This is a genomic window from Pseudoflavonifractor sp. 524-17, from assembly GCF_009935845.1.
Taxonomy (GTDB): Bacteria; Bacillota; Clostridia; order Oscillospirales; family Oscillospiraceae; genus Pseudoflavonifractor_A.
This window is the reverse complement of the sequence record NZ_QWEK01000016.1, coordinates 1-103,654: the sequence shown is the minus strand read 5'-3', so window position 1 is coordinate 103,654 and position 103,654 is coordinate 1. Positions and strand designations below refer to the sequence as shown.

The window sequence follows — 103,654 nt, the reverse complement described above, 5'->3', positions numbered from 1 at the left end:
GCCAGACCCAGCAGCATGGTACCGGCCAGCAAGAAAGACAAGAGCTTCTTCTTCATGGTGTAATTCCTCCTTGTTTCGGTTTGTTTCTTTTTCATAGTGGGCGATCCTCCTTGTTTTGGTCACTCTTCCTCGTCAGGGTCAAAGGTCTCGATGCGGAAAATGGTGGGCTTGTCCGGGTCCGGGCAGGCCACCCGGGTCACCCCGGCGGTCTCATCCCAGGGATGGCGGCCCCCCAGTTCCATCACCCGCAGCTGGGGCCACAGATTGTGGAAGGCCGCGGCGCAGAAATCGCTGGGGCAGCGCTCGAAGTCAAACGTAAAGACCTGTCCCTCCTCGTGGCAGTGGCAGGGACGGCCCTCCCGCCCCACCGGGCACTTCTCAACCACGATGCGCACTTTTCTGGGCTTCTGGTAGTTGCCATACTCCTTATCCATTTGTTCCATCCTTTCTGTCATCCGGCTTTATGCCTGTTTTTACAAAGACCGTGCAGCAATGCCGTCGCGCCGTCTTTTTTGTACGCTCAAGCTGCTCTTTCGCCGCCTCTGCCTGGACCGGCTGCTCCTGGGACCGGCCGTACAGCTCGCTCATGCCCTGGGTAGCGTTGGCGAAACCGCCGTTGCTGTAGTGGGATTCCTCAGACCGAAAGCCGGGCCACCCCGGAATCACGGGCGGCTTGTGCGACAGCAGCGGCTACGGCAGGGCCGACGCGGGGATCGAATGCCTTGGGAATAATGTATTCGGCATTGAGTTCGTCATCGGAGATCAATCCTGCCAAAGCGTTGGCGGCAGCCATTTTCATTTCCTCGTTGATATCGCTGGCCCGCACATCGAAGGCGCCGCGGAACACCCCTGGGAAGGCCAGCACATTGTTGATCTGGTTGAGGAAGTCGCTGCGGCCGGTGGAGATGACGGCAGCGCCGCCTGCTTTGGCATTATCGGGGAATATCTCAGGCGTGGGATTGGCACAGGCAAATACAACGGCATCCCTGTTCATAGTCTTTACCATCTCTGTAGTGACAGTGCCGGGCGCAGACACGCCAATAAACACATCGGCGCCTGCCAGCATTTTGGCCAAAGAACCAGCCTGCTTGTCCAGATTGGTAACCTGGGCCATTTCCTCTTTGATCCAGTTCAGCCCGCCGCGCCCCAGATAAATTGCGCCGTTGCGGTCACACATGGTCACATTCGTGAAGCCAGCGGACAGAAGCAATTTTACGATGGAGACAGCGGCGGCGCCTGCCCCTGATGTGACTATTTTCACATCCTCTTTCTTCTTGCCTACCACCTTCAGGGCGTTGGTCAGACCAGCCAAGGTAATAATGGCGGTACCATGCTGGTCGTCATGAAAGACAGGGATGTCGCACCGTTCCTTCAGCCTGCGCTCAATTTCAAAGCATCGGGGGGCGGCGATGTCCTCCAGATTGATGCCGCCGAAAGAACCTGAGATATTGTAAACGGTTTCCACAAACTCATCTACATTTTTGGTTTTCACACACAGCGGGAAAGCGTCCACGCCTCCAAAGGCTTTGAACAGAACGCATTTCCCCTCCATAACAGGCATTCCGGCCTCGGGACCAATATCGCCCAGGCCCAGAACCGCGGTGCCGTCAGTGATAACGGCGCAGAGGTTGTGCCGTCTGGTCAGGCCGTAGCTTTTGCCGATATCATTCTGAATCTCCAGACAGGGCTGTGCCACACCAGGGGTGTAGGCCAGAGACAGGTCTTCCTTTGTTTCGACAGGGACGGTAGCCACGACCTCTATTTTCCCTTTCCATTCGCCGTGGAGACGCAAAGATTCCTTCGCATAATCCATAAATAAATTCTCCCTTGTATCCTGTTATTTCTCAAAATCGAAGCGGTAATCCAGACCTAACTCATCCCGGATGCCAATGATCTCCTCCTGAACAGACTCACTGACCGGCACACCCTTGTTCCTGCGTTCCTGCCAGGCGTCCCACTCCTTTTCGCCGGCGGTATAGATGCGTTCGGCGCCGGGGGCTTTCTCGGATGCGCGCAGGCCGCGGCAAATGTCACCGGCAGTTTTCCTGAAGGTATCCAGGCCCATGAAGAACTCGGGGTTGATGACAAAGAAGAAATGACCTAAATGATAGAACTGGTTGCTGCCGTCGGGCGCTTTACCACTCAGCGCTTTCATGAAGGGACCTCCGGACAGAGCGGCGGAGAGGATCTCCACGATAGTCGTAAAGCCGTATCCCTTGAAACCTCCGGTAGCTTCGCCGATGCCGCCAATGGAAAGCAGGGCGCACTTCCCGGCCCGCATCTCCTTCAAAATCTGGCCGGGATCGGTCATAGTGCCGCCGTCTTTTGTGACGACCAGCCCAGCAGGAGTCTCATGTCCAATACGCTGGTAGTATTCGAGCTTGCCATTCTGTACAATAGAGGTAGCACAGTCGAAGTTAAAGGGAAATTCTTCATCGGTAGGAATGGTAAAGGTCAAGGGATTCGTGCCCATCATGGGTTCCACGCCCCAGGTGGGGGCTACAGACGGCCGGGCGTTGGTGCCGGAAATGCCGATCATTCCAGCTTTCTCAGCCATAGTAGTCCAGTAGCCGGCAATGCCATAGTGGGTGGAATTGTAGATGGCGCCGCCGGCCATGCCATACTTGGCGGCCTTTTCAATCAGCATCTCCATCATCTTGTGGCTGGCCACCATACCCATGCCGTTGTTAGCGTCCATGACTATGGTAGTAGGGGTGTCCTTGACGATATCCATTTTGGTGACGGGAAGCAGAGTCCCGTTCTTGATCCGGTCCAGGTAGATGGGCTTGAACCGGTTGCAGCCATGACTTTCAATGCCCCGGCGGTCAGACTCCAACAGAACATCGGCACAGATCCGGGCATCCTCCTCGGGAACGCCGTAGCCCTTGAAGGCGTCTACCATAAAATCATTCATCAGGTCCCATGCTACATACGGGCTTGATTCCATACTGATACGCTCCTTAATACATGAAATAAATATTTTTGCACTGATACGAATCAGGCAGATTTGCGCACCCCTTCGGCCACAAAGGCTGGACGATCCGACTCACGGCTCAGTCCTCCTTGGCCCAGCCGTAGGAGCATTTGACGGCTTTGCGCCAGCCCTCACAGCGGGCGGCGCGTTCTTCCTCGGTGATGGCGGGTTCAAAGGTGCGGTCAATGGCCCAATTTTTAATGAGATCCTCTTTGCTGGACCAGTAACCCACAGCCAGGCCAGCCAGATAGGCGGCTCCCATAGCGGTAGTCTCCACACACACAGGACGGTTTACCGGCGCACCACTGATGTCGGCCTGCATCTGCATGAGAAGGTTGTTTGTGGAAGCGCCGCCATCCACTTTCAGGGCGGCCAGGTTTATGCCGGAGTCGGCCTTCATCGCCTGGAGAACATCGTTGACTTGATAGGCCATGGACTCCAGAGTTGCCCGGATAATGTGGTATTTGTTCACACCGCGGGTGATGCCCACGATAGTACCTCTGGCATACTGATCCCAGTGGGGCGCGCCCAGACCGGTGAAAGCAGGGACCACATAGCAGCCGTTTGTGTCCTTCACCTTCCGGGCCATGTATTCGGAGTCGGGAGAGGAGTCAATGAGCCGCATCTCGTCCCGCAGCCACTGGATAGAGGCGCCAGCCACAAAGATGGAACCCTCCAACGCATAGCTGACTTTGCCCTCCAACCCCCAGGCGATGGTGGTAACCAAGCCGTTCTTGGAGAAGATGGCTTTCTCACCGGTGTTCATTAACAGGAAGCAGCCGGTGCCGTAGGTGTTCTTGGACTCGCCGGGGGTGAAGCAGGTCTGCCCGAACAGAGCGGCCTGCTGGTCGCCGGCAGCGCCGCTAATCTTGATTGGACTGCCAAAGAACTGGGGGTCAGCCTCGCCGTAGACGCAGCTGGAGGGTTTTACTTCAGGCAGTATGGACTTGGGGATGTTCAACTCGGCCAGAATCTCGTCGTCCCAGGCCAGCGTGTTGATGTTAAACATCATGGTGCGGGCGGCGTTGGAGTAGTCGGTGACATGGACACGGCCCCTGGTCAGTTTCCAGATGAGCCAAGTTTCCACTGTGCCAAAGAGTAAATCGCCCTTCTCAGCCTTTTCTCGAGCGCCGGGGACGTGCTCCAGCAGCCAGTGCAGTTTCGTTCCGGAGAAATAGGCGTCAATGACCAGCCCGGTCTTGGAACGGAAGGGGTCCACCAAGCCCTTATCCTTCAGAGCGTCACAGTACTCCGAGGTACGGCGGCACTGCCATACAATGGCGTGATGAATTGGCTCGCCAGTGGCTTTGTCCCACACGATAGTGGTCTCACGCTGGTTGGTGATGCCGATGGCGGCAATATCCGCAGCGGTAATACCCAAACGCTTGATTGCTTCCTGGGCTACCTCTAACTGTGTAGACCAGATCTCCTCTGCGTCGTGCTCCACCCAGCTGGGCTTGGGAAAGTACTGGGTAAACTCCTTCTGGGCCACGCTGCACATCTCGCCGCGTTCATTGAAGAGAATGCAGCAGTTGCTGGTGGTGCCTGCGTCCAATGCCATAATGTACTTTGCCATAATTTCTCCTTTTGGGATGTGATAATTGAGGGCAGGCTGTCCGGCTCCTGCCGGTTCAAACGTACAAACGCAAACTCCAAAACGCTTTTGCTGGCTTGAATTATATCAAATGCCGAGATGATCTAGGATTATTCATCCGGCTTGCGCACGAAATTGAGTAAATCTGACGGGGTGTAAAGCCGATAGCATACTGTGCAGACACTGGCGAGCGTCTTCCAGATTAACCGCGTTGCGGTCTGTGATCCGTTCTGCAAAGTAGCTGACCGCGGACTTGGTGTAAAATTCCACTACGAAGGCTTGCGGCCGTGGCAGCATCCGCGCATCCTTATCCTGAAACAGATGCAAACTGATCTTAGGACGTACCAGCTCCTCGCAGAAGTTGCGCAGCAATACTTGTTCTGGAGCAGAAAAGGCCCGGCGGTAAAAATCCCAATCTTTCTCCAATAAAGTCAATACCTGAATGCACCATTCCTCCAGCCCTGCATCGGGATGTTCCCGGAGAGGCTGGCCAATCTGCTGCTCAAAGATCCACAGCAGAACATCATATATGTCCTGGAAGTGGTAATAAAAGCTCTGCCGCTTCATTTGCGCAGACTCCATCAAATCCTGAACCGTGATTTTGCTCAGGGGACGCTGCTCCATAAGCTGCCGCAGCGCTTGGGCGATTTTCATTTTTGTTTTACAACACATCGAAAATTCCCTCCTTCAATATCTCGGCTGTACTGGTTGGAACAAAAAAGAAAAGCGTAGCCAGACAGAGCAACGGCTTCCCGCTGCTCTGACCTTCTACACTCATCTCATAGGTCTCATTATTTTATTGATTGTACTTATTTTAGCATAGGTTTGAGAAAAATCAAGATTTGATGTCTGGAATTTGTTAAATTCGACAGACCGTACAAATTTGATCGATTCTCCTTGGCATAATTGACGATCAAAATTTTCCGTATAATTACAATTCTTTTTGTCAATCTGACTGCTTTGTATTAAAAATGTGAGAAAGGTATGTTGTGATGGGAGAGAATATCCGGTATAATATCAAAAAACATCAAAAATGGGATGAGAGGGAGCGCTTTGTTGTGGATCAACGATTTTACGACGCAATATTAGCTTCGCCGGTGATTGCGGCAGTCAAGGATATGGAGGGACTGGAGGACTGCCTGTCTCTGGAGAGTATCCAGGTTGTTTTTCTCCTGTTTGGCGATATCTGCTCCATTTCCGGGCTTGTTGACAATGTGAAAGATGCAGGTAAAATCGTTATGGTTCACGCTGACTTGGTATCGGGCCTTGCCTCCAATCGAGAGATTATTGTAGATTTTCTTCATAACACTACCCGGATGGATGGAATCATCTCTACCCGTCCAAACTTTATCTCCCGAGCCCGGGAGCTGGGGTTGTTTACGATACTGCGCCTGTTTGTCATTGACTCCATGGCGCTGGCCGGAGTGAGCAAGTTGGAGAATGTCAAACCGGATTTTCTGGAAATTTTACCTGGCGTTATGCCTAAGATGATTTACAAAATTACACAAACCACCCACATTCCGTTATTGGCAGGAGGACTGATTGCCGAAAAGGAGGACGTAGTGGCTGCGCTGAATGCCGGAGCCATGGCGGTATCTACCACGGACCGGCATGTTTGGAGAATGTAACGAAAACGATGCGGCAATGCTGTTCGGATTTAAATAAAGGATTCCTGCGCTTGTTTGCCTTGCAGGACAGCAAAATCCCTTGGCAATCCAGCACCCCCGGTTATGAATACAGGTTCTAAAGAACAGGAGTACCGCAAAATCCTTGCGGTACTCCTTAGCATGTCGGAAAACGGGAGCTGCGAAGGCTTCAGGGGGATAGTGTGAAAGGGAACTGTCAGGATTTCCTCCAAGGTGAATTGCCCCAGAGAGGCAAGAGAGTGTGGACATCCGGGCGGTAGATTTTGCCTGTTTAAGGAATATTAAGCGTTATTTGGAGATCAGCGGCGCCAATAGAAAAAGCACTTTTCTTTCCAGGGAATTTGTGGTACACTAGCTTCCGAAGTCTATCGTCCGTCAATTCAACGCGGAGTCAAACGTCTGATCGGTAGTTCCAGCGGTTTTAGATCTGCCGATTGACAAAAATTATCAGGAAAAGGAGTGACAGGATCGTGACGGGGAAGCGGGCGGACTCCCGTGCCAGCCGGGAGACGAAGCGAAGTCTGAATGGAAGGATATTGAGGCATACCACGCTTAATATCCTAATGCTGGTAGTTATATGCTGTGTTATCATGGCTGTCTCCATGCAGTCGCTTGCCAACAGCATTTTGCTGGACAGTCTTCAGCCAATGGCCCGGCAGTCGGCTAAGACGGTGGAGGCCAACATTCATATGCTGGCAGACCGTATGATGACCATTGCCGGCGATTCCAGAATGGGTACTGTAGCTGTGGCTATGGAACCAGATGAAGCCGGGGCGCCCCGAGTGGATTTTGCGGCGACCAGAGAAAATCGCGCGGCCGTACTGGAGGAAGCTGCTGAAATTTATGAGCTTTACACGATTGCGCTGTATGACTTGGATGGACGGCTGACACAGGGGATCGACGGCGCACCGGAAAGCCTGGACAGCGGCTTTTTTGCGCTTTTGAAGGAAACCGACAATCTTACGACCAATCCCTCCACCATCTACCAGGGGAAGCTGGGCATTACCATGGGGATGCCGGTGAAAGAGAACGGTGAGACAGCTCTGTATGTGGTGGGCGTCTATAAATATGACACCTTGAACGATGTCATCGGCAGTATCAATCTGGGAAAAACAGGAATGGCCTATATGGTCAACCGGGAAGGTATCGTAACCGGACACCCAGACCAATCCCTAGCACTCAATAAAAGTGCATTGGTTCAGCTTAATGACGGCAACGAGGATGCGGTGGACCGTGTAACCACTGGCGAAACAGGGGCGATAGAATTTCCCATTGACGGAAAGCAGATGCTGGTGGCGTTCTCTCCCATCCGAGGAACGCAGTGGTCACTGGTGATCCAAATCCCAAAGTCGGATTACGGCAGACTGATCAACGGAGCGATGCTGGTATCCATGTTGGCAACCGTGGCAATGCTGGCCATATCCGTTCTATTGGTCCTGCGCCTCGCCCGTTCGATTTCCAGCCCGGTGAAATGTGTGACGGAGCGAATGGTGGCGCTCTCCAACGGCGACCTGCATACAGAGGTGGCGCCTGTTCACAGCGGCGATGAGCTGGAGGTCATGACACAGACGCTGGATGCCACATTGGAAAGCGTAAACAAATACATATCCGACATCCAGCAGGTGCTGACGCAGGTTGCGGACGGTGACCTGCGCACCGAGCCCCATGTGGATTACAAGGGCGATTTCACACTGATCCGCAGCAGTCTGCATACGATTACTGAGTCGATGAACGAAACGCTGCTTGGCTTCCGCGCCGCCTCCGCACGGCTCACGGATATGGCGGCTCAGCTGAATGGTCAGTCCGCTGAGCTGCACCAGGCTTCGGTGGAGCAGAACCAGTCCGCCGAAGCGCTGGTCTATGAGGTAACCCATGTGAAGGAGCGGCTGGCAGACGTTACCCAGAGCAGCAGCCAGACCCGCGCCCAGACAGAGGAGATCACCAGCCGGGTCCAAAGCGCCAATGAGCAGATGGCCGCGTTGTCCTCCGCTATGGATGACATCAGCGCCAACGCCCAGCAGATCACCCAGATCGCAAAGGATATTGAGGATATCGCCTTCCAAACCAATATCCTGTCCCTCAATGCCTCTGTAGAGGCGGCCCGCGCCGGAGCCGCCGGCAAGGGCTTCGCGGTGGTGGCCGATGAAGTGAAGCAGCTGGCCACCAAGAGTGCCCAGGCCGCCCGGAGCGCGACAGAAATGATCCGCAGCACCCAGGCAATTATCCAGACCGGCGTAGTACTGACCGCTGATACCGCCAGCTCCCTCCATGCTATTTCGGATGTCTCATCACAGATCAGCGTCATATCGAATCAGCTGACCGCGGCGGTGCAGGGACAGGAGGCCGCGCTTGGAATCATGGAGGAGCGGATTGATGCCATTTCCGCCATTGCGGACCGCAACCTGCAAAACGCTGGGGAGACAGAGCAGTCCAGCGGCTCGCTGGCGCAGGAGGCCGAAGCGCTCCAGTCTCAGGTGCAAAAATTTATTTTAAAGGAGACATGCGGCAGATGAGACGGATTTTTACCATTCTTTTGAGCCTGTTGCTGATGGCGCCGCTTTTGACGGCCTGCGGCGGTGAGGCCGGCCTTCAGGATGGCTACTACACCGCTCAGGCGGCTGAATTTAATTTCGGCTGGAAGGAATACGTTACGATTCTGGTGAAGGGCGGGAGTATTATCTCCGTGGAATACAACGCGGAGAATGCCAGCGGCTTCATCAAAAGCTGGGACAACGCCTATATGCAGACGATGCTGCATTCGAATGGTACCTACCCCAACGAGTACACCCGCTATTATGCCAACCAGTTTCTGGAGGGGCAGGGGGAGGGCGGTATTGACGTGCTCACCGGCGCCTCCTCCTCCTACGGGACGTTTCAGGTGCTGGCCCAGGCCGTACTGGAGCAGGCCCGGCGGGGGGATTCCAGCATCGTGATTGTTGACACAACGCATTAAGGGCCCGGCGGAGTATTTTTGGGAGGAAAAGGCGTCTGGGCCACAGATCAAATACAGTCTAGAATTGGAAGTGGAGAGATATGGAATCTATTGCATACAAGGGAAGCAAGCAGCAGAAAAGCAAACGCATTGGCCGCAAGGTAGGAAATCTGGTCGCGGCCATACTGGGTGTGAGCATTACTCTGGTCGTTGTGCTGTGTGTGCTGATGTTCTACCGGCTCACCATGTCTATGATGCAAAAGGAATGCGTAAACGGTACAAATGTGCTGGCTTACGAGCTGTCCGCCTATTCCGGCGACGACAAAACGGCGCTTTTGGACGCGCTCAAGCAGGAAATGGGGTGTGAGTTTACCATTTTCCATGGGGATGAGCGGGCGTATACCACTATCCAGCAAAACGGGCAGAGAGCCGTGGGCACCCGCCTGTCCAGCGAGATTGCAGAGATCGTGCTGCGGCAGGGCAGGAGCTACGTGGGGCAGGCCTCTATTTTGGGGGAGCAGCATCTTTGCTCCTATGTCCCCACTTATGACGCCAACGGCCAAGTTGACGGCCTGATTTTTGCCGGGATCTCGATGTCCTCCGCCACGCAGCAAATCGGCCTGACTGTGCTGCTGTCCTGTTTGGCCGGGATTGTGCTGATCATCATCGGAATTATGGTTGTGGGAGGCTACATAAAAAAGGCTGTCTCCAATCCCCTCTTCCGCCTGACCATATTGGCGCAGACCTTGGAGCAGGGGGATCTGGGGTTGAATCAGCACCAGACAATGATGGTGGGGATCGATTCCGACGATGAGATTGGAATTCTGTCCCAATGCTTTGACAATACGATCAGCCGCCTGAGAAACTACATCGGGGAAATATCCAATCTGCTGGAGGCCATTGCCGGCGGCGATTTGACGGCGCAGATCACCCAGGAATATGTTGGAGATTTTGCCTCCATCCGCAGTTCCTTGAATGATATCCTCCAAAAGCTCAACAGCACGATAGGACAAATCGTTTCCAGCGCCGGGCATGTTTCCGGCGGCGCGGAGCAGATGGCTGCCGCCTCTCAAGCCCTAAGCCAAGGCTCTATGGAGCAGAGCGGCGCTGTGGAGGCTCTGAAGGAGACGATCCGCGCCGTAACAGAGCGCGTGAGGCAGACTGCGGACAACGCCCAGCTGGCGCGGGAGCAGGTGGACGGGATGAGCCTTCAGATTGCCGAGGGCAATCAAAAGATGCAGGAAATGGTAAATGCCATGGCGGAAATTACCGACAGCTCCACTGAAATTGAAAAAATTATCAAGACGATCGAGGATATCGCCTTCCAGACCAATATCCTTGCCCTGAACGCCGCTGTGGAGGCCGCCCGCGCCGGTACCGCGGGTAAGGGATTTGCTGTGGTCGCCGATGAGGTCCGCAACCTGGCGGCCAAGAGCGCGGAGGCATCCCAGTCTACCTCTGCCCTGATCGGGCGCTCCATTGCCGCAGTAAATCAAGGCACACAGATTGCCGATGCGACCGCAAAGCAGTTGAAAAACGTGGTGGCGGGGGCCCGCGGAATCGAGAAAACCATCAGCGGGATCGCGGCCGATGCGCAGACGCAGGCGGGAGCGGTGGAACAGATCCAGGATCAGATTGGACAGATTTCCGGCGTCGTGCAGACCAATTCTTCCACAGCAGAGGAGAGCGCGGCGACCAGTCAGGAACTCAGCGCCCAGGCCGCTGTGCTGAAACAGCTGGTCAAAATGTTCCGTCTTCGCCAAATGTAGCAGCGAGAAATATAAAATCCCTGATAGAAACCGTACAAAAGTTTCTATCAGGGATTTTTGTTCTCTCCTGGCCGCCTCTTACTCAAAAACCGTACTGGAGAGCTCCAGCGGCTGATTGCAGCGGTTGTCAATGTCCGCTGTGTTTCCGGTGAAGCGGGAACCGGGAAATTTCAGCGAAAGATCAGTGGGGACCCGCTCCAGCAGGAGGGCGGTGCCGTTGTTCCGGAAAACATTTTCAGCATACCCGGTGTCGGAAGGAGAGCCGTTTTCTGCGTTAAAATGGAGGCCTACAGAATTATCCTCAAACACACAATCATCGGCGTTGATCCAGGCGTTGGTGTGGGCCAGCACACCGGTCTCCCATCCAGCAATCCGGCAATTCCACAGGTGGACCCGGGCGGAGAGGGACAGCCCTGTGCCGCTGCCTGGCCCCGCAAAATCAATATTCTCCCAGACAAGAACGCTGCCGCTGTGCATTGTAATGGAGACAGGCGCGGCAAAAGTGGTGCGGTTCCCCGCCGCGTCCTCACTGCCGATGAAATTGACCGGCCGCCCGTCCAGTTCCAGCGGCTGTGTATAGGTTACAGGCGGGAGATAGATATTAACCTGCTCCTCCGCGCTCGTTGTGCGCGCAATCCGCGCCAGAAGGGCCTGCAGATCCGCAGCGGTGTCCATAGGCGCATCGTCCGCAGTGTAGTGATACGTCATATAACCGTCCACCACCTGTGTCTGATGGAGCCGGATCACATCGCCGTTTTTCATGTGGATCGAGATGGTCAGCTCTGCGGAGTGACGGCCAAGGCCAGTTATGAGGCAATTGATATAGACGATGGCTGCGGTATTGGGGACATAGTCCGTGTTGCGCACAGGCTGGGCGCAGGTCATCTGCAGCTGCTCATCCAGGCTGGACACCTCGGCGGTGATACTGTCCACCTGCTCCAGAAAGGTTTCAGCGGCAAAGGTCTCACCGTCTGCCAAATTGGTATAGAGCAAAACGGGGTAGCGGTAATTCTCCTCTATTGCACCGTCGTTATAGCGTTCACGGTTGGCCGGGGTGAAGGGGTCGTCGGCCCGGGCAATACACAACTGATAGTCTACCCCTTGCGCGGTGTAGATTACCTCGGTGCCGCCGTTGTCGAAGACGTTCGGGCGGCTGTTCCGCCATCTGGACAATGCCAGGACCAGAGCGGCAGAAAAAATTATCAGGAGGGCGATATATATCGCCCTCCTCGGCATATGCCGAGGAGGAAAGACCTCTGTCCGCCGGTTGACGCTGTGTGTGCAATAAGGACAGAAGGAAGCCCCTTCATGCAGCGAGGCCCCGCAGTAGGGACAGGTATGGTTCAAAATCTGAATCCTCCCTTCCGTCACAGCGCGTCCATCAGGCGCAGGACGTTTTTATACCGCTTTTGCGGGTTTACATGGGTACACCGGCCGACAACGCGCCCCAGGCTGCCCTCCGCCAGCTGTTTGGAGGGGTGCTCGCCTGTGAGCATGATGTTGATCAGAATCCCCATGGCGTAAATATCTGTCCGGACATCCGACTGGGACAGGCCATACTGCTCCGGCGCGGCGAAGCCCACCGTACCCAGAATCTGGGTGTCGCTGTTCTGGTCTGGATTGTGGATCCGGGCGGCGTCAAAGTCGATGAGCACCACGTCTTTCCCCCGGAGGATGACGTTTTCCGGTTTGACGTCCCGATGAACCGCCGCCATAGAGTGCAACACCCACAGGGCCTGGCACAGCTGCCTGGCCGTTTTGCGGACCTCCCAGGGCTGGAACAGGGCGTCCTTCAAGAGAAAACTCAGGGTGTCGCCCTCCACAAATTCCTCCACAACCAGGTTTCTCTCTCCCTGGGACGCCGCCTCGAAAATCATGGGAAGGTTTGGGCTGGAGCAGCTCAGCAGCCGCTGGTAGACCTCCCCGCTGCCCTGAAAGCGGCGCAGAATAAAGCGTTTCCCTGTGGCCACGTGCCGGATCAGGCGGACGCTGCTCCGCGGCCCCTCCTTTAATATGCGCACTACCTCAAAGTTCGTATCCAGCGCGTCCTGAAGCCAATCAAAAATAGGAATTACCTCCATCCCCAAAAATTTGGAAACCGATGCAGCCAGCTTCTTGCGGCGCCCGGTTTCTTTTCTTATAATCATTATACACGATCGTGACAAAAAAGTAAAGGAGACTGCTATGGAGGAAAAGGATACCGGTGATCTGCGGGAAGAGCTGATGGTGCAGCCCGATATCAGCGTCTATCTCAAGGATAATGCGGACGCGCTGGTCAACACAAACATCTCGGAGGATTTGCACGGGTTTTTGATAAAAAAATCCATCTCCAAGCTGGACCTGGCCCGGCGGGCCGCCATGAGCGAGGTATATGTCCGTCAAATCTTTTCCGGCCGGCGGACGCCCTCCCGGGACCGGCTGCTGTGCCTGTGTATCGCGATGGAGATTTCCATCGAGGAGACGCAGCGGACGCTGAAGCGGGCCTCCTACGCGCCCCTTTACCCCAAAGTAAAGCGGGACGCCATCATTGAGCACGGAATTGTCCACGGCATGACGCTGGATGAAATCAACAGCAAGCTGTATGACGAGGACGAAAAGTCCCTGTTCTGACAGCGGTTCCACGATATCGTCAGCGTCAAACCTATTTGATTATAACACGGAGGTTTATTTGATATGAAGAAATCCCTGGCGCTTTTGGCGTCTGCTCTGCTGTGCCTGTCTTTGGCTGCCTGCGGGCAGGACACCTCCACCGGACCCGCGGAGCAGAAGCCTTCCAATACTTCCAATCCCTCCTTCTCTTCCGGGAGCGGCGGCAGCAGCCGCGATGGCAGCGACTACTCCTTTGAGGATTACTTAGAGGACAACGATCCGGAATCTTATGAATTCTATCAAGACCTGGAGGACGGTTGGAATTCCGGCAGCTGGGATTCCGAGGACGGCTTTGCCGGCGGCAGCAATGATTACTCGTTTGAGGATTATCTGCGGGACAACGATCCGGAGTCTTACGAATTCTATCAAGACCTGGAGGACGGTTGGAATTCCGGCAGTTGGGATTCTGAGAATGGTTTTTTAGGAGGCTATTGAGTATGAAGAAGGTCCCCGCACTGTTTCTTGGACTGGGCCTGGCGGTGACTCTGGCCGCCTGCGGCGGGGGAGGAGCTGCTCCCACCAGCGTCCCTCCTACGGCCACGCCCACCGCCACGCCTACGCCCGAACCCACCCCCACACCCACCCCTGAGCCGGAAAAGATCCCAGTCTACGATGTTGTGGAGAAGAAAGTCTACAGCTCCACCTATACTTACAGCGGCTTCGTGCTGGACGACGCCGGACGGGTGGTGGAAAAGAAGGTCTCCGGAAGTGAGAGGGGGACCTATACTTATGAGTACAGCGAAGAGGGGCAGGTGCTCGCGGAAAACTTTACCAGCAATTCCGGCAGCTATGACAACTACACCTACACCTACAACGAGTTCGGCTTGAAGGAGACAGAGCTTGAGCACTCCAGCGGCATTCGTGACGGGAACAACTACGTCTATGAGTACGAGTATGACGAACAGAACCGCCCCGTCAAGATGACCTCCGTCAACACCAACTCGGATGACGGCGTCTACTACAGTATGATCTATACCTATGAGTACGGCGAGGACGGGAATGTGGCGGTAGAGACCCAGACCTCTTACCCGGACGGCTTGGAGGGCCCGGCGGGGAACACCTACGAAATCCACCACACCTACGACGAGGAGGGGCGGCTGGTCAAGTCGGTCTCTCAAAAGAAGGGTGAGTCCTCTACGAATACCAGTACTTACGTCTACGACTGCGTCGGCTACTACACACCCGCCTCGTAAAACATCCGGCCCAAATGGCCAGGCACAAGCAAAAACGATTTTGGAGGTTATTGAATATGAAGAAGGTATCCGCACTGCTTTTGGCGCTGTCCCTTACCCTGTCCCTGGCCGCCTGCGGCGGCGGAGGCGCGGCGGAGCCCAGCAGTCCCCCGCCCTCGGAAGCCCCTGCCGCGACCCCCACGCCGGAGCCCACCCCTACGCCCACGCCGGAGGCGGATCCCCAGGTGGAATCCATCGACCTGGAGACCGAGAGCGGTCGCCTCGTCTATTCAAGCTATTCGTTCAATGACGAGAATTTTGAAGATGGCCGCCACGCCATCCTTCTTACCTTTGACTTTACCAACAAAGCGAGCAAGCCCGCAGGGGTTCAGGACAGCTTTTCCATCACGGTCTACCAGAACGGCGCGGAGGTTGATACGCCCAGCAGCTGGACAGCGTCGGGGCTGCCGGAGTCAGTGGACAACTTTTTTAACACCGCAATGAAGGACAGCACCATTCCGATTGCCCGGGCGTATCTGCCAAAAGACACCAGCCCGCTGACCATTATGGTAGAGGAGCGGGGCAACGGCGATAACTACCAAATGATGGAGCTTGATATTTCCGCCGTCCCTGCCGCGCCCGCGCCGTCCGGCGGGGAGACCGGTGGAGAGGCCGTGGACGCTGAAACCATCGACGCCGCTGTCCAGGGAAGCTGGAGCCTTCAGGGCAATATCTTTAAGTATGACAGCGGCACACTGGCCGTCGCTTTCACCAACGGCCAGGCTGTAACCGGCACATACACCATTGATACGGAGGCTTCCGTAATCAATGGCACCCTACAGGCTACCAACGGAACATCCGATATTTCCATACCCTACAAATACGAGGACGGTACGCTGACCCTGTATAACAACAACGGTCAGGCCCTGGAGAAGCAGTAACCCATCGGGCGGTCCTATTCCCGGCAGAGTGGGATGTATGGGACGCGAAAGGAAAGGTATGAGCTTGTGAAAAAGGAGAGAACCTGGAACCGAATCGGCTGTATTTTAGGAGTCATTGTAATTCTTGCAGGCATCGTCTTTATGACTACGCCCGCCGACAGCTACTCTACCACTTCCGTGCAGGACGCCAGCTTTGGCGCGGATTTCTACACCTATGTATATGAGGGGGTAGAGGCTGCGTCAAGAAATGCCGCTGTGACGGCGAACAATATCCGGGAGCTTGGAGAAAAGCTGGCTGTATACAGCGGTTTTCTGTTTATTGTGCTGGGGATTCTGATTGAGATCCACTTTGCCAAGCTGCTGGCAGCTGGAACAGCCGCCGCTGACGCTCGTCCGCAGCCTGACGGTTTCGGAATGGAACCGTCGAGTCCCACACCGTCCCCCCAGGAGGAGGGAAAAACGCTCTAAGGAATAAGATTGAACAGACTGGTCACAGCGGAAAGATCCTCTTCAGGCAGAGCAATAACAGCCGTTCCCGGCGCCCATGGGCGCCGGGAACGGCTGTTATTTCCATCGGAAAGGGTACATCGTTTCGTGGCGCTTCGGGTGTCTGGCGGAGTCTGTGCGGAATAGCTGTACCAGCGGAGGAAATCATTTCGTGACAGTTTTACGGCATTCTGCTGCAATGGCCTTGCCGTGCGGCTGCGTTTATGTTAACCTGATCAAAAAACGTGGTGGGGAACATGATAAAATTCGCAATCTGTGATGACGAGTCTTTGGCGGCCCAGGCGCTTGCCGGTCATCTTGCCGGTTATATGGAAGAACATTCAACCGCCGCCTACTCCGTCAGCAGCTTTTCGGGCGGACGTGCCCTGCTGGAGAGCGGCGGCGGCTTTGACGTAATCTTCCTGGACATCCAGATGGAGCAGCCGGACGGCATGGAAACAGCCAGGCTGCTCCGCCAGCGGGGAGATCGCAGCCTGCTGATCTTTGTGACGGTTCTGAAAGAGCTTGTGTTTGACGCGTTCCAGGTGGAGGCATACGATTATCTGCTCAAGCCCCTGGACAACGCCCGTTTCAAACGGACGTTGGATCGGGTTCTCCTCTGCCTGGAGCAGAGAACCCGGCCGGATATCGTGATCCAACGGGGAACCGGCTGTGAGGTCGTTCTGCTCACTAGTATTGTGTACTGCGAGGTGCTGGGCCGGAAAATCTATCTCCATAAACAGGACGGAACCATGATTGACTACTACGGTAGGCTGGAGGCTCTGGAGCAGCGCGTAGACGGGCGTTTTTTCAAGTGCCACCGGAGCTATCTGGTCAATCTGGACTATGTGCGCGGGTGTCAGGCCGGACAGGTTCTGCTGCCCCGGGGGGAGCGGATTCCGGTTTCCCGGCTGCGGGAGCGGGATCTGACCCAGGCCCTTCTGCGCTATATGAGAGAGGGGGGGTGACATGGACCATTTTGCTCTGCTTATGGACGGCCTCTGCCTTGCGGGGCAGGGGGTGATGCACCTGTTCTTTGCCGGCCGCCTCACCGGAAAGAAGTGGAAGCTGGGGCACTTTGCCGCCTACCTTCTCCTTCTGGGCGTCCTTCAGCTTGTTTCAACCGGACTTGCCCTCAGCGGGACGCTGTCCATTTGCGCAGGCGTGCTCGAGCTGTATGCCATCAGCCGCTTTGGAATGAAAAACCAACCTTCCGTGTCTTGGTTGGCTGCTGTTTTGGCGTTCTATATCTCACAGCTCTCGTTCGGAATGATCAATTCGGTAGAGGCGGCGCTCTTTCCCCGTTTCATCGGAAGCCCGCTGCTCTATCTACTGCTTTTCACGGCGCAGCTCCTTTTCTTTGTGCTGTGTGCCTGCTGTTACTGGGCCGTGTGGAAGCTCCTGGCCTGGACAGAGGACAGCCAGACGCCTTATATTGGGCTGCTGCTCTTTCCCGGCCTGTTCGTCTTTGCGGCGGAGCTGTATATTCTCCAGACCGCCTACAGCTTTTTCGCCCCTATGGTCTCTCTGGAGGAGGTGGGCAGGCACAGTACGCTGCTGCTCCTGCAAGGGATGGGGCTGGCGGCGCTGCTGTGTACCCTGTACGCCTACCGCCATCTGTGTCAGGGCTTTCAGGCCCAGGCCGCGCTGCAATCCTTGACCCAGGCGGCTCAGGTGCAAAAGGTCTATATTACCGAGGCTCAGGCGCGTTATGAGCAGACGAAATCCTTCCGTCACGATATCAAAAACCACCTGTCCGTCCTGGACGGCCTTCTCCGGGGCGGAAAGGTGGAGGAGAGCAGGGGGTACCTGAAAAAGCTGGAGAGCGTCTCCGAGGCGCTGTCCTTCCCCTATCAGACCGGTAATCCGGTGGTGGATATTCTGCTGGGGGAGAAACTGGGGCTGGCGAAGGAGATTGCGGCGGAGGTATCTCTGGTCCTGCCCAAGCCCTGCGGGATTGACGATTTTGATCTGTGCGTACTCTTTGCCAATGCCCTGGACAACGCCATTACCGCCTGCCGCGCCAGCAGCGGGGCCAAAATAATCCGCATCAGCGGAAAGCGGCAGGGAGATTTCTATCTGCTGACGTTTGAGAATACCTGTTCCGATGAACCCCTGCCTCCGGCGGGAACTGGGCGTTCCAACATTGAAGCGGTGGCAGAAAAGTATCATGGAGCGGTGCTGACGGGAAAAAACGGACGGCAGTTTTGTCTGAGCGTACTGCTGAACGCTTCTTCGGCACAGGATTGAGCGGATCAAATACAGGTACGCGCCCATTTTTCGCGGTCAAAAACCTGCCGTTTGCGGACATGTCCGCACAGCGCCTGTTTTTCTGCTATGATGCAGATATGTCAAAGGAAACAACGCTTCAAGGAGGAGCATGGTATGCGTCATATTTATATGCGTGGTATTCTGGCTCTGCTCTGGCTGGCGGCGGCCGTCAGCGGAATCACCGGCAGCCTGGAGATGGCCGGGCTGTACCTTCTGATGGGGATTGCCTTTGGGTACTCCGCCTGCGCCGCATGGAACAGGGAGCAGGGGGGAAAGAAGGGGAATTGACTGTGAATGGGAATATTCTGGTGCTGCAAAATCTGTGCGCCTGGTATACACAGGGACAAAACGTGCTGTCGAACCTCTCCCTCCAGCTGCGCCGGCATGAGGTGGTGGGGCTGATCGGCCTGAACGGGGCCGGGAAGACCACTTTTCTGAAAACCCTGTCCGGCCTGCATGAGGGCTTCCGCTGTGACAGCGTCCAGCTGAACGGCCGTCCGGCAAATTTCCGGGACAAGGACTTTAAACTGCGCCGGTATATCGTCTTTGCGGAAGACAGCTCCTTCCAGTATTTTACCTTCCGGGAGTACCTGTCCTATGTGGCGGCGGCATACAAAAAGGTATTGCCGGATACGGCCGGACTGGTGCGGGGCTTTCACTTCGAGGATTACACCGATACGCTGCTGAAGGACCTGTCCACCGGCAGCAGGAAAAAGGCGTTTCTCATTACCGCCTTCGCCCTGAAGCCGGAGCTGCTCCTGCTGGACGAGCCGGTAAACGGACTGGACTTCCAGAGCACGGAATTTCTGTATCAGCTGATCGCCGGATACAAGGCGCACGGGACAGTGCTTTTCTCCTCCCATATCCTGGAGAGCATCACCCTGACCGCCGGTCGGGTGCTGGTACTGGAGGAGGGGCGGATCCGGCGGAGCTTTGAAGGCAGTCAAATCAACGCCGCCAATATTCGGGAGGCCCTGCATGATGAAAATGAGCTTTGACGCGGTGGCCAAAAAGCTGTTTGGCGTGAACTATGAGCGGCTGACCAGGACGCTCTTTCTGGAGCTGGTGGTGTTTTGGGGACTGCATACCGCCGGCTTTCAGGTCCAAATCGCCCCATCCATCCTGTATCTGATGACTGGCACGTTCTCCGCCGGAATCATGTGGCAGGCCCTCTCAGCCGGGGACGGCGGGGCCAACATGGAAAATATGTTTATGCTTCCCTTTGAGAACCGGAGCCTTGTGTTTTCCTATACGGCTGCCCTGGGGGCATATACGCTGCTCACCAAGACCGCCGGACTGCTGGCCGTGGTGCTGGCGGTCTCCGCCTGGAGCGGGATGGAGGTTGCGGGAAGCGTCCTGTGCGGGGTCAGTGCCGTCCTTGTGACCGTGTGCGTCTATCCCAGAAAACGCCTGCGGGGTGTGCTGGGGGCGCTTTGGGCGGCGGTCCTGCTTGCCGCAATTTTTCTGCTGAGCAGACCGGCCCTCCTTTTTCCGGTCCTGGCAGTCAGCTGTCTGGCCGCGATCCTGCTGTTGAGCCGGACCGACGCCTATGCCTTCCGCTGTACCCCCGGAAAAAGCAGGGGAGCGGTCAAGACTCACCGCCGTTACTCGGTGTGGCGCTACCTGTTCCGCTATTTGACGGCCCACAAGAATTACCTGGTCAACACGGCGGCTATGTGGGGGGTGGCCTGCGTCCTGCCGGTGCTGTTGGGACAGATAGAGGCACGGTTTGTGCTTCCGATCGGCTTTGGCATCCTCTCTATGAACACCCCCATCTGCATCCTCCTGTCCTGTGACCCGGCCCTGGAGCAGACGGTGCGGTTTCTGCCCAAACAGGGGCGAGGGTTCTGCGCCCCCTACTGCCTGTTTATTTTCGTATGCAATCTGGCGGCGGATGCTGTGTTCCTGTGCAGCTGGCAAATCCAGATCGGCACAATCACACCGCTCCATGTTTTGACGGCGGCATTCTTCGCCCTGCTGAGCGCCGCCGGCTCCGTCCTGCTGGAGTGGCATTGCCCCATCCGGGGATGGAAAATTGAAAGCGACCTCTGGCACCATCCGCGGAAATATGTTGTACCGGCAGGGATGCTTCTGCTGGCCGGGCTGGCGAGTCTGTTTTGACAACGAAACCGCCGGGACGTCTGGGAATTGCCTGGCGTCCCGGCGGCGAGAGATTTTTTAACGCAGTGAGTGTTTGGGTATTTTTCAAGCAAGGCCTATAAATAAAGTGGGTATAGATCCGCTCCTCATACTGGGGCGGCGCAATACCCTGTTCGTTTCCGGCCTGCATATGCTTCAGCAGCCATGCCATATTCTGTGCCAGCGTCCGCATGGTCTGCAAGCCCTCCCCATCTTTCCGCACGTCATCCGGGGTAAAGCCGTGAACCTGATTCCAGTACTGAGAGCCAACCGTGTGCATATTGCTGATGCCGAAATACTTGTTCAGGCGGTCAAAGGCCGCGCTGGCCCCGCCCCGGCGGCAGGAAACAACTGCGGCAGCCAGTTTTCCGGCCATTCGTGCCTCACTGCAATAGAACAGGCGGTCCAGGAACGCGCAGAGCTGACCCGACGGGCCGGCGTAATACACAGGAGAGCCAACAACAATGCCATCGTACTCGTCCAGCTTCTCCAGGATTTCATTTACCTTGTCATCAAAGATGCAGCGGCCGGTCTGCCGGCACTTGCCGCAGTCGATGCAGCCGGCTACCGGCTTTTTGCCAAGATACAGGAGCTCCGGTTCCACACCGTTTTTGGAGAGCGTATCCGCGATTTCTGTCAGCGCAGTAAAGGTACAGCCACGCTCATTGGGGCTGCCGTTGATCAACAAAACTTTGCTCACGTCGTTATCCTCCTCACAGGCTGGCAAGAGCGGGGAGTCAAGCCGTACCGGCAGCCCGCCGCTTTTGTCCTGCCCTTTTCACGGTTTACTTTGCCGGACGGAGTTGAGAGTATCCATTCCAGGCGAAGAGAGCCTCCTCGCCCTCGCTGCCATAGACCTGCTCTACATCACAGATGTACAGATAATGGTCGCCCACTTCATGATATTCCTTCATCCGGCCTTGAATAGCGACACGGCTATGGACGGGGATCTGGATAGAGCTGCCTGGGATAGAGGTAAGTTCGATATGAAATTGCTCCGCCTTGTCCGTATTTCGTCCCGTAGTGGTGCCGCATCCCATGACCGCTTCAGCGATCTCCGCACCGGGAATGGTGAGGATGACCTTTTGATTGTTCCGGACCATATCGCCGCTGTAAGAGGTTTTTGCCATCGCAAAGCCGATCATGCCGGGGCGGAAGGAGAGATAGGTCCACCATGATACTGTGGCAAGATTTGTCCCCCCATCGGTCTTTTCTGTGCATACCACGCTTACAGGATTAGGAGAAGTCAGCTCAGCAGCCTTTGGTAAATTGATTGCCTGCATCGAAAGTTCCTCCGTTATCGAAACCTGATTTATTCAATGGATTTTCCCAGCTCATAGGCTTCCTGAAGCTCCGGCTTTCCCTCGACATCGCCGGCATCGCCATTGCCGCCAGCCAGCACATGGCCGAGGTTTCTCCAGTTCAAATGCTCCATCAAATGGTCATAATACTGGAGCACATCCTCAAAGCCGTGTCCCTCCGCGGCCATCAGCAGGGCGGATGCCCGCCCGTGTCCCCTGAGCAGGTTTCCATCGCCTTCCTCCAGTGCAAACAAGCGGTCAACCGCGGTGCGGATCTGTCCGCTCATATTCCAGTAGTAGAGCGGGGTAGCCAGCACAACCACATCGCTGTCTTTCACAGCCGGATAGATCTTGTCCATGTCATCCCGCTGGACACAGGGACAGGCTCTGCTGCTGTGCCCGCCGAAGCAGCCCCGGCAGCCGTGGATGTCCATGGCATTCAGAAAAAATTCCGTAACAGTGTGGCCGCTGCTTTCCGCTCCCTTCACAAATGCTTGGACCAGCGCGGAAGTGTTGCCCTTTTTTCTGGGGCTGCCGTTCAAAATGACGATGTTCTTCGACATGATTCCCGTCCTCCCTTAGAATTTGCCGGCCAGCGCCGCCGCCTGTCCGCAGCCGTCTGTCTTGTTGACATCGCCCTCGTTCAGAACACCGGGAATCAGCACTTCCCCCACTATCTTCCACTTCAACAGCGCGGCAGACCGTTCCAAGGGGATGCGGACGCCGTCCATGACGGACAGATCATCCTCTTCACAGCAGACGATCATGGCACACTCTTTCCCGGAAATGTCCTTGCCGCCCACTACAAAGGAAAACAGCTTGTCGATCACACCTTTAATTTGCGCGGGGATAGAATACCAATAGACCGGCATGGTAAAGACAACGGCGTCAGCCTCCAGAATAGCCGGAGCAATCGTATTGAAATCGTCGTCAAAAGAGCAGGCTTTTCCGGTCTTGAAACAGGTCTCGCAGGCATGACAGCCGCCCACGTTTTTCATCGCGGCATCAAAGCGGGTGATCTCGTGGCCGTTTGCCTGTGCCGCTTGAATGAAAGCGTCTGTCATGGCGAAACTGTTTCCATTCTTACGCGGGCTGCCAGTGATGACTACTATTTTTTTACCCATCCGAATAACCTCCTTGATGGATGCAGGCTTGAGTTTTCCTGCATTTGATAGTATCATCATAGCGAGAATTAAGGGAAAATCAAGTACGCACATTCAAGTGCGATACTTACCTTAAAGCAAGTATAAATAACTGAAATGACAAACCGCCGCTGAGCGTGTCAAAAAAGTCTCGCAGAGTTCGCGCCCGCAGGCTGCATCCCCGCTGTCGGAAAAGGCAGCGCCTTTTTCGACAGTCTGAGCGGCGGTTTTGAAGAATGAACCGCCGCTTTTCCGGAATTAAGGCAGCTGTGTGAATGTGGTGTGCTGCTTTCGGTAGGTATCGTTGTCCTTCTGCTTTAACTCCCGCTCCACCTGAGCCCGCTGGCGCTCCAGGTCCTTAATCTTAGCCTCGTCGGTTTCAGTATTAAGCCGCTGCTCCAGTTCCTCCAGCTTCTTTTTCAGCATTTCAATCTCGCGGTCCACTTTGCTGGTATTTCCCACGCAGCGCTCCTCTTTGCCGCCGTCCTTCTTCTCCGGGGCCTTCGCGCGCTGATCCGCCGGCTCAGGCTTCTGTGCATCGGGGACGAGGTCCGGCTGCTTGGGGGCTTGCGCTGCCTGCGGCGGGCTGTCAAAACAGAGCTTGGACGGGCTGTCCTCGTCTTTGCCTGTCTGGCAGGGTTGGTACAGCGCCTGCGGTTGTGACCGGACGTATTCATCCATCACAGGTTTCGGCGGGCGGCCCTGGGCCTCTTCCTCTGGCGTTTGGACCTTGGGGGCTCCCAGCACCTTCTCAGATGTTGTCAAGGGCCGGACCGCGCCGCTATTTACACCGGAAATGGGTATCATAAGTTATTCCTCCTTAAAATTGATGCAGGTTCTTAGTTTATTAGTTTATCTGGCAGGGAGCGCCGCTTCAATGCTTTTGTATTGAAATGTGCTGTGAATGCCATGAAATGCTTTGCGGGATCCACTCAAAAAAATGCAGGACAGAAATAGAAAAAGCATGGTTGACACGCGGGGAATAAAGTGATATATTTATATCATCAAGAGATAAATATATCTCGTTATTTGGAGGTGCCGTATGAAAAGGAAACAGGTAAAAATCTGGGTTGGCTGCGGGATTTTCTGCATCGCGGCTGTGCTGCTCTCGGTCTGGTACGCTGTCACGTTTAACGCTTCCCGCCTGGTTGTTCCAATGGACTTTGGAAGCGGCGCCTTTACCCCGAAGGACTTGCCCATGCTTGTATCCATCTCACTTACCTGCGTCTACATGTTCGCCCTGTTCGTCCGGCTTTTTATCAGCATCGGGAAAAACAGGAAGAACCTTGCGGCGGCAGACACAACGCGCAAACTCAATCCAAAGCTGGGGTTCCTGGGACTGCTGGGATTTTTGGGCCTTGCCGGTTTTTGGACCTACTGCGCCAGCGGCGACATTTTCCCTTTTGCATCGTTCCTGTTCTTCGGCTTTTTTGGATTTTTCTATGAGGGGAAAATGTCTGGGACCTTTATGGATGAACGGTTTCGGGAAAATGCCGCCCGCGCCCAGCTCCGCACTTACAAGCTCACATTCCGAATTACGCTGATTGCGTTGGTGATTCTCTGCCAAGGAAAGCTGTTTGGAAGTTTGGAATACACCCTGATTGCCACAGTCATTGTGCTTTCCCTCACGTTGGCCCTGGGCATTTTCCTCCCGGAGTATTTGCTGTACCGCTATGATCACGACGATCAGAGGGAAGAGGGCGGGGAATAGGGAATGGCTGAATTTGAGTGCAGATTAAAAAGGTACCGGCAGCTGAAGGATTTGACGCAGGAGCAGCTGGCCGCGCAGGTAGGAGTGCGCCGGGAAACCATCATGCGGCTGGAAAAGGCGCAGTACAATCCATCTCTGAAATTAGCCATTGACATTTCAAGAGCGGTTGAGGCTCCCATCGAAGAACTGTTTATTTTCGATTGACGGACGATTCCGGCGCCTGCAGCGGCTCAGTTAAGGGCGGTTCTTTTCCCGAACTCTTGAGATTTTCTTGAGATTTGTGTGGTAAGATAGGTAAAATCCCGTAGAGAGGAGAATTCCTTTGAAACCGACGCTGCTGATTGTGGACGATGAACGGGGCATAGTGGATACAATGAAAGCCTACTTTTCTCCGCAATACGAAGTCTTGACGGCTTACAATGGACAAAGGGCTGTTCAAAAGGCGGAAAAACAGCCGGACTTAATTCTGCTGGACATCAATATGCCGGGGATGGACGGCCTGACTGTCTGTCAGACCATCCGAGAACACGTCTCCTGTCCGATTTTATTTTTAACGGCCCGTATAGAGTCCGCAGATCAGATTACCGGCTTTCAGGCGGGGGCAGACGATTACATTGTAAAACCCTTCGGCCTGGACGAGCTGGCGGCGCGGATTGCCGCCCACCTGTGCCGGGAGCGGCGGAGGAACCGCCCGTCCAACCTGCGCTTTTTTGGGGAATGCGCGGTGGATTACTCCGCCCGGACCGTGACCGTCCGCGGCGAGGCCGTCCCCCTTTCCCGCCGGGAGTTTGACATTCTGGAGCTGCTGTCTCTGAATGCGGGGCAGGTTTTTGACCGGGAGCGGATTTATGAGAACGTGTGGGGCATCGACGGCGGCGGCAGCAGTGACACAGTGATGGAGCATATCCGAAAAATCCGGGCCAAGCTGGCGGCTCATACACTCCGCAGCTATATTGAGACGGTCTGGGGGTGCGGGTACAAATGGAGCGGCTGAAACATATGAGCCTGCGGCGGGCCTTTTTTCTGCTGACCCTCTGCGGACTGCTGGCGGCGGTGGCGCTGGCGGCCCTGCTGTGGACGGGGTGTAAGTGGTTTTCCTCCCTGTACCCCTTGGGCGGGGTGGTGATCGGGCGCGGCGGCGCGATCACGCAGCTGCCCTCGCCCACTCCAGAGCAGCTGCGGCTGTTGAAAGCAGCGGATATCATCGGTTTGCTGGGCTGGGCCCTGTTTCCGGTTGTGGGTCTGGGGGCAGCGGGGGCGCTCTTTTACCGCTGGAAGCTGAAAGAGCCCATCCGCGTCCTGCTGGAGGGGACGTGGCGCATCCAGGCCCATGACCTGAACTTCACCATCTCCAGCCCGTCCGCTGACGAGCTGGGCCAAATCTGCACGGCCTTTGAGCGTATGCGTCTGGAGCTGCTGAAGACCAACCAGGAGCTGTGGCGGCAGGCGGAGGAGCGAAAACGGCTCAACGCAGCCTTCGCCCACGACCTGCGCAACCCTGTCACTGTTCTGAAAGGCAGCATTAGTCTGCTGCGGCAGGATGCCTCTGACCGGCAGACCCTGGACCGTCTGGAGACCTATACAGTGAGAATCGAGCAGTATGTGGAGGCCATGAGCACCATTCAGCGTCTGGAGCAGCTGCCGGTGCGGGCTGCCAACGTAACCTTAGCCGTCCTGCGCTCGGAGCTGGAGGAGACGGCGCGGCTCCTTGCCCCGGCGCTGGATACGGGGGTCCAGGGGCCGGATGTGGGCGCGGTGCGGATTGACCACGGAATTTTTCTCACCGTGGCGGAAAATCTGATAGGGAACGCGGTCCGTTTTGCGCAAGAGAAGCTGGAGATCACCCTTGTCCTGGAGAATCATGTTCTGCGTCTCTCCATTGCGGACGACGGCCCTGGTTTTCCCGCCGCGCTGCTCAGAAGCGGGGCGAAGCCCTTTGAAAAGACAGAGGAGGGCGGGGGGCATTTTGGCATGGGCCTGTATAGCAGCAGTCTCCTGTGCCAGAAGCACGGCGGTGAGCTTCGCTTGAAGAATGGTTCGACCGGGGGCGCGGCTGCCACAGCCTGCTTTCAAATAAACTGTAAACCTTGAGGATTTCTTGAGGTTTTCCCGTTACACTCTCCTTACACCACATAAGGAGGGTGTTTTTTATGAACATCGAAGCAAGGGAACTTTCCAAAATTTATGGCGAGGGCGAAAACAGGGTGGTGGCCCTGGAGCGGGCCGCGCTGACCATCGCCCCCGGCGATTTCATCTCCATTATGGGGCCGTCGGGCAGCGGGAAGAGTACGCTGCTGCACCTGCTGTCCGGGCTGGACCGGCCCACCTCCGGCCGTCTGACCTATGACGGCAAGGACCTTTACAGTCTGTCTGACAGGGAGCTGTCCGCCTTCCGCCGCCAGCGTATCGGGTTCATCTTCCAGCAGTTCCACCTGCTGCCTGTTCTGACCGCCCGAGAGAATATCATTATGCCGCGGCTCTTAGATAAAAAGCAGCCGGACGAGAGATATCTCCAGGAGCTGGCCCAGATGCTGGGCATCCAGGACCGCCTGGCCCATCTGCCCCATGAGCTCTCCGGCGGACAGCAGCAGCGTGTGGCCATCGCCCGGGCCCTCATTGCCAAGCCAGACGTGATCTTTGCCGACGAGCCCACCGGCAACCTGGACAGCCGGAGCGGCGGTGAGGTGATGGAGCTGCTGAAAATGGTAGGGAAGGACATGGGAAAGGCGCTGGTGGTCATCACCCACGACAGCCGCATCGCGGCCATGGGGTCGCGGCAGTTCACCATTGTGGACGGGGTGTTGTCGGAGGTGACGGCAGGATGAAGCGCTATCATACCCTGGCCCTGAAGGAATTGCTGGCCCAGCGGGTCACCTCTGTTTTGATTCTTCTGGCGATTGTCCTGTCCACCATGATGACGGCGGTGATCGGACAGTCTGTGGGAGTGCTGTCCGCCATGCGGCAGCAGCAGGCCATCGCCATCGGCGGGAACCGCCACGCCGGGTTTGTCCAGATGAACCAGGCGCAGCTGGAGGCGCTGAAAGGCGACCCCAGGCTGTCCTTTGCAGGCAGCTTTGTGGTGCTGGGAAGCACGCGGCTGGATAACACGCTGATCCTGGGCCTCAGCGAGTTTCAGGAGGATGTGGGCGCCATCTACCCCTCTATCTCTGCGGTCAAAGAAGGCCGTCTGCCGGAGAGTCCCATGGAGATTGCGCTGCCTGAGGATGTGCTGGGGTATCTGGGGTTCTCGGGAAGGCTGGGAGACACCCTGACCCTCTCCCTGTCCAAAGCACTGCGTCACGGGGTCGTGACCCAATCCTATGACTTCACCGCCAGGTTTACTTTGGTGGGGATTACTGAGAGCAACTACCTCAACTACGCCGCCGGAACCATCAATGGTATCGTAGGGCCTGGTACAGCAGAGGCGCTGCTGCCGGAGGCGTATTTCTATTACAACATAGATGTTCGCGTCGCGGATAGGGGGACATTCCAGGCCACGATGGACGATTTGGCGGCAGCCCTGAACGTCCACCAGCTGGATACGGTATATAATATTCCATATTTGGAGGCTCTGGGTATACGGTACAGCGCGGAGGCCGCCGGTGTGGCGGACGTCTCTGACGAGGGTTTCCCCCTGATGCTGGCGGCGGGCATTCTGGTGGGGGCGTTGCTCCTGCTGGCAGCGGGGCTGGTGATCTACAACATCATGAAAATTGCCGTTTCCCGGCGTACGGCCCAGTATGGCGTCCTTCGGGCCATAGGCGCGGACAGGGGGCAGCTGTATGTCCTGGTTGCCGCACAGGTCCTGCTGCTGTGCGCCGCGGGCATTCCGGCGGGCCTGCTGCTGGGAACCCTGTCGGCCAGGGGCATCCTCACCGCGGCTACGGGATTGCTGTCCCCGAAACTATTTTTGGCCCGGGACGCCGGAGAGCTGAACCGCTTGATTGCGGAGAACAGCGGCGGCAAGGGCCTGTTCCTGCTGGCCAGCGCCGCCGTCACCCTGATTTTTGCCCTGGCCGCCGCCCTTCCCGCCGCCCGGTATGCGGCGCGGGTGGCGCCCACCGTGGCGATGGCAGGCAGCCGGGTAAAAATCAGGCGCCGGAGCCGGAAGGAGAAGAAAATACACAATTTTGAGGCGTTTTATGCCCGCCTCAATTTGAAGCGCAGCCGTGGCCGCACCGCCATTACCGTCCTGTCCCTGGTGATGAGTATTACGGTGTTTATCGCGCTCCAGGGGGCGGTGGGCCTGCTGGACGCCGCCAGGCGCGGCACGGTGGAGCACCATGGGGATTACTCCATCACCAACGAAGGGGCGGGCTTTTCTCCCGAGGAGTACCAGGCCATGGGGGACGATCCCCGAGTGGAAGAGTTGGGTGCCATGCAGTTTTCCTGCTATGAGCAGGGAGCGGATGGCTGCCCTGCGGGCATTGAATTTGGATGCCCCCTCCAGCCGGCGGAGACTTTCCAGGTGGTGGGGCTGAACGGCGCTTACTGGGACAAGGCTTTTTCCGCTCTGCCGGCCGGGCTTTTGGCAAAGCTGAAGGCCGGGGAGGGCTGCATGGTCCGCAATCCTCTGCCCTTGGTCTTTGAGGGCCAGGAGATTCCCCGCACCAGCATACAGACAGGGGATGTCATCACCGTGGCGGGGCGGGAGCTGGCCGTGCTGGCCACCCTGGATGACTATGACACCTTTTTGAGCGTGGGAAACAACGGCTTCATCAACGGCGTGCAGGTTGTCGTAAACGAGGAGCTGTATACCGCCCTCACAGGAAAGACAGCGTATAACTGGCTGCTGCCCTCTTTGGCGCAGGGGGTTGACAGGGAGGAATTTGACGCTGTGGTGGAGGCTCTGGCGGGGCGGATTCCCGGCACCCTGTGGCTGTCCTATGAGGATACCGACCGCCAGCTGGCGGAGAGCTTCACCCAGATCCGGCTCCTGGCCTGGGGGCTGATTCTGTTTGTGGCGCTGATTGGTCTGCTGAACATTATCAACACCGTCTATACCAACATCTGCACCCGGACCGGCGAGATCGGAATGCAGCGGGCTATCGGCATGAGTACAAAGTGCCTGTTCAAGGTATTCTTATGGGAGGGGGCCTATTACGGCATGATCGCGGCGGTGATTGGAAGCATCACCGGCTATATCTGCACGATTTTTGTGGAGGCCGCAGCCACAGACCGGCTCCATCTGGCCGCTGTGCCTGTCATTCCCATTGTAGAGGCGGCGGCGCTTGCCATAGCAGCCTGTCTGCTGGCAACCTGCATCCCATTGAGAAGAATCGGCAAAATGAGCATTGTGGGCTCCATTGAGATAGTAGAGTAAGAACGCGGGCCGCCTGTCCGGATTGCGACGGGCGGCCCGCGTTTCCCAATGGCGTACCAGATGTTACGCCGCAAAGAAGTTCACTTGCGTATTTTCCTGCAAGATGCTGCATAATACGATTTCGCCGTGGGTTCATCAGGACCCACCCTTCCCCCAATTTTAATAGTCCAATAGGCAGAAATATAGCACAGACAACCAGCCGCAGCAAGAAACCGTATCTGGCGCTGCCGAAATGAATAAAAATTCCCTCTATGGTCCTGTTTCGTGCAATTTGGCGTAAAAATTGCCATTTGCGATCTGCCTGGCCGTTTCTCCAAAGCGGGATTGGTTACTCATTCACATACTTTATTCCCTTGCGCCCATGATATTGACACATTGGAATCTTTCCAATATAATTAAAAAACTGAAATATCGCGGGAGGGAGACAGCAGCGTGAAGCAGTTTTTTGGTATGAGCCAGAGCGGGAATCTGGAAGAGGCAGTCCACGGCCTGTACAATCCTCAATTTATAATGCTGTTATCAAACAATACCCAGTTTGAAGGCCACGTAAAGGCGCTGGAGAAGCGTTTTCCCGGTGTGCCCAGCATTGGCTGTATTGGCATGGGCTATCAGACCAGGGTGGTGGAGAACGGCGTGGTGGTGATTGCCTTTTCGGACGGCGTCACCGCCGCGGCCAACGTGCTGGAGCGGGTATCCACCATGCCGGTAAAGTACATCCGCCGTCTGGAGCAGGATATTCAGGCCGTGGGCGGCTCCGGTGAGGACACGGTGTGCATTGACTTCTGCGCAGGCAACGACGCCTGTGTGCTGACCACCATCTGCACCGCCCTGGAGCGGCGGGAGATTTCCCTGGTGGGCGGGACCGGCGACCAGGGCAGGGTGTCCGCCAACGGGCGGGTCTATGAGGACGCGGTGGCCTACGGGCTGGTGCGCAACCGGAACGGCCGGGTGAAGACCTATAAGGAGAACATCTATCACCAGCTGGGGGATTACCGGTTTATCGCCTCCAACACGGACCGGGCCAACTACATACTGGGTTCCCTGAACGGAAAGCCGGCAAAGCAGGTCTACCAGAGCATTCTCCACGTAACGGATGAGGAAATCCTTACCAGAACCTTCCAGAATCCATTCGGCAAGATCAACGGGGACGACACCTGCATCATCTCCATCAAGGAGGTCAACGGCAACGCCCTGGCCTGCTTCCGGCAGGTCAATGACTCCGACGTGCTGATTTTGCTGGAGCTGGGGGACTACCAGGCCATTACAAGGAACACCATCCGCCAGATCTGCCAGGAGTTCCCCCGCCGCTCGGCGATTTTCTCCGTCAACTGTCTGTTCCGCTATAAGCTGTTTTCCCAGCACAATTATATGCAGACCTATTTGCAGGAGATGGCGAAGCTGGGCTGTCACGCCGGCTTTGTGGGGTACGGAGAGCACTACAACAACCGCTTTGTCAACCAGTCCATGACCTGTGTGGTATTTGAGTAAGGGGGGAGATATATGTTATTTGCGGGGAAAGGCCGGCAGAAGCCAGTTCAGTCTCAGGAGGAAAAGAGTCTCTATCCGATTGTACATGTGGCAGGCAGCCTGAAGGAGTATCAGCAGGAGCTGGTGAGAAAAGAGGTGGCCTCCCTCTTTGAGCTGGGCATGGTGGGATCGAGCTTCTCCGGCGTACTGAAGGAGGCGGACCATTTTCAGGCGAAGCTTCAGGAGCTGGGGCAGTCGTTTTCCAATATCAGCCAGACCTCGGAGCAGTTCACCCAGGTGAGAAGCGAAGTCGCCCAGGCGGTGTCTGAGGCCCAGGGGCAGATGGAGAAGCTGGAGCAGAACTCCGCCCAGGTGCAAAGCGCCTATGAGCAGATGGCGGAGATCTTTACCCAGCTGCAATCCGCCATTCGGGGTATTCAGCAGTGCATGGGAAAGATTGTGTCCATCGCGGACCAGACAAATATCCTCGCCATCAACGCCTCCATTGAGGCGGCCCGGGCCGGTGTGGACGGCCGGGGCTTTGCGGTGGTAGCCGTACAGGTGAAAGAGCTGGCCAAGGAGATCAAGGTGCTGGCGGGCGAGGTGGACACCGGCGTAAGTGATGTGGAGACCCGGGCCGGCGAGCTCAGCGACAGCATCGCGGCGTCCCAGCAGACCTTGGGCCAGGGCGTGGACATCGTCAGTCAGACCGACGAGAGCTTTCGCAGAATCACTGCGGCTGCGGAGGGCGCGGTGGCGGTCCAGAGCGAGATTTCCGGCGTAATCGGCGTATCTCAGCAGGATTTGCAGACGATCTGTCAGTTTTTTGATGAGATTAAGAACCAGTATCAGGAAGTTGTGAAGCACATTGACCGGGCCAGCCGCCTGGGCACCACAAAGAGCGCCATGTTTGAGGACATGGACAATATGATCGGTCAGATTCCCCACCTCGTCAAGGATCTGGAGTCCGGCCGCTGAAAACAGGGAGCAGGCGGAAGGGCGGCTCGCCGTGAAGAAGCAGAGGGCAAGACAGACCGTTTCGGTTTGCCTTGCCCTTTTTATGGTTATGGGGGATAAGCCGCCAGCCTTGCTTGCGGACGGTTTCTTAATGATAGCTCCAGACCTGTATGGTCAGGTCCAGGGCGGGGACTTCCATGGGATACACCTGGGCGTCGTCGTCGTCGAGCCAGCCCTGATCCATCATCTCCAGGGGGACAGAGTAGACAATGGCGTCCGTGCCGGCGGGGAGGCCGTCCAGGGTGACAAAGTAGTGGCGCTGTATCTGCTCCCCCTGCCGGGCGGAGAGCCAGCGGCAGAAATTTCCCTCAATTTCCGCCGTGCCCTCTGGCTGGAGGTCCCAGGTCCCCTCACCCAGCTCCGCTTGGAGCAGACCGCTCTCCGCCACCAGGCGGCGGGCGAAAGCGTGGAGTAGATTGACCTCGTAGTTATTGCAGGCGTAATCCCCGTCAAAGGGGCCCTGGGTGGAGCGGTAGTGGTAAAAGTTCAGATCCCCGCAGTTAAGAAAGAGCTCAAACGTAGGGGGCAGGGTCTGGTACCAGGGCTCTTTTGACAGAGCGTCCAGCAGCGTCCCCAGGGCGGTGATGCCCTCTCCCGCCCCGGTGAGGGGCAGGTCAAAGTAGTAAATCTCCGGAGCGGTGCCGGAGCCGCCAATAAAATCCTCCGGTCCGAAGGCGAGGGGGTAGTCCCACGTCTCGGAAAAGCCGCGCAGCTCCTGCACCAGCAGCCGCTGGGTGTAGTTGGTGGTATAGCCCCGCTGGCCCCGGTCCGGATCCCGCTGGCCCTCCTGCTTGGCGATGAAGAGAAAGCCGGGGTTGTCGCTGGGGGCGAAGAGGGAGTAGAACTGGATGGACTGCCGGCCGCCTTGGAGATAGAAGGAGTAGAAGGAGCCGCCAAAATCCTCCTCCAGCCAGGTGCAGACCTGCTGGTGCCAGCCGGTCTGCGTCTGGCTGGTGTTGGCGCTGTGTGCGGTGGGCCCGGTTCTGGAGGGAGTGGAATGGACGGTGAGAATGGCCAATACCATGATAAAGCACATGATCGCCAGGATAAAGCAGGCCAGCCGGGACAGCTTCAGCCGCCTGGGCCCGGGCTGGGGCGGCGGGGCGGCGTCCTTGAGAAGCCGGAGCAGGGGCCGATATTCGGGCCGGATCCGCTTCCCAGGGGCCTGATAGGCCGAATAGAAGGCCCGGCGCACCGTCAGGGGCAGGTCTGGATGGAGCTGCAAAAAGTCCTCCAGCCCGAAGAGAAAGTCCAGGTTGCCCTTGGCGGAGAGAAACACCGGGCTGTCCAGAAAGTCCTGCCACTGGGACAGCGGGGCGCCGTTGGTGTAGAGCAGATCCAGGGCGTGGAGCGCCCCGGCGGCGTCTGCCCACGCCCGTGCCTCACTCTGGGCCTTTTTCCGCTGCTGCTGGGCCTGGGCCTGATACTTGGCCCGGTTTTTCCGCCGGTACTCCTCCAGCTTCCGCCGGCGGACCGCCTCCTCTTCCTCCTTGCCCTCGGCGAAGAGCCGGTCATAGTCCCAGTCCTTCTGCGCGGGCTGGGGCCCGGTCCGTGCAGGGGCTGCGTCCTGATCCTGCTGGAGGAGCTGGCGATAGTCCCAATCCTGCTGCTCTGGTTCAGGCTCAGGGCGCTGGGACGGCGGGGGAGAGGGCGCCGGACGCTGCCGGGCCAGCTTACTGGCGGCCTGGTAGGCGGTGTGAAGGCGCTGAAAGCCCTCCGGATCCTCCTCCGGGTGGGCGGTCTTCAGCCGCTGGGCATAGGCCCGGCGGATTTCCCGGGGGTCCGCCGGACCGCTCAGGCCCAGCTCGCTCCAAGGCCAGCTCATGGCTGGTCCTCCTCCTCGTCCCCGTCCAGGGAGGCGTCAGGGAAGGGGAGCTCCACATCGCCTACGTAAGCCTCCACCTGGTCGAAAAACCGGCTGGCCCGCTTGGCGGCCCTGCCTGCCCGCAGGGGTTCCTGGGTGGACAGCTGGCCCTGAAACCAGTCCAGCATGGCGGCCACCTGGTCCCGGAGAGGGCCTACGGTGACGGTGTACAGCCGCTCCGCCCGGGCGACCAGGGCCCGGTTTTCCTCCTGCTCCCGGGGGTGGAGCTTGAGGGAGGCCAGCTCCGCCAGACGGCGCTCCGCCTCCTCCTGGGTCATATCCGCGTTCTGGAGGACCAGGCGGGCGGTCTGGCCGTCCCTGCCGGCCACGCTGACCTCCAGCAAGCCGTTGATGTCGTAGGTGAAGCGGATGCGCACCGACTGCTCCCCCCGGGGGGCGGAGGGCACCCGCAGCTCCAGCTTGCCCAGGAGGGTGTTGTCCGAGCAGTAGCGGTGCTCCCCCTGGTAGACATCCACCTGAATGATCTGCTGGTTGTCCCGTACGGTGTAGTAGATCCCCTCCTTGCTGGAGGGCAGGACGCTGTTGCGCTCAATGATGGGGGACATGATGTGCCGCCCGGGCTGGTGCTCGTTGTACATGGCCACCCCCAAAGTGAAGGGGCATACGTCGGTGAGGACCAGCTCCTTCAGATCGGGAGAGCGGGCTTTCATGCCGGCGCAGATGCCGGCCCCCAGGGCGATGGCGGTGTCCGGCCGGGCGCCCCGGGCGGGCTCCCGCTCCAGTGTGCGGGCGATGTACCGCCGCACGGCGGGCATATGGCTGGAGCCGCCTACCATAACCAGATCGTCCAGCTCGCCGGGGGAAATTCCGGCGTCCAGAAAGACCTTGCGCACAGGGGCAATCATCCGCTGGAAGAGGGCGCGGCTCTTGCGGATAAGCCATTCGTTGCTCAAAGAGAGCGAGGCGGAGAGGACGCCGTCGTCCACCGCCATAATCACCGGCTCCTGAGTGGACAGGGCCATCTTGCAGGTCTCCGACTGCCGGACCAGCATCTCCTGCTGCTGGCGGGTGAGGGCGTCGAAGTCCACGCCGCAGTCCTCGCAGAAGCCCTTGGCCAGGACCAGGTCAAAATCCTGGCCTCCCAGGTGGTTGTCCCCGCTGACGGCGGTGACGCTGACCACATTGTCAAACCGTTCTACCACAGAGACGTCCAGCGTGCCGCCCCCCAGGTCGAAGACCAGACAGACCTTATCCTCGTCCCCCTGGCTGATATGGCCGGCCACCGCCGCGGCAGAGGGCTCGTTGACCAGACGCTCCACCCGCAGTCCGGCCAGGGCGGCGGCGCGCTTGGTGGCGGCGCGCTGGGCCTCGGTAAAATAGGCCGGGACGCTGACTACCGCTTCAGTCACCGGCTCCCCCAGATAGACCTGGGCATCCTCCCGCAGGCTGCGCAGGACAAAGGAGGAGAGCTCCTCCGGGGTAAAGGTCCGGTCCCCCAGCGTGTAGGTCTTCCGGGTGCCCATGTCCCGCTTGAAGCCGGCGGCGGTGCGGTCCGGGTGGGAGATCAGCCGATCCCGGGCCGCCCGGCCCACTAAAATGGTGCCGTCCCCGTCCACGCTCACTGCGCTGGGGGTGAGATAGTCCCCCGCCGCGTTGGGGATGAGCTCGCTCTTCCCGCTGCGCCAGACAGAGGCCAGGCTGTTGGTGGTGCCCAAATCAATTCCGATGATGGCCATGGAGTATCCCCCAGTCCTTCCGCAAAGCTGCCGCTGTGCGGCTGCGTCAAAGATATCACTCATTATAGCGCCGCCGGAGGGAAAATGCAATCAAGAAGCTGTATGCGGCAGCAAGAAGAGTGGATTGGGCCGCGGGAGAGGAGAGGCGGAGAAATAAGTGAGGTGGGATCTTGGCAGCGCCGAAAAAAACTGCTATAATATAGTATGTATAATAGGGGAGTACTCAGCTGTGCGCCTGTGGGATACAGGCTGCGGGATGAAGCTGGAAACAGGGGGAAATGTATGATAGCCCAGAAAAAGCAGCGGGGAGCTGCCGCGATAGTTGCTGTGCTTGCAGTGGTGATTTTGATCAGTATTGGCTACTCTGGATTCGCTTCCCGGCAGATCTACCAGGAGAGTGTGAGCCACCTGGAGGAGATATACACCCAGATGAACAATACGCTTCGCACCACCCTCACAAAGAACTGGCGGATTCTGCGCAGCTGGAGCCGCTATGTTTCCAGCACGGCGGAGGCCAATCCGGAGGAATTCTTTGCTTTTCTCCAGACGGCGAAGGAGGACTGGCATTTTGCGTCCTTTTATTTCCTGGATGAGGAGGGCGCTTACGTCACCGACCTGGGAGAGACCGGCCGTCTGGAGCTGGGGGATAATCTGGAAAGACTGACGCGAAGCGGGGAAAACATCGTGGTGGACGGCGAGGGATCCGGCGGGGAATGGGTCACCATTTTTGCCGTGCCTGTACAGCCGGGGCGCTATCGGGACTTTGATTACGGGGCCATCGGGATGAGCTTTCGCACGGATGATATGACAAAAGCGCTGAGCATCCAGGCGTTCTCCGGCAAGAGCGACTGTTTCATTACGTATCCGGACGGCCGTGTTCTGTTTTCCTCCCAGAGCCGTGAGAAGCAGCCGGAGCATTTTCTGGACTATCTGGACCGCAGCGGTACCTTTTCCCAAGAGGATATGGAGAAGATTGCCCGGGATTGGGCGAACGGCGAGCAGCGTGTGACCATCTGCCATCTGGACGGGACGGCCTATTATCTGTGCTATCAGCCGGTGGGCTTCTCCGGCTGGATGCTGGCAGGGATTGCGCCGGTGGATCTGGTGAACGCCAATATGAACAGCTTTGTTATTGCGACGCTGGTGGTCATGGCCCTGCTCTTCGGCGTAATCGCTGTGGGCATCATTCTGTCTGTGATTATGAGCAACCGCCGCCGTATGGTGGAAAAGAACCGGGAAATCTATTCCCGGGAGCAGCTGTTTGATCTGCTGACAGAGAATACCGACGACATTTTCATTCTCTTCTCACCGAAGGATTTTACAGCAGAGTATGTCAGCCCCAACCTGGAGCGGGTGGTGGGCCTGGAGCCGGAGGAGATCCGTAAGGATGTGCGCTGCCTGTTGTTCGGGGAGGCGGAGTATATGCTCCCCGACGGACAGCAGCCCCTGTCTCCCGAAACGCTGGCGGCCATTCCCATCAACAGCGTGTGGACGGGGGAGCAGGACATCCTCCACGCCAAGACCCACGAGCTGCGCTGGTTCAAAAAGCTCATCCACCACTGTTCCCTGGAGCGGCGGGACCAGTTTATTCTGATGCTCTCTGACCGCACGAAGGAGCGCCAGATGTACGAGACCCTGGGGGAGGCGCTGCACACGGCCAAGGCCGCCAACGAGGCCAAGAGCAACTTCCTGGCCAATATGTCCCACGACATCCGTACGCCCATGAACGCCATTGTGGGCTTCTCCGTCCTGCTGGGGCGGGACGCCAACGACCCGGAGAAAGTACGGGAGTACACACGGAAAATCGCCTCCTCCAGCCAGCACCTGCTGGGCCTTATCAATGATATTCTGGACATGAGCAAGATTGAAAGCGGCAAGACCTCGCTGAACATCTCGGAATTCAGCCTGCCGGTGCTCATCGACGAGCTGTACACCATGATGCTCCCCCAGGTGCGGGCCAAGGAGCAGAGCTTTGAGCTCTATACAAAGGGCAGCCTGCCGGAGCTGCTGCTGGGCGACAAGCTGCGGCTGAACCAGGTGCTGATCAACCTGCTGTCCAACGCGGTGAAGTATACCCAGACGGGGGGGCATGTCTCTCTTACCGTGGAGGGGCTGGAGCAGAATACCATGCGGCGGGCTCATCTTCAGTTCTCTGTGGCGGATGACGGCTACGGCATGAGCGAGGCCTTTGTCCAAACCATCTTCGACCCCTTCTCCCGGGAGATCACTGAGGCCACCCGGGAGATTCAGGGGACCGGCTTGGGCATGGCCATTACAAAAAACATCATCGACCTGATGGGCGGCACCATCTTCGTCCAGAGCGAGCTGGAGCGGGGGAGCACCTTCACGGTGGAGGTGGAGCTGGCGGTGGCCAACCCAGAGCGGGATGACGCCTTCTGGCAGCACCACAGCATTACCCGCCTGCTGGTGGTGGACGACGAGGAAGGCATCTGCCTGGGGGTGCAGGGCGCTATGGACGGCACCGGGGTGGAGGTTTCCTACGCCACGGACGGCGCCACAGCGGTGGAGCTGGCCGCCGGCGCCCACGCCCGGGGAGAGGCGTTCCACATCATCCTGCTGGACTGGAAAATGCCTGGAATAGACGGACTGGAGACCGCCCGGCGTATTCGCCGGAGGATAGGGACGGAAGTGCCGATTTTTGTACTGACCTCCTACGATCTGGAGGCGGCCAAGGAGGCGGCCCAGGGCGCTGAAATTGATATGTTCCTGCCGAAGCCGTTCTTCCTGTCCAGCTTCCAGCGGGCGGTGGCGCAGCTGCTGGAGGGAGCGGAAGACGCGGTCGATTCCCCTGCCCAGACGGAGACCTCCCTGGAAGGGCTGAAGGTGCTGGCGGCGGAGGACAACGAGATCAACGCGGAGATCCTGGTGGAGCTGCTGGAGATTGAGGGCGTCCAATGCGAGGTGGTGTCCAACGGTGAGGAGGCGGTAAAGCGCTTCACCCGGACCCAGCCCGGTGAGTTTGACATGATCTTTATGGATGTGCAGATGCCGGTTATGGACGGCTATGAGGCCACCCGGGCCATCCGGGCCAGCAGCCACCCTTCGGCAAAGAGCATCCCCATCATTGCTATGACGGCAAACGCCTTTGAGGAGGATATCCAGGCGGCCTTGGCCGCCGGCATGAGCGCCCACACGGCAAAGCCCATTGATATGGATAAGCTGAAGGCCACCATATCCCGGCTGTGGGATTTTCACCAGAAAAAGCCCAAGGGTGGCAAATAACATAAAGCAGGACGGAAAGGGAGTTTACAACCCCTCTCCGTCCTGCTTATTTATGTATAAGTGCATTCACAGCCATAGAACGCGGAATACAGGCTCTAAAAATCGTCCACCACGTCGTATCCGGAGCCGTTCCAAATGGCGGGCCGGACGGGCCGGGCGTGGAGCTGGGCCACGAAATCCGACAGGGTAGCTACGGTCTCCGGCAGCCAGGTGACATACTTGCCCACCTGTCCGGGGACGTGGGCGTCGCTGGCCCCGATGGGCTGGAGGCCCAGCTGCCTGCAATAGGACAGGGCGGTGCGGTTGGCCTCCAGCGTGGTGCTGCCGTTGAGGACCTCCACGCCGTGGAGGCCCTTTACCCGGCGCAGGTTGTCCTCCAGCCCCCGGTTGTTGTTGCGGAAAGGGTGGCAGGAGACGCAGAAGCCTCCGGCGGCGTTGACATGGTCGATAAAGGTCTGGGCATCCACCCGGGTGGGGGGGTAGTCGTCGATCCCCCAGGCGGTGATATCGCCCTGGAGGGAGAAAAACTCAATGCCCACAAAGATGGGGAAGTTTACCCTGCGGGAGTAGCGCTCCGCTTCCTCCCGCAGGCCCATGCTGTCGTGGTCGGTGATGCACACGCCGTCCAGCCCCCGGGCCTTGGCCAGGGTGACAATCTCCTCCAAGGACAGAGCGCTGTCCAGGGAGCAGGTCCGCTCGTGCAGGTGCATGTCAATCAGCATGGAGATTCCCCCTTCACCTCTTTTTTGACCACTTTCCAGACGGAGCCGTCCGGCTGCCAGAGGAGGTCGTCCAGCCCCAGGAAGCCGGAGACAAAGGAGTCGGCAGGCTGGTGGTAGATGTCCAGAGGAGTGCCGTACTGGACCAGACGGCCCTTCTCCATGATGGCCATATAGTCGGCCAGAATGAGGGCCTCCTCCTGGTCGTGGGTGACAAAGACCATCGTCATGCCCAGGTCCCGCTGGAGCTTTTTCAGCTCCTGGCGCATTTTCACCCGCAGCGCGGCGTCTAAATTGGAGAAGGGCTCGTCCAGCAGGCAGAGCTTGGGCTCCACAATCAGGGCCCGGGCCAGGGCCACCCGCTGCTGCTGTCCGCCGCTGATCTCGTAGATGCGGGCGTTTTCATAGCCCTCCAGCCCCACCAGGCGGAGGTACTCCGCCCCCTTCTCTCTGGCCTGGGCTTTGGAATAGGCGCGGAATTTCAGTCCGTAGATCACATTTTGGAGCACCGTCATGTGGGGAAACAGGCCGTAGGACTGAAAGACGGTGGTCACAGGCCGCTGTTCCGGCGGCATGTGGGTGATGTCCTGACCGTCCAGCAGGATGCGCCCGCCGTCCGGGGTGAGAAAGCCGCCGATCATGTTCAGCGTGGTGGTCTTCCCGCAGCCGGAGGACCCCAGGATACACAGGAGCTGCCCCCGCTCCAAGGAGAGGGAGAGATCCTGCACCACCTCTTTCTCACTAAAGCGTTTCTTCAAATGGGACAAGTCAAGATACACAGACAGTCCTCCTTGTTAAGATCGTTTCGGGGCGGGCCGCCGGGCGCCCAGGGTGGTGAGGGCGTAGACGCTCCCCTCCACCGCCAGCACCAGGACAATGATGGTGGTGGCAATGAGGGAGGCCGTGGCGTACTCCCCCACCTGGACCGCGTCGAAGAGCTTGAAGACCGCCAGCTTCCGCCCGGGACTGATGAGGAAGAGAATGGCTCCAGCAGTAGTCATGCTGCTGGAGAAGTTGTAGACAAAGCAGCTGAGGAAGGCGGGGCGCAGGCCGGGGAAGATGACATCCCGCAGCACGGACCACTGGCCGCCGCCCAGATCCCGGACTGCCCGCTCCAGAGAAGTGGGGACCTGGGCTAAGGCGGCGGAACAGATCTTGGTGGTGGTGGGCAGCTGCTTGAAGAGCATGTTAGCCAGCACAATGACCGCCGTGCCAGTGAGCTTCAGGGGCGGATGGTTGAAGGCCAGAATATAGCCGATGCCGAAGCAGGTGCCGGGGATCATATAGGGCAGAGTGACCAGGCAGTCGAAGAAGTGTCGCCCAGGCACCCGCCGCCGCTCCATATAGTAGGAGAAGAGCATGGCAAGCAGAGTGCCGGCCAGAGAGACAATGAGGGCGTAGCCTACGCTGCGCAGCATGGTGCTGCGATCATAGGTGAACAGCTGCTTGAGATACTGGGTGGTGAAGACATACCCCTCCCGGCTGCTGCGCAGGAAGCCGGACAGGAAAATGCAGCCGTATTGCAGCACCATGGCCAGAAAGAACAGCAGGCTGACGGCGAGGATCAGCACCCCCGCCGCTCCGCAGCGGCGCAGGGGGAGCTGCAGCGCCTCCTGCCGGGAGCGGCCGGCCTGGGCCAGGCGGTCGGTCTGCCGCATCAGGGCGCGGTACACAAAAAAGGCGGCGATGGAGGGGAGCAGCAGAAAGAGATTCATAGCGGCGGCCTTCTCCAGATTGGAGTAGCCCACCAGCTGGAGATAGATCTCCGAGGCGATGGTGGAGAACCGCCCGCCGATGATCACCGGCGTACCGAAGTCGGCCAGAGAGCGGACAAAGGACAGCAGCAGCGATACCAGAATGCCTGGCCCCAGCAGGGGGAGAACCACGTCCCGCAGAATGGCGGCGGGCTTGGCGCCCAGGTCCCGGGCGGCCTGTAGGCTTCCTGTGTCCAGCTTTTCCAGCATCCCGTTGAGGAAGAGGGCGTTCAGGGGGACAAAGGAAATGCTCTGCATTAAAATGACGCCCCAGCAGTTGTAGGGATTCCAAGACAGCCCCAGCAGCCGGTGGGTGATCCAGCCGCGCCGGCCGTAGAGCTGGATATAGGCCAGAGAGGAGACAAAGGGGGGCGAGACCATGGTGATAAGCAGAATAGCCATGCACAACAGCTTGCCCCAGCGCTGGCGTGTGGCCAGAAAGAGCGCGGCGGCCACCGAGAAGAGGGTACACAATACCGCCGTACACACCCCCACAAAGACGCTGTTCCACAGGTTGTCCCGGTACTGCTGCCAGACCGTCTGGTAGAACTCCAAGGTGAGGCCGTCCGCACCCCGGAAGCTGCGCAGGACGATGAACACAATGGGGACGAGGACGAACAGGCACACCAGTCCCAGCAGGGTCAGCAGAACCAGCTTGTCTGCCCCGCGGCCGAAAAGGCGAAAAAGGGCATCCAAAGATGCCCCTTTTCCGGCGGAACCGCAGCGATCCCCCCCGCCCTGGGGGCGGGGGGGCGGCGCGGAAGTGCCATGCTTATTCATCGGCGGCCTTGTCGCCCATCAAGGTCTCAAAGCGCTCCAGAATCTCGGTGCGCTGGCTGCCGAACAGGGAGAGATCCTCTTTCATGAGAATGCCGGTGTCGTAGCCCAGCTCAACCCCCTCCAGAGAGGGCTTGACCAGCTTGGCGCCGTCCTTCTTGTCGATGTCGGCCAGCATACGCAGGTTTTCGTCGCTGCTGAACAGCCACTCCACAAAGTACTTGGCGGCCTCCACATTCTCTGCGTTCTTGAACACGGCCACGCCCTCCGGCACCCAGGGAATGCCGTCAGAGGGATAGACGATGGTCAGCCCCTTCTCCTGGGCCTGGGCCTCCACGCCCCGGTCAATATAGGAGATGCCGATGGCGTACTCGCCGGCGCCGGTCTTATTCAGGGGGTCGGAGCCCCGCTTGCCGTAGTATGCGATATTCTCGTTCAGGGCCTCAAAATAGGTCCAGCCCTCCTCGTCGCCCAAAGTCTGGAGCAGGGCGTTGACGACAGCGTAGTTGGTGCCGGAAACGGCGGGGTTGGACATGATGATTTCACCGGCGTACTCCGGCTTGGTCAGGTCGGCCCAGCTGGCGGGGGCGGTGAGGCTCAGCTCCTGGGCCAGGGCGTCGTTGACCAAAAAGCCCACAATGGTGATGCCCTTGGAGAACCAGTAGCCGTCGGCATCCTTGTAGGTGTCAGCCAAGTCGGCAGAGGCGTCAAAGGTCACCTGCTCCAGCAGGCCGTCCTCCTTGGCGCTCATGAAGGCGTCAATGCCGCCGCCGAACCACAGGTCAGCGGAGGGGGTGCCGCCCTCAGCCCGCAGCTTGGAGAGTACCTCGCCGGAGGACATGGACAGCAGCTCTACCTTGACGCCGGTCTCCTGGGTAAAGACGTCAAACAGGGCCACATAGTCCTCGCTGGTGGCCACAACCTTCATGGTGCCGGACAGCGCGGGGGCCGGCTCGGGCGTGGGATCGGCCTCCGGCGTAGGCGCGGCGGAGGGGGCGGCGCTGGGCGTGGCCTCAGGAGTGGGGGTAGCGGCGCTCTGTCCGCCGCCGCAGGCGGCCAGGGCGAGAACCATGGACAGTGCCAGGAGCAGCGGCAACAATTTCCGTTTCATTTTTGACAGCATTCCTTTCTGTGTACATGCTATGCCCTCCGGCGAACCGGCGGCATTGCGATTACTATATTAGTCTGCATCGCGGTTGTCAAATTATATTCGAATTTTTAATTTATGCTGTTGTAGATATAGAGAAAAACAATAATTTGGCCCGGGACATAAAAAAACGCCCCCGGAACGCTGAAAGGCGTTCCGGGGGCGGCGGTGGGTTTTACAGTGCGCGGGGGCCGTGGGAATCCCGTTCCCCGCTGTCCGCTTCGCCGGAGAGAATCTCGTTGAGACGGTCGGCGGCGGACAGCTTCATGGACTCGCAGAAGAGCACCAGGTCCTCCCCGGTGAGCCACGGCGTACCATTGAGCTCTTGGACGATCTCCGACAGGGCGGCGGAGGCGGACTCCACATGCCGGTCCATCACCCCGGTGGGGGAGGAGGCAGAGACAGAGGCGGGAACAGAGCAGTCGCCCCCCAGGTAGCCCATCACCTTGCGTACATAGTTCTGGGTCTCGGCGTAGGGAGGAACGCCGCCGTACCGGTCCACACTGCCGGGGCCGGCATTATAGGCCGCCAGGGCCAGGGTGGTATTTCCGTCGTAGCGGTCCAGCATCTGCCGGAGGTATTTTGCGCCGCCCAGGATGTTCTGGCCGGCATTGTAGGGGTCGCTGACGCCCAGAGCCCGGGCGGTGGCCGGCATCAGCTGCATTACGCCCACCGCGCCGCAGTGGGAGACCGCGTCGGGGGTGAAGTTGGACTCCGCCTTGGCCACCGCCTTGAGCAGGGCGGCAGGGACGCCGGTGGCCTGGGAGGCCTGGACGAACAGCCCGTCTAAATTGGTCTTGTCAGAGACGGCCTGCATAACCTGCCGGAAATCCATCTCTGAAGCAACGCCCGAACCGCTGAGACGGATACGGGACTGGGGGAGATCCATGGACAGTGCGCCAACCATCATACGCGGACACGCCTTTCCTCTCAAATGCAATCTTTGTTTTATTAGGATAGCACAGTTGAAAGAAGAAAACAAGGGGTATTTGCGCGCAATCCGCGCCATGAAACCGCCGGTTGGGAATACAGGCGCTTACGTCATATCACAAGGTATGAAGCAGAAAATTTTTGTTGACAACGCTGTCAGACGCTGGTATACTAGGAACGCACAATAAAGCAGAACGGTTCCCGTCCTCACCTCCAGCGTGTCAGCGAAGAGGTCAACATGGTTTTGCGCGCCGGCAGTGCCGGCGGGCTTTGTTCATGTAGCGCGGGTACCGGAAGAGGTAGCCGCTTTTTTGTTGAAAAATTGAGAATGGGAGGTGCTGTCGTATCAGCAACAAGGGTCATCAAATCAACGAGGAGATCCGCGACAAAGAGGTCCGTCTGGTCTCTGCCGCCGGTGAGCAGCTGGGCATTATGTCCGCGCGGGAGGCACTGGAGAAGGCAGTGGAGGCAGATATGGACCTGGTGAAAATTTCCCCCACCGCCGTTCCCCCTGTCTGCAAGCTGATGGACTACGGCAAGTTCAAGTTTGAGCAGACCAAGCGGGAAAAAGAGGCGAAGAAGAACCAGCGCGTCGTGGAGATCAAAGAAGTCCGCATGTCTCCCAGCATTGATGTGAACGATTTCAACGTCAAGCTCCGAAACGCGCAGAAATTCCTCAGTGAGGGCAACCGGGTCAAGGTCACCGTCCGCTTCCGCGGTCGCGAGATGGCCCACACCGACATCGGCCGGAATCTTCTGGTCAAGTTCGCTCAGGAGTGTGCTGAGGTCGCCGCGTTGGATAAGGAACCCAAGCTGGACGGACGGCACATGTCCATTTTCCTCTCCCCGAAGGCTGCCAAAGAGGGCAAGAAGTAGGAAGTTCAGCCGGGCGAAAAGACTGTTTCGACGGGCTGAGGCGCCGGCACGCCGCCGGCATCCGGGACTACAAGGACCCGGGGTACCCACATTGTAACGTAAAGGAGATACTACCATGCCTAAGCTGAAAACCCACAGCGGCGCGAAGAAGAGATTCAACCTCACCAAGACCGGCAAGGTCAAGCGCGCCCACGCTAACAAGCGCCACCTGCTCAACGGCCACGGAAAGACCACCAAGATCAAGCGGGGCCTCCGCGCCGGCGCCTATGCGGACAAGACCAACGAGCCCGCCATCAAGCGCATGATTCCCTACAAATAACCGAATTTTACTCATTGATATAGGAGGCTAACCGACAATGGCTAGAGTGAAAGGCGCGATGATGACGCGCAAGAGAAGAAATAAAACCCTGAAGCTGGCCAAGGGCTACTTTGGCGCTAAGTCCAAGCACTTCAAGATGGCGAAAGAGCAGGTCATGAAGTCCCTGACCTACGCCTACACCGGCCGCCGGCTGAAGAAGCGCGACTTCCGTCAGCTGTGGATCGCCCGCATCTCCGCCGGCTGCAAGCAGAACGGAATGAACTACTCCACCTTTATGAACGGCCTGAAGAAGGCGGGCGTGGAGATTAACCGCAAGATGCTCTCCGAGCTGGCCATCCACGACAAGGCCGCGTTCACCCAGCTCACCGACCTGGCCAAGAGTAAGCTGGCGTAACCGGAACAAACCCATATTACAGACAGGCGGCGCTGAGGAATTCAGCGGCGCCTGTTTTGCCGTGTGCATCTTGCGCGGCGGGGATTTTTTGGCTATAATAAGAGAGACAAAATCAGGAGAGGAGGGAATATGTATGCTGCCATTGATCAGCGGCTATGGGGGATATCCGTCCTATTGGTCCTCCCTTTCCCGCGCAGGCGGGGCTGGACGGGCCGAGGCTGCTCAGGGAGAGCGGCCTGGGGATGTGCCGGCGCTGTCCGCGGACTCGGCTGTGCCGCCGGTGACCGGCGCGGCAGAGGCAGAAGGTCAGGACGGCCTGCGCAATGACCTGCAGGGCCGGGACACCGGGGAGTGCGAGACCTGCAAGAACCGGAAGTATCAGGACGGATCCAGCGACCCGGGGGTGTCCTTCAAGACGCCCACCCGGCTGTCGCCGGAGGAGGCGGCCAGCATGGTCCGGGCCCACGAGATGGAGCATGTGGTGCGCAACCAGCAAAAGGCCCTGCGGGAGGAGCGGAAGGTGGTCTCCCAAAGCGTCACCTACCACACCGCCATCTGTCCCGAGTGCGGACGGGTCTATGTCTCCGGCGGCACCACCCGCACAGTGACCCAGAACGACGACCGGGCGTCTCTGTTCCAGATCGGCATCCCCCAGGAGGAGACAAAGGGCAAAAATCTGTCGCTCACCGCGTAACCGCGGGTGTGCATAGCAGGGGCGTGTGGATGGTGAATCCATGCGCCCCTGCTGCGTGCGCCCGCCTCTCCTGGCTGAAGGACGCCGGCCGTCTGGAGGCGGTGTTTGAGGACAATATGCTGCTGTGGCGGCGGGGGATAGCGGTGGGTCACATGTGAAACCTGCGCCGGGCCTCCTCCCGGAGGGAGGGCACCCGCCGCACCACCAGCAGGGGGATGATGAGGGCGGCACAGATGGTCATTACCACCAGCGACCAGCCCGGGTCCCAGGTACCGGTGCAGAACCGATCCACGAAGAACTCCACCCCCAGGAGAAAGACGCCGGTGGTCCCCAGAATCAGCGTCACGGAGGTGAGGATGGATCGCTTGGATATGCCCAGAGTCAGTCCAAGGAAGAGGGCGCAGGCTCCGCCAGTGAGAATAATGGGCAGCGCCAGGGCACGGTACCAGCCGGCGCCGTCCAGGTCGATGGCGATGAGCAGGACGTAGACCGCGATGGCGGTGGTGTCGATCCCCAGACGCAGCAGCAGGGGCATTCCCCGGGCCAGCAGGGGAGGCACCAGCCACAGCCACAGCATCAGCACCGCCCCGATGATGTACAGCGACCAAATCCGCTTGGCGGGGAGGAAGAGGTTGAGCACCGCGCAGCATACCGCCACACAGGCCAGCATGGCGGTGAGCAGCAGGGCCAGCTCCCGCTTGGACACCGGCGCCACCTCCCCCCGCTCCGCAGGGAAGGGGGGCGGGGAGGTGCGGTCTACCGGCTGGTTGGGATTGCGGACCGGGGTATGGCACAGCGGACAGGCGGACGCGGTTTTATCCAGCTCCACTCCGCAGTTAACGCAGTAGGACATGAAATTCCTCCTCTTTTGTGGTGAAATAGCCGGTTTTGAGGCTCAGATCCGGTTGCTCTCCACCCTGACGGGAATGCCCTCCCGGACCAGAAAGCGGAAGAAGTCCCGCTCGGTGTCCGTCTCCTTCAGCGTGCCGGCGAAGGTGATCTCCATTTGATTGCCGTAGCTGATGGAGGCGCAGTGGACCCGGGGGTTGGTGGCCTGTCCCAAAATGACCTCCATGCGCCGGATGTGAGGGGCCATGGCCGGGGGCACGGAAAAGGCGCCGGGGTTGGTGTAGGTGCCGGAGTAGGGCCATGTGCCGGCCACAAGGTAGCTCAGGGCCATGATGGGATTTTTCACCCAGATGGGGATGGCTTGGAGGACAGGGTTGGTCTGGAACCGGACGTTTCCGGTGAGCAGCGCCTGCATCTCCTGCCGGTTGATGTGCAGGCGCATAAAGTGATGGACCTGGGCCAGCAGCTCGGGAAAGGTGTAGCGCCCCAAGGTGGGGTCGATGCAGGGCCGCACGGTGAGGATAAAGTTGCGCAGGGTTTTTGACGGGAACCAGGGCCGCAGATTGATCGGGATGGCCAGAGCCACCGGCTTGGGCCGGAGAGGCCGCTGCCGCTCCTGGTTGTCTATTATAACTTTTAGTAGAACTCCTGTTAAATATTCCGTTATAGACACGCCATAGGATTTGGCTTTTGCCTTTAGCTGATCCACCGGAAGAAACCCCATGGTGACGTTGAGAGTATAAAAGGGCTCCGGCGTCCCGGTGTTTTGGAAAGCTCTGGGGGGAATGGGGCTGCGCAGTACCTTTTTCCCGGCGTACCGGGCGTAGGCGTCCTCCAGCTCCTCTGGTTGGGGGGGCTCGTCCACATCCAGCACGCCCCCCTCGCTGGGCACGTCGTGACCCAGCTCCCGGAGGTAGACCGCAAGCAGTGTGCGGAAAAAGACCAGCGCCCCCGCCCCGTCGGACAGGGCGTGAAAGACCTCCAGGGAGATCCGGGCCTCGTAGTAGTAAAACCGCACCAGCCACCCGTTGTCCTCCTTGAAGCGCACAGGCTGGCAGGGGTTGGAGATATCCCGCTTCACAAAGGGCCCGGGGGCGTGGTTGGGTTCAAAGTAGTACCAAAAGGCCCCCCGCTTGATGCGCACCCCAAAGCCGGGAAACCGGGGCATGGTTTGCGCTACCGCCCGCTGGAGAGCCGCCGGATCCACCGGGGCGTCCATTACCGCGGAAAAACGGTAGATGGCGGAGTAGTCCTCCTTCTGAAGCGCGGAGTACAGGACGCCGGCGTTGTCCAGGGGGAACCATTCCTTTTGCGGGGGAGCTGCATTCTTTTTTGACATAGCACCGCCTCCTGTAGCCATAGTTTAGCACCCTTTTCTGTAAACTACAAGGGAAACGGCGGAGGGCGGCGCACCTGCCGTGTCTGTTTGCGGCTGCCGCGGGAGGAGAAACGAGGGAGCTTATTGACATTCCAGCTTGCGGGGGGTAAGATGAGCGTGGCATTGAAGGAGCAGCCCATGCGCTGCGGAAGAAAGGCAAAGGAGAAGGGGTCTATGGAACACAGTCCCAAGCAGAAACGGTCCGGGGAGGACGGCCGCCGCCGGGCGGAGTCCCGCCGTCTCGCGCCCATAATGAAAGCCCTGAAGGCCGTCCATACCGCCGCCTCGCCGGAATCTATGGCGCCGGAGGATCTGGAGCGCCAGCGCAGGGGGCAGGAGGTGCTGGGCCGTCTCATTGCCCCCATCGCCGGCGTCCGCTGGGAGCCCTTTAACCTGGAGGGAATGGACGCCGCCTGGGCCCGGCCCAACCGGGGACACGACCGCAAGCATGCCATTTTGTACTGCCACGGCGGCGGCTACACCAGCGGCAATCTGGGCTATTCCAGGCCCATTGCCTCCAAGCTGTCCAATGTGACGGGGTACGAGGTGCTCTCCTTCGAGTACCGCCTGGCCCCGGAGCATCCCTACCCCGCCGCGGTAGAGGATGCGCTGAAGGCATGGGATTACCTGATGTACCTGGGTTACGGAGCCCGGGACATTGTGGTGGCCGGGGACTCGGCGGGGGGCAATCTGGCCCTGGTGCTGACCCACCGGCTGAAGGCGGCGGGGCGGCGGCTTCCCGCCGCGCTGATCCTCATGTCCCCCTGGACGGATATGACGGCCAGCGGGCGCTCCTACCGGGAGCGGGCGGGGCTGGATCCCTCCTTGACCCTGGAGTATATCTATGCGGTGCGGGAGGCCTACGCCGGGGGCGCGGACTGGAGCGATCCCGGCCTGTCCCCCCTGTTCGGCGATTTCTCCGGCTTCCCGCCGGTGCTGATCCAGGCCGGCACCCATGAGATTCTCCTGTCTGACTCGGTGCGCCTGCGGGACCGGCTGGTGTCCGCGGGGATTCCCTGCCGCCTGGAGGTGTGGCGGGACATGTGGCATGTGTTTCAGATGTTCCCCATCAGGCGGGCGGGGGAGGCCATGGAGAGCATCGGCCGCTTTCTGCTGGAGCAGTTCTGAGGGCAGTGCGTAATCCCTGCGCCGCGTCAGGAAATACACCCGGTTCCGGAATGGCCACAGGGGCAATCCTGGGGCCATTTTTTGCTTTTGCCCGGCGGAAGTCCATCGAAAGGCGTCGAATGATAAAAAATATCTCCCCTGTCCCGGAAGTATGAATCCAGGCGCCTGGGAAATACTGAAAGCAAATCCTTATTCGCGGGAGGCGCTTTTATGCAGGGAAAAGTGGAGATCTGCGGCGTCAACACGGCAAAGCTGAAGGTGCTGAAAAACGAGGAGACCATCGGCCTTCTCAAGAGGGCCAAAACCGGGGACACCGCCGCCAGGGAAAAGCTGATCGCCGGGAATCTGAGGCTGGTTTTGTCCGTGATTCAAAAATTCAGCGGCCGGGGAGAGCTGGCCGACGACCTGTTTCAGGTGGGCTGCATCGGCCTGATTAAGGCGATTGACAATTTCAACACCGACCTGGACGTGCGCTTTTCCACCTACGGTGTGCCGATGATCGTGGGGGAGATCCGCCGTTATCTCCGGGACAACAGCGCGGTTCGGGTGTCCCGCTCCATGCGGGACACGGCCTACAAGGTTCTCCAGGCCAAGGAGAAATATCTGGCGGAGCACCAGCGGGAGCCAACGGTGGAGGAGGTGGCCAAAATTCTGGGCATCAAGCGGGAGGAGGTGGTCTTCGCCCTGGACGCCATCGTGGACCCGGTCTCCCTCTTCGAGCCGGTGTACTCCGACGGCGGGGACACCATCTGTGTCATGGACCAGGTGCGGGACGCTAAGAACACCGACGAGAACTGGCTGGAGCACATCGCTCTCAAGGAGGCTATCGCCCAACTCAGCGAGCGGGAGCGCCACATCCTGAATCTCCGCTTTTTTGAGGGCCGCACCCAGATGGAGGTCTCCGCCGAGGTGGGGATCTCCCAGGCTCAGGTCTCCCGGCTGGAGAAAAACGCCCTGAAGCAGATCCGGAAAAATATGTGACCAGTGAGAAAATAGAAAATGGGGGCTGGGAGCGGGTTTAAAAACCCGCTCCCAGCCCCTTAGTAAGGTACTGCAGCCCGGGCGTCTGGGCGGAGATAAGGAGCATCATGGGCCGGCGCAGTTCGTCGGCCATGCCGGGCAGGTCCATAAGGGCGGGATCCGGTCTGGGCTCCACCAGCCGCTTCAAGAGAAAGCCGGCGTCCAGGAGGGCGTCCAGATAGGTGGTCAGGGTGCGGTGGTATTTCACCACGTCGCAGTCTAAAAACCGGGCGGTCCGCGCCCCCTCGGAGAAGTAGCGGTCCACCGGCCAGTGAAGGGGGACGCCGCCGCTGTCACAGTGCCACTGCTGGCTGCCCTGGGCGGTAAAGACCGGATGCTCACAGGAGAAGACAAAGGCGCCGCCGGGAACCAGGGCCTGAAAAACCGCTTCAAACACCGGTCTGATATCGGCTACGTAGTGGAAGGCCAAAGAGCTGAGCACAATGTCAAAGGAGCGGGGAGCGGGCCTGCAGTCCTCAATTGCCTCCTGCTGGTAAGTAACGCAGGGGTCCCCGGTCATGGCCCTGGCCTGGGCCAGCATCTTTTCCGACAGATCCACCCCCAGCACGGTGGCGGCTCCCTGCTGTGCGGCGTACCGGCAGTGCCAGCCGAAGCCGCAGCCCAGATCCAGCACCCGCTTTCCAGAAAAATCAGGCAGCAGCGCCCGCAGGGCGTGCCACTCTCCGGCGGCAGACAGCCCCTCCACAGATCGGGGAAACCGGCGGTATTGTTTAAAGAAGACTGGGTTGTCATAGGCGTTCTCTCTCATGGGAAACACTCCTCTTGTGGAATCAGCCCCGGTAGCGGCGGCGGGCGGGCCTCCTGCGGCTGTGGGAACCGTAGACCCGGCGCTTCCGCCTGCCGCTGCGCAGCCGCCAGACCAAAAAGACCACGAGGATCACAGCCGCCAGCACGGCGGCGTAGAGAATGAGGGCAATCCGGTTGGGATTTCTGAGCAGTTCCAGGGGGTTCCAGGAGGGGTGTACCGTCTTGCGCCCCTCGGGGGCCTGATAGCGCTGGTCCACGGTGCCCATGGACTGGAGATAGGAGGCCAGGGCGTACCACTCCTTTACCTCGGCGCCGTTGGCATTGTGGATGATGTGGGCCTCCAGATCGTCGATGGGGTTTCCCTGGGCGTCCCGGGGGGTGATGGACAGCAGGCCGAAGGACTTCCCGTTTACCGTCCCCAGCATCTGGCCGGAGTACAGCCCGGTGACCACCCGGTAGAGCTTTCCGTCCTCAATGGGCGCCCGGGCGCCGTCCGGCAGCACCTGGGCGCAGCCGGTGACCTTGTTGAAGATCAGCCGGTGGGGGTTGAAGGTCCACTCCATCCCCGCGCCGTAGAGCTGGGCGGCGGGCATCAGGGGGGTGACGGAGGCGTCCACCTCAAAGGCATCCTTCAGCTCCCGGCCGTAGATCCAGGCGGAGATGAGGGGATAGCCCGGAGTGCCGTCCGCCCCTACCCCCAGAGAAGAGACGTTGAAGGCGTCGCTGGTGGTGATATCCCCTGGGGCAAAGGAGGCACGGATGACTCCCGACGCCACCACGGCGAAGTCCACTGGTATGTAGTCCGCGCCCTCCGCCTCCTGGACAGCGTAGACATAGGAATCAGCGATGAGATTGCCCAAGGGCTCCTCCCGCTGCTGGTCTGCGAAGGCGCGGATGGGGGTAAAGGAGTAGGGATTGTGGGCCAGCACCTGGCGGAAGCCCAGGCCGTACTGGCTGAGATAGCGGTCCTCCACCGCCGCCTGGAACTGGTCCGCCATCCGGACCAGCTCCGGGTCCTCCGCCGCGGAATCGTCCACGGGGATCAGTTTGTACTCCTGGACCTCCAGGGCATCTCCCTGCTTGGAGATGGTGAGCCGCCCCAGGTTTTCCGTATAAGGGCCGCAGGAGACGATAAGGGTGTTCCCCACCCGGATGGGATCCTCCAAAGTGGTGTGGGTGTGGCCGGAGATGATGACGTCAATGCCCTGCACCTCTTTGGCCAGCGTGTAGTCCTCCCCCTTGCCGTTATCCGTACCGCTGTGGGAGAGGCAGAGGATGAAATCCGGGTTCTCCTTTGCCTGGATCTCCGCCACCACCGCCTTGGCGGTGTCCACGGCGGGGTAGAAGTCCATGCCGGACATGGGGGCGTTGGAGTCGGCCTCCTCCCCCATAAGGCCGAATACCGCCACCCGCACCGGCTCCTCTCCCGGGGCGGCGGCGCGCTCGATTATAGTATAATCGGCAACGCCGAAGCGGTCCCAGGCAGCCCGGCTCTCGGCGTCCTCCTCCGGGGGCTTGTAGTTGGCAGCCACAAGGGCGGGGAGTGGGTCCCCGCTGTCCGCCGCGGCGGTGAGCATCTGGGCCAGTCCGGCGGCGCGGTAGTCAAACTCGTGGTTGCCCAGGGTGGCCGCGTCGTAGCCCATGGCCCCCAGGGCCCGCAGCTCCGGCGCGTCGGTGGAATAAATGGTCTGAAAGAGGGAGCCCATGGAGAAATCGCCTGCGTCCAGGGTGACGGTGGGGGCGCGGTAGGAGGTTGCGTCCCCGGCCTGGACGGGGGTATCCCGCTCCCGCTTGATCAAGGTGGCCAGCCTGGTATAGCCTCCATAGGTTCCGTTCCCGTCCTCATTGGCCGCCGGCAGCCAGTGGTCGTGGGTGTCGTGGGTAAATAGAATGGTCAGCGTGTCCGGCCCGGCGGCGGCCGCCGGAGCGGCAAGACCGGCGAAAAGCAGTCCGGCCAGTATCCACATGGGAGTGCGGTGACTCCTGCCCATCTGTTGTTCCTCCTGTTCTGTGTGTTCTTTTGTACCGGCGTTGCAGAGAAACCTCAGACAAGCCTTATTCCCTATTTTGCCACACTTGACTGAAAAAAGAAAGGGAAACCAGTAAAAAGTGAAAGAGATTACTTCCAGGCCAAAGGGCTGGAAGTAATCTCCTCCATGTGTTGCGGCTGCCGCCGCTTCGGATGGTGGGCAAAGCCGCCCGGGGTGGCGTTCTTCTGGTTAGGCCTCCTCCGTCCTGGGAAGGATGGCCATGGCGTCCACAGTGAGCGCCCCGTTTTGGACATCCACCAGCAGGGTATCGCCGGCGCCGGCCTGGCCGGCGATGATTTTGCGGCTGATGAGGGTTTCCGCTGTGTGCTGGAGGTAGCGGCGCAGAGGCCGGGCGCCGTAGACGGGGTCGTAGGCCGTGTCGATGATGAGCTGCTTGGCCGGTCCGGTGAGGGTGCAGCGGAGATTCTTGTCCTGGAGCCGCCGGTTCAGCTCGTCTACCATCAGATCGATGATGTGGGCGACATTCTCTTTGGACAGGGGTTTATAGAAGACAGTCTCGTCCAGCCGGTTGAGGAATTCCGGCCGGAAGGAGCGCTTGAGCAGCGCGCTGACCTGTTCCTTGGCGGCGGGGGTGATCGCTCCGTCCGCGCCAATACCCTCCAGCAGAATCTGGCTGCCCAGGTTGGAGGTAAGGATGATGATGGTATTCTTGAAGTCCACGGTTCTGCCCTGGCTGTCCGTAATCCGGCCGTCGTCCAGGACCTGCAGCAGGATGTTGAATACGTCCGGGTGGGCTTTTTCCACCTCGTCGAATAGAATGACGCTGTACGGTTTTCGCCGCACCGCCTCGGTGAGCTGGCCGCCCTCCTCGTAGCCCACATAGCCGGGCGGGGCGCCGATGAGCCGGGAGACGGAGAATTTCTCCATATACTCGCTCATGTCAATGCGCACCAGATTTTTCTCACTGTCAAAGAGGGCCTCGGCCAAAGTCTTGGCCAGCTCGGTTTTGCCCACGCCGGTGGGGCCCAGGAACAGGAAGGAACCGATGGGCCGGTCCGGACTGGCCACCCCCGCCCGGCTGCGGAGAATGGACTCTGCCACCAGGCGCACGGCGTTCTCCTGGCCCACTACCCGCCGGTGGAGGATATCCTCCAGGTGGAGGAGCTTTTCCCGTTCCCCCTCCATCAGCCGGGCCACGGGAATGCCGGTCCACCGCTCGATAATGCGGGCGATCTCTTCCTCCGTCACCTTGTCCCGCAGGAGGGAATGGGCCTTACTCTGCTGGGCCAGAGCCTCCTCCGCCTCCAGGGCGCGGCGCAGCTCGGGAATTTTGCCGTACTGGAGCTCGGCGGCGCGGTTCAGGTCATATTCCCGCTGGGCTTTTTCCAGCTGGGCGTTGGCCTCCTCCAGCTCGGCCCGGAGCTGCTGGACCTTGCCGATGGCGTTTTTCTCGTTCTCCCACTGGGCCTTTTTGGCTTTGAACTCGTCCCGCATGTCGGACAGCTCCCGCTGTATGTCCGCCAGATGTTCCTTGGAGAGGGGATCGTCCTCTTTTTTCAGGGCGGCCTCCTCGATCTCGTGCTGGATGATCTTCCGCTGGATGACATCCAGCTCGGTGGGCATGGAGTCGATCTCCGTACGGATCATGGCGCAGGCCTCATCCACCAGGTCGATGGCCTTGTCGGGGAGGAAGCGGTCGGTAATGTACCGGTTGGACAGGGAAGCGGCGGCGAGGATGGCGCCGTCCTGAATTTTCACCCCGTGAAAAACCTCATACCGCTCCTTCAGCCCCCGGAGGATAGCCACGGTGTCCTCCACAGTGGGCTCGCTGACCAGTACAGGCTGGAAGCGGCGCTCCAGCGCGGCGTCCTTTTCGATATACTGCCGGTACTCGTTGAGGGTAGTGGCGCCGATGCAGTGGAGTTCCCCCCGGGCCAGCAGGGGCTTGAGCAGATTGCCTGCGTCCATGGCGCCCTCGGTTTTTCCCGCCCCCACGATGGTGTGCAGCTCGTCAATGAAGAGGAGGATTTTCCCCTCCGACTTCTTGACTTCGTTGAGGACGGCCTTGAGCCGCTCCTCAAATTCCCCCCGGTACTTGGCCCCGGCGATGAGGGAGCCCATGTCCAGGGCGAAAATGGTCTTGTCCCGCAGGCTGGCGGGGACGTCTCCCTTCACAATGCGCTGGGCCAGCCCCTCGGCGATGGCGGTCTTGCCCACGCCGGGCTCACCGATGAGCACCGGATTATTCTTGCTCTTGCGGCTGAGAATGCGGATGACATTGCGGATCTCGTCATCCCGGCCGATCACCGGGTCCAGCTTGTTCTGCCGGGCCCGCGCTACCAGGTCAGAGCCGTATTTTTTCAGCGCCTCATAGGTTTCCTCCGGATTGTCCGAGGTTACGCGCTGATTGCCCCGCACTGCGGCCAGAGCCTGCAAAATGCCCTCTCTGGTCACGTTGTACACCCGCAGAAGCTCCTTCAGAGCCTGATTGGGGTGGTCTGCCAGGGCCAGCAGCAGGTGCTCCACCGATACATAGTCGTCCTTCATGGAGGCGGCGGTGGACTCGGCGGCGTTGAGGACCTGTTCCACATCCTGGGCCACGTAGATCTTGTTGGCCTCCCGGCCGGAGCCGGACACCCGGGGGAGCTTCTCCACCTGGGCCTTTACCGCGGCGGTAAAGCTGGGCACGGTGAGCCCCATGTGGGCCAGCAGCTGGGGCGCCAGCCCCTCCTCCGCCAGCAGGAGGGAGAGGAGCAGATGGGGCTGCTCAATCTGCTGGTTGCCGTACTCCACCGCGATGGACTGGGCCCCCTGGATGGCCTCCAGGGATTTTTGGGTATATTTTTGAGGATTCATCCTGATTCACGTCCCTTCTTAAAGGAAGAGGGCCAGCAAAAGTGAGCTGGCCCCCCGTGTGCTGTCAACAAAAAGAGATGAAGTTTACTCAATGGTGATGCGCCGGGCCTCCGGCAGGACGGGCTTGGCTTTGGGCAGGCACAGTTCCAGAATGCCGTCCCGGTAGGCGGCGGTGATGCCGCTTTCATCAATGCCAGTAACATCAAAGCTGCGGGAGAAGGAGCCGTACCGGCGCTCCCGGCGGATATACTGGCCCTTGCCGTCCTTCTCCTCCTTTTTCTCGGTGTGCTCAGCGGAGATGGTGAGGATGCCGTCCTTCAGGTCCAGCTTGATGTCCTCCTTGCGGAAGCCGGGCAGCTCTGCCTCCAGGACGAACTGGGTGCCGCCGTCCCGAATGTCGGTGCGGAAGGCAGGCAGGCTGGCTGCGCTGTCCCCAAAGACCTTCCGCTGGAAATTGTCAAACGTGTCGAAAAAGTTGTCGTTACCCCGTTCAAAAGGGAGCATACCAAACATAAATAATCTCTCCTTCACAATAAATTCAAAGGTGGATGGGCTTGGCAATCCGAGCATTCCTTTGCTAACCGCCTGGAAATTCATCCGGTTTTTCCGGAGACTTCAGGGGGCTCAGAGGGCCTCATCTCTTTTTGTTGCTTCAAGTATAGGGGAATATTATGAACAAATATGCCTCTAAATATGTCTGAATTGTAAACTTAGCACTCTTAATACGAGAGTGCTAAAACTGCCGGACAGCGAAGGTTTTCCTTTACGGAAGGGGAGCGGTGCGCTATACTCAACCTCAGCGTTGGAGTTTTGGGCGCTAGAGGAGGAGCGGAGGCTGTGAAGAAGAGAAGGGGAAACGATCTGGGGCGGGACCCGGTGGCGCCGCTGGTGCTGCGGCTGGCCGTGCCCACCATGCTGGCCCAGCTGGTGAGTGTGCTGTACAGCATTGTGGACCGGATGTACATCGGCAATATTCCGGAGGCAGGAGGGTTGGCCTTGGCGGGGCTGGGGGTGTGCGGCCCCATTGTGACCCTGCTGGGATCTTTTGCTAGCCTGGTGGGCCTGGGGGGCTCGCCCCTGATGGCCATGCGCATGGGTGAGGAGCGGATAGACGAGGCCCAGCGCATTTTGAACAACTGTTTTCTGATGCTGCTGGTGCTGTCGGGAACACTCACCGCCCTGTTCCTCCTGTCCAAGAACTGGCTTTTGATGTGGTTCGGCGCCAGCCAGGCCACGTTTCCCTATGCGGATACCTACCTTACCATCTACACAGCAGGCACCTTTTTCGCCCTGCTCTCCGCTGGGCTGAACCAGTTTCTGATCTGCCAGGGGTTTTCCGGCCTGGGCATGGTCACAGTGATGCTGGGGGCGGTACTCAACATCGCTATGGATCCGGTGTTTATCTTTGGCTTTCACATGGGAGTGGCGGGGGCGGCGCTGGCCACGGTACTGTCCCAGGCGGCCTCCTGCGCCTTTGTGCTGGGGGCGCTGCTGAGCAAAAAGAGGCCGGTGCGGCTGGGCTGGGGTGGGTTCCAGCGGCGGATGATGGGGCGGGTGCTCACCTTCGGGCTGTCCCCCTTCCTCATCATCGCGTCGGACAGCGTCCTGCTCATTGTGCTCAATACGGTGCTCCAGCGGTACGGCGGCCCCGGCCTGGGGGACACGCTGGTCACCTGCGCCACCATTGTGCAGAGCTATCTGCTGCTTATCACGATGCCTATGGGGGGCCTCACGCTGGGAACCCAGCCGGTGATCAGCTTCAACTACGGCGCCGGCCGGCCGGAGCGGATCAAACAGGCCATGAAAACCATTGTGGCTGTGTGCCTGCTCTTCTGCGCTGGGATGATGGTCGTCACCCACACCCTGTCTCCCCTCTTTGTCCGCCTGTTTACCGCTGACGGGGAGATTGCGGCCCGCTCGGTGAGGTATATGAAGTGGTTTACCTGCATGATCCTCCCCCTGGCGGTGCAGTATCCCCTGGTAGATGAGACCACAGCGTTAGGCCGGGTGGGGCAGGCTCTGTTCTGCTCCATGTTCCGCAAGAGCGTTTTTCTGGCCTGCCTGCTCCTGCTGCCCCGGTGCTTCGGGGCGGAGGCGGTGTTCCTCTCAGAGCCTATCGCGGATCTCACCGCGGCCTGTGTGTCCACGGCGCTCTTCCTCTGCGCCCTGCCTCGTACTCTGTCCCAGTGTACACACAGCTGCGTTAAGTCGTAAAGGGCGAGTGGTCGGGCAAAACGACAAGGGAGCTTGGGAAAAGGATGGGTTGATTTGTTGAACTTTCCCCCCCAAACTGTTTGCAGTTTGGGGTAAAACGTGATATTCTACACTCAGTTGGTGTTAGTAATGTCATCAATCATTAGAGGTGTGAATGGAATGGAAGCAATTTTGGTTTGTGTGGCGCTGTCCCTTGTGGGCGGACTTCTGATGTCCGGCGTGGCGAAGAAGCTGGGCCTGCCTGCCGTTACAGCCTATCTGATTACCGGACTTCTCTTGGGCCCCTACTGTATCGGCCGTCTGGGCATCGCCGGTCTGGGCTTCAACAGCGAGGAGGCGGTCTCCGCCCTGAATATCCTCTCTCAGACGGCTTTGGGCTTCATCGCCTTTACCATTGGCAATGAGTTCCGTCTGGGCCAGCTGAAGAGCATGGGCCAGCGGGTCATTGTGGTGGGTATCCTCCAGGCCGTTATTACGACGGCATTGGTGGATGCGGCGCTGATTGGCCTCCACTTTATGAACCCCGGCCTCATCAGCATTTCCTCTGCGGTTACTCTGGGCGCTATCGCGGCGGCCACGGCCCCGGCGGCCACTTTAATGGTGGTGCGTCAGTACAAAGCGGATGGCCCTCTGACCCATCTGCTGCTCATGGTGGTGGCCATTGACGACGCGGTGGGCCTGGTGCTCTTCTCTGTGTCCTACGGTGTGGCCGGCGCCCTGGAGAGCGGCATGGTAAGCGTTGTCAACGTACTGGTAGAGCCAGTGGTGGAGATTATCCTCTCCCTGGGCCTGGGCGCTTTCGCCGGCTGGGTGCTGTACTGTGTGGAGAAGTATTTTCACTCCCGCAGCAAGCGGCTGTCCATCTCCATTGGCTTTGTCCTGCTGACGGTGGGCCTGTCCATGACGGAGTTTCAGGTGGGCAGCGTTCACTGCGGGTTCAGCCTGCTGCTGGTGTGCATGATGACCGGCACCATCTTCTGCAATGTGTGCGACTTCTCCGAGGAGCTGATGGACCGGGTAGACGGCTGGACCGCCCCGCTGATGATTCTGTTCTTTGTCCTGTCCGGCGCGGAATTGGATCTGAAGGTGATCTCTGATCCGCTGGTTCTGCTCATTGGCGTGGTGTATATTGTCTCCCGTTCTCTGGGCAAATACCTGGGGGCATTTTTCAGCTGCGCCGCCACCAAATGCAGCGAAAAGACCACCAAATACCTAGGCATCACGCTCCTGCCCCAGGCTGGCGTGGCCCTGGGCATGGCGCTGACCGCTCAAAGCCTGTCCGACGGGACCATGGTGCGCAATGTGGTGCTCTTCTCCGTGCTGATTTACGAGCTGGTAGGTCCCACGCTGACGAAGTGGGCCCTCACCGCCGCCGGAGAGATCCGGCCCGAAAGCGGCGCCTCTGTGCGCCAGGTAAGAGCCTCCAAAAAGCTGCTGCGGCAGGGGAGTAAATGAAACAAAAATAATCTGCGGTAAAAAACGGCTGCCTGCATCTGCGGGCGGCCGTTTTCGTGTACTGCGGCGGAAAAAATTGACTTATGAAGCCATACCGGGGCGCCGCCTGTGATACAATAGCCCCAAGGGGGAATGACTATGGACAGCCAGCGGACCGGCTTGGGCCAGGGGAAAGAGGGGACTGGAGGCGATCGCCCCCTTGTGCCCCGCCGCCCCCTGGAGGTTCAGGCGCTGTATTCGGTACGCCGCTTTGAGTATGGGGGCAGCGATACCTTCACCGGAGAGCGCCATGATTTTTGGGAGCTGCTCTATGTGGACAAAGGCGCCCTGCAGGTGACCGTGGGGGAGCGCATCTTTTTTTTGAACCAGGGGCAGCTGATCTTCCACGCCCCCGGGGAGTTCCACGCCCTCTCCGCCACAGGGGCGGCCCCGGATCTGGTGGTGGCGGGCTTTGGCTGTAACAGCCGGTGGATGGAGTTTTTCCGGGGGCAGGTGGTGCTGGCCGGGGCGGAGGAGCGGGCGCTCCTGGCCCGCATGGTGGCGGAGAGCGCCAACGCCTTTTCTACCCCCCTGAACGACACCGCCCCGCCGGCCCTTCAGCGGCGGGCCGGAGCCCCCTTCGGAGGGGAGCAGCTGCTGTGCGCCGCTCTGGAGGAGCTGCTGATACGGCTGCTCCGCCGCAAGGAGGAGCCGGATCAGCGTACTGCCCGGCAGACGGGAGCCCCCGGCACGGTAGAGCAGGTTATGGAGTATCTGGAGCAGCGGGTGGACCGCCCCCTCACCCTGGCGCAGATTTGCCGGGACAATCTGGTGGGCCGCAGCCAGCTGCAAAAGCGCTTCCACGCCCGCACCGGCGGCGGGGTGATGGAGTACTTTGGCCAGCTGAAAATCCGGGCCGCCCAGCGGATGATCCGAGAGGGGCAGCTGAATTTCACCCAGATTGCCGCCCGCCTGGGCTACCAGTCGGTTCACTACTTCTCCCGCCGGTTCCGCCTGTCCACCGGCATGTCCCCCAGCGAGTACGCCCGCAGCGTCAAAATGCTCTCTCAGCTTGCCGGAGCAAAGCCGGATGATAGTGCAAATAATGGGTAGGATCGTCTATTTTCATTTCGGCGCAGTCCTTCTACAATAGGAAATAAGAATTTGAAATAAAAATCCTGGAAAGGGGCAAATATCTATGTCTATTTTGGTCAGCGGCGGCGCCGGATATATCGGCAGCCACACCTGTGTGGAGCTTATCCAGGCAGGGTACGACATTGTTGTGGCGGACAATCTGTGCAACTCCAGCGAGGAGGCCGTCCGCCGGGTGGAGCGGATCACCGGCAAACAGGTTCCCTTTGTCAAGGCGGAGCTGTGCCATGAGGACGAGGTGGAGGCGCTCTTCACCCGCTATCCGAACATTGACGCGGTCATCCACTTTGCCGGCCTGAAGGCGGTGGGGGAGAGCGTGGCCAAGCCGCTGGAGTACTATACCAACAATCTGGTAAACTCCCTGGTGCTGCTCAATGCCATGCGGCGGCATGGGGTGAAGCATTTTGTCTTCTCCTCCTCGGCAACAGTGTACGGCGACCCGGCCACCGTGCCCATCCGGGAGGATTTCCCCACCGGCGGCACCACCAACCCCTATGGCACCACCAAGCTCTTTCTGGAGCGGATTCTGACCGACTGCTGCGCCGCCAACCCGGGGCTCAATGTGGCGCTGCTGCGGTACTTCAACCCCATCGGCGCCCATGACAGCGGCCTCATCGGGGAGGACCCCAACGACATCCCCAACAACCTGGTACCCTATATCGCCCAGGTAGCGGTGGGCAAGCTGGAGAAGCTCCATGTCTTTGGAAACGACTACCCCACCCCTGACGGTACCGGCGTGCGGGACTATATCCACGTGGTGGATCTGGCCCGGGGCCATGTGGCCGCCCTGAAAAAGCTGGACACCAAGTGCGGCCTGTTTGTGTGCAATCTGGGCACCGGCAAGGGGTACAGCGTGCTGGACGTGCTCCACGCCTACGAGAAGGCCTGCGGCAAGACCTTGCCCTATACCATCGCCCCCCGCCGGCCCGGCGACATCGCCGTGTGCTACGCCGACCCGGCCAAGGCCAGGGAAGAGCTGGGCTGGGAGGCCCAGTTCGGGATTGAGGACATGTGCGCCTCCTCCTGGAAGTGGCAGTCGATGAATCCGGACGGATACAGAGGGGAGGGCGCTGTGTGAGCAAGCCTGTTCTGGTGATTATGGCCGCCGGTATGGGCAGCCGGTACGGCGGCCTGAAGCAGCTGGATCCCATAGGCAGCCACGGCCAGCTGATCATCGACTATTCTGTCTATGACGCCCGCCGGGCGGGATTTGAGACGGTGGTCTTCGTCATCAAGCCGGAGATTGAGGCGGATTTCAAGGCGTGTATCGGCGGCCGGGTGGCCCGGTCTATGGAGGTAAAATATGTCTGCCAGCGGAAGGAGGATCTGCCGGAGGGGTACGCCCTCCCGCCGGAGCGGGTAAAGCCTTGGGGCACCGCCCACGCCGCGTTAGCGGCCCGGCACGTGGTGGACGGCCCCTTCGCGGTGATCAACGCCGACGACTACTACGGGCCGGAGGCCTTTGCGGAGATCTACCGCTATCTGTGCGGGCACGCCGACGGGGCGATCTATGAGTATGCCATGGTGGGCTACCTGCTGAAAAATACCCTCAGCGAAAACGGTACTGTGGCCCGGGGCGTGTGCGAGGAGACAGAGGATCACTACCTGACCCAGATTGTGGAACGGACCAAAATCCAGCGGGGCACGCCCCCGCGCTTTACTGAGGACGACGGGACAACCTGGACGGATCTGGATGAGAACACTGTCGTCTCGCTGAATATGTGGGGCTTCCACCGCAGCTTTCTGGACGAGGCGGCGGCCCGGTTCCCCGCCTTTTTGGACAAAACGCTGGCGGAAAACCCCCTCAAGGGGGAATATTTCCTGCCCGGCGTGGTGAGTCAGCTCATTGACGAGGGCAAGGCCCGGGTGAAGGTGCTCAGAAGTGGGGACAAGTGGTACGGCGTTACCTACCGGGAGGACAAGCCCGCAGTGATGGCCGCCATTGCCGAAAAGACCGCCGCAGGGCTCTACCCTGAGCAGCTGTGGGGGGGAGAATAGGACCGGCCGGCCAGGGGCGGCGGGTGCCTCTCCCTTCATCCGCGCCTGGCGCGCGGAACGTGGGGCTTGCCAGGCCGGGACTGCCGGACCTCCACCGCGGAGGTGTTCCAGCCTGTGGAAAAAGTGTGTTCGGCAGGCAGGGCGCAGTGTTCAGAACTTCAAAGGGTTCGGAACACAGTCTTGCTTGGGCATAAACGGGAAACCTGACAGCTCCTGTTCACACGATTTGTCCCTCCGGAACCTTCCGCTTTTGCGTTTTTTGACACACTGGCGCCCGTGCGTATCGGGCGCTTTTTGTGTGAATTTTGGGGAAGCGGTCAAAAAATTTTTCCGCCGTGCCGCTGGAATATGGTCTGGGTATTTCCCGTTCTTTCATCCATTTTTAATCTTTCCTTTATGGAAAATCAAAGACATTTCCGCCGGCCCGGGGTATAATAGACTCACGCTGGGGAGGCTGAAGACCGACGTCTTCCCTTGGCGGCGGACATTGACCTTTCACGACTTTTTAAGGAGGTACACTTATGTGGGATAAATTCAGCGACGCTTTGATGAACGTGGCCTTTGCCGGCGTAGGCGCTGCGGCCATCGCGGTGGAGAAGGCCGGCGAGGTGGGCAAGGTCCTGGTGGAGAAGGGGGAGGAGGCTGTAGAGCAGGGCCGCCAGCTCAACGACGAGCTCCAGGAGAAGGGCCGCGCCATCTCCAAGGAGCGGCAGGAGCAGCGGTTTAACGCCGCCATTGCTGCCCTCACCGCTGAGGAGCGCCAAGCGCTGCGAAAGAAGCTGGATGACCTGGACGAAGAGGAGCGCCAGGCCGCGGAGATCGCCCGGCAGCAGGCCGGGGAGGACTGCGGCAACGTTACTGCCTTTCACTGCGGCGCGCCCGATGAGGACAGCCAGGACAACGAGTAAACCCGTATATGCCGGCCGGCGGAGCATCCGCCCGGCCGGCTTTGTTTTTGTGTTTTACGGCTGCGCCGCATTTTTCTTGATTCTCAGGGCGCCGGCGATAATTTTCTCGGTTTTGGACATACTGATGTCAGCATCTGTGGATGGAGGCTGAATTTTATGGAAGAGAATTTTTCCCCCGCAATTGTCTTTGGCGCCTGCCTGCGCTCCAACGGTGAGGCGGCGCAGTTCTATGACGCGTGCAGCTCCCAGCAGCGGCAGGCCATTCTGTGCCAGCTCCAGAAGCTCCGCTCTACCCAGGAGGTAGAGCAGTTCGTGGACCACCTGCCCAGCGCTGCCCTGTGAGGGAAGGAGAAAGGGAACCGGACCGGTTCCCTTTTTCCATGTCACGGCAGAACTGACGAAAAGAGCGCCGCATTTTCCCTTTAAAATTGCCTCTTCCCACAATTACTTATTGAAATATCATTGAAAGTCAGACTAAAGTGTGGCATAATATGGCCTATAAGTGTGCATATTCCTAATCCCAAATATAGAAATACAGAAGGAGGCCCGCTGAATGAAGCGTAAACAGACCTACAGTCCGGAAAATCTCCACTATTTAAAAATGCTGGCCCGCCAGTATCCCACCGTCCAGGCCGCCAGCAGTGAGATTATCAATCTCCAGGCCATCTTGAATCTGCCCAAGGGGACGGAACATTTTATCTCCGACATTCACGGCGAATATGAGGCGTTTTTACATATCCTGAACTCGGCCTCCGGCGTTGTGCGGGAGAAGTTGGACTCTCTGTACGGAGCCAGTCTTGTCCGCTCTGAGCTGGACCAGCTTGCCACCTTGATCTACTATCCCCAAGAGAAGCTGGACGAGATTGCCGCCCAAGTGGAAGATATGGACGAGTGGTACCGCATCACCTTCCATCGCCTTATTGAGGTCTGCCGTCTGGTTACCTCCAAGTACACCCGCTCCAAGGTGCGAAAGGCCCTCCCCAAGGACTACGCCTACATCATCGACGAGCTGCTCCACACCCATTACGAGGACAGCGACAAGCGGGACTATTATGAGAACATTATCTCCACCATCATCAAAACCGACCGGGCTTCCAACTTCCTGATTGAGCTGTGCGAGCTCATCAAGCGCATGGCCGTGGATCATATGCACATTGTGGGTGATATCTTCGACCGGGGCCCCCGGGCGGATATTATTATGGACTCTCTGCTGGACTACCAGAACATCGACTTCCAGTGGGGCAACCACGACATTCTGTGGATGGGCGCGGCCTCGGGATCCCGCACGCTGGTGGCCACCGTGCTGGCCAACTCCCTGCGGTACAACAATCTGGAGGTTATCGAGACCGGCTACGGCATTTCTCTGCGGCCCCTGTCCGTCTTCGCCAACGAGGTCTACAGGGACTGTGATGTGAAGCAGTTCGCCGTCAAGCTCACCAACGAGGACGCCGCTCAGTATACAGAGAAGGACAAGCTCCTGGCGGCCCGGATGCACAAGGCCATTACCATCATCCTCTTCAAGCTGGAGGGACAGAAGATCCTGCGTAATCCCTGTTTCCAGATGAACGACCGGCTGCTGCTGGACAAAATCGACTATGAGCGCAAGTCCATTGAAATCGGCGGCGTTACCTACGCTCTGGAGGACACCGACTTCCCCACCGTGGACCCCAAGGATCCCTATACCCTCACCGAGGAGGAGGACGCGCTCATCGTCCAGCTTACCAACTCCTTCCAGCACAGCGAAAAGCTCCAGCGGCACATCCGTTTCCTCTACTCCAAGGGGGGACTGTACAAGATTTTCAACGGAAACCTGCTCTTCCACGGCTGTATCCCCATGACGGAAGAGGGAGAGCTGATGCGCTTCTCCATCCAGTGCAATAATCTGGGTGGCCGGGCCTTCCTGGATCACGCGGAGCTGCTGGCCCGCCGGGCCTATTATAACAAGCCCGGCTCCCCCGAGCGGCAGTTCGGTATGGACTTCCTCTGGTTCCTGTGGGCCGGGCGGAACAGTCCAATCTTCGGCCGGGACCGGATGACCACCTTCGAACGGCGGCTCATTGCCGACGAGTCCTCCTGGACGGAGCCCAAAAACGCCTACTACAAGCACTATAACGAACCAGAAATCTGTCAAAGCCTGCTTAAGGAATTTGGCCTGGAGGGGCCCCACTGCCACATCGTCAACGGCCACGTCCCCGTCAAGTCCAAAAAGGGGGAAAGCCCTCTGAAGGCTGGCGGCAAGCTGCTGGTCATCGACGGCGGCTTCTGCAAAGCCTATCAGAAGACCACCGGCATTGCCGGTTATACCCTCATCTACAACTCCAGCTGCTTCCGCCTGGTCTCCCACGAACCCTTTGTAGGCCAGGCCAACGCCATCCGGAAAAACCGGGATATCAACTCCACCTCCGTGGTCTTCGAGCGGCTGGAATCCCGTATGAAAATCGCCCAGACGGACATTGGCCGCCGGCTTCAGGACCAGGTGGACGACCTTATGGACCTTCTCTCCGCCTATCGGAACGGCGCGATTGCGGAGGGGCATCAGGACTAGGCCATGTTTGAAAAATAGCAAAATGCACAGCGGTTTTACCCGCGCCGCGTACACAGTATGACTAGACAGCCGCCCGCCTGCGGGTTGGGCGTCCAGAGGGGGGAGACGCCCCTCTCTGACGCCCAACCCGCAGGCAGACATATTATTCCCCCGCAGGGGCGCTCCGTGGGGACCGCCTACGGATTCAGCCTCTTCGTCCGCGCCAAGTCATCGGTAAATAACCCAGACCCATTGCGGGCGTCGAACCGCCCTGCGATCTCCGAACACTGGTGATAGAACCAGCCGGCCAGCTCAGCGGAGAGATACCGCCCCGACGCCTGCCAGAGGGGGAATTGTTCCGGCAGCTCCAGCAGGACCTCGTCCCGCTGCTTTGCCAGGGCCTGGAATGTGACCCATGCCCCCTTGTAGAAGTCGTACCGCTTTTTCTGATCCCACATCCCGAGCGTCCACACCAGCCGGCGCTCCGCCAGGGCCACGGCGCTGTCCAGATCAGAGCGGGCCCAGGCGCACAGTACTGCGCCCAGGTAGGACAGATCGCTCTTGTCCCGGTTTCCCTTGCGGAAGAGGGCGTTGGCCTGCCCGGCGGCGGCGTCCCATTCCCCCCGGCTGAGGTAATCCTCCAGATAAGCCAGCCACATAAGCTGGGGCGTGTCCGAGCAGAAGTGGGTGCGCCCCGCTTTCAGGGGCTTGGCGTACTCGTCCGCCGCTTTCCGATCCCCCATGATCAGGCTCATATGTACTGCGTGGCTCCGCTCACAGGCCCGGCAGTCAGACAGGCCGTCTCGGCCGGTCTTCCAAAACTTCTGGAAGTAAGAAAATGCCTTGTCTTTGTCTACATACATATAAAACTGGCACATCTGCCACCAGTAGGTCCGCAGGCCGAAGCGATAGCGCTTGACCAGGGCGTGGAATTGGTCCATGAGGGCCTCCCACTGTTCCATGGGGATCTGGGGCAGGCAGACAATGGGGTCGATGCCCATCTGCATAATCATCAGGTACATCTCATAGCCCTCCGGCCCCAAAGCGTCGGGATCTGCCTCGAAGATGGCGGCGAATTCCGCCGACACCGGCATGGCTTTTGGGGGATCGTCCCGGAAGGTAGCTTCGCAGGCGTACTCATACCGGAAGAGCAGCCGCCAGTAGGTGTCTCCCGCCTGATCCGCCTGCCGGATGGCGTCCTGAATCACCGCCATTTTGGCGGCTGTGCCCTGTGTGCTTTGAATCCGCCCCTCCCACAGTCTGCCCTGAAAGACTTTGCTCATAACGGATCCTCCCTAATCCAGCGGCCCGCCAGGGCCAGATTTTCCCCATACCAGCCGGTGCCGTTGCGCCGGTCAAAGGCCTGGGCGATGTCCAGCGCCTGGGCGTAAAACCACTCCGCCAGGGCATCACAGCCATACTGTCCATCCTTCCGCCACAGCGGGAAAGTCTGGGGGAGATCGAGGGGCAGGGGACCCATCCCCCTCAGTTGGGAACACAGTACCCACGCCCCCTTGAAAAAGTAATACTTCCGGCCCGCGTCCCACAGACCCAGGGCGTCTTTCATCCAGCGGCTCAGCAGGGCCGCGCCTGTGTCGGGCTGGCAGAAGGCAAAGCAGCGCATCAGTGAGCCCACATACTCCAAATCGCTCTTATCCCGGCAGCCGCCGCGGAGCAGTTTTCTGGCCAGAGGCTGGGCTTTTTTCCACTCCCCCCGGTTGAGATGGGCCTCAATAAAGCTATGGTAGGTGTTCCACGGTACGTCGTGGCATTCCCGGCTCCCGTCGAAGATGGACGCCGCCAGCCGCTGGGCCTGGGGCCAGTCCCCGATGTGCAGGGCAAACCACACCATGCCGTCCTGTTCGCAGGCCCTGCAGTCGGAGTAGATATCGATCTTGCTGCGCTGAAACGCGGCATAGTGCTCCTTGGCCCGATCCAGATCCACGTAGGCGTAGAACTCGCAGCAGATCCAGTGCCACAGCCGTTCCCCCTTGCGGTAGCGGCGCACCTGCTCTTCCAGACGGCCCAGCAGTCCCTCGCAGGTCTCCATAGACAGCTGAGGCAGGTTTACCCCCAGCTCCGCGCAGGGCTCTGCCGCCAGAAAGCGGCACATCTCTCCCAAATTTCCCAGGCCGTCGGGATACTCGTCCAGCAGGGCAAAGAATTCCCCGCACACCGGCAGGGCCTTGGTCTTGTCGTCCACAAAGCCCACATCGAAAATATAGTCGCAGCGAAAGCGCAGCCGCCAAAAGAGATCCCCCGCCTGGTCCGCCTGCCGGATGGCCTGCTGAAGGGCCTCCAGCTTTATGGTCCCCCTGGGCATCTGCTCAATGCTCCGATCCAGGGCCTCCCCTGAAAATGGTACTTGTCCGCTCATATGCTTCCCCCCTGGTGGTCAAGCAGCTCCAGCAGGGCCTCACTCATGGTCTTCAGCTCCCCGCTGCGCAGGGCATATCCCCCGGTGATGAGAGCCTGGACGTAGAGAATTCGGGCCACGCTCCCCAGCAGGCCGGCGTCTTCCACCTGGGCCAGCCGCTGGATTAACCTGCTGTTCAGATTCAGATAGAGGCTGGCCGCCGGCCGCTCCTCCGCCCCGGCAAGCAGAGAGGCCAGCGCGTCGGAGAAGACCCCGCGGCTCATGTCCTGGGCGGTCTGGACCTGGCGGAAGAACTGCACCTCGTCGCTCATGGTGTACAGGGCAGGCAGCTCCGCCGGCAGAAAGCGGCGCGCCTCCGCCCGGCAGTCAAAGGGGGCCAGCGCCCGGCTGGCCGCCCGCTGAAGGGCGAAGACCTGCTGCCGCTCGTCCAGGGTGGGTTCCTCCAGCACCACGTCCATGCTCTCCTCCCGCAGCGGGCCGATGGCCAGGGAGAAGGCGCGGGCCAGCTTGGGGATGAGCTCCCCGTCAAAGGCGTAGCCGGTGCAGATGAGCAGCCGGTCCTGGGCCAGAAAGATAGGCTTGAGCTGGCGGAAGCGATCCACACTGCTCACCCACTCCCCGCGGCCCAGCCGTTTCAGCTTGCCGCCGCTGAGGCGGCCCTCGGAGGTCTCAAAGGTCAGATGGTCGATGAACAGGCGGAACAGACTGTCGTCCCACACCGCCATGGCCTTGATGGCCTGGCTGTGGACGGCCACAAGCTCCTCCAGAATGTCCGGCGACTCCCGGGCCAGGCGCTCCAGATGGGCCCGCACCGCCCCCTCGAATTCCGCTGTGGCGGCCTCCAGGGCGCCGTCCTCATAAAAATCCTCCCGGGAGGCGGTGGGGCGCAGGCCGCTGGTGTTGAGAAAGCACCGCAGGAAGAAGGCCCAGGGGGGGAGCAGCCGGTCCCCCCGCTCGGTAAGGAGCATGTACTTTAAGTAAATCCGGTGTCCGCTCTTCACCGACGCGTCGGTCTGATAGGGCAGGACAAAGGCCACCCCGTTCAGATGGGGTGTGTGGATGAGAATGGCCTCCAGAAATTCCTCTCCAAAGAGCCATGCGCCGAAGGAGAGCAGCTGTCCCCGGCCAGTGTGGACAAAGTCGTCGGGGATGGCGTTGAGCCGCCGGTCCTCTCCGGCGAAGTACACCGGCACCGGAAGAGCCAGACCGTAGTACCGCACCAGCTCCTCCACCGCCTCCCGCTGGAAGTAGTGCTCCGCCCCGGGCCTGGCGGTGAGGATGACCGTGGTGCCGGGGGAGCAATCCTCCAGGGGCTCCAGGGTATAGGTGCCGTCGGGCCGCCCTGTCCAGGCGTGGGCCGGGCCGCCGTCCGCCGGCCGGGTGTGGACCACAATGGCGTCGGATACCATGAAGCAGGACAGCAGGCCAATGCCGAACCGGCCGATGTAATCCTCGGGAATGCGGCCGTCCTGGAGCTGCGTCTTGGAAGACTGTCCTATCACCGCCAGAAAGCGGTGGATCCCCGCCTCAGTGAGCCCCATGCCGTTGTCCCGGAAGGTGAGCCGCCTCCCCTCGGCAAGGGCGATGGTAATACGCCCCTCGTCCCAGCCCGGCTGCTCCTTCCGGCGCTGGGTAATGGCGTCCACACCGTTTTGCAGCAGCTCCCGGAGAAAGACGTCGGGGCTTTTATAGAGGTGGTTGGACAGTACATCCAGCATTCCGCCTAAATTCACCTGAAAGTGAAAGGATTCGCTCATCGCTTCCCCCTCCTCAGCCCATGATTTCCGCGTCCTGGGGCCCCTGATCCAGAGTGCCGGACACCACAATGGCGTGTCCCCAGAACAGATCTCCGTCGTCAAACCAGAAGGTAAACACGCCCTCCGGCCTGCCCTCAATGCTCTCCAGCCGCATCCGGCGGTGGAACGCCTCCTCTGTCAGCGGGTCCTCACCGTCGCCCAGCCAGGCGTCGTTTTTCAGCTCCAACAGCTCCTGACTGGCCTTTTCCAGCACGCGGCGGTTCCACTCCCCCTGGTGGTCCAGCAGGGTACACAGCGTGCGGGCGCTGTCCGCCATCTCTTCCTGTCCGCCCTGGTCAAAGTAGACGTCCACCGTCCGGCCCATCCACTGGGCCGCCCCCTCAAACCAGTTTACCGTCCGCTCCAGGGTAAGCCGGCCCAGGGCCGGGTGGTCGTAGTACACCGGCGTGAGCCGCCGGGCCAGAAGGGCCTCCAGCGCCGGGTCCGCCCCAGGGAGTACCTCCCCCGCCAGCAGCAGGGCGGCGCCACCCTCCTTGGAGCGGCGCACCGTTACCCGGTAGATATGGTCGGCCTCCAGCGTTTTTTGCATGGCCTTCAGCCCGCCGTCGTCCACCTGGGCCGACAGACAGCGGCGCTGCTCGCACATCTCCTCCCCCGGCGCCCGCCAGGCCGCAAGGTCAATGGAGGCCAGCCACAGCGTCTCCCCACGGCTTTTTCCGGCGCTTACGCCGCTGGCCCCGGTGAGTACCAGCCATTCCTCCGTCTCCAGGCAAAAGCGCCCCTCATAGCGCTCCCGTTCCTTCTGTTGACTCATTTTATCACGCTCCCGTTCAGCCGCCGGTCCGCCCCGGGGCTGTTCTTTTTGTGTGCATAAAAATTTTTTTATTTGTCTGACAGACATTATACTACGGCGCGGCCGCGATTTCCACCAGGGAATAAATCCGGCAGCGCAGGCTCATACTAGAGGCAGCGCACGTCCAACCTTGTCTTTAGGAGGTCCCTCTATGGTCATTGCCCTGCTGCGCACGGTCATTTTATACATCCTCATTATCGCCGGCATCCGGCTGATGGGCAAGCGGCAGGTGGGGGAGCTGGAACCCTCGGAGCTGGTGCTGGCCCTGCTCATCGCAGACCTGGCGGCGGTGCCCATGCAGGATCTAGGGATTCCCCTGGCGGCGGGGGTCATGCCCATTCTGGCGCTGCTGGCCCTGACGATGGTGATCTCCGTGCTCAATCTGCGCAGCCTGCGCTTCCGGGCGCTGCTGTGCGGCCGGCCCAGCATGGTGGTGGAGAACGGCCGGGTCATTGAGCATGAACTGCGCCGCAACCGCTTTACTTTGGACGAGCTGATGGAGGAGCTGCGCCTCAATGGAGTTACCGACCTGAATACCATAAAATACGCCATTCTGGAGACCAATGGACAGCTGTCCGTCCTCCTCCGGGCGGAGGAGCAGCCCATTACCGTCAAGCAGATGAATCACAAGGCGGAAGAGCCCGGCCTGCCCCTGCCGCTGATCAACGACGGCCGGGTGATTGAGCCTAATCTCCGGGTCCGGGGGCTCAGCCGGGCCTGGCTGGACGACTGCCTGGCCCAGCACAACGCCCGCCGGCCGGAGGAGGTCTTCCTCCTCACCGTGGATGAGCAGGGGAAGGTCTATTTCGCCGCGAAGGAGGAGCAGAAATGAAGCGTCTGTGGATCGCCCTGGGCCTGTTGGGCCTGCTGCTGACCGCCACACTGTATAACGCCCAATATCTGGATCGGCTCACCGGACAGCTTTGCGTACAGCTCCTCCAGGCGGAGCAGCTGGCCGCCAGGGAGGACTGGGGCCAGTCCGAGGCCCTGATCCGCGCCGCCCAGGGGGCATGGGATGCCCGGGAGTTCTACCTCCACGTCACCCTGCGCCACGGGGACACGGACCAGATCAAAACCGGCTTTGACGAGACCCTCCGCCTGCTGCGCAGCCGGGAAGGGGGCGAGTACGCCGCCGCCTCCGCCCGGCTGGTCCGCCAGCTCCAGCTGATCTCCGAGGCGGAACAGCTCACCCTGGAGAATTTGCTGTAAGCCGCAAAAAGCCTGCCGAAACCTCTTTCGGCAGGCTTTTTTGTATGGTTTTCTCACAAATCATTTCCGAAAGCGGGGCGGGGAAAACCTTTGTCAATCAAGAACAGGGGGGTACCTATTGATTGAGGTGTCCTGCAGGGGCAAGCGCCCTATCGCTGCCGCCGCTCCAATGATTATTTATACCAGCCCAGGTTCGGACGGACCTCCAGGTCAATGATCTCAGTGGCGTCATAGAACTGCTGGTACCACTCCCGGGCCCGGGCGCTGCGCAGGGTAGTGCCGTCTGGGTGGAGGCGGTCGCAGATGACGGCGGAGATATCGCTCTTGATTTTCGAGTAGGAGTTGATGCCCACGCTGGCGAAAATGCGGAAACCCTGGCTGTGGAGCCACTGGAACTGGGGACCGGCCTCCCCCTGGTCATGGTCGCCGTCGGGGCGGGCGCCGTGGGGGTAGAACAGGATCTGGGTGGGCCCCACCAGAGTGCCCACCTCCTCCGCCCAGCGCAGGGTGTCCCGCTGGATGCGCTCCATAGAGCTGGTAGACAGATTGATATGCCCCCAGGTGTGGGAGCCGAAAGTCCAGCCGGTCTCCTTCAGGCGCTGGATAATGGGCTTGACTGCCTCAATCTCGGCCTGGCGGTTAGCGTCAAAGGCGGGGCGGGCGGGGTCGTCCAGCGCGATGTCGATGTCGTTCTGGGTGCGGTAGCCCAGAATGCCCTGATAGCCGGTGAGGGAGTAGATGGCCTTGGCCCCGTTCAGGGAGAAGTCCGGGTGCTCCAGCACGAACTTGTCCAGCAAGGTGGTGGCGTCCAGATCCTGGGTGAGGAAGGTCTCCTGGGTATAGGGGTCGGTACACTGGGCCCAGATCTGGCCGTCGTCCCCCAGGACCAGCTTGGAGGTAAAGCCCTCCTCCAGCATATACTCATAGTAGTTCACGTCGTCGAAGGAGATGACCAGAGGCTTTTTCCCCTCGGGGAGCATGAGGGTGTTGCGCACCATCCGGGTGCTGCCGTTCTCGCCGGCCTCCTCGGTCCACACATCCTCCATACGAACCAGAATGTAGCCCCGGTCGTAGACGCTCTGGATGATTTTGTTGAACTCATCCACCGTTACCATCCAGTCGTCCAGGCCGTCTTTCTGGCTCTGGGAGGAGGCGCAGTCGTGGAAGGCCCACTGGGGGTATGCGATGACAGGGTGAAAAAACAGGTGCTCCACCACCTGATTAGGCCCCCAGGCCTGGGTGAGCTGATCCTCGGACCAGTAGGTCTTCACCGCGTCATAGGGGTCTGCGGCGGAGGGGGGATCCGGCGTAGGCGCGGGGGTCTGCTGGCCGTCCTGGGCGGCGGAGGGGGAGGGCGTGGGCGTGGGTTCGCTGCCGCCCGGAGAAGCTCCCTTTTTGCAGCCGGCTATGGATAAGGTGAGCAGCAGCGCCATGGAAAGAGCCGCACCTGATTTGAACAGATTCATCTTGGATCGCATCCTCTCGTGATATCATTTGTCTGTCGGAGTACAGTTACCATAATACAATAGTACGCAGCAAAATAAATCACAAATCAGTTACAAATCCTTACAGATTTATGAAGATTTCGGCCCAATTCTCCTGGCAGGCATTCAATTAGACGCTGCCGCCGGCGAAAAAGTTTCCTTTGCCGGAATATTTTTGGGGAACAGCGCCCGTTTCCGCGCTATTGCACAGGGACCACCCGCCGCACCAGCAGGGAAGAGACAGTGCCGGTGACGCCGCCGGTGATGATGGAGCATAAAAGCAGCGCAGGCAGGTAAACCAAAGGAGCCCGGCTGCCCAGCACCGCCATAGCGGCCAGGATCTGCCCGGTGTTGTGGGCGGCGGCGCCCAAAATGGACACCCCATAGAGGGACAGCCCCGGCAGGCAGAGGGCGGCGGCCGTCACACCAAGGGCCAGCAGTCCGCCGGTGAGGGAGAAAGCCAGGGCCGTCAGATTCCCCCCCAGAAGGCTGCCCAAAAAGCAGCGGACCAGAAGAATCGCCAAAGCCTCCCGCCGGCGCAGGCGGCATAGGGCGTACACCGTCACCAGATTGGACAGCCCCAGCCGCAGGCCGGGGAGGGGGATGAGAACGGTGAGGGGGGCCAGACGCTCCACGGCAGACAGGGCCAGCGCCAGAGCGGTGAGCACGGCGCAGCGGGTGAGGGTACGCGGATTCATGGCTTGCGCTCCTTCCGGGGGCGGGGCGTCAAGGGAAAGGTGGAGGTGAGCGCGCCGGTGGGACAGGCCCGGAGGCAGTCCCCGCACCGGATACACTCCATACTGTTGGGCTGGCGGCAGGGGGACAGGTCCAGCTTGCAGGCGGCGCGGCACTGTCCACAGCCAATGCATTTTTCCTCATCCAGCTTTAAGCGGCAGAAGGCGATGGGGTTAAACAGGCCGTAGACAGCCCCCAAAGGGCACAGATAGCGGCAGAAGGGCCGGTATACTGCCGCAGAGAGGAGGATCAGAACAATCAGAATAGCGCTCTTCCAGGCGAAAAGAGCGCCTAAAACCGCGCGGAGGGCGCCGTTGGCCGCAGCCAGGGGCCAGCCGGCCAGCAGTGTGCCGGAGGGGCAGACCCATTTGCAGAACCAGGGGGAGCCCTGCCCAAAAGCGTCCAGGGCAAACATGGGCAAAAGGACGACAAAGCCGGCCAGAAGGAGATACTTCACCCAGCGGAGAAGTCGATCTCCAGGGAGGGTCTTTCGCTTGCGGGGGAAGGGAATACGGTGGAGCAGATCCTGGACCAGCCCGAAGGGGCACAGCCACCCGCACACAAAGCGGCCCAGCACCGCCCCGAAGAACAGGAGAAATCCCGTCACATAGAGGGCAAATTTATAATTTCCGCTGGCTAGAGCGGCCTGGAGGGCGCCCAGGGGGCAGGCGCCCAGCGCGCCGGGACAGGAGTAGCAGTTAAGGCCGGGGACGCAGTATCCTTTTGAGGCGCCCCGCCAGATTTTTCCCTGGGCAAAGCCCTGGGCGTATCCGTTGGTAAGGGCGGCCCAGGCCAGCTGTACCAACAGCCGCGGCCCCCGCCGCGTGTTCTGATTAGCCAAGGCCGATACACTCCATACACAGATTGACCGCCTTGATAAAGACGGCGTCCCGGCCCCCCAGCCGGGTCCCGATGACCAGCAGCGCCAGCCCCGTCAGAGTAAGGACAAGGGCCGGAAGAAATTTGAGAGAGGATTTGAGGGGACTCATGATACCTCCTCCAGCATCTCTTCGATGAGGGCGGCCCACTGCTCCTTGGTCTTCATGCCCAGGTGGAGGGAGCCGATCTGGTTGCCCTCGCTGTCTACAAAGAAGGTGGAGGGGAGGGCGTAGACCTGGCTGAGAAGGAAGAAAAGGTCCTCAGAAGGGAGAAGGTGGAGATAATCCGCCCCCGTGGCCTGGGCGATCTCCCGGGCGGAGGCCACCTGGTCCTGGTTGATGGAGCCGTCTTGGTTGAGCACGTCGCTGACCAGGCCCACAATCTGAAAGCCCCGGCCGGCGTATTCCTCATGGAGCTCCGCCAGGTAGGGCATTTCCTCCTTGCAGGGGGGGCAGAAGGTGCCCCAGACGTTCACCATGGTCAGATCGCAGCCGGAGAGAATGGACTGATCTACCGGATTGCCCTCCAGATCCGTGGCGGAAAAGGAACTGAGCACCCCAAACTGAGCCTGCTCAGAGGGGGCGGGGGAAAAGGCGGGAGAGGGCGTGACCTCCGCCGGCGCGGCGGAGGAACAGGCCGTCAGCGTCAGAAGCAGCGCGGCGCACAGGGTGGGGAGTTTACTTCCCATAACAGAAAACCTCCTAAATTTCCCAATATACCATCGGTTGAGAAGGAACGTTCAAATTACCGTCATCATAGCAGTTAACCGGCGGGAAGTCAATGCCGCCAGAAAAACCACGGATTTTTTGGAAAAAACCACTTGCATTTTGTCCGGCAGTGTGCTATTATAATCAAGCTGTCAGTGAGAAACACTGCACGGTATGCGGCTGTAGCTCAGCTGGATAGAGTGACTGGCTACGAACCAGTAGGTCGGGGGTTCGAATCCCTTCAGCCGTACCAGCTCAGAAATTCCCATCACTGCTCCGTTTCCGCCTAACGGCGAAAACTGCGCTGTGATGGGAATTTCTTCGCTTTCCCCGCGAACCCGCTTGGGCTTCGCGGGGAGGCCGGGGTGCTCCGTCAAATATAGCAGGGCGCGACGGCTCGGCGTGTCCTGATTATAGTATGATTTCGGCGGGGCAAATACGGAGGGATGCCAATGCTGTTTAATTCGGTAGATTTTTTGCTCTTCTTTCCGGTTGTCACACTGCTTTATTTTTTGCTGCCCCATGAGATACGGTGGATCTGGCTGCTGGGGGCGAGCTATTACTTTTATATGTGCTGGAACCCCAAATACGCTCTGCTGATGGCGCTGTCCACCGGGATTACCTATCTGAGCGGCCTGCTCATCGCCGGGGCGGAGAGAGAGGGGGGTGAGAAGCGCCGGGTCAGGCTGCGAAAGCTGTGGGTAGCGCTGAGCTTTTTGTCCAATCTGGCCATTCTGTTCTTTTTCAAGTACTGGGGCTTTTTCTGGGACAATGTGGAGGGAACGCTGGGTCTGGCAGGCATTGGACTGCGCCGGCCCGCCTTTGACGTGATGCTGCCGGTGGGGATCTCCTTCTACACCTTCCAGGCGCTGAGCTATACCATGGACGTCTACCGGGGCGAGGTGCCGGCGGAGCGGAATTTCTTCCGGTACGCCCTGTTTGTCTCCTTCTTTCCCCAGCTGGTGGCGGGGCCCATTGAGCGGTCCAAGAATCTGCTCTGCCAGGTGCGGGAGCGCCATACCTTCGACGCCAACCGGGCGAGAAGCGGCCTGCTGCTGATGCTGTGGGGGTACATTCAAAAGATGGTGATTGCCGACCGGGCGGCCGTTGTGGTGAACACGGTGTTTGACAGCTACAACCAGATGCCCTGGTGGGCGATCCTGGCGGGGACAGTTCTCTTCGCGGTGCAGATCTACTGCGACTTCGGCGGGTACTCCAACCTGGCCATCGGCGCGGCCCGGGTGATGGGCTTCCGGCTGATGGAGAATTTCCGCCAGCCCTACCTGTCCCGCTCCTGCGGGGAGTTCTGGCGGCGGTGGCACATCTCGCTGTCCACCTGGTTCCGGGACTGCCTGTATATCCCCCTGGGGGGAAACCGGAAGGGGAAGAGACGAAAGTACCTCAATCTTCTGATCACCTTCCTGGCCTCCGGCCTGTGGCACGGCGCGAGCTGGAATTTCGTGGTCTGGGGGGGGATAAATGGTATTTATCAGATCGCGGGGGAGGTCTCCCGCCCGGCCCGGGAAAAAACGTGGGCCGCCCTGGGCCTGGGGCGCTGGAAGCGGCTGCGGGGCGCGGTCCAGGTGGCGGTGACCTTTGTGCTCATCGACTTTGCCTGGCTGTTTTTCCGGGCGCCCTCTCTGCTCACCGCCCTGGACATCCTCCGCCACGCCCTGACCGGCGGCGCGGCGGGGGCTGTCTCCTTGGGTCTGGCCGGGCCGGAGCTGCGGGTGATGCTCCTGTCCATTGTGGTTCTGATCGGGGTTGATCTGGCCGGCACCAGAGTGCAGATCCCCGCGAAGATCATGGCGCTGCCCCTGCCGGTGCGGTGGATCATCTATCTGGCGGGGATCTACGCGGTGCTGATTTTCGGGATGTACGGCCCGGGCTTTTCCGAGTCCCAGTTTATCTATTTCCAGTTCTGAGGAGGGGCTGCTGTGAGAGAGACCAGACGTTTTTTGGCGGGTGTGGCCGCCTTTTTGCTGGTGTTTGCCCTGACGGCGGGGCCGGTGACCTGGGTTCTGGCCCGAAAGTCTTTGGAGGGCCCCTGGGACATGACCCGGAAGATCGGCGGCTTTTACAACGAGCCCCGGGGGGAGTTCGCCGTGATGTTCTTCGGCTCCTCTCATATTTACGCATCCCTGTCGCCCCTGGAGCTGTGGCACAATACCGGGGTAAAAAGCTATGTCTTTGCCACCCAGCTCCAGCCCATGTGGGCCACCTATTTCTATTTAAAAGAGGCGCTGAAATACCAGACCCCCCAGCTGGTGGTGGTGGAGTGCAACATGATGGGGGGCGGGGAGGCGTACTACGACGACGGAGTCAACTTCTCCTTTATGGACGATCTCCGCTTCTCCTGGGACAAGGTGCGCCTGGCCCGGACGGCGGCGCCGGCGGGGGAGCGCCTCCCCCTGGTGTGGAATCTGATCAAGTACCACACCCGCTGGAGCGAGCTGGAGGACGAGGACTGGCACACGGACCGGGACGCCCTGCGGGATCCCCTGAAGGGCCATGTGCTCCTGCCGGACCGCCAGGCGGCGGCGCCGGAGCTTATCCCGCCGGAGGAGGGGGAGACGGGGGAGCTGCTGGACAAAAACGTACAGTGGCTCAACTGCATCATCGACCTGTGTCAGAGCAGGGGGATTGCGCTGTGGCTGATCAAGGCCCCCTCCAACACCGCCCTGGAGGAGATCCAGGCCCTGCGGATGGAGCAGGTGGGGCGGCTGGCCGCCCGGCGGGGGGTGCCCTTTGACGACTTCAACCACCTGTATGGGGAGATGGGCATCACAACGGAGGATTTCTACGACCAGCGCCACCTGACCGGCGCCGGGGCGGTCAAATTCACGGATTATATCTCCTACCTGCTGCAAAAGCGATACCCCCAGCTCCATGTGGAGTCGGAGGACCCCCGGTGGGAGGCGGACGATGAGTCTTATCAGACTCGGTTTGAGAACAGGTAAATTATAGAAAGAAGCGGCGGAATTGGGAGGAATAAACGGTGGAGTTAGAGCACTTTCAATGGATAAGACAGCCCCAAACGTATAAAATAGAGGATGGAAGAATTGAAATTGTGACCCAGCCCCATACGGATCTATGGCAGAGGACCTATTATCACTTTCGGAATGACAGCGCCCCGGTTTTTCAGATGGAGACAGAGGAGCCCTATTTCAGCTTTGTGGTAAAGACGCAGTTCGCGGGAAGCCGCCATCGCTTTGACCAGTGCGGAATTGTGATGTATCTGGACAGTGAAAACTGGCTGAAAGCATCTGTGGAGTATGAGAACGAGAGCGGTCAGCATTTGGGCAGCGTAGTGACAAACGGGGGCTACTCGGACTGGGCGACGGCTGTGATAGATGCCGGCGTGACGTCCATGTGGTATCGCCTCAGCCGCAGGGAGGGGGACTACCGCGTTGAGTGCTCCAGAGATGGGGTGCGGTTTGAGCAGATGCGGATCTGCCATATGAACCGGGGAGGGGGAAGGATTCGGTTTGGGATCTACGCCTGCTCGCCGGAGGCGTCCTCTTTTAAAGCGGTGTTTACAGAAATGCGGCTCCTGGAATGCCAGTGGCAGGCCCATGACGGCCAGCCGCCGGACAAGGAGGAGCAGGCTGAGAACCTGGAGTCACAACTGTGAATCCAGGTTCCAAATATGCTGTGCGCAGGCACAGGGATGGTTTGTCCCTGTGCCTGCGTTTTGCTCAGAAATACTTTTGTACAGGCTGTCCAGTGAGGAGGGGACAGCTGTCGTTGCAGTCCAGGTAGTGGGCGTCCGCCTGTACCATCAGGCGGCGTTCGCCGTCCTCCTCCCCGTTGGAAGAGCGGGGCAGGATAAAGCGTATGTCCTCCAGGAGCAGATCCTGGGGACCCTCGCCGTAAACGGGGGGGAGGGCGTAGGTACGCAGGCCCCGGGGGAGGGGTTCATCCTGGCTGTCCAGCTCAAAAAGCTGGACGGACAGCGCCACCCGCCGGTCGGGACGCACGCCGCTCAGGCGGACGGAGAAGGTGACGACCCTGCCGCTGTCTGGGTCCAGACTGCCCAGGTTGCAGTGGACCAGATGGCTGTCGTGAAGGGAAAAGGCGCATTTCAGCCCGGTATCACAGGAATAGAGTTCCATGTCAGCACCTCGCGGAAATTCAGATTCATATGGGCGGGGCCCATATGTACGGCAGGCAGTGAAAAAGATAGAGCGCCCGCAGGGTACGGACGCTCTATCCTATGCTTACCGGATCTGTCCGGTGCCGTAGATGACGAATTTGCTGGAGGTGAGCTCTTCCAGGCCCATGGGGCCCCGGGCGTGCATTTTCTGGGTGGAGATGCCGATCTCCGCCCCCAGGCCGAACTCGCCCCCGTCGGTAAAGCGGGTGGAGGCGTTGACGTAGACCGCCGCCGCGTCTACTTCGTCCAAGAAACGCTGGGCGGTCAGATAGTTATTGGTGACAATGGCCTCCGAGTGACCGGAGCTGTGCTGGGCGATGAAGTCAATGGCCTCCTCCGGGCCGGAGACCACCTTGACGGCCAAAATATAGTCCAGGAACTCCGTATCCCAGTCCGCCGCCGCCGCAGGGACCACCCAATCCCCCAGAATGGCCCGGGTTTCGGCGCATCCCCGCAGCTGTACGTTGTCAGCCTCGAGAAGCTGCCAGGCCATGGGGAGGAAGGCGGCGGCCACCGCCCGGTCTACCAGGAGGCACTCCGCGGCGTTGCATACAGAGGGCCGGGAGCACTTGGCGTTATGGATGATGCGGGCGGCCATGTGCAGATCGGCGTCCCCATCTACATAGACATGGCAGATGCCGGTGCCGGTCTGGATTACCGGCACCCGGGCGTTCTCCACCACTGAGCGGATCAGACCCGCCCCGCCCCGAGGGATGAGCAGATCCAGATAAGCCGTCAGGTTCATCAGCTCGGCGGCGCTCTCCCGGCTGGTGTCCCCCACCAAGGCAATGCAGTCCCGGGGAAGGCGGACGGACTCCAGGGCGTCCCGCATGATATTTACCAGGACGCGGTTGGAGTGGAAGGCGTCGCTGCCACCCCGGAGAAGAACTGCGTTGCCGGACTTGAGGCAAAGAGCGGCGGCGTCCACCGTCACGTTCGGCCGGGCCTCGTAGATAATGCCGATGACGCCCAGAGGCACCCGGCGCTTGCCGATAACCAGACCGTTGGACTGAGTAAACATTTTGGTGGTCACGCCGATGGGGTCGGGGAGGGATTTTACCTGCCGTACCCCCGCTACAATGCCGGCAATGCGCTTGCCGTCCAGGGCCAGGCGGTCCAGCATGGCGGGGCGGATGCCTGCCTGTCTGGCGGCCTGCACGTCCTGCTCATTGGCCTGTAGAATTTCGGCGGTGCGCCCCTCCAGCGCGGCGGCGATGGCCTCTAAGGCGGCATCCTTCCGGGCGCTCCCCGCCACGCTGAGAATGCGGGCGGCGTTGCGGGCGGCAAGGCCCTGGGTTTCCAATATGGTCATAGGAAAAACCTCCTGACAAAATAGATATGTGCGTTGGTTTGTATGGTTTCATGGAAAAGTGGGGAAATTGGCGGTGAGGCAGTCAGGACCGGGCGGAAAAGCGGGTGCCCACGCCGGCGCCGGCAACAATGTCGTAGAGCAGCTCCATCCGGGCGCCGTTGGCGATGACCATGTCGATATGGTGTTCCATGGCCCGGCGGGCGGCGGTGATTTTTGTGACCATGCCGCCGGTGCCCCATTTGGAGCCCTTGCCGCCGGCCAGGGCCTCGATCTCAGGCGTGATGGCCTCCACCCGGTGGATCAGTTTGGCATTGGGGTTTTGATGGGGATCGGAGTCGTACAGCCCGTCGATGTCGGACAGGAGAATGAGCAGGTCCGCCCGGCACAGGCCGGCCACAATGGCGGAGAGGGTGTCATTGTCCCCCAGTACCTTGGCCTTGCCGGTCTCGGTCTCAATCTCCGCGGAGGAGACCGAGTCGTTCTCGTTGACAATGGGAATGCACCCCAGCTCCAGCAGGGCGGAGAAGGTGCTGGAGAGGTGGTTGGATCGGATGGGATCATCCACGTCCTCGCCGGTGAGGAGGATCTGGGCCACATTCTGGCCATATTCGCCAAAGAGCTTGTCATAGATGTGCATCATCTCACACTGTCCTACGGCAGCGGCGGCCTGCTTCATCCGCAGCTCCTGAGGCCGCTGGCTCAGCTTGAGCTTGCCGGCGCCGATGCCGATGGCGCCGGAGGAAACCAGAATGATCTGATGGCCCATGCCCTTCAGGTCGGACAGGGTGCGGGCCAGGTGGTCCATGCTCTGCAAATTCAGGCTCCCGTTGGGCCGGGTCAGGGTGGATGTGCCTACCTTGACCACCACCCGCAGGGCGGCAGTTTGTCTGTCCAAAGGATTCACGCTCCTAGAATAGTTCTCGTCATCCAGTCAGAACCATAGGCATCTGTCACACCGGATGTCTTTTTGCGCAATTGTGCCGAACTAAAGTATACCACAGAATGGCTTAGGGAAAAAGCTAAACTTTACAGTCGGAGATTTTTAACGATGATCAGAAGAAAAATTGAAAATTCCGACCTTTTTTATGATTTTGGTGATTGAAATTCGGAGAAAATTGGAGTACAATAACCAGCAATAAGGGATGGTAAAAAAAGAGAAAGCGGTGATCCGTGTGCTTAACATTGTACTGGTGGAGCCGGAAATCCATATGAACACCGGCAACATTGCCCGTACATGCGCGGCCACCCGCAGCAGGCTCCACCTGATCAAGCCCCTGGGCTTTGACATCAGCGACAAGGCGGTGAAGCGGGCGGGACTGGACTACTGGCACATGGTGGATCTGCACGTCTACGAAAATCTGGATGATTTTTTTGCCTGCACCGGGGCGGAGGATCTGTGGCTGGCCACCGCCAAGGCGGGGCGGCCTTACACACAGGCCCAATTCCGTCCGGGCTGCTGGCTGGTCTTCGGCAAGGAGAGCGTGGGGCTGCCCCGGCACGTTCGGGAGGCCTATGCCCGGCGCTGCATCCGCATTCCCATCCGGGAGGAGGCGCGATGCCTCAACCTGTCCAACTGCGTGGCGGTATTGGCCTTTGAGGCACTGCGCCAGTGGGGCTTTCCCGGGCTGGAGCAGATGGGAGAGATGGCCGCCGGCGGCGGCAAAGACAGTTTGTAATCCCTTCCCGCCGTTTTGGCGGAACAAAGAAAGGAGTTTATTCAAGTATGAATTATAACAAGAAAACCGTGAAGGACATTGATGTAAAGGGCAAGAAGGTCCTGCTGCGCTGCGATTTCAACGTACCCCAGGACAAGGCCACCGGCGCGATCACTGACGGCAAGCGGATTGTGGCGGCGCTGCCCACCATCCAGTATCTGCTGGAGCAGGGCGCGGCGGTGATCGCCTGCTCTCACTTGGGCAAGCCAAAGGGGGAGTGGAAGCAGTCCTTGTCCCTGGCCCCCGTGGCCGCCCGGCTGGGTGAGCTGCTGGGGAAGGATGTGATCTTCGCCAAGGATATCGTGGGTGAGGACGCCAAGGCCAAGGCCGCCGCCCTCCAGCCCGGCCAGATTATGCTGCTGGAGAACCTGCGCTTTGACATCGGGGAGGAGAAGAACCACCCCGAGTTTGCCAAGGCCCTGGCCGATCTTGCGGAGATCTACGTGTCCGATGCCTTTGGTACGGTCCACCGCGCCCACGCCTCCACCGCGGGGGTGGCGGCCTATCTGCCTGCGGTGTCCGGCTTCCTCATCGGCAAGGAGCTGGAGATCATGGGCAGCGCCCTGGCCAATCCCAAGCGGCCCTTGGTGGCCATTCTGGGCGGCGCCAAGGTGTCCTCCAAGATCGGCGTGATCAACAACCTGCTGGACATTGCCGACACCATCATTGTGGGCGGCGGTATGACCTATACGTTTATCAAGGCCATGGGCGGCAGCGTGGGCACCTCCCTGCTGGAGAGCGACTGGCTGGACTACTGCAAGGAGATGCTGGCCAAGGCCAAGGAAAAGGGAGTGCGCTTCCTGTTGCCGGTGGATACCCTGTGCGCAGCGGAGTTCTCCGCCGACGCGAAGCCGGAGCTGGTGGACACCATGCACATCCCCGACGGCCGCATGGGTATGGACATCGGCCCCAAAACTATCGAGGCCTATACCGACGCGGTGAAAGACGCGGGAACGGTGATCTGGAACGGGCCTATGGGCGTGTTCGAGTTCCCCGCCTTTGCCGAGGGCACCCGGGCGGTGGCCAAGGCCCTGGCGGCCACCAGCGCCGTCACCATTGTGGGGGGCGGCGACTCCGCCGCGGCGGTGTCCCAGCTGGGCTTCGCGGATCAGATGACCCATATCTCCACCGGCGGCGGCGCCTCTCTGGAGTTCCTGGAGGGCAAGGAGCTGCCCGGCGTGGCCTGCCTGCTGGACCGGTAAGGGAAAAACCGGGCTTTTCCGCGGGATCGCGGAGGGCGTTGTAATAAAATCGCTTGACAAGCGGCAAAAATAACGTAAAATAAGTGAATTGGGGTCAGACAGCGCCCCAAGGACGGGCGCTGTCTGACCAGCCGTCCGAATCTGTTGTGCTAAGATGCGTGAGGAGGCCATAAGCCATGAACAGAAGATATCGTAAGACCATCATCGCCGGCAACTGGAAAATGAATAAAACCCTGTCCGAGACCCGGGCCTTTGCCGAGGAGCTCAAGCCCCTGCTGGGCAAGCCCAAGTGGTGCGAGGTGGTGCTTTGTGTCCCCTATGTGAATATTCAGGCCGCTGTGCGCCTGTTCAAAGAGTGCCGGGTGGCCATCGGCGCGGAGAACGTCCATTATGAGTCCAACGGGGCCTACACCGGCGAGGTCTCCGCCGAGATGCTCAAGGAGCTGGGCGTGAAGTACGTGATCATCGGCCACTCAGAGCGCCGCAGCTACTACAATGAGACGGACTTTACCGTGAACAAGAAGGTCCACGCCGCCCTGGAGGCCGGGCTGTTCCCCATTGTATGCGTGGGTGAGAGTCTGGAGCAGCGGGAGCTGGGGGTGACCATGGATCTGATCTCCTATCAGGTCAAGGCGGCCCTGGCCGGGGTGCCGGCGGAGAAGATGCGCCACGTGGTCATCGCCTACGAGCCCCTGTGGGCCATCGGCACCGGCAAGACCGCCACGGCAGAGCAGGCCGGCGAGGTGTGCGAGTCCATCCGCGCGGTGATCCGCAAGCTGTACGGCGCCCGGGTGGCCCGCTCCGTAACCATTCAGTACGGCGGCTCCATGAACGCGAAAAACGCCCACGAGCTGCTGGCTCAGCCCGATGTGGACGGCGGCCTGATTGGCGGCGCGGCCCTGAAGGCCCCCGACTTTGTGCAGATTGTCAACGCGGCCAACCAGGAATAAGAAGGGCTTGTGGCCCTGGCTGCTAATACAGCCGTGAATTCATCGGAACTGAGGTTAATTATGAGTAAAACGCCGACTACCCTGATTATCATGGATGGATTTGGGATGCGGGAAGAGGAGAAGGGCAACGCCATTCTCAACGCCCGCACTCCCAATCTGGACCGCATCTTCGCTAACTGTCCGGGGTGCAGACTCTCTGCGTCCGGACTGGACGTGGGCCTGCCGGACGGGCAGATGGGCAACTCCGAAGTAGGCCACACCAACATCGGCGCCGGCCGGGTGGTGTTCCAGGATTTGCCCCGGATTAGCAAGGCGGTGGAGGACGGAGACTTCTTCCAAAACGAGGCATATCTGGAGGCCATGGACGACTGCAAGGAGCGCAGCAGCGCCCTGCACCTGATGGGCCTGCTGTCCGACGGCGGGGTCCACAGCCATATCACCCACCTGTTCGCCCTGCTGGAGCTGGCCAAGCGGCGGGGGCTGAGCCGCGTATATGTCCACTGCTTCCTGGACGGGCGGGATGTGCCCCCCGCCTCCGGCAGGGGCTACGTGCAGCAGCTGGCGGACAAGTGCCGGGAACTGGGCGTGGGCCAGATTGCCACCGTAATGGGCCGGTTCTACGCCATGGACCGCGACAAGCGCTGGGAGCGGGTGCAGCGGGCCTACGACGCCATTGCCGACGGCGAGGGGACCTTCTGTGAGGACCCTGTGGCGGCGGTGCAGGCATCCTATGATAAGGCAGTCACCGACGAGTTTGTAGAGCCGGTGGTCTGTGTGAAGGGGGTCAAGGTAAGCGAGGGCGACTCCATCATTTTCTTCAACTTCCGCCCCGACCGGGCCAGGGAGATCACCCGCTGCTTCGTGGACGCCGGCTTTGACGACGTGAAGCGCAAACGGGGCTTCCAGCCTGTGACTTATGTGTGTACCACGGAGTACGACGCCACTATGCCTAATGTATCGGTGGCGTTCCCCCACAAGGAGCTGCACAACATCTTTGGCGAGTATATCAGCAAGCTGGGTCTGACTCAGCTGCGCATCGCGGAGACGGAGAAATACGCCCACGTCACCTTTTTCTTCAACGGCGGCGCCGAGCAGGTCTTCCCTGGAGAAGACCGGGTGCTGATCCCATCTCCCAAGGTGCCCACCTACGACCTGAAGCCGGACATGAGCGCGGCAGAGGTGGCGGACGAGGCAGTCAAGCGGATTGAGAGCGGTAATTACGACGTGATTATTCTGAACTTCGCCAACTGCGACATGGTGGGCCACACCGGCGTGTATGAGGCCGCCCGCCTGGCGGTGGAGGCCGTGGACGAGTGCGTGAATAAGGTGGTGGAGGCCACCACCCGGATGGGGGGCGTGTCCCTCATCACCGCCGACCACGGCAATGCCGAACGGATGGTGGACGAGGACGGAACCACCCCCTATACCGCCCATACCACCAACCTGGTGCCCTTCTATATCGTGGGCGCGGACGTGAAGCTGCGCAATGGCCGTCTGGCGGACATCGCCCCCACGATGCTGGACCTGATGGGCCTGGAGAAGCCGGCGGAGATGGACGGCAATACCCTGATTGAGAACTGAGAAGCGCTGAAAGACTGAGTTTGCCCCCCGTGCCGGCGCATGCTGGCCCCCTTCGCGCGATGGGAACGGGCAGAGATAGATTCCCCGCCGTTTACCGGACGGCGGGGACCGGCAAAGCCGGCGGGCAGGGGTGTTCCCCCGTCCGAAACAGAAAGGAGTTAGATTTCCCATGAAGCAGATCATCGAGATTGTAGATGTCCTTGGCCGTGAGATTCTGGATTCCCGCGGCAATCCTACCGTGGAGGTGGAGGTCTACCTGGAGGACGGCACCATGGGCCGCGCCGCGGTTCCCTCCGGAGCCTCTACCGGCGTGTATGAGGCGTGTGAGCTCCGGGACGGCGACAAGAGCCGTTATCTGGGCAAGGGTGTCCTCACCGCTGTGAAGAATGTAAATACAGAGATCGCCGAGTGCCTGGTGGGTATGAACGTGCTGGACCAGGTGGCCATTGACAAGGCCCTCATCGATCTGGACGGCACCCCCAACAAGAACCGCCTGGGCGCCAACGCCATTCTGGGCGCCTCCCTGGCCTGCGCCAAGGCCGCGGCGGAGAGCCTGGGCACCTCCCTGTACAACTATATCGGCGGCACAAACGCCAAGACCCTGCCGGTGCCCATGATGAACATCCTCAACGGCGGCGCCCACGCCACCAACAACGTGGATATTCAGGAGTTTATGATCATGCCTGTGGGCGCGTGCTGCTTCCGGGAGGGCCTGCGCATGTGCGCGGAGGTGTTCCATACCCTGAAGAGCGTACTGAAGGAGAACGGCACCCCCGCTGCCGGCGTGGGCGACGAGGGCGGCTATGCCCCCAACCTGAAGAAGGACGAGGACGCCCTGCGGGTCATTGTGGAGGCCATTGAGAAGGCCGGTTTCAAGCCCGGCGAGGACTTCATGATCGCCATCGACGCTGCCACCTCTGAGTGGTACAACGAGGAGACCGGCTGCTACGATCTGCCCAAGGCCAAGAAGACCATGACCAAGCAGCAGCTGGTGAACATGTGGAAGAAGTTCGTGGAGAACTACCCCATCATCTCCCTGGAGGACGGTATGGGCGAGAACGACTGGGAGGGCTGGGCCCTGCTCACCAAGGCTATTGGCGACAAGGTTCAGCTGGTGGGCGACGACCTGTTCGTCACCAACGTGGAGCGCCTGAAGATGGGCATTGACAAGAAGGTGGCCAACGCCATCCTTATCAAGGTCAACCAGATCGGCACCCTCACCGAGACCCTGGACTCCATCCAGATGGCCAACCGGGCGGGATACACCGCGGTGGTCTCCCATCGCTCCGGCGAGACTGAAGACGCCACCATTGCGGATATCGCCGTGGCGCTCAACGCCGGCCAGATTAAGACCGGCGCTCCCAGCCGCACTGACCGGGTGGCTAAGTACAACCAGTTGCTTCGCATCGAGGAAGAGCTGGGCGATGTGGCCGTGTACCTGGGCAAGGACGCTTTCTTCAATCTGAAATAAGCCCAACAAAAAAGAGCATAAAAGTCCCTGGGAATCATTGATTCCCAGGGACTTTTCCTGTTATTGAACGGCTGGGTTGAGATAAATAGTAATGTGCTTGACCTCTGAAAAGCGCTCCTCCACGCTGTCGTGGATGCGCTGGGCGATATCGTGGGCCTCCCGGAGGGGAAGGCTGCCGTCTACCTGAATCGCCAGGTCGATATAGGCCTTATTGCCGAACATCCTGGAGTGGAGGGCGTCCACCCAGACCACGTCCTTCTGGGCCGCGATATACTCGGTCAAAGCCCGCTCGTAATCCGCCCCGCAGGAGGTATCCAGCATGTTTACAATAGCGCCCTTCAGGATATCGTAAGAGACTTTTAGAATGAATAGGCAGATAATCACGCTGGCGATGGGGTCCATTACGGGGAAGCCCAGCATGGCCCCCGCGATGCCGGTGAGGGAGCCGATAGAGGAAAAGACGTCTGACCTGTGGTGCCAAGCGTCCGCCATGAAAGCCGGGGAGTTGAGAAGCTTGGCGCAGTGGCGGGTATACCAGTACATAGCCTCCTTGGAGGCAATGGAGACCACCGCCGCGGCCAGGGCGAGGGCGCTGGGGACAGGCAGGGCCTCATAGCTGCCGGCGAGGATACGCTCCAGCCCCACCTTGCCGATCCCCAGTCCGGTTGCCAAAAGGATCAAGCCGAGAAGCAGAGAGGCGACGCACTCAAAGCGCTCGTGGCCGTAGGGATGCTCCTGATCCGCCGCCTTTTTTGAGAGCCGGACCCCCAGAAAGGCAATAAAGGTGGCGAAGACATCGGAGAGGGAGTGGATGGCGTCGGACACCATGGCGCCGGAGCTGCCAACAATGCCGGCAAAGAGCTTGAAGGCGGACAGGACTACATTCCCGGCGATCCCCACCAGTGAGGTGCGCCGTATGATGGCGTTTTCATCAATTCCTGATTTGGATGTGGTGTTTACAGTCAAATTCTCTTTGTTGGCTGGCATAACATAATCCTCCTGTTCTGCCGCGGATATGGGAAAGGATTCTTTGCTGGGCCAGACGAAAACCCATGGTTCCCGGAAAGAGAGAAAAAACGCGTCTGTGGAACATACAACTGTCCCACAGACGCGCAATGTGCGATCTGCTGCCGCCGTCTGGCGGCCCGGCCCCATGATCCGGAGGATCATCGCCTGCTCAGTTTGTACTGTAGCTTTCCCATTCTTTACAGAATGTAATGCAGTGCAAAGAGTAAAATTATTATGGCATATCCTATGCGGCCTGTCAAGAGAAGGTTCCGGGTTTGCGCAATTTTTTTTTTTGGGGGGGGGGGGTCAGAACTGGAACACAATGCCGGCGACAGCGCCGGCGGCGATAAAGACCACCGGATGGAGCTTTTTCAGGGGGGTGCGGGTCATACACAGATAGACCGCCGCGGCCAGGGCGATGGTTTTGAAATTGAAGAAGTCCAGCACCTGGCCGGCCGGCAGGGCGTCGGTGCGCACCAGCGTGAGCATGGCCACGGACAGCCCGGCGGCGGCGATGAGGGCAGTGGAGGCGGGGCGCAGGCCGTAGAACACGGCGTCCACATACTTGCTGTCCCGAAAGGCTTTCAGGAAGCGGGCAACCACCAGAATGATCAGAATGGACGGGGTGATCAGGCCCAGGGCGGCTACGAAGGTGCCCAGGGGCCCGCCGCTGGTAAAGCCCACATAGCTGGCCATATTCAGCCCCATGGGGCCGGGGGTGGACTCGGAGACAGCGATCATGTTGGCCAGGTCCGCCTCGGTGAACCAGCCGGTCTGCTGGGCAATCTGGCGCAGGAAGGGAATGGTAGCCAGGCCGCCGCCAACAGAGAAGAGCCCTACCTTAAAAAATTCATAAAAGAGACGCAGATAGATCACTTGGCCCACCCCCTGGATTTGCGTACCGTCAGGCCGCACAGGCCCGCTGCCGCCACCAGAACCACCGGGGAGAGCAAAGTGTCAAGGACTGCGGCCAGTGCGGTCAGGCCTGCGCCGGACGCGGCGCCGGTGAGAACCCCGGCGGAGGCGTTGAGCAGGAAGATCACGGTAAACAGGGCCAGGGTGGCCTTGTCCACTACAGTCTTCTTCCACAGCTTGAGGACGCTGGAGAGAATCAGGGCGCACACGCAGGCGCGCACCCCGGCAAAGGCGTGCTGAACCAGGGGGAAGCTGGAGAAGGTGTTGAGAAAGGAGGCGATGGCCAGAATAATTACGGTGGAGGGAAAGGCCACCCCCAAGGTGGCAAAGACGCCGCCTAAATTTCCTTTGAGCTTGGTCCCCACAAAGGTGGCGGTGTTTACCGCAATGACCCCGGGGGTACATTGGCCGATGGCATAGTAGTCGGCCAGATCCTCCACCGTACACCAGCCCTTTTTGTCCACCACCTCCCGCTGGAGGATGGGAAGCATGGCGTACCCTCCGCCGAAGGTGCATACCCCGATGCGGGCAAAGGTGAGAAAGAGATCCAGACAGAGATTCATGACAGCTCCTCCAGCTCTGCCAGCCAGAGGGCGGCGGCGGCGTCGCTGGGCATCCGCCAGTCCCCGCGGGGGGAGAGGGAGACCGAGCCTACCTTGGGCCCGTCGGGGAGACAGGAGCGCTTGAACTGCTGGGAGAAGAAGCGGCGGTAGAACTGCCGCAGCCACTTCAAGACAGTGGCGTGGTCATAGGCCCGGCCGAAAGCGTACTCCGCCAGGCGGAGCACCTTCCGGGGCGGGAACGTCCAGCGGATGGCGTAATAGAGGAAAAAGTCGTGGAGCTCATAGGGACCCACCAGATCCTCAGTCTTTTGGCTGATGGCCCCCTCAATGGCGGGGAGGAGTTCGGGAGAAACCGGGGTGTCCAGAATGTCGGTGAGCACATCGGCCAGACGCTGGTCCTCCTCCGCCTTGTCGTCGGAGATAAAGGAGACCAGGTGGCGCACCAGCGTTTTCGGGATGGAGGCGTTGACGCTGTACATGCTCATATGGTCGCCGTTGTAGGTGCACCAGCCCAGGGCCAGCTCGGACAGATCCCCGGTGCCCACCACCAGACCGCCGTACTGGTTGGCGATGTCCATGAGCACCTGGGTGCGCTCTCTGGCCTGGCTGTTCTCATAGGTGACGTCGTGGTTGTCCATGGCCTGGCCGATGTCCTGAAAGTGCTGCCGCACCGCCGCGCCGATGTCAATGCGCTTCAGGGTGGCGCCCAGGCGCTGGGCCAGGACCACGGCGTTATCCCGGGTGCGGTCGCTGGTGCCGAAGCAGGGCATGGTGACGGCGATGATATCGCTGGCGGGGCGGCCCAGCAGGTGCATGGCCAGACTGGTGATAAGGATGGCCAGAGTGGAGTCCAGCCCGCCGGACAGGCCTACCACGGCGGTCTTGGCCCCGCTGTGCTCCAGGCGCTTTTTCAGGCCCAGAGCGGCAATGAGGAGAATCTCGTCGCACTGCTCCTTGCGCTCCAAGGGGTCCTGGGGGAGGAAGGGGAGGGGATTGACCGGCCGGGTGAGGGTGGTGGTGGCCTGTTCCAATGAGAAAGGAATGCGGATAAAGGGACGGCTCTCCCCGGAGCGGAAGGTGGTCATGCGCCGCCGCTCACTGATCAGGCGTTGGACGTCGATCTCGGAGATGGTCAGGCCGGAGGTGAACCGCCGCTCCGCCAGCAGGGCGCCGTTCTCCGCGATGAGATTGTGGCCGGCGAAGACCAGATCGGTGGTAGACTCCCCCTCGCCGGCGTTGGCGTAGACATAGCCGCACACCAGCTGGGCGGATTCCCCGGTGACGAGACGGCGGCGGTAGTCCGCCTTGCCGGCCACTTCATTGCTGGCGGACAGGTTGAGGATTATCGTGGCCCCCGCCTCGGCCAGGGCGACAGAGGGGGGCGTGCTGGCCCACAGGTCCTCGCACAGCTCCACCCCGAGGGTCAGGCCCGGCATGGTGTCACAGGGGAAGATAACGTCCCGGCCGAAATAGGTCTCCTGGCCGCAGAGGGTAAAAAGCCGGTCTCCCGGGACATCGGTGACGAACCAGCGCTTTTCGTAAAACTCGCTGTAGTTGGGCAGAAACGTCTTGGGGATGACGGCCAGGATCTCCCCCTTGTGGATGAGGGCGGCGCAGTTGCACAGCTTGCCCCCATAGGGCACCGGCAGGCCCACGGCGGTGACCAAATCCAGATTCTTGGTGGCCTCCAGAATGGTGGAAAGGGCCTCTTCCGCGCCGCGAATCAGGGTATCGTGAAAAAACAGGTCGGCGCAGGTGTAGCCGGTAATGCACAGCTCCGGCAGGGCCAGCACCCGCACCCCCTGATTAGCGGCTTCCCGCATAAGGGTGAAAATTTGTTCCGCGTTATACCGGCAGTTGGCCACCCGGATTTTAGGGGTGCCGGCGGCCACTTTAATAAAACCGTCACGCATCTTTTGCAACCTCCCTTTGAGGAATATAACTATGGTACCATGATAGTCCATTCCAGCCCGGATTGCAAGAAAAGCAGCGTCTTTTTTCATGAAACAGGCAAATAAACCGGGGACGGCGCATATGGTAATCGGGAACAGGAGGGCTGGCCATGGGGACACGGCGAAAAAAAGAGGGCATTTTGGAGAAAACGGCGCAGGTGTTCGACCTGCCGGGGGATCTGGTGGCGGGGCTGCCCCGGGTGGAGCTCATCGGGGCCGGAGAGCTCCGGATGGAAAACCACCGGGGGATTCTGGCCTATGGAAAAGAAGAGATCCACATATCCGGGGGAAAGCTGATTGTGAAGGTACGGGGAGAGGATCTGGAGCTGCGTTCCATGAACGCCGGGGAGCTGCTGATTACAGGCAGGATTTTTGGCGTGGATCTGAACTGAGCGGGGGGAGAAGATGAAGCGTATCGTAAATTATCTCCGGGGAAGTGTGGAGATAGAGGCGGCAGGGCCTTTTCCAGAGCGCTTTTTGAATCTCTGCGCCCGGCGGGGGATTGTCTTCTGGGGGGTGGAGTGGCAGCCGGATGGGGCGGTGCGTCTGACGGTGGCCCGGCGGGAGCGTCCCCGGCTGGAGGAGCTGGGGGCGCGGGCGGGCTGTACGGTGGAGGAGGTGGTGCGGGAGGGATTACCCTCCTTCCTGGCCCGGTTCCGGACCCGGTATGCCCTGCTCATTGGGCTGGCCCTCTCGCTGCTGGCGGTGCTGCTGATGACGCAGTTTGTGCTGGTGGTGGACGTGTCGGGAAACGAGCGGGTGTCTTCTGCGGCAATTTTGTCTACGCTGCGGCGGCTGGGGGTGCGGCCGGGGGCTTTTGGCCCCGCTATTGATGTCGATCTCATTGAGCAGCAGGTGCTGCTGGAGCAGTCAGAGCTGTCATGGATTGCCATCAATCTCTACGGCGCCCGGGCGGAGGTGCTGGTGCGGGAGCGGGTGGCGCCGCCGGAGGTGGTGGACGAGTCGGCCTATGGCGATGTGGTAGCGGACCGGGGCGGCGTCATCACCCGGCTGGAGGTGCTGGATGGGGAGACAGAGTGGAAGGTAGGAGCGGCGGTGGCGGAAGGGGACCTGCTCATCAGCGGCAACGTCCTGCTGGAGGGGCCGATGTACAGCGAGCAGGACGTGGGCTGGCGGCAGGTTCGGGCCAGAGGCCGGGTGTGGGCCCGGACCTGGCGGACACTGGAGGCCCAAATTCCCCTGGAGGCCCAGGTAAAAACCTACACCGGCGCCCGGCGGCAGCGATGCTTTTTAGAATTTATGGGAAGGCGGGTCAATTTTTATGGAAAGAGTGGAATTCCCTTCCCTCTTTATGATAAAATAAGTGAGATTTGGAGCGGGGAGGGCGGCGGCTGGCTGATTCCGGTCAGTGTGGGCCGGGAAACCATACGGGAGTACACCCTGACATGTGCTCCCATCGACCAGGCCGCGGCGGAAGACATGCTCCGGCAGCGTCTGGAAGAGGCGTTACGGAAGGAAATCGGCCAGGGTTCCGTGGTGTCTATGGACTTCTCCGCCGTCATTCAGGACGGCGTGCTGAAGGTCACGCTGAACGCCCAGTGCAGCGAGGAGATCGGCTGCTTTGTACCGTTTGAGAAAAACGAATCCCACCCGGCGGGGTGAAATGGAGGCTGCCAATGACAGAACAGACCATCAATATCGAACGTATGGAGGAAGCTGTGGAGCTGTTTGGCTCCTTTGATGAAAACATCCGCCTGATTGAGCAGGAGCTGGGGGTGTCGGTGGTGAACCGGGACAGCCAGCTGAAGATCGGCGGTGAGGCTGAGGCGGTGATGTATGCCGGAAAGGCCATCCAGGGCCTGCTGTCCCTGTCGGCTAAGGGGGAGGCCATCAACGAGCAGAACGTCCGCTATATCATCAATCTGGTGCGGGCGGGGAACGAGGACAAGATCGGCGCCCTTGTCCGGGACGTGCTGTGCGTCACGGCCAAGGGCAGGCCCATCAAGCCCAAGACCTTGGGCCAGAAGCGGTATGTGGAGGCAGTGAAAAAGAACACGATCACGCTGGGCATCGGCCCCGCCGGAACGGGAAAGACCTATCTGGCGGTGGCCGCCGCCGTGGCCGCGTTCCGGGACAAGCAGGTCAACCGGATCATCCTCACCCGGCCGGCGGTGGAGGCGGGGGAGCGGCTGGGCTTCCTGCCCGGGGATCTCCAGAGTAAAGTGGACCCCTACCTGCGGCCCCTGTATGACGCCCTGTTTGACATGCTGGGGCCGGAGAACTATCAAAAGTATGTGGAGCGGGGGAATATCGAGGTGGCCCCCCTGGCCTATATGCGGGGACGTACCTTGGACGACTCCTTTATCATTTTGGACGAGGCCCAGAATACCTCCCGGGAGCAGATGAAAATGTTCCTCACCCGGCTGGGCTTCGGCTCAAAAATTGTGATCACCGGCGACATCACCCAGATCGACCTGCCAGCGGATAAGGTGTCCGGTCTGAAGGAGGCCATGCGGGTGCTCAAAGGGGTGGAAGATATCGAGATCTGCCGCCTCAATGAGAGCGATGTGGTGCGCCATGTCATTGTACAGCGGATCATCAAGGCCTATGAGGAGGACGAGAACCGGCGGAGCGCCGGAAAGAAGGGGCGGCAGGCGCAATGAAGCATCAGATTTTCCTGGAATGTGAGGCAGCGGGTGCGGAGGACTTTGCCGGTGACCTGAAGGCGGTGATCCCGGCGGCTCTGGCGGCGGAGGGAGTGGCTCTGCCCTGCGAGATCAATGTGCTGCTCACCGGTGACGAGGGCATCCGGCAGATCAACCTGGAGCAGCGGGGGGTGGACCGGGCTACCGACGTGCTCTCCTTCCCCATGTTTGACTTCTCCCCTGGTACGCCCCCGGGGGACGGAGCGGAGGACCTGCTGGATCCAGGTAGCGGCCTGCTGCCTCTGGGGGATATGGTGCTGTCCGTGGATCGGATTCGGGCCCAGGCGGCAGAGTATGGCCACAGTGAGCGGCGGGAGGCGTGCTATCTGGCGGTTCACTCGGTGCTCCACCTGCTGGGCTATGACCACCTGGACGAGGGGGCCATGAAGGAGCAGATGCGTGTGCGGGAGGAGGCCATTTTGGACGGCCTGGACATTCGCCGGTGTTAGAAGCCGCACCAAAAGCCGCAACACAACACGTTGCGGCCCAAACTGCCTCCGGCCGGGTTGAGAAATCCTGAAATCCACCTAGGATTCCTGCGATTTTTTGCCCTGCCGCCGGCAATTTTGCCTCGCAAATCGGACGGTATTGGCGCGGCTTTTTAAGCCTGTGCGGCGCTGGGAGAGAGGGTACAATGAATCAAAATAAGAAAGCGGAAAAATTACCCCTGCCGGCGGGGATCGCTGTGGCAGTGGGGATTGGCGGCGGCGCGGGCACGCTGGTGCTGGGTATGTGCGCCCTGTTTCTGCCGGTGCTGATGATGCTTCTGGCGGGTGTTCCCTGGGGACAGCCCCTTCTGCTGCGGCTGCTGTGGGTGTGGCTGGGATTTTTTGGATGGAAAGCGGGGGTGGTCAGCCTGATTGCCTTCGCTGTGTGCGTGTATGGCTACTGGCAGTACCGGGCCGCCTTGGGGGCGGTGGGGGCCGCAATGGCCGGCGTCCATATGGTGGCGGTGCTGGGGTGGCATGGGTTGTGCGCGTTGATTTTCCTGACGGAGTATGGAATATAGGGGGGCGGCCTGTGGGACTGCTGCGGCGCCGGATCGATGCGGAGCGCACAACTAAAATTGAATTAAGGAAAGTTGAGGAGAATCTCACATGGAGATAAAAAAATCCGGTATGATTGCCGTAGTGGGTCGGCCCAATGTGGGCAAGTCCACCTTGACGAACGCCCTGGTGGGGGAGAAGATTGCCATTGTCACCAATAAGCCCCAGACCACACGAAACCGCATCTGCGCGGTGGTAAACCGGGGGGAGTGCCAGTACGTATTCTTGGACACGCCAGGCCTCCACCGGGCCCGGACCAAGCTGGGAGATTATATGGTGAAGGTGGTCAAGGAGAGCGTGGCGGATGTGGATGCTGTGGTACTGATGGTGGAGCCCATTCCCCACATCGGCGCCCCGGAGGCGGAGCTCATCCAGCGTGTCAAGGCCCTGAATGTGCCGGCGGTGCTGGCCATCAACAAAATCGACACCGTGGAGAAGCAGGATCTGCTGGCGGTAATGGAGACCTATGGTCAGGCCCATCCGTTCCAGGCCATTGTGCCCGTCTCCGCACGGCGGAAGGAGGGCGTGGAGGAGCTGCTGGGTCTGCTGGAGCCCTTTTTGCCGGAGGGCCCCCAGCTTTTCCCAGAGGATATGATTACCGACCAGCCGGAGCGGCAGATCTGCGGGGAAATTTTACGGGAAAAGCTGCTGCTCTGTCTGGATAAGGAGATCCCACACGGCACCGCCGTAGAACTGACCCGCTTTATTGAGCGGGAGCGGGATGAGGTGATCGAAATCGACGCCACGATCTACTGCGAAAAGGATAGCCACAAGGGGATTATCATCGGCAAGGGCGGGGCAATGCTGAAAAAGATCTCCACCCTGGCCCGGCAGGAGATGGAGGCGTTTATGGGGGCCAAAATTTACCTTCAGACGTGGGTAAAGGTAAAAGAGAACTGGCGGGATAATCTCAATCTAATCCACAATTTCGGCTATCAAAACGACAGATGAGCGGTATTCCGGATCCAGATAAGGGAAAATCCGAAGATATTACCGGTGATAAAGCGGGGCCTCCTGGTCAAGCTAAAAGCAAAAGGGGGCTTGATCATGGATGCGCAGCTGATGTGGGCGCTGTTCTGGGCCACTGGCCTGCCGGAGGCCGCCGCCCTGGCCGCTTTTCTGGAGGAATCCTCTCAGCCGGAGGAAAAAACGGCCTGACAGACCATTGGGGGATAAGGCGTCCCCCTACATAAAACCTGTATTCCAAAGCGCAGAAGGCTGTCCGGCCGGGTCTTTTGCCGCCCCGGTTGTGAATCCAGGTTCTAAGATGAGGGAACGACCATGCTGATAACGGTACAGGGGATTGTCCTGCGGGAGGTCAATTATAAGGAGTCGGACAAGATATTGACGGTGCTCACCCGGGAGGCGGGAAAGCTGACTGTAAAGGCCAGGGGGTGCCGCCGGCGGGGGAGCCGTCTGGCAGCGGCGGCCCAGCTGCTGGCCTACTCAGAGATGACTCTGTTTGAATACCGGGATCACTGCACCATGAACGAGGCAGAGCCCCTGGAGCTGTTCTGGGGGGTGCGGTCCGATGTGGAGAAGGTGGCCCTGGGGGCCTATTTTGCTGAGGTGCTGGAGACAACGTCAGGGGAGGGGCAGGCTGACCCGGCGCTGGTGTCGCTGCTGCTCAACGCCCTGTATGCCCTGGACAAGCTGAACCGGCCGGCGGCGCTGGTAAAAGGGGTGTTTGAGCTGCGGCTGATGGCGCTGATGGGGTTTGAGCCCCTCTTGGAGGGGTGCAGCGTCTGCGGCGCGCCGGAGCCGGAGGAGGCGCGGCTGCTGCTGGCGGAGGGGGTGCTGGTGTGCGGCCGGTGCCGGCCGGCGGCGGGAGAGGGACGTTCCATGCCGGCGGAAGGGGCGGTGCTCCGCGCCATGCGGCGGGTGCTCTACGGCGACCCCAGGCGGCTGTTTTCCTTCGCCTTGGGGGAGGATGCGCTGAGGCGCTTTGGCCAGGTGTGCGAAGGGTTTTTGACCGCCCAGCTGGAGCGGGGATTTCATACCCTGGAGTTCTATAAAAGCCTGTGTCTCCGGACATAAAAAATTGCCGCTGGCCAGCTGGCCAGCGGCAGATTGTTTGGCAGGTTTTACTTGCGCTTGCCCAGGAAGCGCAGCAGATACAGGAACAGGTTGACAAAGTCCAGGTAGAGCTGGAGGGCGGCATAGATGGACGCCTTTTGCAGCAGAGCCTGGTCGTAGGAGAACGCGGCGTAAAACGTGCGGATCTTCTGGGTATCGTAGGCGGTGAAGCCAAGGAAGACGGCGATGCCGATGAGGCAGTAAATGCGCTCAAAGCTACCCAGGGGGAGGAACAGGGAGAGGATGCCTGCCACCAGCAGGAAGATCAGGCCGCCTACAAGAATGGGACGCAGTCGGGAGAGATCGGCCTTGGTAAAGTAGCCATAGAGAGCCAGTCCGCCGAAATAGAGGGCGGTGACGCCGAAGACCAAAATCAGGGTGGCTACGTCAAAGGCCCAGAAGAGGGTGGAGAAGACGACGCCGTTGAGCACGGCATAGACGAAGAAGAGGGCCATAGCGCCGCCCACCGACAGCTTTTGCAGCCGGGCGGACAGGATGAGGACCACCGCAAGCTCCGCCACGGTAAGGATGACATAGCCGCCGGGCACTGTGTAGAAGAACATAAAAACATTTGCCGTATAGCTGGCCACAGCGACGCCGAAGGTTACCAGCAGCCCCAGGAACATCCACAAAAAGGTCTTGGCGGCATAGGCGCCGGCTTGCTCCTGCTGGCCATACTGGCCCTGAGATTGCTGACCGTAGAGGTCGCCAGGTTGAAACGCCATAAAATCAACTCCAATTCTTGAAATGTCGATTGGGCTGCAAGCAGCCTGCATATTGATTATACCATGAATGGAACGGATAATTCAATAGGGCTGGGCCAGTATTTGCCGGCGCATGATAAAATACTGTTCAACAGGGATAAAATGGTGTATGATAATGCCATTACAGAATTATGTACCATGTACGCCACATATGATTGAGGTAACAGCTATGAGCGATTTATTTGAAAAATCCATCCAGACGCTGGAGCTGCCCCGGGTGCTGGAGCGCCTGGCGGAGCAGGCGGTGACGGCGGAGGGAAAGGAGCGGGCGCTGGCCCTGCGCCCCCTCGCCGATGAGGACGACGTGAGGCGTCTGCTCAGCCAGACCACGGCGGCGGCGGAGATGATGACACTCAGCGGCAGTCCCTCCTTTTCCGGGGTGAAGCCGGTGGCGGCCTCGCTCCAGCGGGCGGAGATGGGGGGCGCGCTGAACACCCGGGAGCTGCTGGACATTGCGGCGGTGCTGCGCTCGGCCCGCTCGGCTAAGGAGTACGCCGACGGCCGGGGCGGCGGCGCCAAGACCTGCATTGACGCGCTCTTCGCCTCTCTGACGCCCAACCGGTATCTGGAAGAGAAGATCACCGGCTCCATTGTGGGGGAGGACGAGATCGCCGACTCCGCCAGTACGGAGCTGGCCAGCATCCGGCGGCACATCCGGGCCACGGCCAGCAAGGTGCGGGATATTCTCAACCGCCTGATCTCCTCCAACCAGGCAAAATACCTCCAGGAAGCCATTATTACCCAGCGCAACGACCGCTTTGTAGTGCCGGTGAAGTCGGAGCACAAAAACGAAATTCCCGGCCTGGTCCACGACGTGTCCTCCTCTGGCGGCACCTTCTTCATCGAGCCCATGGGAGTGGTGAAAGCCAACAACGAGCTGCGGGAGCTCCAGGCCCGGGAGGAAAAGGAGATTGAGCGGATCTTGGCGGAGCTGTCCGCCGAGTGCGCCTCCTACCGGGAGGATATCGCACAAAATTACGATCTGCTCATCGCCCTGGACGTGATCTTCGCCCGGGCGAAGCTGTCCTACCGGATGAAGGCCAGTGAGCCAAAGATTGTCCCAAAAGGGGTGTTTCTCCAGCGGGCGCGGCACCCCCTGCTGGATCCGGCTAAGGCGGTGGCCAACGACCTGATGCTGGGGGAAAGCTTTGATACCCTGGTGATCACCGGCCCCAACACCGGCGGCAAGACCGTCACCCTCAAGACCATTGGGCTGCTGGTGCTGATGGCCCAGTGCGGCCTGCATATCCCGGTGGACGGAGACAGCCGCATCCAAGTGTTTCAGCGGGTGCTGGCCGATGTGGGGGATGAGCAGTCCATCGCCCAGAGTCTGTCCACCTTCTCCTCGCATATGGTAAACATTGTCGGCATTCTGGGACAGGCCGACAGCCAGACGCTGATTCTCTTTGACGAGCTGGGCGCGGGCACCGATCCCATTGAGGGCGCGGCGCTGGCCGCCGCCATCATCGACAGCGCCCGGGAGCTGGGGGCGCTGGTGGCCGCCACCACCCACTATGCCGAGCTCAAGGTATACGCCATGACCACCCCGGGGGTGGAGAACGCCTCCTGTGAGTTCAATGTGGAGACCCTGGCCCCCACCTACCGCCTGCTCATCGGCATTCCCGGCAAGTCCAACGCCTTCGCCATCTCGGAGCGGCTGGGCCTGCCCAAGTATATCATCCAGAAGGCCGCCGCCCGCATCGACGCGGAAAACGTCCGGTTTGAGGACGTGCTCACCCAGCTGGACGAGCAGCGCCAGCAGATGGAGCGGGAGAAGGAGACCGCGGCCCAGCTGCGCCGGGAGATGGAGGATTCGGCCAAGCTGGCCAGAGAGTACCGCGCCAAGCTGGAGCAGGAGCGGGAGAAGGCGATGGAAAAGGCCAGAATGGAGGCCCGGGCTATTTTGGACACCGCTCGGGAGACCGCCGGCCAGGTCTTCAAGGAGCTCAACAACATGCGCCGGCAGCAGCGCAAGGAGGAGGACTGGCAGCGGGTCAACGAGGCCCGGGCGGATCTGCGCCACCGGCTGAACACCGCCGAGGACCAGCTGGGCGGGGGGGAGGAGGCCCCTGTCCCGCCTCCCACCCGGCCCGCCCAGGCCGGGGACACGGTGGAGCTGCTGAAGATGGGCACCCAGGCCACGGTGCTCTCGGTGGGCAAGGACGGCGCTCTCCAGCTCCAGGCCGGTATTTTGAAGATCACTGCCAAGCAGTCCGAGGTGCGGGTGGTGGAGGGAGAGACACAGAAGACGGTAAAGAAGGTGGTGCAGCGGGCGGAGCACAAGCTGCGCAGCCTGGGCGCCTCGCCGGAGGTGGACCTGCGGGGGATGATGACCGACGAGGCCATCGGCGCGCTGGAGATCTTCTTGGACAACGCCCTGCTGGGCAAGCTCCACGAGGTGACCATCATCCACGGCAAGGGCACCGGCGCCGTGCGCAAGGCGGTGCGGGACTATCTGAAGCGCAGCCGCTATGTCAAGTCCTTCCGCCCCGGCCGCTACGGTGAGGGGGAGGACGGCGTCACTGTGGCCGAGCTGAAGTAGAACGGCTGTTTCTGTCCGGGGGAGAAGAAAGGTACGGAAAAGGAAGAAAACCTGGGAGTATTGGAGAAGAAACTGTGAAACCCGACGCTTTCTGAGGCGGAATTTGTGTAAATTGTCATTGACGGTTTGGGACAAATTTGCTATGCTATAGGTAGAGTATGCAAGTGCATATGGGGAGGAAACGCTTATGTATATGAAAGAGGCAATGGTGAATAACGAGGTTGGCCTTCACGCGCGCCCCGCGACGTTTTTTATCCAGAAGGCCAATGAGTTCAAGAGCTCCATTTGGGTAGAGGTGGAGAAGGAAGACCGAAGAGTCAACGCCAAGAGTCTGCTGGGCGTACTCTCCCTGGGCATTGTGCAGGGGACTTCCATCAACCTCATCGCTGAGGGCCAGGACGAGAAAGAGGCGGTGGAGGCGCTGATCGAGCTGATCTCCACCAACTTCTCCGAGTCTGAGTAAGAGTTTATTTCAGAAAAAGCGCCGCATTAAGGGCGTTGCCATAAGAAAACATGAGAAAACCCAGTAAAATCAATGTTTTTAAGGGCAGCGGAAAACGGGGCGG

98 protein-coding genes, 1 tRNA gene, 1 pseudogene and 1 riboswitch are annotated in these 103,654 nt (G+C 59.9%); of the genes and pseudogenes, 58 read left to right on the top strand and 42 right to left on the bottom strand.

Features of this window, described 5'->3' with window-relative positions; translation table 11 throughout:
* Nucleotides 1-119: 119 nt before the first annotated feature.
* From D1159_RS07355 to D1159_RS07335, 5 genes are all read right to left on the bottom strand, one after another.
* Nucleotides 120-434: a TIGR04076 family protein gene (locus tag D1159_RS07355; RefSeq protein ID WP_161845029.1), complete on the bottom strand. Its 315-nt coding sequence runs from the start codon at nt 432-434 to the stop codon at nt 120-122.
* A gap of 200 nt (nt 435-634) precedes the next feature.
* Nucleotides 635-1,813, bottom strand: coding sequence for a malic enzyme-like NAD(P)-binding protein (locus D1159_RS07350; protein WP_161845028.1), 1,179 nt, complete (start codon nt 1,811-1,813; stop codon nt 635-637).
* 24 nt (nt 1,814-1,837) lie between these two features.
* The gene (locus D1159_RS07345) at nt 1,838-2,947 is read right to left on the bottom strand and encodes an Ldh family oxidoreductase (protein ID WP_161845027.1); all 1,110 of its coding nucleotides are present in this window, start codon (nt 2,945-2,947) and stop codon (nt 1,838-1,840) included.
* Nucleotides 2,948-3,053: 106 nt separating this feature from the next.
* Nucleotides 3,054-4,550 (bottom strand): glycerol kinase GlpK, encoded by a 1,497-nt coding sequence (gene glpK, locus D1159_RS07340; RefSeq protein WP_161845026.1) that lies wholly within the window; start codon nt 4,548-4,550, stop codon nt 3,054-3,056.
* Nucleotides 4,551-4,682: 132 nt separating this feature from the next.
* The gene (locus tag D1159_RS07335; RefSeq protein WP_161845025.1) at nt 4,683-5,240 is read right to left on the bottom strand and encodes a TetR family transcriptional regulator; all 558 of its coding nucleotides are present in this window, start codon (nt 5,238-5,240) and stop codon (nt 4,683-4,685) included.
* A gap of 386 nt (nt 5,241-5,626) precedes the next feature.
* Between D1159_RS07335 and D1159_RS07330 the strand changes: the two genes are divergently transcribed.
* The 4 genes from D1159_RS07330 (at nt 5,627) to D1159_RS07315 (ending at nt 10,915) form a co-directional block, all read left to right on the top strand.
* Nucleotides 5,627-6,196 (top strand): glycerol-3-phosphate responsive antiterminator, encoded by a 570-nt coding sequence (locus D1159_RS07330; protein ID WP_161845038.1) that lies wholly within the window; start codon nt 5,627-5,629, stop codon nt 6,194-6,196.
* Between the two features lie 488 nt (nt 6,197-6,684).
* Nucleotides 6,685-8,727 (top strand): methyl-accepting chemotaxis protein, encoded by a 2,043-nt coding sequence (locus D1159_RS07325; RefSeq protein ID WP_161845024.1) that lies wholly within the window; start codon nt 6,685-6,687, stop codon nt 8,725-8,727.
* Complete coding sequence (locus D1159_RS07320) at nt 8,724-9,167, top strand: FMN-binding protein (RefSeq protein ID WP_161845023.1); 444 nt, start codon at nt 8,724-8,726, stop codon at nt 9,165-9,167. The genes D1159_RS07325 and D1159_RS07320 overlap by 4 nt, the downstream gene beginning before the upstream one ends.
* Before the next feature lie 80 nt (nt 9,168-9,247).
* Nucleotides 9,248-10,915, top strand: coding sequence for a methyl-accepting chemotaxis protein (locus D1159_RS07315; protein ID WP_161845022.1), 1,668 nt, complete (start codon nt 9,248-9,250; stop codon nt 10,913-10,915).
* 78 nt (nt 10,916-10,993) lie between these two features.
* Here the strand turns inward: D1159_RS07315 and D1159_RS07310 are convergent, their stop codons facing one another.
* Nucleotides 10,994-12,088 carry a hypothetical protein gene (locus D1159_RS07310; protein ID WP_243152166.1) on the bottom strand — a complete coding sequence of 365 codons (1,095 nt, stop codon included), beginning with the start codon at nt 12,086-12,088 and terminating at the stop codon, nt 10,994-10,996.
* Between the two features lie 194 nt (nt 12,089-12,282).
* A complete protein-coding gene (locus tag D1159_RS07305; protein WP_243152165.1) occupies nt 12,283-13,062 on the bottom strand; it encodes a protein kinase in 780 nt (259 codons plus the stop codon).
* Nucleotides 13,063-13,099: 37 nt separating this feature from the next.
* On the opposite strand from D1159_RS07305, the gene D1159_RS07300 reads away from it, so the two are divergent.
* The 10 genes from D1159_RS07300 (at nt 13,100) to D1159_RS07260 (ending at nt 20,555) form a co-directional block, all read left to right on the top strand.
* Nucleotides 13,100-13,525, top strand: coding sequence for a helix-turn-helix transcriptional regulator (locus D1159_RS07300; protein ID WP_161845020.1), 426 nt, complete (start codon nt 13,100-13,102; stop codon nt 13,523-13,525).
* A gap of 63 nt (nt 13,526-13,588) precedes the next feature.
* Nucleotides 13,589-13,999, top strand: a complete 411-nt coding sequence (locus tag D1159_RS07295; protein WP_161845019.1) for a hypothetical protein — start codon at nt 13,589-13,591, stop codon at nt 13,997-13,999.
* A gap of 2 nt (nt 14,000-14,001) precedes the next feature.
* Nucleotides 14,002-14,757, top strand: a complete 756-nt coding sequence (locus D1159_RS07290; RefSeq protein ID WP_161845018.1) for a hypothetical protein — start codon at nt 14,002-14,004, stop codon at nt 14,755-14,757.
* A 56-nt stretch (nt 14,758-14,813) separates the two neighbouring features.
* Complete coding sequence (locus tag D1159_RS07285) at nt 14,814-15,677, top strand: DUF5067 domain-containing protein (RefSeq protein ID WP_161845017.1); 864 nt, start codon at nt 14,814-14,816, stop codon at nt 15,675-15,677.
* A 66-nt stretch (nt 15,678-15,743) separates the two neighbouring features.
* Nucleotides 15,744-16,145, top strand: coding sequence for a hypothetical protein (locus D1159_RS07280; protein WP_161845016.1), 402 nt, complete (start codon nt 15,744-15,746; stop codon nt 16,143-16,145).
* 275 nt (nt 16,146-16,420) lie between these two features.
* A complete protein-coding gene (locus tag D1159_RS07275; protein WP_161845015.1) occupies nt 16,421-17,131 on the top strand; it encodes a LytTR family DNA-binding domain-containing protein in 711 nt (236 codons plus the stop codon).
* 1 nt (nt 17,132) lies between these two features.
* Nucleotides 17,133-18,413, top strand: coding sequence for a sensor histidine kinase (locus D1159_RS07270; RefSeq protein WP_161845014.1), 1,281 nt, complete (start codon nt 17,133-17,135; stop codon nt 18,411-18,413).
* A 135-nt stretch (nt 18,414-18,548) separates the two neighbouring features.
* On the top strand, nt 18,549-18,722 hold the full coding sequence (locus D1159_RS19155; RefSeq protein WP_202620981.1) for a hypothetical protein: 174 nt from the start codon (nt 18,549-18,551) through the stop codon (nt 18,720-18,722).
* Between the two features lie 2 nt (nt 18,723-18,724).
* On the top strand, nt 18,725-19,432 hold the full coding sequence (locus tag D1159_RS07265; protein ID WP_161845013.1) for an ABC transporter ATP-binding protein: 708 nt from the start codon (nt 18,725-18,727) through the stop codon (nt 19,430-19,432).
* A complete protein-coding gene (locus D1159_RS07260; RefSeq protein WP_161845012.1) occupies nt 19,413-20,555 on the top strand; it encodes a hypothetical protein in 1,143 nt (380 codons plus the stop codon). Before D1159_RS07265 ends, D1159_RS07260 begins: the two co-directional genes overlap by 20 nt.
* Before the next feature lie 100 nt (nt 20,556-20,655).
* Here D1159_RS07260 and D1159_RS07255 read toward each other — a convergent pair.
* The 5 genes and pseudogenes from D1159_RS07255 to D1159_RS07235 form a co-directional block, all read right to left on the bottom strand.
* Nucleotides 20,656-21,273: pseudogene (locus D1159_RS07255) on the bottom strand (flavodoxin family protein); the annotation flags it as partial.
* An 85-nt stretch (nt 21,274-21,358) separates the two neighbouring features.
* Complete coding sequence (locus tag D1159_RS07250; protein WP_161845011.1) at nt 21,359-21,856, bottom strand: flavin reductase family protein; 498 nt, start codon at nt 21,854-21,856, stop codon at nt 21,359-21,361.
* A 29-nt stretch (nt 21,857-21,885) separates the two neighbouring features.
* A complete protein-coding gene (locus D1159_RS07245) occupies nt 21,886-22,437 on the bottom strand; it encodes a flavodoxin family protein (RefSeq protein WP_161845010.1) in 552 nt (183 codons plus the stop codon).
* A gap of 15 nt (nt 22,438-22,452) precedes the next feature.
* Complete coding sequence (locus D1159_RS07240; RefSeq protein WP_161845009.1) at nt 22,453-22,998, bottom strand: flavodoxin family protein; 546 nt, start codon at nt 22,996-22,998, stop codon at nt 22,453-22,455.
* A gap of 276 nt (nt 22,999-23,274) precedes the next feature.
* Nucleotides 23,275-23,823 carry a hypothetical protein gene (locus D1159_RS07235; RefSeq protein ID WP_161845008.1) on the bottom strand — a complete coding sequence of 183 codons (549 nt, stop codon included), beginning with the start codon at nt 23,821-23,823 and terminating at the stop codon, nt 23,275-23,277.
* A gap of 235 nt (nt 23,824-24,058) precedes the next feature.
* Between D1159_RS07235 and D1159_RS07230 the strand changes: the two genes are divergently transcribed.
* From D1159_RS07230 to D1159_RS07195, 8 genes are all read left to right on the top strand, one after another.
* On the top strand, nt 24,059-24,727 hold the full coding sequence (locus D1159_RS07230) for a DUF3796 domain-containing protein (RefSeq protein WP_161845007.1): 669 nt from the start codon (nt 24,059-24,061) through the stop codon (nt 24,725-24,727).
* Nucleotides 24,728-24,730: 3 nt separating this feature from the next.
* Nucleotides 24,731-24,931, top strand: a complete 201-nt coding sequence (locus D1159_RS07225) for a helix-turn-helix transcriptional regulator (protein ID WP_161845006.1) — start codon at nt 24,731-24,733, stop codon at nt 24,929-24,931.
* Between the two features lie 118 nt (nt 24,932-25,049).
* Nucleotides 25,050-25,721, top strand: coding sequence for a response regulator transcription factor (locus tag D1159_RS07220; RefSeq protein ID WP_202620979.1), 672 nt, complete (start codon nt 25,050-25,052; stop codon nt 25,719-25,721).
* Nucleotides 25,709-26,818 carry a HAMP domain-containing sensor histidine kinase gene (locus tag D1159_RS07215; RefSeq protein ID WP_243152164.1) on the top strand — a complete coding sequence of 370 codons (1,110 nt, stop codon included), beginning with the start codon at nt 25,709-25,711 and terminating at the stop codon, nt 26,816-26,818. Before D1159_RS07220 ends, D1159_RS07215 begins: the two co-directional genes overlap by 13 nt.
* A 59-nt stretch (nt 26,819-26,877) precedes the next feature.
* Nucleotides 26,878-27,552 (top strand): ABC transporter ATP-binding protein, encoded by a 675-nt coding sequence (locus D1159_RS07210; protein WP_161845005.1) that lies wholly within the window; start codon nt 26,878-26,880, stop codon nt 27,550-27,552.
* Nucleotides 27,549-30,050 carry an ABC transporter permease gene (locus tag D1159_RS07205; RefSeq protein ID WP_161845004.1) on the top strand — a complete coding sequence of 834 codons (2,502 nt, stop codon included), beginning with the start codon at nt 27,549-27,551 and terminating at the stop codon, nt 30,048-30,050. Before D1159_RS07210 ends, D1159_RS07205 begins: the two co-directional genes overlap by 4 nt.
* Nucleotides 30,051-30,482: 432 nt before the next feature.
* The gene (locus D1159_RS07200; RefSeq protein WP_161845003.1) at nt 30,483-31,538 is read left to right on the top strand and encodes an FIST N-terminal domain-containing protein; all 1,056 of its coding nucleotides are present in this window, start codon (nt 30,483-30,485) and stop codon (nt 31,536-31,538) included.
* A gap of 12 nt (nt 31,539-31,550) precedes the next feature.
* On the top strand, nt 31,551-32,495 hold the full coding sequence (locus tag D1159_RS07195) for a methyl-accepting chemotaxis protein (protein ID WP_161845002.1): 945 nt from the start codon (nt 31,551-31,553) through the stop codon (nt 32,493-32,495).
* A 127-nt stretch (nt 32,496-32,622) separates the two neighbouring features.
* Here the strand turns inward: D1159_RS07195 and D1159_RS07190 are convergent, their stop codons facing one another.
* Together D1159_RS07190 and D1159_RS07185 are read right to left on the bottom strand one after the other, a co-directional pair.
* The gene (locus tag D1159_RS07190; protein ID WP_161845001.1) at nt 32,623-34,359 is read right to left on the bottom strand and encodes a J domain-containing protein; all 1,737 of its coding nucleotides are present in this window, start codon (nt 34,357-34,359) and stop codon (nt 32,623-32,625) included.
* On the bottom strand, nt 34,356-36,158 hold the full coding sequence (locus D1159_RS07185; RefSeq protein WP_161845000.1) for an Hsp70 family protein: 1,803 nt from the start codon (nt 36,156-36,158) through the stop codon (nt 34,356-34,358). The genes D1159_RS07190 and D1159_RS07185 overlap by 4 nt, the downstream gene beginning before the upstream one ends.
* Nucleotides 36,159-36,377: 219 nt before the next feature.
* On the opposite strand from D1159_RS07185, the gene D1159_RS07180 reads away from it, so the two are divergent.
* Entirely contained in the window at nt 36,378-39,338 is a 2,961-nt protein-coding gene (locus D1159_RS07180) for a hybrid sensor histidine kinase/response regulator (RefSeq protein ID WP_161844999.1), read from the top strand.
* Between the two features lie 95 nt (nt 39,339-39,433).
* Here D1159_RS07180 and D1159_RS07175 read toward each other — a convergent pair whose 3' ends face one another.
* The 5 genes from D1159_RS07175 to D1159_RS19995 all read right to left on the bottom strand — a co-directional run bounded on the left by D1159_RS07175 (nt 39,434) and on the right by D1159_RS19995 (nt 44,645).
* Nucleotides 39,434-40,060 (bottom strand): PHP domain-containing protein, encoded by a 627-nt coding sequence (locus D1159_RS07175; protein WP_161844998.1) that lies wholly within the window; start codon nt 40,058-40,060, stop codon nt 39,434-39,436.
* Nucleotides 40,054-40,836 carry an ABC transporter ATP-binding protein gene (locus D1159_RS07170; RefSeq protein WP_161844997.1) on the bottom strand — a complete coding sequence of 261 codons (783 nt, stop codon included), beginning with the start codon at nt 40,834-40,836 and terminating at the stop codon, nt 40,054-40,056. Before D1159_RS07170 ends, D1159_RS07175 begins: the two co-directional genes overlap by 7 nt.
* A gap of 15 nt (nt 40,837-40,851) precedes the next feature.
* On the bottom strand, nt 40,852-42,507 hold the full coding sequence (locus D1159_RS07165) for an iron ABC transporter permease (protein WP_243152163.1): 1,656 nt from the start codon (nt 42,505-42,507) through the stop codon (nt 40,852-40,854).
* Nucleotides 42,508-42,583: 76 nt separating this feature from the next.
* A complete protein-coding gene (locus D1159_RS07160) occupies nt 42,584-43,699 on the bottom strand; it encodes an ABC transporter substrate-binding protein (RefSeq protein WP_161844995.1) in 1,116 nt (371 codons plus the stop codon).
* 211 nt (nt 43,700-43,910) lie between these two features.
* Complete coding sequence (locus tag D1159_RS19995; protein ID WP_161844994.1) at nt 43,911-44,645, bottom strand: lytic transglycosylase domain-containing protein; 735 nt, start codon at nt 44,643-44,645, stop codon at nt 43,911-43,913.
* A 341-nt stretch (nt 44,646-44,986) separates the two neighbouring features.
* Between D1159_RS19995 and infC the strand changes: the two genes are divergently transcribed.
* From infC to D1159_RS19990, 5 genes are all read left to right on the top strand, one after another.
* Nucleotides 44,987-45,541, top strand: coding sequence for a translation initiation factor IF-3 (gene infC, locus D1159_RS07150; RefSeq protein ID WP_161845034.1), 555 nt, complete (start codon nt 44,987-44,989; stop codon nt 45,539-45,541).
* A 115-nt stretch (nt 45,542-45,656) separates the two neighbouring features.
* Nucleotides 45,657-45,860, top strand: coding sequence for a 50S ribosomal protein L35 (gene rpmI / locus D1159_RS07145; RefSeq protein ID WP_161844993.1), 204 nt, complete (start codon nt 45,657-45,659; stop codon nt 45,858-45,860).
* A gap of 37 nt (nt 45,861-45,897) precedes the next feature.
* Nucleotides 45,898-46,254 (top strand): 50S ribosomal protein L20, encoded by a 357-nt coding sequence (gene rplT / locus D1159_RS07140; protein ID WP_161844992.1) that lies wholly within the window; start codon nt 45,898-45,900, stop codon nt 46,252-46,254.
* A gap of 133 nt (nt 46,255-46,387) precedes the next feature.
* Nucleotides 46,388-46,948: a hypothetical protein gene (locus tag D1159_RS07135; protein WP_161844991.1), complete on the top strand. Its 561-nt coding sequence runs from the start codon at nt 46,388-46,390 to the stop codon at nt 46,946-46,948.
* Nucleotides 46,949-46,977: 29 nt separating this feature from the next.
* Nucleotides 46,978-47,106, top strand: coding sequence for a hypothetical protein (locus tag D1159_RS19990; RefSeq protein WP_279280010.1), 129 nt, complete (start codon nt 46,978-46,980; stop codon nt 47,104-47,106).
* Here the strand turns inward: D1159_RS19990 and D1159_RS07130 are convergent.
* The gene (locus tag D1159_RS07130) at nt 47,097-47,801 is read right to left on the bottom strand and encodes a DUF6320 domain-containing protein (RefSeq protein WP_161844990.1); all 705 of its coding nucleotides are present in this window, start codon (nt 47,799-47,801) and stop codon (nt 47,097-47,099) included. The two genes, D1159_RS19990 and D1159_RS07130, sit on opposite strands and share 10 nt — an antisense overlap.
* A 42-nt stretch (nt 47,802-47,843) precedes the next feature.
* Complete coding sequence (locus D1159_RS07125; protein WP_161844989.1) at nt 47,844-49,136, bottom strand: hypothetical protein; 1,293 nt, start codon at nt 49,134-49,136, stop codon at nt 47,844-47,846.
* A gap of 213 nt (nt 49,137-49,349) precedes the next feature.
* On the opposite strand from D1159_RS07125, the gene D1159_RS07120 reads away from it, so the two are divergent.
* Nucleotides 49,350-50,303 (top strand): alpha/beta hydrolase, encoded by a 954-nt coding sequence (locus D1159_RS07120; RefSeq protein WP_161844988.1) that lies wholly within the window; start codon nt 49,350-49,352, stop codon nt 50,301-50,303.
* Nucleotides 50,304-50,513: 210 nt separating this feature from the next.
* Nucleotides 50,514-51,284 (top strand): RNA polymerase sporulation sigma factor SigG, encoded by a 771-nt coding sequence (gene sigG, locus D1159_RS07115; RefSeq protein ID WP_161844987.1) that lies wholly within the window; start codon nt 50,514-50,516, stop codon nt 51,282-51,284.
* A 37-nt stretch (nt 51,285-51,321) separates the two neighbouring features.
* Here sigG and D1159_RS07110 read toward each other — a convergent pair whose 3' ends face one another.
* From D1159_RS07110 to D1159_RS07095, 4 genes are all read right to left on the bottom strand, one after another.
* Nucleotides 51,322-52,092 (bottom strand): class I SAM-dependent methyltransferase, encoded by a 771-nt coding sequence (locus D1159_RS07110; RefSeq protein WP_161844986.1) that lies wholly within the window; start codon nt 52,090-52,092, stop codon nt 51,322-51,324.
* 22 nt (nt 52,093-52,114) lie between these two features.
* Nucleotides 52,115-54,082, bottom strand: a complete 1,968-nt coding sequence (locus tag D1159_RS07105) for a bifunctional UDP-sugar hydrolase/5'-nucleotidase (protein WP_161844985.1) — start codon at nt 54,080-54,082, stop codon at nt 52,115-52,117.
* Between the two features lie 228 nt (nt 54,083-54,310).
* Nucleotides 54,311-56,938: an ATP-dependent chaperone ClpB gene (gene clpB, locus D1159_RS07100; protein ID WP_161844984.1), complete on the bottom strand. Its 2,628-nt coding sequence runs from the start codon at nt 56,936-56,938 to the stop codon at nt 54,311-54,313.
* A gap of 84 nt (nt 56,939-57,022) precedes the next feature.
* On the bottom strand, nt 57,023-57,451 hold the full coding sequence (locus D1159_RS07095) for an Hsp20/alpha crystallin family protein (protein WP_161844983.1): 429 nt from the start codon (nt 57,449-57,451) through the stop codon (nt 57,023-57,025).
* 324 nt (nt 57,452-57,775) lie between these two features.
* On the opposite strand from D1159_RS07095, the gene D1159_RS07090 reads away from it, so the two are divergent.
* The 8 genes from D1159_RS07090 (at nt 57,776) to D1159_RS07055 (ending at nt 67,189) form a co-directional block, all read left to right on the top strand.
* Entirely contained in the window at nt 57,776-59,152 is a 1,377-nt protein-coding gene (locus D1159_RS07090) for an MATE family efflux transporter (protein ID WP_347563647.1), read from the top strand.
* Nucleotides 59,153-59,311: 159 nt separating this feature from the next.
* Nucleotides 59,312-60,607, top strand: a complete 1,296-nt coding sequence (locus D1159_RS07085) for a cation:proton antiporter (RefSeq protein ID WP_161844982.1) — start codon at nt 59,312-59,314, stop codon at nt 60,605-60,607.
* 138 nt (nt 60,608-60,745) lie between these two features.
* On the top strand, nt 60,746-61,699 hold the full coding sequence (locus D1159_RS07080; protein WP_161844981.1) for a helix-turn-helix domain-containing protein: 954 nt from the start codon (nt 60,746-60,748) through the stop codon (nt 61,697-61,699).
* A gap of 85 nt (nt 61,700-61,784) precedes the next feature.
* Nucleotides 61,785-62,816: a UDP-glucose 4-epimerase GalE gene (galE, locus tag D1159_RS07075; protein WP_161844980.1), complete on the top strand. Its 1,032-nt coding sequence runs from the start codon at nt 61,785-61,787 to the stop codon at nt 62,814-62,816.
* Nucleotides 62,813-63,736, top strand: a complete 924-nt coding sequence (locus D1159_RS07070) for an NTP transferase domain-containing protein (protein WP_161844979.1) — start codon at nt 62,813-62,815, stop codon at nt 63,734-63,736. Before galE ends, D1159_RS07070 begins: the two co-directional genes overlap by 4 nt.
* Before the next feature lie 521 nt (nt 63,737-64,257).
* Nucleotides 64,258-64,644, top strand: a complete 387-nt coding sequence (locus tag D1159_RS07065) for a hypothetical protein (RefSeq protein ID WP_161844978.1) — start codon at nt 64,258-64,260, stop codon at nt 64,642-64,644.
* Nucleotides 64,645-64,800: 156 nt separating this feature from the next.
* Nucleotides 64,801-64,986, top strand: coding sequence for a YdeI/OmpD-associated family protein (locus tag D1159_RS07060; RefSeq protein WP_161844977.1), 186 nt, complete (start codon nt 64,801-64,803; stop codon nt 64,984-64,986).
* Nucleotides 64,987-65,197: 211 nt separating this feature from the next.
* The gene (locus tag D1159_RS07055) at nt 65,198-67,189 is read left to right on the top strand and encodes a fructose-1,6-bisphosphatase (protein WP_161844976.1); all 1,992 of its coding nucleotides are present in this window, start codon (nt 65,198-65,200) and stop codon (nt 67,187-67,189) included.
* Nucleotides 67,190-67,365: 176 nt separating this feature from the next.
* Here D1159_RS07055 and D1159_RS07050 read toward each other — a convergent pair whose 3' ends face one another.
* From D1159_RS07050 to D1159_RS07035, 4 genes are read right to left on the bottom strand one after another with little or no spacing between them, the layout of a single operon-like run.
* Nucleotides 67,366-68,451 carry a hypothetical protein gene (locus tag D1159_RS07050; protein WP_161844975.1) on the bottom strand — a complete coding sequence of 362 codons (1,086 nt, stop codon included), beginning with the start codon at nt 68,449-68,451 and terminating at the stop codon, nt 67,366-67,368.
* The gene (locus D1159_RS07045; protein ID WP_161844974.1) at nt 68,448-69,545 is read right to left on the bottom strand and encodes a hypothetical protein; all 1,098 of its coding nucleotides are present in this window, start codon (nt 69,543-69,545) and stop codon (nt 68,448-68,450) included. The genes D1159_RS07050 and D1159_RS07045 overlap by 4 nt, the downstream gene beginning before the upstream one ends.
* Complete coding sequence (locus tag D1159_RS07040) at nt 69,542-71,302, bottom strand: HSP90 family protein (RefSeq protein ID WP_161844973.1); 1,761 nt, start codon at nt 71,300-71,302, stop codon at nt 69,542-69,544. Before D1159_RS07040 ends, D1159_RS07045 begins: the two co-directional genes overlap by 4 nt.
* A 13-nt stretch (nt 71,303-71,315) precedes the next feature.
* The gene (locus tag D1159_RS07035; RefSeq protein ID WP_161844972.1) at nt 71,316-72,116 is read right to left on the bottom strand and encodes a DUF2262 domain-containing protein; all 801 of its coding nucleotides are present in this window, start codon (nt 72,114-72,116) and stop codon (nt 71,316-71,318) included.
* Between the two features lie 190 nt (nt 72,117-72,306).
* On the opposite strand from D1159_RS07035, the gene D1159_RS07030 reads away from it, so the two are divergent.
* Nucleotides 72,307-72,987, top strand: coding sequence for a DUF421 domain-containing protein (locus tag D1159_RS07030; protein ID WP_161844971.1), 681 nt, complete (start codon nt 72,307-72,309; stop codon nt 72,985-72,987).
* Entirely contained in the window at nt 72,984-73,364 is a 381-nt protein-coding gene (locus D1159_RS07025) for a DUF4363 family protein (protein ID WP_161844970.1), read from the top strand. Before D1159_RS07030 ends, D1159_RS07025 begins: the two co-directional genes overlap by 4 nt.
* A gap of 173 nt (nt 73,365-73,537) precedes the next feature.
* Here D1159_RS07025 and D1159_RS07020 read toward each other — a convergent pair whose 3' ends face one another.
* From D1159_RS07020 to D1159_RS07000, 5 genes are all read right to left on the bottom strand, one after another.
* Nucleotides 73,538-74,830, bottom strand: a complete 1,293-nt coding sequence (locus D1159_RS07020) for a polysaccharide deacetylase family protein (RefSeq protein WP_161844969.1) — start codon at nt 74,828-74,830, stop codon at nt 73,538-73,540.
* Between the two features lie 218 nt (nt 74,831-75,048).
* Nucleotides 75,049-75,546: a Gx transporter family protein gene (locus D1159_RS07015; protein ID WP_202620978.1), complete on the bottom strand. Its 498-nt coding sequence runs from the start codon at nt 75,544-75,546 to the stop codon at nt 75,049-75,051.
* Nucleotides 75,543-76,424 (bottom strand): 4Fe-4S binding protein, encoded by an 882-nt coding sequence (locus D1159_RS07010; protein ID WP_202620977.1) that lies wholly within the window; start codon nt 76,422-76,424, stop codon nt 75,543-75,545. Before D1159_RS07010 ends, D1159_RS07015 begins: the two co-directional genes overlap by 4 nt.
* Nucleotides 76,417-76,572 carry a CD1871A family CXXC motif-containing protein gene (locus D1159_RS07005; protein ID WP_161844968.1) on the bottom strand — a complete coding sequence of 52 codons (156 nt, stop codon included), beginning with the start codon at nt 76,570-76,572 and terminating at the stop codon, nt 76,417-76,419. Before D1159_RS07005 ends, D1159_RS07010 begins: the two co-directional genes overlap by 8 nt.
* Nucleotides 76,569-77,150, bottom strand: coding sequence for a TlpA disulfide reductase family protein (locus D1159_RS07000; RefSeq protein ID WP_161844967.1), 582 nt, complete (start codon nt 77,148-77,150; stop codon nt 76,569-76,571). Before D1159_RS07000 ends, D1159_RS07005 begins: the two co-directional genes overlap by 4 nt.
* A 195-nt stretch (nt 77,151-77,345) precedes the next feature.
* Here D1159_RS07000 and D1159_RS06995 point away from each other — a divergent pair.
* From D1159_RS06995 to D1159_RS06980, 4 genes are all read left to right on the top strand, one after another.
* Nucleotides 77,346-77,422: transfer RNA gene (locus D1159_RS06995), tRNA-Arg, on the top strand.
* Between the two features lie 199 nt (nt 77,423-77,621).
* Complete coding sequence (locus D1159_RS06990; protein ID WP_161844966.1) at nt 77,622-79,094, top strand: MBOAT family O-acyltransferase; 1,473 nt, start codon at nt 77,622-77,624, stop codon at nt 79,092-79,094.
* A gap of 12 nt (nt 79,095-79,106) precedes the next feature.
* The gene (locus D1159_RS06985) at nt 79,107-80,129 is read left to right on the top strand and encodes a hypothetical protein (protein WP_161844965.1); all 1,023 of its coding nucleotides are present in this window, start codon (nt 79,107-79,109) and stop codon (nt 80,127-80,129) included.
* 38 nt (nt 80,130-80,167) lie between these two features.
* A complete protein-coding gene (locus tag D1159_RS06980) occupies nt 80,168-80,803 on the top strand; it encodes a DUF1349 domain-containing protein (protein ID WP_161844964.1) in 636 nt (211 codons plus the stop codon).
* Nucleotides 80,804-80,867: 64 nt separating this feature from the next.
* Here D1159_RS06980 and D1159_RS06975 read toward each other — a convergent pair whose 3' ends face one another.
* From D1159_RS06975 to proB, 3 genes are all read right to left on the bottom strand, one after another.
* A complete protein-coding gene (locus D1159_RS06975) occupies nt 80,868-81,284 on the bottom strand; it encodes a hypothetical protein (protein WP_161844963.1) in 417 nt (138 codons plus the stop codon).
* Between the two features lie 105 nt (nt 81,285-81,389).
* Entirely contained in the window at nt 81,390-82,637 is a 1,248-nt protein-coding gene (locus D1159_RS06970) for a glutamate-5-semialdehyde dehydrogenase (RefSeq protein WP_161844962.1), read from the bottom strand.
* Between the two features lie 82 nt (nt 82,638-82,719).
* Nucleotides 82,720-83,532 (bottom strand): glutamate 5-kinase, encoded by an 813-nt coding sequence (gene proB / locus D1159_RS06965; protein ID WP_243152162.1) that lies wholly within the window; start codon nt 83,530-83,532, stop codon nt 82,720-82,722.
* Between the two features lie 277 nt (nt 83,533-83,809).
* On the opposite strand from proB, the gene D1159_RS06960 reads away from it, so the two are divergent.
* The 5 genes from D1159_RS06960 (at nt 83,810) to eno (ending at nt 89,556) form a co-directional block, all read left to right on the top strand.
* Nucleotides 83,810-84,313 carry a tRNA (cytidine(34)-2'-O)-methyltransferase gene (locus tag D1159_RS06960; protein ID WP_161844961.1) on the top strand — a complete coding sequence of 168 codons (504 nt, stop codon included), beginning with the start codon at nt 83,810-83,812 and terminating at the stop codon, nt 84,311-84,313.
* 47 nt (nt 84,314-84,360) lie between these two features.
* On the top strand, nt 84,361-85,554 hold the full coding sequence (locus tag D1159_RS06955) for a phosphoglycerate kinase (RefSeq protein ID WP_161844960.1): 1,194 nt from the start codon (nt 84,361-84,363) through the stop codon (nt 85,552-85,554).
* 176 nt (nt 85,555-85,730) lie between these two features.
* The gene (tpiA, locus tag D1159_RS06950; protein ID WP_161844959.1) at nt 85,731-86,504 is read left to right on the top strand and encodes a triose-phosphate isomerase; all 774 of its coding nucleotides are present in this window, start codon (nt 85,731-85,733) and stop codon (nt 86,502-86,504) included.
* 60 nt (nt 86,505-86,564) lie between these two features.
* The gene (gpmI, locus tag D1159_RS06945; protein ID WP_161844958.1) at nt 86,565-88,085 is read left to right on the top strand and encodes a 2,3-bisphosphoglycerate-independent phosphoglycerate mutase; all 1,521 of its coding nucleotides are present in this window, start codon (nt 86,565-86,567) and stop codon (nt 88,083-88,085) included.
* 169 nt (nt 88,086-88,254) lie between these two features.
* Complete coding sequence (gene eno, locus D1159_RS06940; RefSeq protein ID WP_161844957.1) at nt 88,255-89,556, top strand: phosphopyruvate hydratase; 1,302 nt, start codon at nt 88,255-88,257, stop codon at nt 89,554-89,556.
* 60 nt (nt 89,557-89,616) lie between these two features.
* Here eno and D1159_RS06935 read toward each other — a convergent pair whose 3' ends face one another.
* The 4 genes from D1159_RS06935 to D1159_RS06920 form a co-directional block, all read right to left on the bottom strand.
* A complete protein-coding gene (locus tag D1159_RS06935; protein ID WP_161844956.1) occupies nt 89,617-90,543 on the bottom strand; it encodes a cation diffusion facilitator family transporter in 927 nt (308 codons plus the stop codon).
* Between the two features lie 108 nt (nt 90,544-90,651).
* Nucleotides 90,652-90,747, bottom strand: a riboswitch (NiCo riboswitch).
* A 123-nt stretch (nt 90,748-90,870) separates the two neighbouring features.
* Nucleotides 90,871-91,440, bottom strand: a complete 570-nt coding sequence (locus tag D1159_RS06930) for a chromate transporter (protein WP_161844955.1) — start codon at nt 91,438-91,440, stop codon at nt 90,871-90,873.
* Entirely contained in the window at nt 91,437-92,042 is a 606-nt protein-coding gene (locus D1159_RS06925; protein ID WP_161844954.1) for a chromate transporter, read from the bottom strand. The genes D1159_RS06930 and D1159_RS06925 overlap by 4 nt, the downstream gene beginning before the upstream one ends.
* Nucleotides 92,039-93,955: an NAD(+) synthase gene (locus D1159_RS06920; RefSeq protein WP_161844953.1), complete on the bottom strand. Its 1,917-nt coding sequence runs from the start codon at nt 93,953-93,955 to the stop codon at nt 92,039-92,041. The genes D1159_RS06925 and D1159_RS06920 overlap by 4 nt, the downstream gene beginning before the upstream one ends.
* A 149-nt stretch (nt 93,956-94,104) precedes the next feature.
* On the opposite strand from D1159_RS06920, the gene D1159_RS06915 reads away from it, so the two are divergent.
* From D1159_RS06915 to recO, 7 genes are all read left to right on the top strand, one after another.
* A complete protein-coding gene (locus D1159_RS06915; protein ID WP_161844952.1) occupies nt 94,105-94,386 on the top strand; it encodes a YabP/YqfC family sporulation protein in 282 nt (93 codons plus the stop codon).
* 13 nt (nt 94,387-94,399) lie between these two features.
* Nucleotides 94,400-95,617 carry a sporulation protein YqfD gene (locus D1159_RS06910; protein WP_161844951.1) on the top strand — a complete coding sequence of 406 codons (1,218 nt, stop codon included), beginning with the start codon at nt 94,400-94,402 and terminating at the stop codon, nt 95,615-95,617.
* 14 nt (nt 95,618-95,631) lie between these two features.
* A complete protein-coding gene (locus tag D1159_RS06905) occupies nt 95,632-96,618 on the top strand; it encodes a PhoH family protein (protein ID WP_161844950.1) in 987 nt (328 codons plus the stop codon).
* On the top strand, nt 96,615-97,109 hold the full coding sequence (ybeY, locus tag D1159_RS06900; protein WP_161844949.1) for an rRNA maturation RNase YbeY: 495 nt from the start codon (nt 96,615-96,617) through the stop codon (nt 97,107-97,109). Before D1159_RS06905 ends, ybeY begins: the two co-directional genes overlap by 4 nt.
* A gap of 185 nt (nt 97,110-97,294) precedes the next feature.
* Nucleotides 97,295-97,669, top strand: coding sequence for a hypothetical protein (locus D1159_RS06895; protein ID WP_161844948.1), 375 nt, complete (start codon nt 97,295-97,297; stop codon nt 97,667-97,669).
* Nucleotides 97,670-97,757: 88 nt separating this feature from the next.
* Nucleotides 97,758-98,657: a GTPase Era gene (era, locus tag D1159_RS06890; RefSeq protein ID WP_161844947.1), complete on the top strand. Its 900-nt coding sequence runs from the start codon at nt 97,758-97,760 to the stop codon at nt 98,655-98,657.
* 330 nt (nt 98,658-98,987) lie between these two features.
* Nucleotides 98,988-99,743, top strand: coding sequence for a DNA repair protein RecO (gene recO / locus D1159_RS06885; protein ID WP_161844946.1), 756 nt, complete (start codon nt 98,988-98,990; stop codon nt 99,741-99,743).
* A 47-nt stretch (nt 99,744-99,790) separates the two neighbouring features.
* Here the strand turns inward: recO and D1159_RS06880 are convergent, their stop codons facing one another.
* Nucleotides 99,791-100,507 (bottom strand): Bax inhibitor-1/YccA family protein, encoded by a 717-nt coding sequence (locus D1159_RS06880; protein ID WP_161844945.1) that lies wholly within the window; start codon nt 100,505-100,507, stop codon nt 99,791-99,793.
* A gap of 208 nt (nt 100,508-100,715) precedes the next feature.
* Between D1159_RS06880 and D1159_RS06875 the strand changes: the two genes are divergently transcribed.
* Entirely contained in the window at nt 100,716-103,088 is a 2,373-nt protein-coding gene (locus D1159_RS06875; RefSeq protein WP_161844944.1) for an endonuclease MutS2, read from the top strand.
* A 187-nt stretch (nt 103,089-103,275) separates the two neighbouring features.
* On the top strand, nt 103,276-103,551 hold the full coding sequence (locus D1159_RS06870) for an HPr family phosphocarrier protein (RefSeq protein WP_161844943.1): 276 nt from the start codon (nt 103,276-103,278) through the stop codon (nt 103,549-103,551).
* The last annotated feature ends 103 nt before the right edge of the window (nt 103,552-103,654 follow it).

Coding starts and splice junctions, on each gene's coding strand:
- D1159_RS07335 (WP_161845025.1), bottom strand. CDS start 5,240: ATGTGTTGTAAAACAAAAATGAAAATCGCCCAAGCGCTGCGGCAGCTT.
- D1159_RS07320 (WP_161845023.1), top strand. CDS start 8,724: ATGAGACGGATTTTTACCATTCTTTTGAGCCTGTTGCTGATGGCGCCG.
- D1159_RS19990 (WP_279280010.1), top strand. CDS start 46,978: ATGGTGAATCCATGCGCCCCTGCTGCGTGCGCCCGCCTCTCCTGGCTG.
- D1159_RS06915 (WP_161844952.1), top strand. CDS start 94,105: ATGGGGACACGGCGAAAAAAAGAGGGCATTTTGGAGAAAACGGCGCAG.
- D1159_RS06880 (WP_161844945.1), bottom strand. CDS start 100,507: ATGGCGTTTCAACCTGGCGACCTCTACGGTCAGCAATCTCAGGGCCAG.
- D1159_RS07045 (WP_161844974.1), bottom strand. CDS start 69,545: ATGAGCGGACAAGTACCATTTTCAGGGGAGGCCCTGGATCGGAGCATT.
- D1159_RS07300 (WP_161845020.1), top strand. CDS start 13,100: ATGGAGGAAAAGGATACCGGTGATCTGCGGGAAGAGCTGATGGTGCAG.
- D1159_RS07290 (WP_161845018.1), top strand. CDS start 14,002: ATGAAGAAGGTCCCCGCACTGTTTCTTGGACTGGGCCTGGCGGTGACT.
- D1159_RS07025 (WP_161844970.1), top strand. CDS start 72,984: ATGAAGCGTCTGTGGATCGCCCTGGGCCTGTTGGGCCTGCTGCTGACC.
- D1159_RS07240 (WP_161845009.1), bottom strand. CDS start 22,998: ATGGGTAAAAAAATAGTAGTCATCACTGGCAGCCCGCGTAAGAATGGA.
- D1159_RS07250 (WP_161845011.1), bottom strand. CDS start 21,856: ATGCAGGCAATCAATTTACCAAAGGCTGCTGAGCTGACTTCTCCTAAT.
- D1159_RS06895 (WP_161844948.1), top strand. CDS start 97,295: ATGAATCAAAATAAGAAAGCGGAAAAATTACCCCTGCCGGCGGGGATC.
- D1159_RS07350 (WP_161845028.1), bottom strand. CDS start 1,813: ATGGATTATGCGAAGGAATCTTTGCGTCTCCACGGCGAATGGAAAGGG.
- D1159_RS07245 (WP_161845010.1), bottom strand. CDS start 22,437: ATGTCGAAGAACATCGTCATTTTGAACGGCAGCCCCAGAAAAAAGGGC.
- D1159_RS07275 (WP_161845015.1), top strand. CDS start 16,421: ATGATAAAATTCGCAATCTGTGATGACGAGTCTTTGGCGGCCCAGGCG.
- D1159_RS07135 (WP_161844991.1), top strand. CDS start 46,388: ATGCTGCCATTGATCAGCGGCTATGGGGGATATCCGTCCTATTGGTCC.
- D1159_RS07225 (WP_161845006.1), top strand. CDS start 24,731: ATGGCTGAATTTGAGTGCAGATTAAAAAGGTACCGGCAGCTGAAGGAT.
- tpiA (WP_161844959.1), top strand. CDS start 85,731: ATGAACAGAAGATATCGTAAGACCATCATCGCCGGCAACTGGAAAATG.
- rplT (WP_161844992.1), top strand. CDS start 45,898: ATGGCTAGAGTGAAAGGCGCGATGATGACGCGCAAGAGAAGAAATAAA.
- D1159_RS06925 (WP_161844954.1), bottom strand. CDS start 92,042: ATGAATCTCTGTCTGGATCTCTTTCTCACCTTTGCCCGCATCGGGGTA.
- D1159_RS06955 (WP_161844960.1), top strand. CDS start 84,361: ATGAATTATAACAAGAAAACCGTGAAGGACATTGATGTAAAGGGCAAG.
- D1159_RS07305 (WP_243152165.1), bottom strand. CDS start 13,062: ATGATTATAAGAAAAGAAACCGGGCGCCGCAAGAAGCTGGCTGCATCG.
- D1159_RS07215 (WP_243152164.1), top strand. CDS start 25,709: ATGGAGCGGCTGAAACATATGAGCCTGCGGCGGGCCTTTTTTCTGCTG.
- D1159_RS07210 (WP_161845005.1), top strand. CDS start 26,878: ATGAACATCGAAGCAAGGGAACTTTCCAAAATTTATGGCGAGGGCGAA.
- D1159_RS07270 (WP_161845014.1), top strand. CDS start 17,133: ATGGACCATTTTGCTCTGCTTATGGACGGCCTCTGCCTTGCGGGGCAG.
- D1159_RS07125 (WP_161844989.1), bottom strand. CDS start 49,136: ATGTCAAAAAAGAATGCAGCTCCCCCGCAAAAGGAATGGTTCCCCCTG.
- D1159_RS06920 (WP_161844953.1), bottom strand. CDS start 93,955: ATGCGTGACGGTTTTATTAAAGTGGCCGCCGGCACCCCTAAAATCCGG.
- D1159_RS06910 (WP_161844951.1), top strand. CDS start 94,400: ATGAAGCGTATCGTAAATTATCTCCGGGGAAGTGTGGAGATAGAGGCG.
- D1159_RS06990 (WP_161844966.1), top strand. CDS start 77,622: ATGCTGTTTAATTCGGTAGATTTTTTGCTCTTCTTTCCGGTTGTCACA.
- eno (WP_161844957.1), top strand. CDS start 88,255: ATGAAGCAGATCATCGAGATTGTAGATGTCCTTGGCCGTGAGATTCTG.
- D1159_RS07035 (WP_161844972.1), bottom strand. CDS start 72,116: ATGAGTCAACAGAAGGAACGGGAGCGCTATGAGGGGCGCTTTTGCCTG.
- D1159_RS07065 (WP_161844978.1), top strand. CDS start 64,258: ATGTGGGATAAATTCAGCGACGCTTTGATGAACGTGGCCTTTGCCGGC.
- D1159_RS07000 (WP_161844967.1), bottom strand. CDS start 77,150: ATGGGAAGTAAACTCCCCACCCTGTGCGCCGCGCTGCTTCTGACGCTG.
- D1159_RS07160 (WP_161844995.1), bottom strand. CDS start 43,699: ATGAAACGGAAATTGTTGCCGCTGCTCCTGGCACTGTCCATGGTTCTC.
- D1159_RS07060 (WP_161844977.1), top strand. CDS start 64,801: ATGGAAGAGAATTTTTCCCCCGCAATTGTCTTTGGCGCCTGCCTGCGC.
- clpB (WP_161844984.1), bottom strand. CDS start 56,938: ATGAATCCTCAAAAATATACCCAAAAATCCCTGGAGGCCATCCAGGGG.
- D1159_RS07345 (WP_161845027.1), bottom strand. CDS start 2,947: ATGGAATCAAGCCCGTATGTAGCATGGGACCTGATGAATGATTTTATG.
- D1159_RS07050 (WP_161844975.1), bottom strand. CDS start 68,451: ATGAGCAAAGTCTTTCAGGGCAGACTGTGGGAGGGGCGGATTCAAAGC.
- D1159_RS07055 (WP_161844976.1), top strand. CDS start 65,198: ATGAAGCGTAAACAGACCTACAGTCCGGAAAATCTCCACTATTTAAAA.
- gpmI (WP_161844958.1), top strand. CDS start 86,565: ATGAGTAAAACGCCGACTACCCTGATTATCATGGATGGATTTGGGATG.
- D1159_RS06875 (WP_161844944.1), top strand. CDS start 100,716: ATGAGCGATTTATTTGAAAAATCCATCCAGACGCTGGAGCTGCCCCGG.
- D1159_RS07130 (WP_161844990.1), bottom strand. CDS start 47,801: ATGTCCTACTGCGTTAACTGCGGAGTGGAGCTGGATAAAACCGCGTCC.
- D1159_RS07105 (WP_161844985.1), bottom strand. CDS start 54,082: ATGGGCAGGAGTCACCGCACTCCCATGTGGATACTGGCCGGACTGCTT.
- D1159_RS06935 (WP_161844956.1), bottom strand. CDS start 90,543: ATGCCAGCCAACAAAGAGAATTTGACTGTAAACACCACATCCAAATCA.
- D1159_RS07235 (WP_161845008.1), bottom strand. CDS start 23,823: ATGATACCCATTTCCGGTGTAAATAGCGGCGCGGTCCGGCCCTTGACA.
- rpmI (WP_161844993.1), top strand. CDS start 45,657: ATGCCTAAGCTGAAAACCCACAGCGGCGCGAAGAAGAGATTCAACCTC.
- D1159_RS07260 (WP_161845012.1), top strand. CDS start 19,413: ATGATGAAAATGAGCTTTGACGCGGTGGCCAAAAAGCTGTTTGGCGTG.
- glpK (WP_161845026.1), bottom strand. CDS start 4,550: ATGGCAAAGTACATTATGGCATTGGACGCAGGCACCACCAGCAACTGC.
- D1159_RS07120 (WP_161844988.1), top strand. CDS start 49,350: ATGGAACACAGTCCCAAGCAGAAACGGTCCGGGGAGGACGGCCGCCGC.
- D1159_RS07315 (WP_161845022.1), top strand. CDS start 9,248: ATGGAATCTATTGCATACAAGGGAAGCAAGCAGCAGAAAAGCAAACGC.
- D1159_RS07110 (WP_161844986.1), bottom strand. CDS start 52,092: ATGAGAGAGAACGCCTATGACAACCCAGTCTTCTTTAAACAATACCGC.
- sigG (WP_161844987.1), top strand. CDS start 50,514: ATGCAGGGAAAAGTGGAGATCTGCGGCGTCAACACGGCAAAGCTGAAG.
- D1159_RS07085 (WP_161844982.1), top strand. CDS start 59,312: ATGGAAGCAATTTTGGTTTGTGTGGCGCTGTCCCTTGTGGGCGGACTT.
- D1159_RS06975 (WP_161844963.1), bottom strand. CDS start 81,284: ATGGAACTCTATTCCTGTGATACCGGGCTGAAATGCGCCTTTTCCCTT.
- D1159_RS07355 (WP_161845029.1), bottom strand. CDS start 434: ATGGATAAGGAGTATGGCAACTACCAGAAGCCCAGAAAAGTGCGCATC.
- D1159_RS07190 (WP_161845001.1), bottom strand. CDS start 34,359: ATGAGCTGGCCTTGGAGCGAGCTGGGCCTGAGCGGTCCGGCGGACCCC.
- D1159_RS07185 (WP_161845000.1), bottom strand. CDS start 36,158: ATGAGTGATATCTTTGACGCAGCCGCACAGCGGCAGCTTTGCGGAAGG.
- recO (WP_161844946.1), top strand. CDS start 98,988: ATGCTGATAACGGTACAGGGGATTGTCCTGCGGGAGGTCAATTATAAG.
- D1159_RS06905 (WP_161844950.1), top strand. CDS start 95,632: ATGACAGAACAGACCATCAATATCGAACGTATGGAGGAAGCTGTGGAG.
- era (WP_161844947.1), top strand. CDS start 97,758: ATGGAGATAAAAAAATCCGGTATGATTGCCGTAGTGGGTCGGCCCAAT.
- D1159_RS07175 (WP_161844998.1), bottom strand. CDS start 40,060: ATGCTGATTGACATGCACCTGCACGAGCGGACCTGCTCCCTGGACAGC.
- D1159_RS07095 (WP_161844983.1), bottom strand. CDS start 57,451: ATGTTTGGTATGCTCCCTTTTGAACGGGGTAACGACAACTTTTTCGAC.
- D1159_RS07180 (WP_161844999.1), top strand. CDS start 36,378: ATGATAGCCCAGAAAAAGCAGCGGGGAGCTGCCGCGATAGTTGCTGTG.
- D1159_RS07080 (WP_161844981.1), top strand. CDS start 60,746: ATGGACAGCCAGCGGACCGGCTTGGGCCAGGGGAAAGAGGGGACTGGA.
- D1159_RS07005 (WP_161844968.1), bottom strand. CDS start 76,572: ATGAGTCCCCTCAAATCCTCTCTCAAATTTCTTCCGGCCCTTGTCCTT.
- D1159_RS07230 (WP_161845007.1), top strand. CDS start 24,059: ATGAAAAGGAAACAGGTAAAAATCTGGGTTGGCTGCGGGATTTTCTGC.
- ybeY (WP_161844949.1), top strand. CDS start 96,615: ATGAAGCATCAGATTTTCCTGGAATGTGAGGCAGCGGGTGCGGAGGAC.
- D1159_RS19155 (WP_202620981.1), top strand. CDS start 18,549: ATGCGTCATATTTATATGCGTGGTATTCTGGCTCTGCTCTGGCTGGCG.
- D1159_RS06870 (WP_161844943.1), top strand. CDS start 103,276: ATGTATATGAAAGAGGCAATGGTGAATAACGAGGTTGGCCTTCACGCG.
- D1159_RS07195 (WP_161845002.1), top strand. CDS start 31,551: ATGTTATTTGCGGGGAAAGGCCGGCAGAAGCCAGTTCAGTCTCAGGAG.
- D1159_RS07040 (WP_161844973.1), bottom strand. CDS start 71,302: ATGAGCGAATCCTTTCACTTTCAGGTGAATTTAGGCGGAATGCTGGAT.
- D1159_RS07295 (WP_161845019.1), top strand. CDS start 13,589: ATGAAGAAATCCCTGGCGCTTTTGGCGTCTGCTCTGCTGTGCCTGTCT.
- D1159_RS19995 (WP_161844994.1), bottom strand. CDS start 44,645: ATGATGGTTGGCGCACTGTCCATGGATCTCCCCCAGTCCCGTATCCGT.
- D1159_RS07205 (WP_161845004.1), top strand. CDS start 27,549: ATGAAGCGCTATCATACCCTGGCCCTGAAGGAATTGCTGGCCCAGCGG.
- D1159_RS06970 (WP_161844962.1), bottom strand. CDS start 82,637: ATGACCATATTGGAAACCCAGGGCCTTGCCGCCCGCAACGCCGCCCGC.
- D1159_RS07015 (WP_202620978.1), bottom strand. CDS start 75,546: ATGAATCCGCGTACCCTCACCCGCTGCGCCGTGCTCACCGCTCTGGCG.
- D1159_RS07285 (WP_161845017.1), top strand. CDS start 14,814: ATGAAGAAGGTATCCGCACTGCTTTTGGCGCTGTCCCTTACCCTGTCC.
- galE (WP_161844980.1), top strand. CDS start 61,785: ATGTCTATTTTGGTCAGCGGCGGCGCCGGATATATCGGCAGCCACACC.
- D1159_RS07020 (WP_161844969.1), bottom strand. CDS start 74,830: ATGAATCTGTTCAAATCAGGTGCGGCTCTTTCCATGGCGCTGCTGCTC.
- D1159_RS07030 (WP_161844971.1), top strand. CDS start 72,307: ATGGTCATTGCCCTGCTGCGCACGGTCATTTTATACATCCTCATTATC.